85 protein-coding genes and 3 pseudogenes are annotated in these 115,343 nt (G+C 41.7%); 48 read left to right on the top strand and 40 right to left on the bottom strand.

The features are described from left to right. Positions 1 to 143: 143 nt before the first annotated feature. From M886_RS12460 to M886_RS12440, 4 genes and pseudogenes are all read left to right on the top strand, one after another. Positions 144 to 1,334 carry an ABC transporter permease gene (locus M886_RS12460; protein ID WP_235203953.1) on the top strand — a complete coding sequence of 397 codons (1,191 nt, stop codon included), beginning with the start codon at positions 144 to 146 and terminating at the stop codon, positions 1,332 to 1,334. Between the two features lie 51 nt (positions 1,335 to 1,385). Then, positions 1,386 to 2,318: a DUF3344 domain-containing protein gene (locus M886_RS12455; protein WP_048038183.1), complete on the top strand. Its 933-nt coding sequence runs from the start codon at positions 1,386 to 1,388 to the stop codon at positions 2,316 to 2,318. Between the two features lie 43 nt (positions 2,319 to 2,361). Further along, entirely contained in the window at positions 2,362 to 3,453 is a 1,092-nt protein-coding gene (locus M886_RS12450; RefSeq protein WP_015412986.1) for a hypothetical protein, read from the top strand. Between the two features lie 154 nt (positions 3,454 to 3,607). Then, positions 3,608 to 5,041: pseudogene (locus tag M886_RS12440) on the top strand (IS66-like element ISMma13 family transposase). 68 nt (positions 5,042 to 5,109) lie between these two features. On the opposite strand, the gene M886_RS12435 reads toward M886_RS12440, so the two are convergent. Then, on the bottom strand, positions 5,110 to 6,882 hold the full coding sequence (locus M886_RS12435; RefSeq protein WP_048040990.1) for an ABC transporter ATP-binding protein: 1,773 nt from the start codon (positions 6,880 to 6,882) through the stop codon (positions 5,110 to 5,112). A 109-nt stretch (positions 6,883 to 6,991) separates the two neighbouring features. On the opposite strand from M886_RS12435, the gene M886_RS12430 reads away from it, so the two are divergent. Next, positions 6,992 to 7,855 carry an energy-coupling factor transporter transmembrane component T family protein gene (locus tag M886_RS12430; protein ID WP_011034918.1) on the top strand — a complete coding sequence of 288 codons (864 nt, stop codon included), beginning with the start codon at positions 6,992 to 6,994 and terminating at the stop codon, positions 7,853 to 7,855. A gap of 97 nt (positions 7,856 to 7,952) precedes the next feature. Here the strand turns inward: M886_RS12430 and M886_RS12425 are convergent, their stop codons facing one another. Then, positions 7,953 to 9,143, bottom strand: coding sequence for a DUF3344 domain-containing protein (locus M886_RS12425; RefSeq protein ID WP_015412988.1), 1,191 nt, complete (start codon positions 9,141 to 9,143; stop codon positions 7,953 to 7,955). A 653-nt stretch (positions 9,144 to 9,796) separates the two neighbouring features. On the opposite strand from M886_RS12425, the gene M886_RS12420 reads away from it, so the two are divergent. From M886_RS12420 to M886_RS12410, 3 genes are read left to right on the top strand one after another with little or no spacing between them, the layout of a single operon-like run. After that, a complete protein-coding gene (locus tag M886_RS12420; protein ID WP_011034920.1) occupies positions 9,797 to 11,581 on the top strand; it encodes a CARDB domain-containing protein in 1,785 nt (594 codons plus the stop codon). Then, positions 11,550 to 12,536 (top strand): DUF3344 domain-containing protein, encoded by a 987-nt coding sequence (locus M886_RS12415; RefSeq protein WP_226987627.1) that lies wholly within the window; start codon positions 11,550 to 11,552, stop codon positions 12,534 to 12,536. Before M886_RS12420 ends, M886_RS12415 begins: the two co-directional genes overlap by 32 nt. Positions 12,537 to 12,575: 39 nt before the next feature. Beyond that, the gene (locus M886_RS12410; protein ID WP_015412989.1) at positions 12,576 to 13,250 is read left to right on the top strand and encodes an ABC transporter ATP-binding protein; all 675 of its coding nucleotides are present in this window, start codon (positions 12,576 to 12,578) and stop codon (positions 13,248 to 13,250) included. An 81-nt stretch (positions 13,251 to 13,331) separates the two neighbouring features. On the opposite strand, the gene M886_RS12405 is transcribed toward M886_RS12410, so the two are convergent. Together M886_RS12405 and M886_RS12400 are read right to left on the bottom strand one after the other, a co-directional pair. Beyond that, positions 13,332 to 14,936 carry a COG1470 family protein gene (locus M886_RS12405; RefSeq protein ID WP_226987628.1) on the bottom strand — a complete coding sequence of 535 codons (1,605 nt, stop codon included), beginning with the start codon at positions 14,934 to 14,936 and terminating at the stop codon, positions 13,332 to 13,334. Beyond that, the gene (locus M886_RS12400) at positions 14,933 to 16,651 is read right to left on the bottom strand and encodes a DUF3344 domain-containing protein (RefSeq protein ID WP_048037853.1); all 1,719 of its coding nucleotides are present in this window, start codon (positions 16,649 to 16,651) and stop codon (positions 14,933 to 14,935) included. The genes M886_RS12405 and M886_RS12400 overlap by 4 nt, the downstream gene beginning before the upstream one ends. A gap of 1,465 nt (positions 16,652 to 18,116) precedes the next feature. Between M886_RS12400 and M886_RS12395 the strand changes: the two genes are divergently transcribed. Continuing rightward, entirely contained in the window at positions 18,117 to 21,050 is a 2,934-nt protein-coding gene (locus M886_RS12395) for a DUF3344 domain-containing protein (RefSeq protein WP_235203952.1), read from the top strand. Between the two features lie 459 nt (positions 21,051 to 21,509). Next, positions 21,510 to 22,631 carry a hypothetical protein gene (locus tag M886_RS12390; RefSeq protein WP_048051272.1) on the top strand — a complete coding sequence of 374 codons (1,122 nt, stop codon included), beginning with the start codon at positions 21,510 to 21,512 and terminating at the stop codon, positions 22,629 to 22,631. Between the two features lie 138 nt (positions 22,632 to 22,769). On the opposite strand, the gene M886_RS12385 is transcribed toward M886_RS12390, so the two are convergent. Both M886_RS12385 and M886_RS12380 read right to left on the bottom strand, forming a co-directional pair. Next, positions 22,770 to 24,800 carry a YVTN family beta-propeller repeat protein gene (locus tag M886_RS12385; protein ID WP_235203951.1) on the bottom strand — a complete coding sequence of 677 codons (2,031 nt, stop codon included), beginning with the start codon at positions 24,798 to 24,800 and terminating at the stop codon, positions 22,770 to 22,772. Positions 24,801 to 25,423: 623 nt separating this feature from the next. Beyond that, positions 25,424 to 26,005 carry a nucleoside deaminase gene (locus M886_RS12380; RefSeq protein WP_015412997.1) on the bottom strand — a complete coding sequence of 194 codons (582 nt, stop codon included), beginning with the start codon at positions 26,003 to 26,005 and terminating at the stop codon, positions 25,424 to 25,426. A 415-nt stretch (positions 26,006 to 26,420) separates the two neighbouring features. Between M886_RS12380 and M886_RS12375 the strand changes: the two genes are divergently transcribed. After that, complete coding sequence (locus M886_RS12375) at positions 26,421 to 26,813, top strand: VOC family protein (RefSeq protein WP_048040371.1); 393 nt, start codon at positions 26,421 to 26,423, stop codon at positions 26,811 to 26,813. 1,381 nt (positions 26,814 to 28,194) lie between these two features. Continuing rightward, entirely contained in the window at positions 28,195 to 28,743 is a 549-nt protein-coding gene (locus tag M886_RS12370) for a YkgJ family cysteine cluster protein (protein WP_048051271.1), read from the top strand. A 112-nt stretch (positions 28,744 to 28,855) separates the two neighbouring features. Here the strand turns inward: M886_RS12370 and M886_RS12365 are convergent, their stop codons facing one another. Continuing rightward, positions 28,856 to 29,074, bottom strand: a complete 219-nt coding sequence (locus M886_RS12365) for a hypothetical protein (RefSeq protein WP_152558033.1) — start codon at positions 29,072 to 29,074, stop codon at positions 28,856 to 28,858. A 369-nt stretch (positions 29,075 to 29,443) separates the two neighbouring features. On the opposite strand from M886_RS12365, the gene M886_RS17535 reads away from it, so the two are divergent. After that, positions 29,444 to 29,719 (top strand): hypothetical protein, encoded by a 276-nt coding sequence (locus M886_RS17535; protein ID WP_053228895.1) that lies wholly within the window; start codon positions 29,444 to 29,446, stop codon positions 29,717 to 29,719. A gap of 100 nt (positions 29,720 to 29,819) precedes the next feature. After that, on the top strand, positions 29,820 to 30,560 hold the full coding sequence (locus M886_RS17530) for a hypothetical protein (RefSeq protein ID WP_053228894.1): 741 nt from the start codon (positions 29,820 to 29,822) through the stop codon (positions 30,558 to 30,560). Between the two features lie 57 nt (positions 30,561 to 30,617). On the opposite strand, the gene M886_RS17525 is transcribed toward M886_RS17530, so the two are convergent. The 4 genes and pseudogenes from M886_RS17525 to M886_RS17890 form a co-directional block, all read right to left on the bottom strand. After that, complete coding sequence (locus tag M886_RS17525) at positions 30,618 to 31,769, bottom strand: hypothetical protein (RefSeq protein WP_053228893.1); 1,152 nt, start codon at positions 31,767 to 31,769, stop codon at positions 30,618 to 30,620. A gap of 392 nt (positions 31,770 to 32,161) precedes the next feature. Further along, the gene (locus tag M886_RS12350) at positions 32,162 to 32,602 is read right to left on the bottom strand and encodes a GNAT family N-acetyltransferase (protein ID WP_235203950.1); all 441 of its coding nucleotides are present in this window, start codon (positions 32,600 to 32,602) and stop codon (positions 32,162 to 32,164) included. A 104-nt stretch (positions 32,603 to 32,706) separates the two neighbouring features. After that, positions 32,707 to 32,853, bottom strand: a complete 147-nt coding sequence (locus M886_RS18925) for a hypothetical protein (protein WP_167333149.1) — start codon at positions 32,851 to 32,853, stop codon at positions 32,707 to 32,709. A gap of 908 nt (positions 32,854 to 33,761) precedes the next feature. Beyond that, positions 33,762 to 33,899: pseudogene (locus M886_RS17890) on the bottom strand (DinB/UmuC family translesion DNA polymerase); the annotation flags it as partial. A gap of 311 nt (positions 33,900 to 34,210) precedes the next feature. Here M886_RS17890 and M886_RS12340 point away from each other — a divergent pair. The 3 genes from M886_RS12340 to M886_RS19530 all read left to right on the top strand — a co-directional run bounded on the left by M886_RS12340 (position 34,211) and on the right by M886_RS19530 (position 38,368). Continuing rightward, positions 34,211 to 34,930 (top strand): CDGSH iron-sulfur domain-containing protein, encoded by a 720-nt coding sequence (locus M886_RS12340; protein ID WP_235203949.1) that lies wholly within the window; start codon positions 34,211 to 34,213, stop codon positions 34,928 to 34,930. Between the two features lie 897 nt (positions 34,931 to 35,827). Next, complete coding sequence (locus M886_RS12335) at positions 35,828 to 38,011, top strand: amylo-alpha-1,6-glucosidase (protein WP_053228892.1); 2,184 nt, start codon at positions 35,828 to 35,830, stop codon at positions 38,009 to 38,011. Positions 38,012 to 38,074: 63 nt separating this feature from the next. Beyond that, the gene (locus M886_RS19530) at positions 38,075 to 38,368 is read left to right on the top strand and encodes a glutaredoxin family protein (RefSeq protein ID WP_084685083.1); all 294 of its coding nucleotides are present in this window, start codon (positions 38,075 to 38,077) and stop codon (positions 38,366 to 38,368) included. A gap of 240 nt (positions 38,369 to 38,608) precedes the next feature. On the opposite strand, the gene frhB is transcribed toward M886_RS19530, so the two are convergent. From frhB to frhA, 4 genes are all read right to left on the bottom strand, one after another. After that, positions 38,609 to 39,484, bottom strand: a complete 876-nt coding sequence (frhB, locus tag M886_RS12325; RefSeq protein ID WP_048051266.1) for a coenzyme F420 hydrogenase subunit beta — start codon at positions 39,482 to 39,484, stop codon at positions 38,609 to 38,611. Between the two features lie 10 nt (positions 39,485 to 39,494). Further along, positions 39,495 to 40,271, bottom strand: coding sequence for a coenzyme F420 hydrogenase subunit gamma (gene frhG, locus M886_RS12320; RefSeq protein ID WP_235204027.1), 777 nt, complete (start codon positions 40,269 to 40,271; stop codon positions 39,495 to 39,497). 73 nt (positions 40,272 to 40,344) lie between these two features. After that, entirely contained in the window at positions 40,345 to 40,824 is a 480-nt protein-coding gene (gene frhD, locus M886_RS12315) for a coenzyme F420-reducing hydrogenase, FrhD protein (RefSeq protein WP_175413375.1), read from the bottom strand. Between the two features lie 5 nt (positions 40,825 to 40,829). Continuing rightward, positions 40,830 to 42,197 carry a coenzyme F420 hydrogenase subunit alpha gene (gene frhA, locus M886_RS12310; protein WP_011034943.1) on the bottom strand — a complete coding sequence of 456 codons (1,368 nt, stop codon included), beginning with the start codon at positions 42,195 to 42,197 and terminating at the stop codon, positions 40,830 to 40,832. 784 nt (positions 42,198 to 42,981) lie between these two features. Here frhA and M886_RS12305 point away from each other — a divergent pair. Next, positions 42,982 to 43,275 (top strand): hypothetical protein, encoded by a 294-nt coding sequence (locus tag M886_RS12305; protein WP_048040377.1) that lies wholly within the window; start codon positions 42,982 to 42,984, stop codon positions 43,273 to 43,275. Positions 43,276 to 43,334: 59 nt separating this feature from the next. On the opposite strand, the gene M886_RS12300 is transcribed toward M886_RS12305, so the two are convergent. Both M886_RS12300 and M886_RS12295 read right to left on the bottom strand, forming a co-directional pair. Continuing rightward, the gene (locus M886_RS12300; protein WP_235203947.1) at positions 43,335 to 44,510 is read right to left on the bottom strand and encodes a glycosyltransferase family 4 protein; all 1,176 of its coding nucleotides are present in this window, start codon (positions 44,508 to 44,510) and stop codon (positions 43,335 to 43,337) included. Between the two features lie 20 nt (positions 44,511 to 44,530). After that, positions 44,531 to 45,043 carry a glycosyltransferase gene (locus tag M886_RS12295; RefSeq protein ID WP_080925761.1) on the bottom strand — a complete coding sequence of 171 codons (513 nt, stop codon included), beginning with the start codon at positions 45,041 to 45,043 and terminating at the stop codon, positions 44,531 to 44,533. Between the two features lie 61 nt (positions 45,044 to 45,104). On the opposite strand from M886_RS12295, the gene M886_RS17880 reads away from it, so the two are divergent. The 3 genes from M886_RS17880 to M886_RS12275 all read left to right on the top strand — a co-directional run bounded on the left by M886_RS17880 (position 45,105) and on the right by M886_RS12275 (position 47,925). After that, positions 45,105 to 46,116 (top strand): IS630-like element ISMma17 family transposase gene (locus M886_RS17880; protein WP_152557995.1). Its coding sequence is split into 2 segments (ribosomal slippage): positions 45,105 to 45,589 and positions 45,588 to 46,116, totalling 1,014 coding nucleotides; the frame shifts between segments, so codons are not numbered across the junction. Positions 46,117 to 46,192: 76 nt separating this feature from the next. After that, the gene (locus tag M886_RS12280) at positions 46,193 to 47,686 is read left to right on the top strand and encodes an MBL fold metallo-hydrolase (RefSeq protein ID WP_052732160.1); all 1,494 of its coding nucleotides are present in this window, start codon (positions 46,193 to 46,195) and stop codon (positions 47,684 to 47,686) included. 2 nt (positions 47,687 to 47,688) lie between these two features. Beyond that, positions 47,689 to 47,925 (top strand): DUF3006 domain-containing protein, encoded by a 237-nt coding sequence (locus M886_RS12275; protein WP_048045800.1) that lies wholly within the window; start codon positions 47,689 to 47,691, stop codon positions 47,923 to 47,925. 219 nt (positions 47,926 to 48,144) lie between these two features. On the opposite strand, the gene M886_RS12270 is transcribed toward M886_RS12275, so the two are convergent. The 4 genes from M886_RS12270 to M886_RS12255 form a co-directional block, all read right to left on the bottom strand. Further along, positions 48,145 to 48,666: an IS1096 element passenger TnpR family protein gene (locus M886_RS12270; RefSeq protein WP_160173167.1), complete on the bottom strand. Its 522-nt coding sequence runs from the start codon at positions 48,664 to 48,666 to the stop codon at positions 48,145 to 48,147. An 88-nt stretch (positions 48,667 to 48,754) separates the two neighbouring features. Beyond that, positions 48,755 to 51,064 carry an EcoAI/FtnUII family type I restriction enzme subunit R gene (hsdR, locus tag M886_RS12265; RefSeq protein WP_048051264.1) on the bottom strand — a complete coding sequence of 770 codons (2,310 nt, stop codon included), beginning with the start codon at positions 51,062 to 51,064 and terminating at the stop codon, positions 48,755 to 48,757. 2 nt (positions 51,065 to 51,066) lie between these two features. Continuing rightward, positions 51,067 to 52,149 (bottom strand): restriction endonuclease subunit S, encoded by a 1,083-nt coding sequence (locus M886_RS12260; RefSeq protein ID WP_048051263.1) that lies wholly within the window; start codon positions 52,147 to 52,149, stop codon positions 51,067 to 51,069. Beyond that, positions 52,146 to 53,603 carry a class I SAM-dependent DNA methyltransferase gene (locus M886_RS12255; RefSeq protein ID WP_048041126.1) on the bottom strand — a complete coding sequence of 486 codons (1,458 nt, stop codon included), beginning with the start codon at positions 53,601 to 53,603 and terminating at the stop codon, positions 52,146 to 52,148. Before M886_RS12255 ends, M886_RS12260 begins: the two co-directional genes overlap by 4 nt. A 239-nt stretch (positions 53,604 to 53,842) precedes the next feature. Between M886_RS12255 and M886_RS12250 the strand changes: the two genes are divergently transcribed. The 4 genes from M886_RS12250 to M886_RS12235 all read left to right on the top strand — a co-directional run bounded on the left by M886_RS12250 (position 53,843) and on the right by M886_RS12235 (position 57,184). Further along, a complete protein-coding gene (locus M886_RS12250; RefSeq protein WP_048051262.1) occupies positions 53,843 to 54,514 on the top strand; it encodes a flavodoxin family protein in 672 nt (223 codons plus the stop codon). Positions 54,515 to 54,635: 121 nt separating this feature from the next. Further along, complete coding sequence (locus tag M886_RS12245) at positions 54,636 to 55,442, top strand: DUF169 domain-containing protein (RefSeq protein ID WP_048051261.1); 807 nt, start codon at positions 54,636 to 54,638, stop codon at positions 55,440 to 55,442. A 321-nt stretch (positions 55,443 to 55,763) separates the two neighbouring features. Then, on the top strand, positions 55,764 to 56,606 hold the full coding sequence (locus M886_RS12240; protein WP_048040392.1) for a fumarate hydratase: 843 nt from the start codon (positions 55,764 to 55,766) through the stop codon (positions 56,604 to 56,606). After that, a complete protein-coding gene (locus M886_RS12235; RefSeq protein ID WP_048041977.1) occupies positions 56,606 to 57,184 on the top strand; it encodes a FumA C-terminus/TtdB family hydratase beta subunit in 579 nt (192 codons plus the stop codon). The genes M886_RS12240 and M886_RS12235 overlap by 1 nt, the downstream gene beginning before the upstream one ends. Before the next feature lie 499 nt (positions 57,185 to 57,683). Here the strand turns inward: M886_RS12235 and M886_RS12230 are convergent, their stop codons facing one another. From M886_RS12230 to M886_RS12205, 6 genes are all read right to left on the bottom strand, one after another. After that, on the bottom strand, positions 57,684 to 58,568 hold the full coding sequence (locus M886_RS12230) for a helix-turn-helix transcriptional regulator (RefSeq protein ID WP_048041978.1): 885 nt from the start codon (positions 58,566 to 58,568) through the stop codon (positions 57,684 to 57,686). 199 nt (positions 58,569 to 58,767) lie between these two features. After that, entirely contained in the window at positions 58,768 to 61,596 is a 2,829-nt protein-coding gene (locus tag M886_RS12225) for a cation-translocating P-type ATPase (protein WP_048051260.1), read from the bottom strand. Positions 61,597 to 61,671: 75 nt separating this feature from the next. Further along, complete coding sequence (locus M886_RS12220) at positions 61,672 to 62,715, bottom strand: polyphosphate kinase 2 family protein (protein ID WP_048040396.1); 1,044 nt, start codon at positions 62,713 to 62,715, stop codon at positions 61,672 to 61,674. Between the two features lie 82 nt (positions 62,716 to 62,797). Next, positions 62,798 to 63,595, bottom strand: a complete 798-nt coding sequence (locus M886_RS12215; protein WP_327036896.1) for an MFS transporter — start codon at positions 63,593 to 63,595, stop codon at positions 62,798 to 62,800. A gap of 169 nt (positions 63,596 to 63,764) precedes the next feature. Next, positions 63,765 to 64,313: an HdeD family acid-resistance protein gene (locus M886_RS12210; RefSeq protein ID WP_011034970.1), complete on the bottom strand. Its 549-nt coding sequence runs from the start codon at positions 64,311 to 64,313 to the stop codon at positions 63,765 to 63,767. A gap of 705 nt (positions 64,314 to 65,018) precedes the next feature. Then, complete coding sequence (locus tag M886_RS12205) at positions 65,019 to 69,566, bottom strand: NosD domain-containing protein (RefSeq protein WP_048041981.1); 4,548 nt, start codon at positions 69,564 to 69,566, stop codon at positions 65,019 to 65,021. Positions 69,567 to 69,986: 420 nt separating this feature from the next. On the opposite strand from M886_RS12205, the gene M886_RS12200 reads away from it, so the two are divergent. The 7 genes and pseudogenes from M886_RS12200 (at position 69,987) to M886_RS12170 (ending at position 78,658) form a co-directional block, all read left to right on the top strand. Further along, on the top strand, positions 69,987 to 70,508 hold the full coding sequence (locus M886_RS12200; RefSeq protein ID WP_015413026.1) for a DUF367 family protein: 522 nt from the start codon (positions 69,987 to 69,989) through the stop codon (positions 70,506 to 70,508). Positions 70,509 to 70,541: 33 nt separating this feature from the next. Then, positions 70,542 to 71,012 (top strand): annotated as a pseudogene (locus tag M886_RS12195) (TIGR00725 family protein). A 280-nt stretch (positions 71,013 to 71,292) separates the two neighbouring features. Further along, a complete protein-coding gene (locus tag M886_RS12190) occupies positions 71,293 to 73,551 on the top strand; it encodes a DNA topoisomerase I (RefSeq protein ID WP_048051259.1) in 2,259 nt (752 codons plus the stop codon). A 791-nt stretch (positions 73,552 to 74,342) separates the two neighbouring features. Then, on the top strand, positions 74,343 to 74,789 hold the full coding sequence (locus M886_RS12185; protein ID WP_048041985.1) for a universal stress protein: 447 nt from the start codon (positions 74,343 to 74,345) through the stop codon (positions 74,787 to 74,789). A 144-nt stretch (positions 74,790 to 74,933) separates the two neighbouring features. Continuing rightward, positions 74,934 to 76,097, top strand: coding sequence for an RNA-guided endonuclease InsQ/TnpB family protein (locus M886_RS12180; protein WP_048041987.1), 1,164 nt, complete (start codon positions 74,934 to 74,936; stop codon positions 76,095 to 76,097). Between the two features lie 584 nt (positions 76,098 to 76,681). Continuing rightward, on the top strand, positions 76,682 to 77,932 hold the full coding sequence (locus tag M886_RS12175; protein ID WP_048051258.1) for an MBL fold metallo-hydrolase: 1,251 nt from the start codon (positions 76,682 to 76,684) through the stop codon (positions 77,930 to 77,932). A 327-nt stretch (positions 77,933 to 78,259) separates the two neighbouring features. Beyond that, a complete protein-coding gene (locus M886_RS12170; RefSeq protein ID WP_048051257.1) occupies positions 78,260 to 78,658 on the top strand; it encodes a hypothetical protein in 399 nt (132 codons plus the stop codon). A gap of 34 nt (positions 78,659 to 78,692) precedes the next feature. On the opposite strand, the gene M886_RS12165 is transcribed toward M886_RS12170, so the two are convergent. Together M886_RS12165 and M886_RS12160 are read right to left on the bottom strand one after the other, a co-directional pair. Further along, the gene (locus M886_RS12165) at positions 78,693 to 80,687 is read right to left on the bottom strand and encodes a DUF460 domain-containing protein (protein ID WP_048051256.1); all 1,995 of its coding nucleotides are present in this window, start codon (positions 80,685 to 80,687) and stop codon (positions 78,693 to 78,695) included. A 736-nt stretch (positions 80,688 to 81,423) separates the two neighbouring features. Beyond that, positions 81,424 to 82,476 carry a serine/threonine-protein kinase RIO2 gene (locus M886_RS12160; protein WP_048051255.1) on the bottom strand — a complete coding sequence of 351 codons (1,053 nt, stop codon included), beginning with the start codon at positions 82,474 to 82,476 and terminating at the stop codon, positions 81,424 to 81,426. A 282-nt stretch (positions 82,477 to 82,758) separates the two neighbouring features. Here M886_RS12160 and M886_RS12155 point away from each other — a divergent pair, with 282 nt between their 5' ends. From M886_RS12155 to M886_RS12140, 4 genes are all read left to right on the top strand, one after another. After that, on the top strand, positions 82,759 to 83,940 hold the full coding sequence (locus M886_RS12155; RefSeq protein WP_048051254.1) for a hypothetical protein: 1,182 nt from the start codon (positions 82,759 to 82,761) through the stop codon (positions 83,938 to 83,940). An 849-nt stretch (positions 83,941 to 84,789) separates the two neighbouring features. Then, positions 84,790 to 85,080: a hypothetical protein gene (locus tag M886_RS12150; RefSeq protein ID WP_048038616.1), complete on the top strand. Its 291-nt coding sequence runs from the start codon at positions 84,790 to 84,792 to the stop codon at positions 85,078 to 85,080. Positions 85,081 to 85,487: 407 nt separating this feature from the next. Continuing rightward, positions 85,488 to 85,733 (top strand): hypothetical protein, encoded by a 246-nt coding sequence (locus tag M886_RS12145; protein ID WP_048037535.1) that lies wholly within the window; start codon positions 85,488 to 85,490, stop codon positions 85,731 to 85,733. 299 nt (positions 85,734 to 86,032) lie between these two features. Further along, on the top strand, positions 86,033 to 86,263 hold the full coding sequence (locus M886_RS12140; protein WP_048037537.1) for a hypothetical protein: 231 nt from the start codon (positions 86,033 to 86,035) through the stop codon (positions 86,261 to 86,263). A gap of 260 nt (positions 86,264 to 86,523) precedes the next feature. On the opposite strand, the gene M886_RS12135 is transcribed toward M886_RS12140, so the two are convergent. Next, positions 86,524 to 87,024, bottom strand: a complete 501-nt coding sequence (locus M886_RS12135; protein ID WP_048038613.1) for a type 1 glutamine amidotransferase domain-containing protein — start codon at positions 87,022 to 87,024, stop codon at positions 86,524 to 86,526. A gap of 145 nt (positions 87,025 to 87,169) precedes the next feature. Continuing rightward, positions 87,170 to 88,354 (bottom strand): trans-sulfuration enzyme family protein, encoded by a 1,185-nt coding sequence (locus M886_RS12130; protein ID WP_048051253.1) that lies wholly within the window; start codon positions 88,352 to 88,354, stop codon positions 87,170 to 87,172. Positions 88,355 to 88,606: 252 nt separating this feature from the next. Here M886_RS12130 and pncB point away from each other — a divergent pair, with 252 nt between their 5' ends. After that, positions 88,607 to 89,827, top strand: coding sequence for a nicotinate phosphoribosyltransferase (gene pncB, locus M886_RS12125; protein ID WP_053228891.1), 1,221 nt, complete (start codon positions 88,607 to 88,609; stop codon positions 89,825 to 89,827). A gap of 540 nt (positions 89,828 to 90,367) precedes the next feature. Here pncB and M886_RS12120 read toward each other — a convergent pair. After that, positions 90,368 to 91,756: a TolB family protein gene (locus M886_RS12120; RefSeq protein ID WP_048051252.1), complete on the bottom strand. Its 1,389-nt coding sequence runs from the start codon at positions 91,754 to 91,756 to the stop codon at positions 90,368 to 90,370. Positions 91,757 to 92,475: 719 nt separating this feature from the next. Then, on the bottom strand, positions 92,476 to 93,228 hold the full coding sequence (locus tag M886_RS12115; protein WP_015413042.1) for a carbonic anhydrase: 753 nt from the start codon (positions 93,226 to 93,228) through the stop codon (positions 92,476 to 92,478). Between the two features lie 207 nt (positions 93,229 to 93,435). Here M886_RS12115 and M886_RS12110 point away from each other — a divergent pair, with 207 nt between their 5' ends. Both M886_RS12110 and M886_RS12105 read left to right on the top strand, forming a co-directional pair. After that, positions 93,436 to 94,134, top strand: a complete 699-nt coding sequence (locus M886_RS12110; RefSeq protein ID WP_048051251.1) for a hypothetical protein — start codon at positions 93,436 to 93,438, stop codon at positions 94,132 to 94,134. Between the two features lie 424 nt (positions 94,135 to 94,558). Beyond that, positions 94,559 to 95,932, top strand: coding sequence for a HEAT repeat domain-containing protein (locus M886_RS12105; protein ID WP_048051250.1), 1,374 nt, complete (start codon positions 94,559 to 94,561; stop codon positions 95,930 to 95,932). 24 nt (positions 95,933 to 95,956) lie between these two features. Here the strand turns inward: M886_RS12105 and M886_RS12100 are convergent, their stop codons facing one another. Beyond that, positions 95,957 to 96,145 (bottom strand): hypothetical protein, encoded by a 189-nt coding sequence (locus M886_RS12100; RefSeq protein ID WP_015413044.1) that lies wholly within the window; start codon positions 96,143 to 96,145, stop codon positions 95,957 to 95,959. Beyond that, positions 96,096 to 97,055, bottom strand: a complete 960-nt coding sequence (locus M886_RS12095) for a hypothetical protein (protein ID WP_048040416.1) — start codon at positions 97,053 to 97,055, stop codon at positions 96,096 to 96,098. The genes M886_RS12100 and M886_RS12095 overlap by 50 nt, the downstream gene beginning before the upstream one ends. Positions 97,056 to 97,992: 937 nt before the next feature. On the opposite strand from M886_RS12095, the gene M886_RS12090 reads away from it, so the two are divergent. From M886_RS12090 to M886_RS12055, 8 genes are all read left to right on the top strand, one after another. Further along, positions 97,993 to 98,409 carry an ArsR/SmtB family transcription factor gene (locus tag M886_RS12090; RefSeq protein WP_015413045.1) on the top strand — a complete coding sequence of 139 codons (417 nt, stop codon included), beginning with the start codon at positions 97,993 to 97,995 and terminating at the stop codon, positions 98,407 to 98,409. 350 nt (positions 98,410 to 98,759) lie between these two features. Beyond that, a complete protein-coding gene (locus M886_RS12085; RefSeq protein WP_048051249.1) occupies positions 98,760 to 99,860 on the top strand; it encodes a hypothetical protein in 1,101 nt (366 codons plus the stop codon). Positions 99,861 to 99,953: 93 nt separating this feature from the next. After that, on the top strand, positions 99,954 to 101,150 hold the full coding sequence (locus M886_RS12080) for a helix-turn-helix transcriptional regulator (RefSeq protein WP_048051248.1): 1,197 nt from the start codon (positions 99,954 to 99,956) through the stop codon (positions 101,148 to 101,150). A gap of 549 nt (positions 101,151 to 101,699) precedes the next feature. After that, the gene (locus tag M886_RS12075; protein WP_048045970.1) at positions 101,700 to 101,966 is read left to right on the top strand and encodes a hypothetical protein; all 267 of its coding nucleotides are present in this window, start codon (positions 101,700 to 101,702) and stop codon (positions 101,964 to 101,966) included. Between the two features lie 304 nt (positions 101,967 to 102,270). Beyond that, the gene (locus tag M886_RS12070) at positions 102,271 to 103,191 is read left to right on the top strand and encodes an ABC transporter ATP-binding protein (RefSeq protein WP_015413049.1); all 921 of its coding nucleotides are present in this window, start codon (positions 102,271 to 102,273) and stop codon (positions 103,189 to 103,191) included. 122 nt (positions 103,192 to 103,313) lie between these two features. Beyond that, positions 103,314 to 104,597, top strand: coding sequence for a COG1361 S-layer family protein (locus M886_RS12065; RefSeq protein WP_230670790.1), 1,284 nt, complete (start codon positions 103,314 to 103,316; stop codon positions 104,595 to 104,597). A 32-nt stretch (positions 104,598 to 104,629) separates the two neighbouring features. Continuing rightward, on the top strand, positions 104,630 to 105,868 hold the full coding sequence (locus M886_RS12060) for an ABC transporter permease (RefSeq protein ID WP_048051247.1): 1,239 nt from the start codon (positions 104,630 to 104,632) through the stop codon (positions 105,866 to 105,868). A gap of 532 nt (positions 105,869 to 106,400) precedes the next feature. Beyond that, entirely contained in the window at positions 106,401 to 107,513 is a 1,113-nt protein-coding gene (locus M886_RS12055; protein ID WP_048040426.1) for a transglutaminase domain-containing protein, read from the top strand. Positions 107,514 to 107,559: 46 nt separating this feature from the next. Here the strand turns inward: M886_RS12055 and M886_RS12050 are convergent, their stop codons facing one another. Beyond that, entirely contained in the window at positions 107,560 to 109,683 is a 2,124-nt protein-coding gene (locus M886_RS12050; RefSeq protein ID WP_048051728.1) for a sensor histidine kinase, read from the bottom strand. A 793-nt stretch (positions 109,684 to 110,476) separates the two neighbouring features. On the opposite strand from M886_RS12050, the gene M886_RS12045 reads away from it, so the two are divergent. Continuing rightward, positions 110,477 to 111,196 (top strand): YkgJ family cysteine cluster protein, encoded by a 720-nt coding sequence (locus M886_RS12045; protein WP_015413054.1) that lies wholly within the window; start codon positions 110,477 to 110,479, stop codon positions 111,194 to 111,196. A 170-nt stretch (positions 111,197 to 111,366) separates the two neighbouring features. On the opposite strand, the gene M886_RS12040 is transcribed toward M886_RS12045, so the two are convergent. From M886_RS12040 to M886_RS12030, 4 genes are all read right to left on the bottom strand, one after another. Next, positions 111,367 to 113,208 (bottom strand): sensor histidine kinase, encoded by a 1,842-nt coding sequence (locus M886_RS12040; protein ID WP_394296563.1) that lies wholly within the window; start codon positions 113,206 to 113,208, stop codon positions 111,367 to 111,369. 5 nt (positions 113,209 to 113,213) lie between these two features. Next, complete coding sequence (locus M886_RS19525) at positions 113,214 to 113,513, bottom strand: CHASE4 domain-containing protein (RefSeq protein WP_394296562.1); 300 nt, start codon at positions 113,511 to 113,513, stop codon at positions 113,214 to 113,216. A gap of 353 nt (positions 113,514 to 113,866) precedes the next feature. Further along, positions 113,867 to 114,727, bottom strand: coding sequence for a DUF1638 domain-containing protein (locus M886_RS12035; RefSeq protein WP_015413056.1), 861 nt, complete (start codon positions 114,725 to 114,727; stop codon positions 113,867 to 113,869). A 380-nt stretch (positions 114,728 to 115,107) separates the two neighbouring features. Beyond that, entirely contained in the window at positions 115,108 to 115,317 is a 210-nt protein-coding gene (locus M886_RS12030; protein ID WP_011035001.1) for a hypothetical protein, read from the bottom strand. Positions 115,318 to 115,343 lie beyond the last annotated feature (26 nt).

The following is a 115,343-nucleotide window of genomic DNA, read 5'->3' as shown; positions in this document are numbered from 1 at the left end:
CGTAATTTATGTTACTTAACTATAAATCCGTAGCACTGAATATTTGAATCCATAATTATTTTCTCGCATCTTTCTTACGTTTCTTTAATGTTGCATATAATAACCTCTCCCTTTCCCAGGCAGGAATGTAAAAATAAGGACTGGTGAACCGTTTGATAGAAGAATTCTCAATGGCAATACGGCAGTTACGCCTTAAAAAGCTCAGGACCCTGCTTATACTCCTTGGAATAGCAGTCGGTGTAGCAACGGTAGTATCTGTGGTCTCTTTCGGGGAAGGGCTTCGTATTAATGCTGTTGAAGAGGTTCAAAAGTCCAGGGACCTTACTTTGATTGAAGTTTCCCCGGGTCTGAGAGAAAATGGACTCGTCCTTATTGGTGATGCGAAAGTTGAGGAAATAAAGAAATTAGGGAAACTAGCCTCTCCGTATATAAAAGATGCTTATGTAAGTCCTTCAGGCAACTATTTCGAATTGTCCGGCATACAGGAGGACTACAGGACTGCAAATGAGCTTGAACTTGCCGGGGGGAGCTGGTTCGAAAGCGGACAAAACCAGGTCGTACTTGGAAGTGATTTATGGGAAAAACTGGAGAAAACGGATGGAATTACAATTGGAACCCCGTTAACATCAAGGCTACGGCTTTACGGAGAGGACGGAAAGCCTCGTGATAAGGAAGTAAGCTTTACCCCTGTAGGTTATTTAAAACCCACAGGTAACAACCTTGATTCTGGAGCCTTCATAAGTCTCGCGTCTGCAAAAGAACTCAACAAAAAAGAGTACTATGACGGAGTGCTCGTAAAGGTTGAGAGTTCTTCCCAAGTCGCCGAAACAAGAGAACAAATAGAAAAACTTGAGCTCTCTTCTTCAAATGCCCAGGACGAAATAGACGCTGTCAACCGGATAATGAAAGGGGTGACTCTGGTCCTTGCTTTTTTCTCAAGCATTTCCCTGATTGTCGGCGGGTTGATGGTTGTAAGCACAATGGTAGTCTCAGTCTACGAAAGAACCAGAGAAATAGGAATTTCAAAAGCACTCGGAGCTTCAGAGTCTGACATTTTGCGGATGTTTTTGGCCGAATGTCTGTTTATAGGAGCTCTGGGAGGTATTCTGGGAGATCTTTTTGGGGTTATTTTCTCAACTCTTATAGACAGAATCGGGAGGGCCCTGTTACTGTCAAAACTTGAAATAGGAAGTATAGAACACCTGACTGCTTTAAATTTCAGGATTCTTGCAGCCGGATTTCTGATATCCCTGTTTGTATCCGTTCTTTCAGGGCTCTATCCTGCATGGAGGGCATCAAAAATGGACCCTGTAAGAGCCTTAAAACAGCTCTAATAACAAAAGCTTTAGTAACAAATTTTCAGCGCCTCCAGGAGATGAATAACTTTGGAGAACAGAAACAAAATCTTAATAACAGGGCTTCTTGGAGCAGGTCTGTTACTCCTGTTTTCTTTATTTTCAGGAAATGGAGGCTGGTATGGGGATGGAACTCCTCCCTATACAATTGCAGAAGGAGCTGTCAGAGGAGAAGTATATGTTAGTGGGGGGCACGGGTATACCGGTGAAAACCCCTATCTAGAGTATTTCGAGCTGCCTTCCGGGGAAGTCAGGTATGCTAGGCTCTATGTTCCTGTCTGGAACTATGACAGCGGGGACAGTATCAAAGTAACGGTAAACGGCAAAGAACTTGCCTTAATGAAAGATCCTGATTACGTTTCAGCCTGGGGGACAGCCCTTTACTGTCTCAATACCAGCAGTTCTCTTCATACTGGACTGAATGAAGTTTCGGTTTTTTCAGAAAACCCCGGGGGAGGGCCCTATGGGATCACTCTTGCCGCTGTTTGTGAAAACAGCTCTCTTTCTCCAGTAAGGTTCTGGATCAATGAAGGCAATTATGCGCTATCGTATACAAATAAGAAGGACAGAGTAACGACTGCTTTTGAAGATACATACCCCGGAAAAAATGCGACCCTTTATACAATGCTTGTGGCAGGCACTGAAGGAGAAAAAGACGAGCTTTACTTTGATTCTGCAAGCATCGGAAGTGACATAGGAAAGTCCGCTCAGGGCAAGTATTTTGATCTGTATTCGGGTTCTGTGTCCTCTGAAAATTCAGAAAGTATCCTTCTCTTCGAAAGGGGGGAGGAGGGCTATATCCATCCCTGTATCGCAGTCCTCGTTTCGGAATCGGAAGCTAACAGCGAGTTTTTCAAACTCCACGAGCAAAAAACCGGAAAAAAAGCAAATATCCCTCTTCCGGTGATTATTATCTGTCTTCTTGCCTGCATTGCAATTGCCCTGAAGTTCAGAAGGAGATGAGATCAGGAAGTGAAAATTAATTTGAGATGAAAAAGAGGTAAAAATGAAACATCAATGGATTCTCTCAGCAATACTTGCACTTGTTCTTACAGCTTCCTTTACTCCAGGAGCCCTTGCATCAGAGGAAACTTCAGGTTCATATGTCTCTCCCCTTGAGTGTAGCCTGGAAATTCCACTTGACCGAAACCAGGCGCCCGATGTCCTTGTAGCTGGACACTCATGGGAAAGGGCAAGGTTAAACCTTGAGAATAAGGGAACTGAACCACTGTATAACGTAACTGTGTTTATTGAAGTTCCGGGAGATCTGGATATAGGGATGTCTCCTCAGCCATACAATATAACAGAAGACGGACAGAAAATCACGGCTAAAATCGGAGAACTGTCAACAGGGCAAAGTGCAAGCTTTTTTCTTGATGTAAAACCTCCTGCTTCAATCGAGTACAAAAAAAGGATTACTTTCAAGATTCTTGCGGTTTACTCGGGAGAGACGCAACAAAGTGAACACAGTATTACTATCATACCGCCACCCTCCTGGAGTACTTATATTACGATTCTGGTAAGTCTCCTGGTCTTTTTCGGTGTTCTGGCTGCACTAAAACGATTTGGAGTCCTTGACCTCTTTTCAACCATTGACCTGATCACAATAGCGCTTCTCGCTTCGGTTATTGCCGTAGTGTTCCGCTACCTTAGCAAACTGGTCAATCTTGGCTGGTTTGACGGGCTGGTTATTGCAATTCCCACTGTCGTCCTCATGATAGTCGCCCTGCAACTGGTCCGAAAGCCGGGAACAGCAACCCTGCTCTTTACCTGCGTCCTGCTCATCAGCATGGTTGTCTGGGGGTCTCACATCATGTGGTTGGGCTTTTACCTGGCAGAAGGTGTCGTTGTTGACCTCCTGGTCTTTATATTCAGGATGGATTATGCAGACAGGCGCCTGACTGCAGTTATCTACGGAATCTCAAGAGGCGGAGTCTCAACCCTCTTATTTTATCTTCTCTATGCCCCGGTTGAATGGAAAATATCTTACGCTCCCTGGTACATAGGGATTCAGCTGGCCCTGGCATGCGCAGGAGGGCTGGTAGGGGGACTTCTTGGCTATGATACCGCTGTAAAAATGAGCGGAGCAAGGCTTTAGAAGAAACGCCTTTATCTGCATCCCATTTTCCCCTTTAATATCTCCAAATTTTATCTCTTTTCGTAACTATTCAGGCAGCCTTTTAAAGGCTACAATTTTTCCTCTTTTCGAGGAAAAATTGGATATAAATTGAATCCTATTTTGTTTCGTTATCATGCTTACACGTGAAGAGATTCTTGCTTTGTGTGCTTCAAACCCTGAAGTCATTGCTTACATTGTGAGTCTTGAAACTCAAATTAAAGAACTTACTGAAAGGTTGATAGCCTTAGAATCTCGTTTAAACCAAAACAGTCGTAACAGCAGTCGCCCTCCTTCTACTGATTTTTTTGTCAAGGAGAAACCTAATCCCAAGAGTCTCCGTAAAAAGAGCGGAAAGAAACCTGGAGGTCAAGATGGTCATCCTGGAACAACTCTTGAAATGGTTGATGATCCTGAGTAGGTAATAGAACATTCTTTGAGTTGCTGCAAAGAATGTGGCCATACTCTTGAGAATGTTGAAGTTGAAGCCTATGAGAAAAGACAGGTCTTTGATATTCCTCCTGTAAACCTGATTGTTACAGAACACAAAAGCCAGATTAAGACCTGTCCTCACTGTGGAAGAATAAATAAAGCTGTTTTTCCTGAATCAGTAAAATATCCAGTTCAGTATGGTCCAAATATTTTAGCTTCAGCTATTTACTGTAAAAATCACCATTTTATCCCCTATGAAAGAATTTCTGAGTTTTTTGAGGATATTATGGGAATAAAAATCTGTCCTGCTACGATAATTAGAGCAGAAAAAGAATGTTTCCAGAATTTAGAGTGTTTTGAAAACATTATTCGAGAGAAATTAATGACTTCTTATGTTGTCCATTTTGATGAAACTGGTATGAAAATCGAAGGAAAAAGACACTGGCTTCATGTAGCTTCTAATGACAAATACACCTGTTATTTACCTCACTCAAAAAGAGGAGCAGAAGCAATAGACGCTATGGGAATTCTTCCGGAGTTTAAGGGAGTAGCAGTTCACGACGGATGGAAACCTTACAACGTTTATGACTGTGATCATGCTCTCTGTAATGCTCATTTACAGAGAGAACTTACTGGAATTGAAGAGAACTATAAACAGCAGTGGGCTAAAGAAATGAATAAATTACTCACTGAGATGAAAAAGTATACTGATGAATGTAAGGAGCAAGTCAAAGAACTGGACTTTGAGCAAATTAAAGCATTGGAAGAAAGGTTTGATGCTATAATCATGAAAGGGATTGAGGAAAATCCACAATCTCTAAATCCTGAAAAACAAGGAAAACGTGGAAAGAATCCAAAGACAAAAGCAAGGAATCTGTTGGATAGGTTTATAGAACACAAAGAAAAGATCCTGAGATTCCTGAAAGATTTGAAAGTTCCGTTTGAGAATAATCAGGCAGAAAGAGATATCAGGATGATGAAACTACAGCAAAAGATATCAGGAACTTTCAGAACAACACAAGGAGCGCAAGCTTTCTGCAGAATGAGAGCTTACATCTCTACAATTAGAAAGAACGGATTACTTGTTTTGGAGGGTATTATAGCGGCGCTCAAGGGAGCGCCGTTAACTATAACCTGAATAGTTACCTCTTTTCTTTACTTTCTGCTGCCTTTTTTTGCGGTCATTTCATTTTTATTTAATTTCTTTCAGTCGCGAATTTCCACATTGTGAGCTCTTAGGAAGCTTTTTAGTTCTGAGACTGTAAGCATTCCGGGAACATCAAATCCCTGTTTTCTGAGATCAAGAGCGAGCCTTGCAGGGAGAGGAGGAATAAGCCCGGCTGCATCCAGCTCTTCAGGGCTTGAGAATACATCTGCTGCCGGGCCGTCCAGCAAAACTTCTCCCTGCTTCATCACGATAACCCTTTCAGCATACTCCGCTACAAGCTCCATATCATGGCTTATGAGAATAACGGTTTTTCCAAGTCTGTTCAATTCCCTGATTTTATCCAGAAACTTATGTATGTGCCCCCTATCCTGCCCCGTAGTCGGTTCGTCCAGGACAAGCAGGTCCGGCTCGAGGGCGAGAATGGAAGCTACTGCCAGTCGTTGCCGTTGTCCCCGTGAGAGAGCCTGGGGGTGTCTGTTTCTGTAAACCGAAAGTTCCATCATCTCAAGGGCAGAATTTACTCGTTTTTTCATTTCCTCTTCAGGTATTTTCAGGTTCTTGAGCCCAAATCGAACTTCTTCAAATACGCTATTCATAAAAATCTGTGAATCCGGGTTCTGGAAAAGGTACCCTATCTGCTGCGAGAGCTGAGCTGTGGAGTATTTGCTTATATTCTTTCCGTTGAGGAGAATCCTCCCGGAAGAAGGTTTGTGGAATCTCATTAAGTGACCTGCAAGGGTTGTTTTTCCGGCTCCATTGTGGCCAAGAAGGGCAAGAAACTCTCCATATTTTATATCAAGATTTACGTTTTTGAGGGTTTCAGAACCGTCCTCACGTCTGAAGCAGAGCTTTTCTATCCGAACGTGAGAAAGGCTCTCCTCTGGACAAAGGGCAGGAGGAATTTTGGGTTTCGCCTCTTTCCTGCTTTCGGGCTGGAGCTCACCAGTGGACGGCATCAGAAGTTCAGCCAGGCGTTTCAGGATGTTCTCATAGGGGGGGCTTGAAGTCCTGCAGTTGAATCCCAGGAGGCGAGAGATTTCTATGAGCTGGGGAGGATGAATCCCGAGCTTTTTGAGTTTTCCTTCTTCGCGGCACAGGATATCAAAGGGCTTTCCGTCAAGTATAACCTTCCCTTCATCCATTACAAGCATGCGGTCAGCCAGTTCGAAAACTTCATCGAGCTTGTGCTCTATGAGGATCAGGGTTATCCGTTTTTCCGCGTTCAGTCGCCTGAGCAGGTCAAGTACTTCCCGGGTACCGGAGGGGTCCAGGTCCGACGTCGGCTCGTCAAGGACAAGGATTTCCGGCTCCATTGCCAGGTTTCCTCCTATTGCAGTTCTCTGTTTTTCCCCGCCTGAGAGTGTGAAGATGAAATGATCCCTCAGTTTCTCCAGTTTTACCGCTTTGAGAGATTTTTCTACACGGGAAAGTATTTCCTTTCCTGGAAGCCCCAGGTTTTCAGGCCCGAAAGCAAGGTCATCTTCTACTGTAAGGGAAAAAAGCTGAGTTTCAGGGTTCTGGAATACCATTCCCACCTCAAGGGCCAGTTTATGGACTTTTTCCTCCCTGAGGTCTTTTCCCCGAATAATGACACGCCCGGAAAGTTTTCCTCCAGAAATCTCGGGCACCAGCCTGTTAAGACAGCGGACAAGAGTACTTTTTCCACAGCCGCTTGGACCTGCAAGGAGTACAAACTCTGCTTTTTCAAGTTTAAGGTTTACATCCGAAAGTACTCTGGAATCTGAATAGGGATAGCTATATGTAATGTTTTCAAACCTGACAAGTGCATCTGTGTCCTCTGGTTGATCCATACTATCGCGTTATTTCATACACACTATAGTTTAAAACTCTTATGAAAAGTAAGAAATAGTTTGACTATTATTAATTTTTGTATGATAGAATTTTACGGAGGATTATGCCTTGAAAAGCCTCTTTCGCTATGAACAAAAAGACAGTCTGCTCCATAGGCTGGACCCGAGAGTAAAACTGCTCTGGCTCTTCGGGGTCTCGGTGCTGAGTGTTGTTCTAGGTACTCCTTACTTGCTGGTGTTGCTTTTTATCTCAACTTTGCCTTTCTGGTTCATTCTGAAACCGCCTATCAGCAGGATAAAGGCCATCCTCCTGGTTTCTGGGAGCATTATGCTGAGTTTTACCTTTTCTCAGGCTCTTTTTTATTACTGGGCAAAAGAGCCGCTGTTTACCATAATTTCTCCATCCTTCCCGGTACTGGGGCTTCTTACAGAAGGAGTCTACTTTTATGCCGATGGGGCTCTCTACGGGATGTATCAGTCTTTCCGTTTTATGACCGGACTTAGTGCCGCAATGCTGCTGCTTGCCACCACTCATCCTTCAGAACTGATTTCCGCATTTGTCCGCTTTTTCGAAATAAGAGTAGGAGAAAAAAATTATAGTATAGGGCTTCCGTATGAAATTGCATTTATGCTCTCTTCTGCAGTCAGTTTTGCCCCTTCAATGCTCGAAGAAAGCGGCATAATCCTCAATGCAATGCAGGCAAGAGGGCTTGAATTGAAAGGAGGAATTTTCAGAAAAGCAAAAGCCATGAAATATATCCTTGTTCCTCTGGTGGTTAATATACTCAGGGCGGGAAGAAAGCTCGCAGTAGCTGCCGATACGCGAGGTTTCAGGGCAAACAGGCAGAGAACCTATGTAAAAGAACTGAGGCTAAAAAGAAATGATTATATTTTTCTTGCATATACGGCACTATTTACGGCAGGAGGCCTCTATCTCAGCTATGTGGGATTTGGGGGTACAGTCCCGGTTTAACGGGAAATTCTATTCTGAAAAAAACCTGAAACTGTCATCCAGTTTTTTTAGAATCGAGTCTTCAATTTACCCGGAATCACAATATTATTTTTTAACATTATTTTCCAGCTTTCTTATCCCTTAGTCCCAATACCAATTTTCTTCCTGTTAAAAGAGCAGGAGCAAAAACGAACCCAAACCCTGGGGCTTTTTTAGATTCAGTTCCGGATGTTTCTGGGGTGCTACCTGTTTCCTCGGATTTTTCGGAAGCTTCTTCTGTGGATGACTTCGATTCTTCTGCGAGCAGGTCTTTTTCAACAACAAGGAAAGACCCCGAAGATATTACATAATCGCCTGCTGCCTGGAAAAGAATGATATTTTCTCCGGCTTTCAGGCAGTCCGTTACATTCCTTTCATCAATTTCCAGATCGGGATAGGGTTTCCCATCGCAGATTCCGGTAAATTTTTTGTCGTTCACTATGAGTGTGTTATTCTCCCAGTTTCCTGATTGCGTGATCGTCCAGAGGGTCGCACTGCGGATGGGAAACTGCAAAGCAGGCCTGAGCATTTCACAGATTGTCTGGTTTGGGGCCGTGTAATAAAGTGGGCTGCCGTTTTCATCCATCTGAGAATTAAGCTCATCGGCTCCTTCGTTAATCCAGTATTCTATATTCCTTCCATCAGGGTCCTCGTATACAATAAGCAAACCCACACCTTCAATGCAAACACAGGATGCATCCGGGCCTATGTTTTCTATTTCCGTAGTAAAGGTACCGGACCCGGTTATACAGGAACTCACATCATAAGCCCAGGTTCCTGAGGGATAATCATAGCTTCCCCAACCTTTCCTGTCGCTGTACTCCCTGTCAGGTTCAAGCTCCTGTCCGTCAAAACTGAGTTTCATCTCAGGGTTTCTCCCCTCCATCCCCTCGGAACTCCAGGTCCAGTAATTATAGAGCCTGGCAAGTTTAATGGTTGCTCCTTCAGGAAGATCGAAGTTATGGTTTACCTTATATGTGTCTCCAGGATAGGCTTTTCCACTGTAATAGCTGCTCCCTGCAGTATAGTAAAGATCTCCCTTAACTGTGTCATGAATGTACGTTTTCAGGGGCTTATCTCCGGCATAACCATTGTTTTCGGGGACCTGAGCCAGGGAAGGTGCAATTAGCAGGCAGAATAAGCCTGAAAGAAGGCAGCAAAGGCCTGTAAGCTTATAAAGCATATTCTTTTTTTTGCTGAGTTTTGTTCTCCTGAATTTGTACTCATTTTTTGTTTTATTTTTCTCATCCAGTTCCCAACCTCTTTTCACCCTGTACTCCTCCTTCGATTCTTTTCGTCATAATTTTTATCTTACTCTAGCTCTCCACAAACCCAAAAATATGTGGCTATAACCCCAACTATTTGACAAAGGGTATGAAATCTTCAGAGAATCAGAGTAATCAGGATAATTTTTTCATTCAGTTTTAACCAGTATATAATGAACAATTTTGATTATATAAGTTTTTTTAAAAAATATGAATTTTTTGATTCGAGATGTTACTGATTATTACTAATTTTTAATTCTATCCTCTTAAAATCCAGGGTTTTATCTGCTGAAAGAAAAATTAACTCTGTCTTTTGAATTAAATTTAATATTAACTTCATTTCCCGATTTCAATAAACATGGATACTTTTTTTGAAGAGCAGTTTAAAAGCATATCTATGAATATTTATTACAATATTTTGTTTAAGAATAATGACAGTCAAAACAACTGACTTCTTTCTAAATCATATGACCTGTATTGTATTTTCTCATACAGAAACGAAAAATAGTAATATTTAATAACCTTTAAATTTCAGTAATTATTCTATAATGATATTAAGTTATCCTGAATTATTTTACCTTCTCTAAAAAATCTACCCAGAATAAACGGAATCCAGGCCTGCTCAAGTTGACCCCATTCTGGAATGAAGTGAAAGACTATGGAAATAAGTCCTGCAAAGATAATTGTACTGTTTATTATCCCGATTTTTCTGCTGGCATCAGTAGATCTCGCCCTTGCCAGCTATTCTTATGAGGGCATGCCCTTTGCTCCTGATGCCCAGGGCACATTCAGAGGAGAATTCTACATGGATGGAGGTCATGGACTTGGTTTTTCTCCATACTCCCAGAATTTTGATGTTCCTGAAGGTTCTGTCCTCTGGGCTCGCCTTTATATTGGAGTCTGGGGTGGTACGGATAGTGATGAAGGCTGGGTCCAGCCTGAGTTTAACGGGCAAAGGCTTGAAAAACTACATCTTGAAGGAATCAATGATGAAAACGAAAATGTTTTCTGTGCAGGCCACGGGGTTTACTGGGTGGCTTATGATGCAGGCAATCTTATTAAAAACGGTGAAAATACGGTAGAAATCCTTACAAGCACAGGAGAACCCGGAAAAAAGATGGACGGGAGGATTTATGGTACAGTGCTTGCTGCTGCCTGTGAAAACCCGAAAGCTCCCATGGTCTCCTACCAGCTCCTGACAGGGAACATAAACCTTCATGGGGAAGGCTGGAGTGAAAACATAAAGGAAGTAAATGACAGGGCAGAGGTTAATTTCAGCGCAGGGCAGGCTTTAAACAATATAGATTCTGCAAACCTTTCAGTCGTGTATCTTACAGGGTCAAAAGGTCTTCCTGATTATATTGAATTCAACGGAGAAATACCCGGGGTTCCGCCTCAATACCTGGTCGAGAAATGCGGAGAAAATGTAAGGGATATCGCAAATGAGGTCAGCTTTGATAGCTCGGGAGACAAAGGCGCAGCCTCAAGCTATTTCGATATGGAACACATTGATGTGCTCAATTATTTGAAGGCAGACAACTCCGCAGTTTTTGTAAGAGGATTTGATATTAACGGAGACGGAAAAATAGACGACCAGGAAGGGGAAGACTACCTTCATCCTGTCCTTGCAGCCCTGGTCCTTACTTCTAAAAATACCGAATCCGTATTTCCTGACCTTTACCCGGAGATAAGAGTCTCTGAAGAAGAGCTGATTGATGGGAAACCTGTGGAAATTTCCCTTACAATTAATAATCCCGGAGGAATCTGTGAGGAAAACTGTACTGCTGTTTTCCTGGTAGATGGAAATGAGATCTCCCGGGTCCCGATCCAGATGGGGGCAGCTGGAATACACAGGTCAGGCATTTTGTGGTCCGGTATTAAAGGCGAGCACAGGCTTGAACTCTTTCTGGACCCTGAAAACAGTATAAAAGAGTCCAGTGACAAAAACAATAATTGTGAACTGAATATCCTGGTCAGGTCCGCACCCGACCTGTCGGTTTCCCTTGGGGAGCCTGTAAAAATAGAGAACAAAGAGATCTCTTCAGCTTCGACAATCCTTCTGGGTTTTATCGCTCTTTTCAGCATCAGGAGAAAAAAACCCATTTTTCTCATCCTGCTGGTCGTTCTCATAATAGCGACTTTTAGCGGCTGTGTTGAAGAAACCCAGAAAACAGCTAAAACCGATTATTCAATTCCTGTAAAAATTACGAATAATGGAGAAGCTTCAGCCAGGGATTTTGATGTAAACCTCTACCTTGATGGGGAAAGTGTTACTGTCCTGAACATCCCGGAACTTGAAGGTCAGACCTCAATTGTTGAAAATATAAGGATTGATACTCAGAAGGGGGAACACGCCCTCAATGTGAATGTAGATGAAAATAACCGTATTACCGAGTCGGATGAGAATAACAATGAATTTGAAATCAGCTGTACTTTTAATTAACCTCCTGCTGCTTATTATGCCGGCTTCAGCTTCATATGCCGGAGATAAAAACCTGCAGACAGTCATTCATGATGAGCACTGTGGAACCCTTGATTTTTCTCTTGGGGACAGCAGATACAGTGGAGAGCTCGAATCAGGTGAAAGCTATACTGTTAACTTCAGTGTCAATCCTCCGGAAGGTTCTTCCATAAAGGTTGCAAGAGCTTATATTTACTGGACATGGAGCAAACAGGGGCTTGATGGCATATATCCGGAGTTTAAGTCTTCTCTTGTACATTCCGGAAGTTCTGTACTTTTACTGGAAGAAAAAAGGTATACGGACACAAAAGGTTTCGTCTCAAGATACGATTTTTTTTCGGGAACTGACGTTTATGACCTGAGTGAAGATATTTCGGAGGCTGGCAACTATTCTATATCGCTTGTAAATGCTGGTGGTGACGAAAAAACCTTCTGTGTACAGGGCGCAGGGCTTCTGCTCGTTTATGAAAACCCGGATTTACCACAGACAGAGTACTGGATTAATGAAGGCTGTGATGTGCTGTATGCAGAATACGGGATCGATCCTGATATGGCAACAACAACCACTTTCTTTGAAGGAGATATTTGCCCTGAAAATATTGAAAATGCACGGCTGATAACAGTTTCTCCTTCAGGAGGCTATAGTTCAGGCACAGAAGCCAGAAACAGGCTTTTTTTCAATGAAAAAACCGGGAGTATTCCGGTTATCGGAGACATCATAAAGCTTCTGTTTGCGGGTGGAAAAAGCTGGAAGAATGTATACCAGACAAACGAAACTGTCCAGATAGCCCTGGATGAAAGGTCGGTAGGAAATTACCTTGATTCTAATGGGAATTTTGCCAGTATTCAGGATAATGGAGATTACCTCATGGCTACGAATGCAATACTTTTGCTCGAGTTCAAAGAGCCTGAAAATCCTGGAAAGAGATACGGATGATTTTTGCAGGAACTGAGTACAAACAGGAAGTGGACAGAAATGAATATTGTCGAAACCAGAGATCTATCAAAGTGTTACGTGTTTGATTCCGGGTTGCGTGTGGAAGCCTTAAAGGATATAAATGTGAAAATTGAAGAGGGAGAATTTGTTTCCTTTATGGGACCTTCCGGATCCGGGAAGTCCACTCTGCTTAACATTGTCGGGTGTCTTGACCAGCCCAGTTCTGGAAGAGTCTTTATAGAAGGAAACGAAGTGGACTACAGGAATTCTCCCGCCATTGTAAGGCTGCACAGGCAGACAATAGGATTCGTATTCCAGGCTTTTAACCTGATACCTGCAATGGATGCTCTTGAGAATGTCTGTTACCCGATGCACTTTAATGGAGTAGGTCGTTCCAGGCAGAAACAAAGAGCATCTGAACTTCTTAACCTTGTAGGTCTTGAGGATAGAATGTGCCATCTACCTTCCGAATTATCCGGAGGAGAGCAGCAGAGAGTTGCCATAGCAAGAGCGCTTGCAAACAGCCCGAGAATTATTCTGGCAGACGAGCCTACTGGAAACCTTGATTCAGGAACCGGAAGAAAAATCACGGACCTCATGAAAAACATAAATCGAGAGCAGAATATCAGTTTTATCGTTACAACTCATGACCCTGAAATGGCCAGAGCTGCGGACAAGGTGCTGAAGCTGAATGACGGAACAATCATAATCTAAAAATAAAAGTTGTTAATAAATCTCTAAAATGGCCAATAAAACCTTAAAATGTTAGTGGAGCTATAAAAACGGTTTATGAAATTATGAAGGAACAATTTTAACATTCAATTTTATTTCCTGTGGAGGTTCTGCAAGAACCGCGTATATCGAAAAATCCGAAATGTCTGCTGATATTCTATTTTCATTCACAATACAGTCAGTTAGATTCCAGATGGAATTACTTCCACAGTAGCGGTAAATTGCAGGAAAATTGCCTTTTACCGAGTCACTCAGGCTAAGATCAAGCCTGCAGAAAGGATCAAATTCAGCTCCTTCAGGTTCAAGTCCATAGCATTTTTCTGCAAGGAGCAGGGATGCGGGCAGTGAAGGCTGGTCTACCTCTGTTATTGTTATTGCTTGAATGGACTCTTTATGGCTATCAAGAAGCCTTGTCCCCTTTGGAATGAATATAAATGCATCAAGCTCCTTATTTTCCACCCGAATATCCAGAAGAGAGTATCCGTTTTTGTCCAGATAAGATGAGAGATCAACCCCTGAAGAAATGGTCACTTCTGTATGAGTTTCGTTTCTGTATGGCAGGTATGAAATATTTTCAAATATAGTGATTATATTATCGGAATCGGAACATTCATTATAGGTCTGCCCGCATAGATTTGAGTATGTATGGACTTGCGGCACTCTGTGAGCTCCAGGCTGGTCGGATTTTATATAGTAAGAAAAGGTCTTTTTTTCTTCCGGAGCAAGTACAAAATTCCAGTTTAAATAATCCGGACTTTCCGGGCCCATGCCATCACCATCTGACCTGGAAATGCTGGTTACTGTAAATGTTGCTGGAGGCAGGTCAAGCAGTGAAACATTGACCTTTCTTTTCTGGATATTTTTTACGGAAATAGTAACACACACGGGGTTCCCTGAAAAAGCTTCCAAACCTGCACTTTTGTATATTTTCAAGGGCTCTATAAGCTCAATTTCTACATCCTGGTAAAGAGAATGCTTACCGGAATTATCTTCCCAGTTCAGAGTTACAGTAATATTATATGATTCTTTTAGCCTTTCAGGAAACCTGAGCCTGAGTTCACAGGACTTTTTTGAACCCTTATCGAGCGTTATAATTTCCGGACCTCCTTCTTTGACCAGAAGCCCGTCAGAATCCAGATCAAGCCTTATTCTGTCGGATTTCACTTCTCCTACGTTTCTGAGCTCCATATCAATAATTATATCTTCATCAAGAAAGTACTCGTCTTTATTCGCTTCCAGATCAAGCTCCAGAACCACATCATCTTCAACAATTTTTTTTGTTTCAAATACGATTTCTGCTTCAGGAGAGCAGAGGCTTCCAAACATTGGAAGAGTTTTCTGGTCTGTGACATTGCACGCTTTTAGCCTTACATTGTTGCTATCCAGATAACACCAGGCAGTACTGTTATTCTCAAGTACGGCATCTCCAAGTCTTTCATCTTCTTTTGAAACCTGGACCAGAACCATCCCGTACCCGTCGAATTTTAATGCTTCCAGAATGTATACGTCTTTTGAGACAATGGAGTTTTCAGGACTGAGGGTAACTATCAGGCTGTCCCAGTCGTCTTCATTCGCCGAGGCAGGGGTAAGGCACATTACCAGATACAATGTGAGGAAAAAAGCTGTAAAGGCGAGAAAAAAACATTTTCTGCTCATGATTCTGCTCATACCTGTTTTCCCCTTTTTTTATCTCTCAGGAACAAAGCCGCAAAAATTAGTCCGAGTTCTCCATAAAACCCCGGAAACACGGCATCCTTTTTATGTATATCACTCCGGTAAACCGGGATTGTACTGCTAACCGGTTCCGCGTTAACTTTCCGGTTAACATGCTCTCTTTCACCACCGGACACAAAGGATTCATTGTTACCAGATCCGGAAGAAATTCCTGTAACAAGAATGAACTCTTTTCCGGTGTTGTTTGTTCCGTCTACTGCAGAAACAACTATTTTATTGGGTCCGGGGGCAACAGGTATGTCTGCACTCCATCTTTTGTCTGCAAGCAAAGCTTTCTGGCCGTTAACATCTACTGTAGTGTTCCGGCTGGTATCTTCAACTGTTCCACTGACCTTCAGGTATCCTGAGCTTACTGAACTGCCGTCAAGAGGAGAGTCAATTTCAATCTCAGGAGGAGTCAAATCAATAATATTGGCAAGAAAAGGAATATTCCAGTTGTTTATTTCACAGAGTTCTTTTTTCCTGTTAGTGTAGTCAACAGATACCTTCAGAACATGTTCCCCACTGCGTCCGGGTTTCCAGTTGAAATCAATGGTTTTACTTTTCCCGCTTGAAAGTGAAGACACAGAAGCGGTTGAGACTATTTCGTTGTCAGCGTAAAGTGCAGCCTGAAAGCCATATGCAGAATCCCGGCCTATGTTTTTGATATTTGCCTTTATGATGTTTTCCTGCCCTGCATAAAGTACAGGTAGAGTAACTCCTGAGACTATAAGGTCAGAACTTCCTTCTTCTTCCGTTCCCAGACTCAGTGCGGCAAACACAGGATGTAAATAGTCTTCATCATCCCTCTGAAACCTGAGTTCGTTATCATCCTCTGCAAGAAAATCAAGTACATCAAAGAATTTTAAATCGAAATAACTCTTAGAATTTGCAATATCGTTACTGTTTTCTCCGTCAGAAAGCTGTTCATCATTGAAGTACAGGGAATCTCCGAGCCCCGGACTGCCACAGAGGTATACGGCAGCAAGATTTGCAGTCTTATACCTGTCCACATCCACTTTTCCCGAGAAATCAGCATATGCTTCATCGTGGGTTGAGGACGCTTCTTCACTCCTGCCTTTATCATGGAGGTTTATGTTTCCTTCTTCAACCCAGTACCTTGTATCCTGTCCTTCTTTATCTTCATATACTGCTGCAAGGACTATTCCATAGATCCTGCCGTCGATATCCCCGCTTGTTTCGGCTTCTACCTTTACAGGTCCCGTACTTAGAGCAGTCCCCATGTCATAAGCCACCCAGTAAATCCCATGACCTGCACAGTATATAGAAGGGTTCTGGTCTTCGTTATCTCCCTTATCTCCCGTACCTTCCAGCTCCACGCTTTCGAAACTATTTCCATTCACATTAATGTCCAGAGTACCGGTTTTTTCTTCATTCCCCCCCCATATACCCACATATATCTTTGCCCATGTTACCGAATCTCCGGGAATATTGAATTCCTGCACATAAGGAGTCGGGCCAAGCCCTTCCCCGCCATCAACATAAAGTCCTCCTTTTACCGTACCTGATGTTACTTCAACCAGTTCGTCCTGTTCAGGAGTACCTTCAAAATTATAAGTTGCCAGACATGGAGTAATACATATAAAAAATATAAAAAATCCTGCAGTATACAGGAAAAACCTTTTCAAACCCCATGCCTTTGATAACACATATAACATACTGAACCAGCTTCTTTTCCAGATATTCCAGGTTCAAGCCGTGCTTTTCTGAATAACCTTCAAGCTCTGAAAACCACCAATAATAATCAGTTCTCAGGCTTCAAAGAATATAAATTCTCACGAATTTTTAATTTTGTATTACTTTATATAGTATGTGTATATTAATTTTTCGAATTAGTGGCATTTTGTATTTAAAAAATATCATTAATATATCTTCTCAAATAAAGTATTTCAGTAAGCGATTGGAAGATAGATAAAGTAAATTAAATCCTACCTTTTAGCATAAAGAAAAGATAAAATTTGTTTAACGAAAAAGAGAACTGAATGTTCTTATCTGAATTATAAAATCGGCGCTGGCTTACCTTTCAAAGCTATCAATACTCTCAGGGAGCACCTGAAACATTCGGCTGAAATCCAGGCTGGAATTCATTTTTTCGAGCAGGGACATAATCTGGCTACGCATATAGCTAATTCAGATCACTTTTTAGAATTCTGTAAGCAGGCCAATATGGAATTGATTCTTTAGAATTTCGTAAAAGGTCAATAATCATAGATTCATACTTTATGCCTTAAAAAATGAATCGGTTTATTGCAGTTTGAAATATAAATGAATTAGTTAGATAGAGCTCCAAAATAAAAAAAGTATTCTTTACTGTTCTCTTACAATTATGTACTGGTTTTTATATAATGGAGCAGATTCAGGATTTGATAATCTGATGCCTATTGTAAATCTTTTGGCATGAAAGTTCTCTCAAGTACTTTCATTTTTTGGGCATGTTATTTGAAGAATATCATGTGTGTTTTTTGTCTATTATTTTTTTGTAATATATATTATGAAAAATTTTTTAATATTTGTTATTAAACTAAAGAATATTAATAATTATTAAATTAATTTTCAAATTATGATAAAGATAAATAAGCCCATTTATATAATAACAGCTAATTATTTTGGCGGCTCCACAGTTTTGATATGATTTATTAAAAAAATCGCAACAAAAGACGTAAAAATACCACAGGACAGCTGGATAATCTTCTAGGATGTCTGATTTATTGTGAAATTATTATTCAATTTACACAAAAAATTAAGTATAAGTACTTTTAAGAAGCATTTAGAAAGCTTAATATATCTGAAAAATTGTTACTAAAAAGATTATTTGTAATAATAATCAACTATTAACTGGGAAAACCCTTAAGGAAAGATTTTGGAAAATCTGTGGAAGAGAGTCTCATTAGAAGCAGGAATATATTTAATCTCACTTGTCATCAAATCGAGTAATAGGGTATTTTTTCCCCATATACCGCAGAAATTATCTGGCCCTATTTTTACTGACAACTGCTAAAATTCCTGTTATATATTAATGGGAACCGATTGTGCACAGAGTTCTGGAATTCTTTCTCTAACTTATTTACAGGAGGAAGATCTACGAACAGAAAAATTATTTTGGTGTTGCTAATAATGGTTCTGAGCAGTGGAGTCTGCTCGGCCGATAATTACGTAGGTGGAATCCCCCTCACCTCCGCCCACAGCGGAACAGTAAGCGGTGGGGTATATTGTGATAGCTATTACGGAATGGGAGACCAGGAAGCAAAAGCATCCAATACTATAGAAAAGACTTTTACTGTACCGGATAATGCCAATGTCGAATGGGCGATGCTGCTCACAAATGTTTACTGTGGGCATATGCAAAACAATTATCAGGGAAAGGCAAAAGTGGATTTTAACGGCAAAAACCTAGGAACTGAAACTCTGAACGTTCCGTACACATATTCTTACAACGGAGGAAACGGGCATGTTCAGGTTAACGACCACGTGAACAGGGTAACAAGTGACTACATGATGTATTATGATGTCACAGGCCTTGTAAAAGCCGGGAAAAACACAGCTGTAGTAAAAACCGATCCTCTTGATAGCTCATTCGATGGAAGGATAAGACTCGTCACCCTTGTAGTGGCTTACAACGATGGAAGCAAGAAAACTATCTGGTATCAGGTCAACCGTGGACATGATGCAGACAGTTATTATAGTGACGACGAGATGAATGAAAATTACATAGGAAGTACGGCTTTCCAGGCAGCTTTACCTGAAGGCTCTTCTCTGACAGATTCAAAGCTAACACTTGTATACCAGGCAAGCTCAGACGGAGCATACGCCTTTAATGGAAATGCCCTTAGTTCAGGCACGCCTCAGGGAACTTTTTCCGGGTCCAATACATGGGACGTCAAGGATTCATTAAAATCGTCAGGCACGAACACTTTAACCTATGATAGAACTGCCTCGTTCTATAAAAACGTCCTTGGAATTCTGACAGCAGAGTACACCACATCATCCTCAGGTGACAGCACCGATGATACCCCTGCAGATAACACTACCGATAATGGGTCTACAGGCGACACCACCGATGACATATCTTCAGACAACACTACCAATGATACATCTTCAGACAACACTACCAATGATACATCTTCAGACAACACTACCAGTGATGTACCTGCAGGCAACACTACCAATGATACACCTGCAGATAATACTACCGATGCCAAGTCTTCAGCTGACCTGGGCGTACAGGCGATAAAAGTATCACACAACAGCGCGGCAAAAGCCTGGAAAAACCTGGTAAACACTGTAAATGTTACTGTAATAAACAATGGACCTGAAAAAGCAGGCAGTTTTGCTCTTGAACTGTATTCCGAAGGGTTCCTTCTTGAAAGCAAGCCGATTAACGGACTTGCAAATGGGGCTACAGAAGCAGTTGAATTTGTCTGGAAACCTGAAGACGCAAAGAATTATACCCTCAGGGCAGTTGTCGTTCCGGGATCCACCATAAATGATGCGAACGCGACAAATAATGAGCTAAGCAAAACCCAGGAAGTAATGCACAACGGTTATATCGGAGACAAGCCCCTTGAAACCTATCTTCACGGTACTGTTAAAGGAAACATTATTTACGATTATGGAAACAGCAGTTATGTTAAGGTATCCTCCGGGGACGTCTACACAGCAGGTCACTCTCTGTCACTTCCGGAAGGGGCAATCGTGAAGTATGCAAGGCTCTATAATTTCTGGACATGGAGTGCAACAGGTTCCAGTGGGGTCATTCCTTCGATGAGTCTTGATTTCGCAGGAAGCTCCCTGACTCCGGAAGCCGAATACGCTGATCAGAAAGGCTGGGGACAGTATGATTATCCGACCGGGACATGGGCTTATAATGTAACAGGGCTTGTGAGCGGAAGCGGAAATTATATTACAACAGTCAAAAACACTAATAGCGATGCTGAAAACAGTTTCTGTATTGATGGCATAGCCCTGCTTGTGGTTTACGAAGATGCCTCAGGAAAGGAAACCCAATACTGGATCAATGAGGGCTGCGATGCAGTCAGTACAATGAGTTCTTCAGGAGGCCTTACTCCGGATGAAGCTACCGTGAAAATCGCTTTTGCAGGCGATTCTATAGACCTCGGCAATGTGGACAATGCCCGGCTCTGGACCACAGTCCAGTCAGGAGGTCACGAAGGAATTGCTCTGAAATTTAATGAAATGAGTATATCCGGTGTTTATGACTCTACTCCTTCCTCGAATCTGGATATCGATGAAGCAAGAGATGTTACATCCTATCTCCTGTCTCAGAACAATGAGGCTCAGATAATAGCCCCCTCTGTTACGGATAACAGTGGCGACTACATGATTCCTTCAAGTGCAATCCTTGCAGTCAGTTATAAGAGTGGAACAACTGATGACACTAACGTAACAGACGATACAAATGTGACTAATGATACAAATGTAACAGATGACACTAACGTAACAGATGGTACAAATGTAACAGATGACACTAACGTAACAGATGGTACAAATGTAACAGATGACACTAACGTAACAGATGGTACAAATGTAACAGATGACACTAACGTAACAGATGGTACAAATGTAACAGATGACACTAACGTAACAGATGGTACAAATGTAACTATTGATACAAATGTAACTATTGATACAAACGTGACTGACAATACAAATGTAACAGATGACACGAATATGAAAGATGACACAAATGTGACACTTAAAGTGAATATTATCCCTGTGATTTCCCTGACCGTTTCACCGGATTCACTTGACTTCGGGACGGTTTCTCCGGGTACGCCAAGCGAGTCACTGCCTCTTGCCCTCAAGAATAATGGAGGCATCAGTATAAAAGTGACAGCTGAAGTGCATGACCAGGAGAATGGGCCCTTTGCAACGGGACTTCTACTGGACCAGAATATCTGGTCAAACTACAGCAAAGTTCTGGCTGCAGAAAGTGCGGAAACCTCTCAGGCTCAGCTTGACCTCCCGCTAAATTATTCATCAACAGGGCAATTCCAGGGAACCCTCAGTTTATGGGCAGAAGCAGCTTGATAAGGCTGTTTCTTCATTTTTTCGGCTCTGAATATTGTGAACTCATAAAAAATTATGAGTTCAAGCCGAAAAACTCTTATTTTTTGTATACTGCCAGACTTACGGTTTTGTCTCAAAATAAGCGCACATATTAAGAGAATATTTTTTTACTCTAAGCAAATATTTTTTACTCAATGAGCTCATCCCGAAACCTATTTTTTTCAGACTTTTTCAGGACTTATATCCAGGAAGAGTTAAGAGACGAATACTCTGTTTAATAACTTCCGAAGATGTAAAATGACAGTTATATAAGAGAAAATTGGAAAAAAATTGGAAGAAAAAATTAGATGGCAGAGAAGCAAATAAGATTATCATACATTTAATGGAAAACTCTGAAGTTAGCCCGTGCTCTAACATATTAACATTTAAAATGATAGAATTACTGTAAAATGTATTGAAAAAATAAGGAGGAATAGAGAAATGAAAGCATTTTACAGAACAGTAATTGCGGTGAGCTTTTCCCTGGCAATTCTTTTTCTAATTGCAGGAACTGCCACCACCGGTTATGTCAGTCCCGGACCCCCGGCAACAGATACCGGGCTAAAACAGGTGCCATATGACATCACCGGCGATTTTACAACATTTTCAGGTATCACTTATGATTCTGCGTCCGGTGAATTTTCCGCAGAGAACTCAGGAGAAGATTATACAGTCACTCAGTATGACCGGCTGTTTACGATTGTACAGGATGACTCCTGCTCTCCTCTATTCTTTGCCATTGACGATAAACACGGCAAGCATTTCTTCAGCTATGAAAGTGAAGGGGATACCAGATCGTACCGAAGCGGCATCATAAGGTCAGATGACATTTTTTCAACGAGAATGATCTCCAGTTCAGGAGGTGTTGTTACAGTCCGGACGGCTCTCGCAGTGCGTAACGGAGTAGAAATTCCCTGTTACAGAAAGCCGATTCCTGACCTCATAGGGACATGGACAACTGCCCAGAACAGCGTTTACGAAATAGACAGCCAGGAAGGAAACGTTTTCTCCGGTAAAATCACTGCACATGGGAAAACAACATCCACGCCTTTCGCCGGATACATCGAAAAAATTGCCGAGGATGGTACAATCGAGCTTGTTATGCTCTGTGAAAAAGGTAACTTCATCCTGGGCAATATCGACCAGAACACGCATAATATAACCATCTCATATGCTCTCTATGTTAATGGTAAAATCTCATCCCTGCCCCTGACAGGGGACGGAACTGAGTGGGCGGAAACTAACAGAACATTGACCGGGGAATATACTGCTGTTTTGAATGGTGACGGAATTACAGAAGATACATTGACACATTTCAGGCTGCTAACAGTCTCTGATGAAAAAGCAGGGCAGTACAATCTGACTTCCGCTTCCGACGAAAACAAAATTATCGGAGCTGTTCAGAGAGAAAATTCATTCATCGAGTATTCTCCAGAGACTGGCCTCATCCGCGGTTTCGTTAAAGGTAACCAGAAATATGATTTCCGGGGACGACATGACCTGGCAGAAGTCTCGGTTTATAACTTGAGGCAAAAGGAAAGAATAAGAGGAACTCCAGATTAAACACCGAATCTAAAAAATTAATTTTAAAAATTCCCCTGAAAAAAGGGAATTTTTAGATTTTATCCTTTAAAACTCAAAAATGATATTTTCAACCAGCTCTCTCAATGAGTGATATACCAGCTCTCAATAAATGATATATCACTCAGGAGCTTCACTATCCGGAATTGGTGTAAGCCCTGTTCCGTTTGATCCCCAATAGTACGTAACAGTATAATCATAGCCTGATTCCAATTGAGTATGTCCACTATTAGTTGCCTGGATTACACGGTACCATGAACATACCTCCTGAGGATATGATATTCGGATATATTCATCGACAATTCCAGTAGGAGTTGTAACTGTACGATTTTGCTCATTAAGAATATTCACTTTGAAAACTGGTTCTCTGGAATCTGCCTTTGTCCACACCACCAGGATATCTTTTCCAACTTTATTTATTATGTTAAGATTAACGCCATTGGTGTATACTGGCAAATAATCTTTAATTTCCTTACATTCCGGCCCTGCGGGTGCAGCAGAATTGCTTACTGACCCTGATATAAACTGCCCGAAAGCTCTGGGAGTATTTCCTGCAGGCACCGTGGCTATGACAATATTGCTAGCAGTGTCAATAACAGATACATTGTTGCTGCCACTGTTTACCACATATACCTTTTTTCCATCCGGCGTGACTGCAACTCCAGAAGGATCGCTCCCTACATTCACCGTAGCTGTAACAGTATTATTTGCCGTGTCAATCACAGAAAGATTATTGCTGACATTCGTCACGTATACCTTTTTTCCATCCGGGCTTACTGTAATTCCAATAGGTTTTGTTATGTTCACTCTGGCTGTTATATTGTTTGATGTCGTGTCAATAACAGAAACATTGTCACTGCCCCAGTTTGCCACATATACCTTTGTTCCATCCGGTGTGACTGCAACTCCGTAAGGAATCCCTCCGGCAGTCACCGTGGCTGTAACATTATTTGAAATCGTATCAATTACGGAAACCGTGTTATTTTCATTGCCAATATCTCCATTTGTCACATATACCTTTGTTCCATCCGGGTTGACTGCAACTCCATAAGGAATTCCTCCGGCAGTCACGCTGGCTGTAACATTGTTTGTAACTGTATCAATAACAGATACATTATTGCTTGCAGAGTTTACCACGTATATTTTTGTTCCATCCGGGCTAACTGCAATTCCTCTCGGATTTATTCCTGCATCTATCGTGTCCGTAACGCTGTTCGTGGCCGTATCGATTACAGAAATATTGTTACTGCCCATGTTCGCCACATATACCTTTTTTCCATCAGGTGCAACTGCAACTCCAAAAGGATCGCTCCCTACATCCACCACAGCTATAACAGTATTATTTACGGTATCAATTACCGAAACATTGTTACTGCCGCCGTTTGTAATATATGCAAACGGAGCCGAACTTGAAGAAGGAGTTTCTTTTATATCCATTGATATGGATTCCGGATTTGTTCTGATTTCTACCTGATCTATTTTGAATCCATAAGCGGTTTCATATCTGTTAGTCTCAAGTTTGACTTTGATTGTATTTCCTGTATACCACTCTGTCCAGAAATCTTCATTATTATAGTCTTTAAAAGTTACAAGCTTGTTTCCATCCCTATTTAAAAGGATTAACTTGTCATCAAAATCAAGCTCTAATTTCGTAAAATGAAGACGCATCTGAGTTGCTTCAGGCCTGCTTATCTCAGGCCAGATATAATTAAAATTATTTGCGTAAGAATGGTATGATTCAGGTAAATCACCAGACGGAGCCATATCATTTCTGGTTTCTACCTGATCTATTTTGAACCCATAAGCAGTACCATACCTATTAGTTTCAAGTTTGACTTTGATTGTATTTCCTGTATACCACTCTGTCCAGAAATCTTCATTACTGTAGTCTTTAAAAGTTACAAGCTTGTTTCCATCCTTATCTAAAAGGATTAGCTTGTCATCAAAATCAAGCTCTAATTTCGTAAAATGAAGACGCATCTGAGTTGCTTCAGGATGACTTATCTCAGGCCAGATATAATCAAAATTATTTGCATATTCATGGTCTGATTCGACCAAAATATTGGTCGAAGCTGTCGTAGTCGTAACAAAGCCTGTTAGTAAACACATTCCTGCTACTAACAAAATTATCATTTTAGTTATTTTAGACATTTAATCCCCCCTGAATTTCCCATTTTTTCCTAATTCTATCACCATGGATGTAATGTGCTTTTATTCTTCACATTAAATTCATGCCAGCGTTGATCATGAATTCTGGAAATTCCCTTGACTTTAACGGACTATCTACCAAAAACTACTGTTTTCAGTATCTGTTCGCCCACATAAAACTCTGAATTCAGACTCTGGTAAAGAGCTCCTGGTAAATCATGACATTTATAGATAAGAATAATAAAAATATTGACAGCATTAGAAAGCGAAAATATTAAAATTATATCTTCATCATATATAATAATCATTTGAGTATAAATCGTTATTCTGTATCTTAAAAAGATAAATGAATTATCATTTAATCAATATTGTCTAAATATATTTATTAATATAAAATTAAATCTTAAATTGACGTTGTTGCAGACACAATAAAATTGTAGACAATAATAAAAGTGAAGCTTTATAAAAGTGGTTTCAGGCTAAATATTTCTCTGAAAGAAACTAAAAAGGACGTCATTTCCCTTGATTCATCTATTCACAGAGTAAGCAAAAAAAGAATTTTTATTCAGTATAGTTATTTTATCATGAAATTAAGAGCTTGCAGGCTTCCTTAAATATTTCCATTATCAGAGTTGAGCCTTCCGAACAGCAGCCAGACCTTTCCAATCTTCCAGATCGAGATCAGGCCTTTCAGCCTTATATTTCGCATACAGTGCTATTCCCGCAGGGTCTTCAAGGATATCCACTTTTACTCCCTTTTCACGCAGCATCTGCTCAGTGCCCGAAGCATTCGTGACATCGCCGATTACAACGCGGTCAAACTGGCGCATATATATTAGTGTGGCGCAAACATCGCAGGGACTAAGAGTTGTAAAAATCGTGGCGTTGCTGAAATCCTGCCGTCCAGCATCTCGTATGGCTGAAGTTTCGCCGTGGTTGTAAGGGTCATTATCCTGCACAAGCGTATTGTGCCCTTTGCCGACAATCCGGTGTGTCTTGCTATCGATAATTACACCACCGATCGGGCAGCCTCCTTCATCATAGCTTTTTTGTGCAAGTAGAACTGCTATGCACATAATATCACGATCGCTCAGTTTAACGAAGAACCCATCTTCAACTATCCCAGGAAGGCTTTTCGTGGGCAAATAAGCGATGACATTGAGAGCTTCTTCCGTAACAGGCGTTTCCTTTGCAATAAAATGTTTCATAAGATCCCCCTTTCAAATCATGCTGCATTCTTTTCAGCAGTATTGAAATATTTAAAGCCGTTTAATTTAATATGGCTTCTCTTATTTAATTAAATTAACAGCTTTAAAGTAATTCCTGACAATCATTATTAATTTTTGTATTTAGAGCAAGAAATCCGGTATTTCATAACTGTAATTCTCATAGAAACCCTTTCTTTTACTCCTGGGGACTTTCACGCCGGAAGTTCATCTTAATGAAATTATATTATCTCAATGAAATTATAATTACATTAGGTTCAATATTAAATGGTTCAATATTACATATTACTGTAACTTTTTAATATACCTGTCAACAATTTAATTCGGGCAAGATTCTGGACGATGTTCATTGCCAGGGCACTCATCAGTTTCAGGAGAACAGAGGGAGGAGTAAGCAATGTTTAAACGTATTGACCATGTGGAGATTTTACCGGGTAATTTCGAAAAATCGGTGGCGTTCTATCAGAATGTACTGGAGTTTCGTCTGTTATCCCGGAAACCAGTGAATACCGGGCCGCTGAAGGAGATCGCCTATCTGCAGCTGGGCGATACCGTCATTGAATTAATGCATGTGAAAAACCTCACTCCCATGTCTTCATCCATGACTGTGGGCTGCCGCGCGATTGCCCTGGAAGTAGAATCAATGGAAGGAGCGATTAATTACCTTCGTGGTCACGGCGTCTACATTACCTGGGGGCCTGTGGATCTGGGCACATCAATTCGAGCCGAGATTAAAGATCCCGACGGCCTTGCTATAGAATTGCGGGAATGGAGGCATAAATCCTGGTGAATCCTGGTGAATCCTAGTGAAGAATCTATCATGTCATGCTCTACCAGGCACAATATTAAATTATTTTTATTTTATATAAATAATTGATGTGTGGAAAAGAAATAGGAAGAAGTAAATGTTAAAAAAGTAAATGTAAAGCTCAGTTCAAGCTCACTTAATCAAGTTCAGCTTAAATGAGAATAAAGTTATTCTGATTTATTCAGGTCATGGAAATTTGATAGACTTTTTTCTTTTTTCATTCTTTAAAATCACAATAATAAACAGGTTACCCGTTTCCTCCTGAACTACTCTATGATCAATAATGCTTTATAAAATTTCCAGTTTCTTCCCATAAACTTTAATTTACCGCTTTGCTTTTTTCCGTTTAAAAAACAGACCAATAACAGCTAAAACCACAACTATGAAAGCCCAAAAAATAATAACTAAAGGGTTAAGTGGTTTTTTTAGCAGATTCATTTTCTTTTTTATCATAAGCCAATTCCGCTAAATTTTAATCTTTGCTAAATTTAATCTTTATATTTGAATTTGTGAATATCATAGGGAACATAAAATTTCCCGCTGATTTCACATTCTGTTATTTCTTTTTCTCTTATTTCTTTTTCTCTTCATTAAGCTTTTTTGTTTTAATTCTTCCACACTTGCATTCTTTAAAGTGAGCAGGTATCTGGTGCTCGCAGGAAACATGAATAAATATCGTCTCCAGGCCTTCGGGAAAATCGATAAAAAGTTAGATCAGGCACATGTGAACTACCACCCAGCTAAAGACTGAGTGGCTTCCTGAGTCATCCTTTCTCCCATTGGAGGCAAGTCGTGCAGGCTCTAGCCCCTCGTTCCGAAGGTGAAATAGATATGAGCGTGAGGTTGTACTTGAGATGCTTATAGCTACCGTCTTTCCACGGCTTAATCCCGATCCCTTCAGGATGATTCTTGCCCTGTTATCCAACTCCCCGATGTTCAAACGTTACCTCGCTTGGTTTTCGCTTTGAAATTCGGCAACGTTCTTAGGAACTGTGAGGTTGTGGTGACAGCAAAATCTAATATTAAAAACGTTTTGAAGATACTTAATAACTTACAGAATCTATAACGGGTAACAGTTTGGAAGTTGACGCTTATATCTCACGAAGCTAAAGACTTCGAGGTTTTACGCTTCTTCCTATAAATCAGGCATATATAGAACATCACTATTTAAATAGTATCTATTTGAAACATGTCAAAAAAGTGAGGAATTACAGCCAGAACAGGAAAAGAGAAATAATGCCGGAGTAAATAAGTCTTTATCTGTATGCTATAATTATCTGTATGCTATAATTCTTATCAAATAGGGCAATTGATATCTTTCATATATTTAACATCTCTTTTTTCTTTCAAATGGGTGAATACTATGGATAGGAGACAATGTTTTGAAAAATACGACTGGTTAATTTCAAAAATTCAAAGCATACTTAAACATTATGAATGTCCCGAATCATGCAACGCGAGCTGCTGCAGACATCATATTATTGATTTTCGCAGAAAAGAATATGAGAAAATCTTAAAAAATGTAGATAAAGAAAGTGCCAATATTTTAAAATCGAATGCAGTAAAGTCAGAGCTGGAAGGATGTTATAAAGCAATCGTCGGGCAGTGCCCATTATTGACAAACTCGAAATGCCGAATATATAATAACAGGCCGGAAGCATGTAGAAATTTCCCGTTTGTAATTTTTCCGGACCCGGAAGCAGGATTTGGTTTAACATTGTTATTGTGCCCGATATCTGTTAACATAATTCAGGATTATGCGCAGTGGTATAAGTCCGTAAACTTAACAATGTATAACCAGCTAACTGCCGTGTACGAACAGTATAAAAACATAGGCGAAAATAATGATTTTTGTATTCAAATGAAAGAGCAGAATTTAGATTCGTTCATAGAGTTTCTTGAAAAGAAGTAATTGTTATAATTGTTATTCATTTTCTTTTTAAATTTCTTTTCAATTTACCGAGGTTTTGCATAAAATATACTCTCACTACGAGAAGTATACTGCTGGGATTATATATTGAAATTTACCTGTTATTTTTCTTTTTCCTGCTAAGTATACCAAGTATCATATCCAGACTTCCTGTACACGCCCACATCACAGCTATAGCTATATAGGGAGAATATCCACCGACAAAATATGCGATAATAAAACCAATTGCCGCGATATAACTCAACGAGGCAATTATGAACCATATGTTTTTGAATTCGATAAATCGCTTCTCGATGTCTGATGTTGATTCCACAGATGTCAATTAGTCTTAATTCAGTATAACCTTATTTAACCGGAAACTTAAATTTTCCTACGATTTACTAAGATGTGTTTTCGATGGAGTTTTCAAGCTCGTTGTGAATAAATTAAATCAATCTGAAACCAATCTGAAACTTCCCTCCACGCTCGCATGATCGCGAAAGGAGCAGATATCGGGCGGTTACTGACAAAAAAGAAAAAAAGCAGCTACGCTAATTATATATTTGTATGTTGGTACATATCAGGAGCAAGCCATAAAGTCCAATCTGATCGAATAAATTTTTATCGAGATCATTTAGATAATCTTATAAGAACTGTTTTATCATAACGATTTTGTTTATAAAGATAATAAGAAGGAACTTCTATGCTATATTTTTCAGATTTACAAATTCTTCTCCCTACTAATTGGAGAAAATTTGAATCTCTTTGCTGGGATTTATGGAGAGAAATTTGGGACGATCAAGATATTCAAAAGAATGGAATACAAGGTCAAGAACAAGATGGGGTGGATATATGCGGGAAATTAAACAAAGGTAATTTGTTGGGTGGCATACAATGCAAATGTAATGAACATAATCCTAATAAAAAGCTCACCGAAAAAGATGTGATAAAGGAAAATTCAAAAAGCAAAAAATTTTGAGCCTAAACTATCCAAATTTATAATTGCAACAACAGGACCGAAAGACGCAAAGATAGAAGAATTTGCAAGAAAAATCTCAAATGAGCATTCAAAAAATGACTTGTTCTCTGTTCAGGTATTAGGTTGGGACGATATTAAAGACCATTTAGAAAACTACCCAGATGTTCTAGATAAGTATTACTCACAAGGAAAAGATGAGAATCGATATAAAAGGGAAACCGCGGAAAAAATTATCGAAACAGTGATCAGGCCTTTGAGAGATTACGCAGAGGGAATAAAACCAAGTTTTAAAAACGGGGAATATATCAAAAATCTAGAAAACAGATCTTTAAAATTAGAACTCGAGCTTATTGGGAATGAACTTATTGAGATTTGTACAAAAAGTAATAAATTCCATTTAAAGGACGGTAATCTAGTTTTTATTTATAAAAGAGATGAGATATTTAATAAAACCATGCCGCAAATAATTGTATGTTTGGATAGCTACAAAGAATATTTTGTAGAACTGAAAAATACTATTGAAGGCATTAATACTCCAAATGTTCCAATTTCCTTTGAGATAGATATCGCTCTTTTGATCATAAATCCTTATAAAAAAAGAGATTTTGCAGAGGATGAATACAGAGAAGAATATCTATTCCAACTTTATGCAACCGTAATTACAGGTAAAAAGTTGTTTAATGGGCATGATTGGGCTACTAGTTTAAAAAAGGAAAAATCAAACGAAGTTTTGGATATAATCAAAAAAGACTATAGCAATGAAACATTTAAAAAAATAGAGTTTTTGAAGAATGAGATTATTATGAATATTGATGAATTAATTGACGAGCTTAATTATTGACGAGCTTAATTATTTAGATAAAGAGTTACAAAACGCATATTGTCTACAATTTACTAATTAAGCAGAGTTCCCTCTACTTTTCTCGAAATTTAATTTTGAAACAAGGTCCCTTTTTAATTTTTTTAATCCTTCTCTATCATTTCTGTATAAAATGTATCTGTGATGCCTTAGGTCAAAAGGTATATCATTACTATTTTGGGTAATTGGGAGTACAGTTTTTCCTAGGGCGTGTGCAACTCCTGCTTCGTAAAAAACATTAGAGTTCTTACCCGTAAAATCTACAATTACAATTGAGGATCGGAAAATTAGCTCAAAAATATCCTGAATTATCGCGCTATGGTGCCAAAAATCATCTGCTTTGTGACAAGACATACCAATTTCATAGCATGCTTCGTTTATGCATCCATATACGCTATCAAATTCTTTTGAAAAAGATATCATTACAGATACACAATTGGTTACATTCGATTTTTTAGGAACTTCAAAAACAGAAGGTGAAAATGTTATCTTTTTATGCAAACTTTTAGAAGCGGAAATAAAAGTTTCCTTGACTTCACATAAGATTATTTCTCCTGTATTTTCGTTCCTCTTAATGGCTAAATCATGGGGCTCTAATATGTGATTCACTTCATTAATAGCATATTTAAAAGCCCATTCCTTATACTCTTCAAGTTGAACTACTTCATTTAAAATTATGATTGCAGTTTTTTCAGAAACTTGGACTATAGTATTTGCGGGGTCAGTCTCAACAGTAATTAAAGGAGTTATTTTGCTTGTATCCTGAGATTCTTCGATTATTATCGGAACGATATCCCCTGTATAAATAGGCTTTTTGAAAATGTGCTTTTTTAATATCTCAATTTCGCGTTCTCCTAAATAGAGTTTAGTATCTTCTTTTATCATACCTTCTGGGAGAGCAAGGATAAGCTTTTTTGCTTCAGGGACTTCCACTTTTTTGATGGTTATCGACTCTCCGTCTGTAACACCTGCATTTTGCTGGATGAAGTGATCAATTCTCGCAGTTTCCTTATTTATATCCTTAAATTTCGTTCCCGCTACCACTGCTGTGGTTTTTTTCTTTCCCATTATCTCAACAATATCTCCTAGAGCGAGATCAGCATTGACTAAGATCTTTGGACTAAGCCCGATAAGTCCTCTTCCTACATCGGAAATGTATGCCTTTTCAACTTTTAACTGTACTTCTTTCATTGATAACCGTAGAAACAAAGTAAGATCTTACTTTTATCTTTTTCTAAAACTATTCAGGTTTTGTCTTCGAACTCATAAAAAGGGTTTTTTAATTTCTGTGAATTCTTCAGAACTATATAAGATCTAAATGGAAAAGACACCGTAAATCCCTGTTTAAGTTTTTACTTGACGATTCTTCTTTTTTTCTAGCACCCGCTCGATATCTGCTCACTTCATAAGCATACGGGCGTGGAGGGAAGTTTTAAGATAAATTAAAAAAGAAATTTGGAAACTAAAAGCTATAAGAAAAACAATAACGATCTTTGGTGCAAAAAATGTCATATTAAAAAGAAACAACGGTTTATCAATTTTTTATTGAGTATGCAGAAATATCACGAGGATTCACTTTATTCTCAGCTTGATTTCTCAAGCTTTAATTTAGCAACAATCGGCTGCATGTTAAGATACATAGGAGAGAAATCTTTTTTCTTATTTTTCTCTGCAAGCTTGAATCCATATTTTTCATAGAAGCCGATTGATTCTTTTTTCGAATCTACAAGAATGTATCTGCATCCTACGCTATCGCAAATTGATAACGCTTTACCTATCCCGGCAAATAACAGGTATGTGCCTACTACTCTTCTTTCAAATCTCGAGTCTACTGCCAATCTTGCAATTTTAATTCCCGGATATTTGCTGTACTTATAGCGCTTGAGTCCGTCTGATACATATATTTCCTTAGTTCCTATTGTATCTGTTGCTAAAGTAATATATCCTGCGAGTTCACCTTTCCAGGAGCATAGACTCGTTTTACTGATCAAATCTTCCTGATCGTTAAAAGCATCTTCTTTCAAAAAATCACTTAATTCAGGACTTGCACAACTAAAAGAAGAAAAGTCATTGCTTTCATTAAGAGGAAAGATAGTAAGTTCAGAATTTGGAATGATAGAAGACAAACTCAAAACCTATTTTTATCATATATCTCTTTAGCTTTTTTGAAAATCTCTACCATTTCATCGGTCACTACAGGATTCTTTTCATTTTTCATGAATTCTTTTGCATCCTCTCCTTCAAGGACAAGCCCGAACTCAATAGGTTTCGCCATAATAACTTCCTCTGTTTATGTGATTTAATAATCTGTTATTATACTTATATATCCCTATTGATAGATAACTCCTGTTCTGGCACCGTAAGGTGAAACAGCTGTACTGAAGTAACAGGTCTGCCAGCAACCGCACGCTATCTGCTCACTTAATGAGCATGCGGGAGTGGAGGGAAGTTTAAAATAGTTATTTAAAAAAGATTTGATAATTCCTTCCGAGTTAGTAAGGCGCTGCTAGATCTTTACACCTCTCTCCCATTTTTCACCGTTGAAATTATTACCGTTATATCCGTGTATGACAGTCTAAACAAATGTTTTTACAATAAAAATTTAATTTCAAGACCCTCTCTAAGCTGGTTTACGATAACAGTTTATTATTAATATACTCAGAGTTATGAATAAATACGGAAAAATAGATTCCAATATGGATACAGTACTTGCATTCATAATAATAAAAATAGTGTGGGTAAACCAGAAAGTATTACACCACGATTTGGCATAGACATTGTAAAACCATGAACTGTTATACATATTATACAGATTATAAAAAAATAGCGGGATAAATAAAGCAAAAAACAATTTTAAGTAACTCGATTTACTCATACAGTATCTTTCTTTTCTTGTCATCCTACAGTATAAATATAAAATAAATAATACAAATAATGCTACAATAACAATGTAAACAACCGGTATCCCATATAATGTTACAGTATGACTCATTGTTACAGCATGACTCGTAACTTCTATTTCTCCTGTACCGGAACCAATGATTGCACTTTCATTGTTCACGCTTCTTTATATGTTTTAAAAAGTTAAAAGATTTTTTGTTTCACCCAGCACTATCAGGCTTGATAAACTTTATTTTATCTCCGGTGGAGAAATGAGATTTAGAAATCCATAATCATCTGTCTCTAATCCCTCTCCCTCAGCTTTGAAACCCTTACACTTACAAGCATTATTTTTTGACTTCCAATAAACTCAGAAAATAGTTGCATGGCTGTTCTCTTAATTACGAAGATATCTGAAGTCCAGACTGGAATAGTCTTTGAGCGTGTATATTGGAAAAATCATCGTAACAAAATTCTGGTTGTTACAACTTTTACCTTTGTTCGATTCCTACCTCCTTTGAAAGCACTTAAGGAAATGAGACGTGTCTTAAAACCGTCAGGTGGTCTGATAGCTATCTAATACGTCCACAGCGGTAATCATCTATTGCCTGATTGGAGGACCTGACCAATCCTAGAACACGCTCTCTTATTGGATACAGTATAAATCGGAAAAACATAAAAATCATCAAAGATGCGAACAGTCAGACTAAATATCCAGTACCGCATTATAAGAGGTAATGGGGATTATGATTATGGCAGGTAATGAGAAAGAAATGAGGATTAAGATAATCAAAGACGGACCGTATCGGGTTACGGGTGGAGTGCCGCTTTTAGAACAGGTAATTGTTACAGACGACGATGACCACACCAGAGAGTTGATTGATATAAAGGAATATCCCCGGCGGGAAGCCTATATCTTATGCCGCTGCGGCTCATCCGGAAACAAGCCCTTCTGTGATGGGGCACACCGTAAGGTCGGTTTTAACGGTAGCGAAACAGCCAGCAGAAAGCCTTACCTGGAAAAGGCGGAAACTTTTGAAGGTCCTGATCTAAAACTCACTGATGTCTACGAGCTCTGCGATCATTCCCGTTTCTGCCAGCGTTCTGGAGGAATAAGGGATCTCATACAAAAATCAGACGACCCGGAAGCCCGACAAACCGCCATAGAAGAAGCCATGATCTGCCCGTCGGGGCGGCTGGTCCTGTGGGACAAAAAGACAGGCAAACCCTTTGAAAAAGGATTTGAGCCGTCTATTATACTGGTTCACGACAAACAAAAAGGTTGTGAAGGCCCTCTCTGGGTTCGAGGCGGTGTCCCCATTGAATCTGCAGACGGCAGCATGTACGAACCCCGGAACAGAGTAACCCTCTGTCGCTGCGGGAAATCAGAGAACAAGCCCTACTGTGACGGCAGCCACTGGATGAACAGCCAGCAGAAGCTCGAATTCAGAAAGAAGTGGGGTCTGGAATGAGTAAGTTAGTTGATTCATAGAAATTCTTGATAATGTTTTTCTGCAACACAATTTTTGCTTAGCAGGGGGGCTGTGAATAAAGTTATCGATTCTACTTTTTTTCTTTTTTCCATAGGTCGCCCGATATCTGCTGCTTCGCAGCATGCGGGCGTGGAGAATAATTAATAGAAAGTTTGAATATCTAACATTAAAGCTGTGTCACTTTTCGAATAGACTCTAATTGTGATAGCCAAATGGCTGAATTATAGAAATGGCATCATCTAGGGGATGAGAACATATCTCATCCCAGTATTCAGCTAGACAACGCCGAATAATTTTCATAACAAAAAAAGAAAAGTTTAGGCGTAAGAATCCCTTAACGCCTTATAAATTCCGAAATTCCTGCGCTCCTCGCGTGTCTTCCGGTTCTTGTCAATTTTTTCCTTTGCGAGCTTCGTTAAGAACTCAAGGCCGGGCTTGAATCCTTGATGCGCTTCATCTCGAAAAGGTCTAAGAGATTCTGTGTAATCTACAGAGTTAATCTTCTGAGCGGCTTCAAAGATAATTAAAGATTAATGAAATTTATCCCATATTTATGAAAACTACAAATCTCCAGTAATTCATCAGGCAAGCTATGAGTATTTAAATAAAGATTCATAAATTAATATTCATAATAATTATCTTATAAGTTTTTACCCGGAACTCATATTCAGTGATTCAGGTTATAATAGTTAGAAGCGTCGCACAATGGGGAAGGTGCCAGGCGCTGAACCATAACCGGTTAAATTCTGCGGGTCCGAATCATTATGAGTTTATCAGGGGCTATGGGCGGAATATGTTTCGGAGAATCTAATGAAAAGAACCGTCCGTGGGCTGAAACTACTGTATAAAATTGGGATTGGGTTATGAGGAATTTGCATGCCGGAAACTTCTGACCGAGAGGGAATCCGCGAAGCGTGGGACATATACAAGAAGCACACCCTGTCTACCAGCATTATCAATGAGATGGTTATACGGGACAATGAGCTGACGTTCATAACGCAGGAGCATGGTGAGATACCTGTTACAGAAAATTATGGGTATGGTCTCTATTACCACGATTGCAGGTATTTGAGCGGTTTTCTCATCCGACTCATGAATACGCCTCCAACGCGGGTCCTGTCCAGTGATGAGAAGGGGTTTAGATCGACTCTCATGGTTACCAACCCCGAAATGAAGGATTGCACTGGCACCACAGTCCCTAAAGAAACGCTCCTCGGCACCATCGCCACAGTCATACCAGGCTGCGTCCGGCAAAGCCATACCATCCGAAACTTCAACACGTTCCCGGTGTCCTTAAACCTGACTTTTGAGTTTGATGCAGATTTTGCTGATATGTTTACCATCAGGGGAATATACCCGCCAACTGCTGCGAAAGTGCTACCAGTACGGTACGATGGTAAAAGTCTTTACTTCTCCTACGAAGGAGAGGATAAGCTTTGTCGCAACACGATTATAACATTTGAGCCATCTCCCACGAGGGTAGAAGAGAAAGCATGCACCTTCGAGCTGAAGATAGCCCCCCATGAGTTACAGACAGTAAACTTGGAGGTTTCTGTCGAGGAGTTCAGGCCCGGGCAGGAACCGGAGCGACCAGTGAAAAATCCCGACCAACGAATGAACCAGATCATGAGATCCTACGTCGCAACCCTTGAATGCTGCGACTACATACCAACCAGCAACAACATTTTCAATAGCATCCTATCTCGTTCACTGGCTGACCTGAAGATGATGCGTATGAGCCTTAAAGGACATGCGTTCCACTCGGCAGGGGTACCGTGGTACGACGCACTATTCGGGCGGGACAGCATCATTTCGGCACTCCAGATATTGTCTCTCGAGGCTGGGTTGGCAAAAAGCACACTGCTCGTGAACGCAAAATACCAGAGCAACATACTGGGTGACTGGAGGGACCAGGAACCCGGTAAAATGCTTCACGAACTGAGGTTGGGCGAGCTGGCTAATCTGAACCTGATCCCACAGACACCGTATTACGGCACTGTCGACGCTACTCCTCTGTTCCTGATCCTCCTGACCGAATACGTGAACTGGACCGGGGATATCGAACTGGTCAAGCAGCTGGAAGGCAATGTAGACCAGGCACTGAAATGGATCGATATCTACGCCAACACGGAAGGAAATGGATTTACCTATTATGCAGTGAAATCCCCGCTGGGCATTTACAACCATGGCTGGAAGGACTCACCCGACTCGATTAGCCGTTCAGATGGAACCCTGGCAAAACAACCGATCGCTGTTGCCGAAGTTCAGGGATACGTGTACATGGCAAAAAGAGGGCTTGCACCGCTGCTCAGGCAGCTGGGCCGGAAAAGTGATGCGTCCAGGCTGGAAAAGGAGGCAGGAGAACTGAAAGAGAGATTCAACCGGCATTTCTGGATGAAAGACAGGAAATTTTTCGCCCAGGCACTGGATGCGGAAGGAGTATGTGACGTGATATCGTCTAACCCGGCGCAGTGCCTGTGGACAGGAATCATCGATCAAAAATACGTAAAATACCTGGTCGACAGAATCTTCAGAAACGACATGTTCACAGAATGGGGCATTCGAACGCTGTCCTCAAAAGAACGCCGGTACAACCCACTGGGGTATCACAACGGCACTGTCTGGCCGCATGACAATTCAATCATTACCATGGGCTTGAGAAAACATGGGTTCATCAATGAGATGTCCTTATTGTTCACGGGCATGTACGAGGCTTCCAGGGCTTTCGAGGGTTACCGTCTTCCGGAGTGCTTCGCCGGGCTTTCGCGCTCGGAATACGGCATCCCCGTGAAATACCCGGTAGCCTGTAGCCCGCAGGCGTGGGCTTCTGGAACCATACCGTTTATGCTCACAGCCTGCCTGGGCATAGCTCCAGACGCCCTGAATAATCGGCTGATCATCAATAAACCCCATCTGCCTTCGTGGCTTGACAATGTGCAGTTCAACAACGTGAAAGTCGGAAACACACTGACCGATCTGAATTTCAGGCGGGTGGAAGAGGATACGCTGGTCAACGTATCCAAGAAGAGCGGGGACGTCAATGTGCTCATCGAGTATTAAAGATCCCAGAAAATAAATGGAAAAAATTGAAGGAAACAGAACTAAAAATGGAATCAGGAGAACATATGGCAAAAGTATCAAGCAAAAGTATCAATCTACATCATAAGCACCTGCCCGGTATGCCGGAAAACAAAAGAATTTTTTCGGGGCAGAGGCATACCATTCGATTTTGTAGATTTTGATCTCGCCAGCGAGAGAGAGCAGGACAGGATAGCTGCCGAGATGGTGAATGGCACCTGCGATACAGGCTTCCCGTTCATCAGGATCGGCGATGCTGTGGTCATCGGGTTCAGTCCAGAGAGGTTTGAACAGCTTTTGAAATCGGAGAATCTCGAACAGGCGGCCAGCCAGGCTTAACGAGATGGTAATTATTGCAGGAGACAATGGCCTTTTTACAGGTTCATTGAGAATTGTCGTTTTATCCCTTCTACAAAAGCATGATAGGGGCACAGGCAATTTCAAGCTTGTTTCCTTCGGGACAGTCGCCTCGCAAATATAAAAAGCCCGCTTCTCATATTCCGCAGAATGCAAAAAGGTGAGTCCATCCCCGTATTCTCTGCAGATAACCCGAATAATTTCAACAATAAAAAAGAAAAGTTAGGCGTAAGGATCCCTTAACGCCTTATTAATTCCGAAATTCCTGCGCTCCTCGAGTGTCTTCCGGTTCTTGTCAATCTTTTCCTTTGCGAGCTTCGTTAGGAGCTCAAGGCCGGGCTTGACATCCTCGATGGGCTTTGTCTCGAACATGCCGTCTGCGACCGCCTTCGACCAGACTTCATTACCTTTTTTGGTGCGAATAAAGACCGTGGACCATCCGTCCGGGCTTCCGACCGAACCGGTTGAGATGTCGGCAAGGCTGGAGACATAATCGAGGCAGACGTGGCAGCCGGGCTGCTCGTACTTGTGGGTCGCCTTGAGGGGGACAGTGGAAACGTTCCCACGCTCGGTGTGGACCCAGAATTTGCCTTTTGTAATCTCCATTTTCTTTACGGAGCCGAGGCTCTGAGCCGCATGGTCCTCTACAATGGTCTGCAAGGACTTGTAAGGGAAATTTTCCATACAGAAAAGCCCTACAGTGAGTGCGACCTTACCTGGGACGTCCCGCATGTTTATGGGATAGAGCTGAGCTTTCCTGACAGCCTGCATCTGGCAGCAGACGCCTGTAACTCCTACTTTGTCGAGGCCGAAAGAGCGGGTCGCTTCTTTGAGCCAGGCGATCTGGGGGCTGATGCTGTACTTTGTTCCCCGTGCCTTGAGGATATCTTCGCGGCTCATTGCAACAATCGGTCTGGGCTCCCAGGGACGGTCACCCTCACCTGCTACAATTGTCCCGTCGATAATTCCTTCCTCGAGGGCATAAACCATAAGTGCAGTGGCAATACCGCCGTCCTGCGCTTTCTTGAGAATCTCTTTGTCCGTGCTCCGTGCCGAGACGCAGGTGATGTATTTGCCGAGATATGGATCTGCAGTCATCTCTCTCACCTCACTTAAGAGCCTCAGCGATTATCTCGCTGATGTCCTCGAATTCATCAATCACTTCGAAATTGAAGAACGACCTCGGGCAGGCACCATAACAGGAGCCGCACTTGATACAGAGGTCACGTTCACCCTGCGGTTTCCCGAACTCGTGGGTTATCGCCCGCACCGGACAGGCTGCAGCACAGGTCCCACATCCCATGCAGAGGCCCTGGTTGATCACTTCGGTCATAAGGTCGCAGAAGCATCCACTTGTACCGCGTTTCGCAAGGTCCATGAGGGGCTTCAGGTACCTGCCAGCAAGAGCCTTCTGGTCCTCATCGCCTTCGAGGAGCATGTATGCCATTACAGCAACGTTCCTTATGAGCTCCGGACTCGGGGGACATCCCGGGATGTAGACATCCACGTCTATGAGGTCCCCTATAGGGAGGAAAGACTCGTGCTGGGGCTGGTTATGCTGCCCACCGCGGCTGAACCTTGTTATGTTCCCATAGCATGCGCAGGAACCGAGGGCTACCACAATCTTTGCTTTCTCTCGCGTTTCCCTGATCTCTTCCACAGATTCATGGTCCTGAATGCAGACCGATCCCTCGACGAGCGCCACGTCCATCTCAGGAACATGCCGGACGTCTGCAAGCGTGAGGCTGTAGACGAGGTCGGCGTAGTTGTCCAGTATCTTGATGAATCCCAAGTTGTTATCGGCAGTGGACACGAGGCAGCCTGTACAGCCGCTCAAGTGCACATGCCCGAGCTTGATCTTGTTTGCCACTGGTTTTGCCTCCATTGTAGCTTCCATCTTCTTCTCCGTCGCAACCTGGGTGGGCTTGCCTTCCCCGCCAACGGTCTTCTTGATGGAGTTAAGCATTTCCATAGTTCATCCTGATTTCCTTTATTATCTCGGATACAGCTCCGGGAATGGCTCTCTGTACCTCATCTGTAATCCCGATGTCCATCTCGGGGGCAGAAACGTATTTTTTCTGGCACACAAGGACCCGGATAAGGATATCGTCCTTAATGCACTGGAGAGGCTCGGTCAGGTCCCAGGAGTGTGCATCCAGATAACTGCCTTCCGGGAGTTCGTCAACAGTAAGCCACCTGAGCTCACCTGGTTCTCCCCCGAAGTCCGCTATGTCAACGATGATAAGGGCTTTTGTGGACTCGGGGTTAAGGAGAGTAAAGACGAAATGCGGCCCACCGAGTCCGGCATCAACAACCGTGACATTCTTCGGGAGCTCCATGCCCTTGAGCCTCTCCACTACTGCAGGTCCAAACCCGTCGTCCGCATAAAGAGGATTGCCACAGCCTGCCACCACGATCTCGGAGTACAGCTTATCCATTTCCTTCACTGGATGATCCTCTGAGCTACTATCCTGTTCTTCTCGTCTACCACAATCATGTGGGTTGCACATGATACACACGGGTCATAGGCACGGACAACCATCTCTGCGATCTGCCAGGGAGCACCCTTAAGACCGCGGCTGCAGGTTGGGAAATTCCATGTGGTAGGTACAAGCATTTCATACCAGAGCACACGCCCGTCCTTCACCTTTGCAAGGTGGATATCAGTCCCACGTGGAGCTTCGTTAGCTGCCCAGCCCATAGACCCGTCTCCCTGGGGGATGTGGTCGGCAATAACCTTACCCGAGGTGTCCAGGTCATCAAGGCACTTAAGGATGGTATAGAGGCAGTCCGGGTATTCCATCTGCCTGGCGATGTGCTGGGCGAAGGTGCCCTTCTCGTTAAAGTTCTTGAAGGTAGCTAGCCTTGCCCTCGGACCGACCTCAACCGGCTGACCGTCGTAAGTCGGAACACTGTTGCACGCCTCCATCTGGGGGTTTGCTCTGGTTCCGGCTTTTGTTGTGCCGCCTATCGGATAGTTCGGGTCCTCGAGATCGATTGTCACCTCACCCATATACCATTCCCATGGCCGGGTCTCTTTCCACCTAGTGACATCCCATGTGGGGTTTTCATCAAGGCTGGATGAGCCGTACATAGGAGACGTGGCCATGACACCCTGGTTATGATACCCGAGCGTTTTTGGAATCGGGATATTCTGGCCTCCCACAGTAACGTATTCACGGTTCTGCATGTCCCTGATAACATCGAGCATAAATTCCATCTGCTCGTGGACAAGAACAAGGCCTTCTTTTGCCAGGTCAGCTATTTTCTGCTTTGCCCGCGGACTCACATTCTGGTACATCCCTCCGATTCTGGGGTTGGAGGGGTGGATTGCCTCGCCGCCTGCGATAGCTGCAATGGTCTGTGCGATTTCACGGATGCGGAAGATTCTTGTCGCAACGCTCCTGAAAGGCTCCTCTTTCGAGAACGGGTTGATCTTCGTCTCCGTCCCGGGGATATAAAAGTCAGGGAGTATCAGGATGTTGTGCAGGGCGATGCTGTGCAGGCGGTTTGCGGCATGAAGAATTACCCTCAGAAGTTTTGCATCCTTGGGGATCTCGCAGCCGATAGACGCCTCCATTGCCTCGATGCTCGCCAGACAGTGGGCGACGGGACAGATTCCGCAGACCCGAGAGGCAATCTTCGGGACCTGTTCCATCGTCTTGCCTATGGCGAGCTTCTCAACACCCCTGACAGGGGTGATAGAGAGCCAGTCTCCTCGCTCGACTATACCCTGATCGTTCACCTTCAGGGTAAGCTTGGAGTGCCCTTCATGTCTCGTGGTTGGAGAGATCTCTACAACTTTCGTCAATGGTATTGCCTCGTTTTCGATTAGATGTTCTCGTATCTTCTCCTTTCAGAGAGTCACGATTATAGCGATATAGTATTAAATTCAGGAAATTCGGGTTCAGGTCAGGACCTTCATCTGATAAAGCACTCCATGTGGAATGCATCCCTTCCTTACTATTTCAGTCTCCGTCAAATTACGGAATTTCCGGTAAGGATGTAGGCCTGATATATTAAAAATATACCAGAAACATGAAGCAAGAATGAGAATTGAAGTTAATCGTCATCCATTGCCTTAAATGTCTCTTCAATAAAATCACTTCAAAAAAATATCTGTTCATATATAAAATCTTCTATATTTAGCCTGGTTATGAAAATTTATGAGAACATGGGAGATATTAAGCCCTGCTCACATAAATATTTATATAAAAAACAGAAAATAATTTCTGAATATAAAGAAAATAATTTCTGAATAAGGGTCGGTTCAGCACAGGACTACAAACATGTCTACTTAAGGATATAGACTGCCAGCTCAACTTCTCAATACTGTTTTATCGAAAATGATTTAGAAAACTTTAAACCTCATAAAAAACCATATTTAAATAACGTCACAGGCACTGTCCTTGAAAAATGAGAATTGAAAGATGACCTGAGCTGAATTCAGAAATGCATCTGCATTTTACTGGGGCTGAATTCAGGAAGATATGTCTGCATTTTAACTGATATATGGTCATTGTTGTGGCTATTTTAAATAGATCGTCCAATCTGACGAACTGAATTATCTACGTATTGTGCAGGGGATTAGAATCATGCAGGACGCAAAACTGATCAAGGTAATTGCAGAGTATCTCGCTAAATGCGCGGAAATACATTCAAGAGGCGAACCAATACCACCTGAGAGCCTGGAAGGTTTTACGATTGATATTGTAAGCTGCCTGGACGTGGTTGATATAGGTGATATCGGCAAGGAATTGGTCCCACTGAAGAGAGCACGTACAATTATCAAACTTGCAAGGCGTGAATTTGAATGGCAGCTGGACAATATGGAGCATCCGGAAGACTGGGAAACCTGCTTGCGGAATGCAGCTTCCGGAAATGTATAAGGCTTTTGAGAAATTGCCTAAACTACCTTAAAGTAAATCAAACTGACAGTGCTACGAATTTAATGTAAGTTCGAATCAATTTTATATATAGAACCGAGTTGGTTCTCAGGGTCTGATTTACTCTGTAAGTTACTTGAGGTTTGCTGATTTTGATATAGCATCATGTTATATAATAATTCATAATCTTCAGCAACTTTATCCCAGGTTCTGATCTTATTGCTTAATGGACCTACCTTTAATTTATTTTCGTAAATATCCAGAATTAACTGGGCTAATTTTCTAGAATCAGAAGGGCAATCAATTCCATAACACCCAATTTCATTGGTGAATTCATTTAATGCAGTACTATTTGATACAATACAGGGAGTTCCCTGGGATAATGCTTCAGCCACAACAATACCATATGCTTCTGATTCCGATAAAAGTAAAAAAATATCCGAACCTTTTATTTCTTGAATCAGCTCATCTCTTGGAAGGAACGGCTTAAAAATGACATTCTCTGTTAATTTCAATCTATTAGCCATCTTCAGTAACGTTTTTTTCTCAGGTCCTTCTCCAATAATGGTAAGTAAAACTTTTTCAACTCCATAATCATAAATCAAACTATTTAAGCCACTCAAAAGGTAATCAACATTTTTTCTCTTTATAAGGTAGCCTGAGTAAACCAGTCTAATGTTATGAGTCACATTGCAAGGTTTTATTAAATCAATACTATCTACACCATGTGGTATTATTGAAATTTTGTCTGGGCTGACATCAAACATATGAGCAATATTATTAGCTTCAAAATTAGAACACGATGTAATATGAGTTACAGATTTGAAAATGCGAACTCCGATCTGAGTATATATATTCCACAGGTAATTTCCCGCTAAGGTGCTCTTTGCAACGTCTAAATGTGGAGAAAATATGATAGGTAGCCTGTCATTTAAATATTTTATAATGAGTATACACTGGAAAGAAAGTAAACTGTGAACTCCATGTATATGAACAACATCAGGAGCTATTCTATCCTGGTAATTTTTTAAATATGAATGGAGTTCGGGATTAATACCCATTAAATAATTTTTGCAGATGGATGGAATTCTAATTATTTTAAAGTTCTCATAAATCTCTTCATTATCAAGGTTTAATGGATTTGATTGTACAACAATGATTTCATGGCCCATTTTTGACATATTCCTTGCAATCTCTCGGACTGTTTTATTTATACCTCCAGGAGCTGTTGTTTCCATATAATTTATCATAAGAACCTTCATTGATTCTCAGCTCCTATTTTCTCTTGAAATAACTCATCCTTTTTTTTTGAAAACTTGTCCTGCTCTTTTAGAAATTCACAATGCTCTTTTAAGAATAAGTCGTCATACTTTTCAGCAATTGAATTCCAGGAATAGAAACTAGTTACCCTTTCAAAAACGCCTTCTTTCAAATTTTCGTATTTTGCAGAGTCTTTTTCGATTGATGCAATTATATCTAGTATTTCTTCCGGGCTATTATAGTAAAAAACATTATCAAGGCAAACCTCTCTATTATATTTATTATTGTGAGCTATTATAATATTTTTCATAATCATTGCTTCCAGAAGTGAGGGATTAGTCCCTCCTGCTGAATGACCATGAAAGTAAGCAAAACAATTTTGTCTAAGCATATTTAGCAAATCTTTTTTGTAAATTCCACCAGTAAATATAATTCGGTCATGTCCTTTATGTCTATCAATTATGTTTTTTACAAACGATTCATATTTTTTACTTAAGAAATTCCCCGTAATATAGTGACCCTTCTATATAATGCAACATTTATATAATTGAAGTAATTATATTATTTTAATTATGAGTTTGGAAATGTTTACTACTTCTGATGTTGCCACAGCTATCTGTAGTTCCTGTGACAAGAATGAGAAGTTAAAACTTCAAGCGTTGCTGTTAGTTAAAAATGGTTTGAGTCCAGCTAAAGTTGCAGAAGATTTCTCAGTTCATCGTTCAACAGTTCATCGTTGGATGAAAAGAGCTGAAGAAGAAGGTTTGTCCAGCCTTAAATGTAGACCTGGTCGAGGAGTAAAGTCTTTTTTAACTGAAGAGCAACTTTCTGTGTTAAAGAAAGCATTATCAGAGCCAATACCAACAGATGATGGCTTTTCTCGTGGTTGGCAAACTAAGGATGCAATTCAATTTGTCAGAGAGAAATTTGGAATATCTTATTCCAAATCAAGAATGAGACAAATTATTAAAAATTTAGGATTTAGTAGAATTACATGTAGACCTCAATCAAAAAGACGAAATCAGGCATTAACAAACGAATTTATTGCTGAAATCAAAAAAAAGACTCTTAAATCCTGACTATTTATTTGTCACTCAGGATGAGAGTAGTTTTTATTTAGACTCAAACAGATCAAAATGTTGGGCAAAAAAAGGCTCTAAGCCTATTAAATTTATAAGTGGTTCAAAAACAAAGATCAATATTGGAGGATTCTACACTGAAAACAGAGACTTTTATTGGTATGATTTAGGGATTAAAAAGAATACAGACTCTTTCTTAAAATCATTAATAAAGCTTAAAAAAGACATAGGAAGAAAAATATTTCTTCTACTGGACAGAGCAACATGGCATAAATCGAAAAAAGCAAGAGAATTCTTTCAAAATAACAAATATTGGTTGCAAATATTACTTTTCCCTCCAGCTACTCCAGATAGGAACCCAACGGAATATTGTTGGAAAACGACAAGAGAAGAGTTAACGTCAATAAAATCATTCAAGAATCTTAAAGTATTAAAGGAAGAACTAGATGAGTTTTGGGAGAAGCATGTATTCACGCACAAGATGTCGCATTATTTAAAATGGTGACTATAAAAGGCAGCTTAATATAAAATCTATTTATATTGTTTGGTAAAAAAGTAGGTAAAAAACTGGTGTGATTGGATTGACGAAATCAGGAAAGAAGTCAGGGAATAGTTTATTACGCTGGATTTTTGGCATAATATTTGTTATTATAGTTATCTTTGGAGTAAATGCCGGACTGAAAGACGATCAGGCGGCTGAAGAGCCCCTGCAGGGCGCACAGCAAGCAGGAGAGGAAAATCTGGCAGATACTCAGGTTCACGCTGAAGAAACAGAATCAAATCAGGACAGCGGACTTGAAGAAAACAATCTGACAGATAATGGTCCCGTTACCAGGGAAAACCCGGGAATAGGGAATCTGACAGTTCATTTTCTTGACGTCGGTCAGGGAGATTCCATCCTTCTGGAATACAATGGAAAGACTATGCTTGTAGATGCAGGAGAAAGGGATAAAGGAAGAGTTGTTACGGCATACCTTCAGGATCAGGGCATCTCCGGCATTGATTATGTTGTTGCAACTCATCCCCATTCTGACCATATAGGAGGCATGAATGAAGTACTTAACAGTTTCCAGGTTAAGCATTTTGTTGACAGCGGCTTTCCACATACCTCAAAAACTTACGAGAACATGCTGACCACCATTGATGAAAAGGATATTCCCTTTGAAGTAGCAGAGGAAGGTAAAGAGATCGAGTTTGACCCTGCCGTGGATGTTGAAATATTTAACCCTGGGCCGGAATACTCCGATGACCTGAATGAAAACTCAATTGTGCTCAAAGTAAGCTACGGAGAAACTTCATTCCTGCTTATGGGAGACGCAGGGCTTGAAACCGAAGAGAAACTCATGGGTGCAGGCTACGACCTTGATTCTGATATTCTTAAAGTAGGACACCATGCCAGCCGGTCAGGGAGCGGAAAAGCCTTTATTTCTTCCGTAAGCCCGGAAATCAGCATAATCGAAGTAGGGGCAGGCAATGATTACGGACACCCCCATGAAGAAGTCCTTGAAAGGCTGCAGAAAGCTTCCAGGGTCTACAGGACAGACCTTGACGGCACAATTGCAGTTACAACAGACGGGCCAACCTGTACAGTAATTACTCAGAAAACCGGGTCTGGAGAAGTGGTCACAGGAACAGGAACTTCAGAAAATGGGGCTGACAGCCCTTCAATTCCGATAATAACCAGAGAAACAGAATCAGAAGAAGTTAAGTCCGAAGAGGCTGGTGAGCCCGGAACAGGGACAATCTCCAGCTCTGCAGACCATGCAGTCTATGTCAATAACCTGAACCTGAAGGACGAATGGGTAGAGATTAAAAATAGAGGTTCTTCACCTGTTTTATTGGAAGGATGGAAAATCGAAGATGAAGGTAGTAAACACACCTATACTTTTTCTTCTTATACTTTTTCTTCTTATACACTGGACTCTCAGGCTACTGTAACTCTGTATACAGGAATGGGCACGGATACATCGAGCGAATTATACTGGGGGTCGGAAAGTCCTGTCTGGAACAATGACGGAGATACAGCATATCTTTATGACAACATCGGGAATTTGATAGCTGAACTGGAGAGATGATAATGGAAACTTTCAAGGTTACTCTCGACAGAATAGAGGGCTGCACCGCAGTATTGCTTTTAAGGGGTGACGAATCAATAAAAATTGACGTCCCTCTTTTTCTACTGCCCCAGGAAAGCAAAGAAGGGGATATTCTGAACATCAGCATTGAGAGAGACGTTCAGGAAACGGAAGCAGCTAAAGAAAGAGTATCAGCTTTACTTGAAAAGCTCAAAAACAAAAATAAGGGGGCTGAATAATACTATCTCTCTTCCTCCGAATGAAAAAGAGTTCTCAAAAGTATGGCCATCACAGCTTACACGGGTACGACTTCCCAGTAGTTTTACGAGCTTCTTAGTAGTCTTTCCGCTATCTTTGAAGTTATGGGCTATATGGGCTATCGAAATGCAACTTAAGTTTTTTGGCTAAAGCCAGCCGGCAGCTATTCTCCATCAGGAGTTATGCGAAGAAACGATTCCTTATTCATCGTCTTCATCAGGGTACTGCGGAGGACTTTTTCTCACTTTCTTTGTGATCTTCGGATATTTTCCTTTTCCCGAATAATCCTCAATTGCTGTGACGTCTATCTGATGCAGCCAGTCATCCCCGAAATCGAAGCGGTAACCAAAAGCCCGTCCCGCTTCCAGGCCCAGGGAATCAATAGTTGTGGTGCGGACGTCTCCTGCCATTTCCTCATCCTGGCCCCGGAACTCCACTTCCGCTGGCAGAGAGTAGACGGCAGACCTGTCATCCGGCCCCACACCAAATAAAAATTCATACAGGTGCTCATCGAAGCGGTCGAAAGCCTTGAAGATGGCTTCGTGGAGATTTTCTAAAGTCTGCTCCCCCCGGATCTGGACGGTGCGGGAAATAATCGTCCCTTCAAACTCGGCACACATAGGCCCTCCCATCAGGTAGACGACCATAGTGTATAGTTTGGAAGGAGTTTTGCCTCTGGCATCCTCCTCCGAGACCTTATTATTCTTTTTTCCTGGAGGCATATTCATTAAAATTGGCGGCGCACCAGATATGTTTTACTGAGAAACCGATTTTCCTTGCGGTTAATTTTACATCTGTCCTTCCATCAGATCATGCGACAACCGGTGCGTAAAGGTATTCTTGAAATCCAACAAATAGTTCTTTTGTTTTGGTAATCCCGCCCAATACTGCCGTAGCATCGCTTATTGAATGGTATTTGAGTTCAAGAAGTCCGGGCAATTTATCCTGGCTGAGTTCTCCTACACCTGTTTCTATATATTTTGAGAGGACAAAATCCAGAAACTCTTTTTGCTTCTCATTTAACCCTTCAAAAATTCTGGACTGAGCCCTGTTTACACGGGTTTCCCTTGTGACTGGTTGCAGGGCAAAAGCAACATATTCCAGTACATCAAACAAATCGCTTTTTTCAGCATCTATAAGCTTTTGTAGTGTTGTGAGCTCATCCATACCGTACCCTGCTCCGGTAAGTTTTTTAAGGAATGCGCTGCGTGTCATTGGATTAGACCAGATTGTACGAAGCTCATTTTCATCCTTAAAGAATTCTGGCAAAATACCGAACAGGTTTTGTAAAAATTCCTGTGCTGAAATAGGTTTGCCGTCTGCACTCCAGAAAGAGGTGGAAATCATGTGCTGGATCTCACGCTCTTTGCCATCACGCAGCTTTATCTTAAGCATTTTCTTTGCCTTTTTATCATCCTCTTCCGACGAAACATATGGTTCTTTCGGATCTTTTACTTTTGTCGGCAGCTCAGGTTTTGGCTTAGGTTCCATCGGCTCACCGTCCCATTCCGGATCGGCAAAATGATGGTGAGCTTTTACAAAATCATAAATGGTGAAATATTCTTTTCCATCGAACAGACGTGTGCCACGCCCAATTATCTGTTTAAACTCAATCATGGAGTTTATCGGCCGCATGAGAATTATATTTCGGATGTTTCGGGCGTCAACACCAGTAGAAAGCTTTTGTGAGGTTGTGAGAATAGTTGGAATAGTATTTTCGTTATCCCGAAATTTACGCAGATACTCTTCTCCAAGAGAACCGTCATTAGCAGTAACACGGACACAGTAATTAGGCTCAGTGCTATCCTTATATTGATTGACCAGATCCCTGACTATCGCTGCGTGAGTTTGAGTGGCGCAGAAAACAATACCTTTTTCCTTCTGATCAATTTCAGAAAGAAATATCTTCACTCTATATGACTCATGTTCTTTAATTTCGATGATTCGATTGAAATCTGGCTCCGTATAGAGTTTCCCCGCTTCGACTTCACCTTCAATGACCAGGTCATCCGGAGTGTAAACATACTCATCGAATGTGCTTTCGATCTGCTTTACTTTAAAAGGCGTGAGAAAACCATCGTTAATACCTTCTTTTAGTGAGTAGATGTATACCGGCTCACCGAAATATTTGTATGTATCTACGTTGTCATCGCGTTTGGGCGTTGCAGTTAAACCAAGCTGGACTGCAGGAGAGAAGTATTCCATAATGCTTCGCCAGTTGCTTTCATCATTTGCGCCTCCTCGATGACATTCATCAATGATAATAAAATCAAAGTAATCTGCAGGGTATTCCCCAAAATAAGGCGTATTTTCCGGTCCGCTCATGAAGGTCTGGAAAATAGTGAAGAAAATGCTGCCATTAGTCGGCACACTCCCTTTTTTACTGATCTCTTTAGGAGTGATTCGGACAAGCGCGTCTTCCGGAAAGGCTGAAAAATCGTTAAAAGCCTGATCTGCCAGTATGTTTCTGTCTGCTAAGAACAGAATCCTTGGCCTGCGCCTGCCATCACGATTCAGGTTCCATCGAGTTTGAAAAAGTTTCCATGCTATCTGAAAAGCGATGAAGGTCTTGCCTGTACCGGTTGCCAGGGTAAGAAGAATACGCTGTTTTTCCCCGGCAATGGCAGCCATTGTGTTGTTGACTGCAATTTCCTGATAATAGCGGACGTTTTTTGTGCCGCCCAAATTTTCAAACGGGACACGAGAAAAGGTGTCCCTCCAGTGACTTTGAGTGGCAAACGTCTTATTCCACAATTCATCAGGCGTTGGAAACCTATCAACTAATCCTTCTGCACCTGTTTTCATGCAGATCTGATAAATTTCTTTGCCATTGGAAGAAAAGGTGGTTTCAATGTACATTTTTTCGGCATAGTTTTTAGCCTGTGCAACACCTTCGCCTACTTCAAGCTCGTCACTTTTGGCTTCGATAACTGCAATTTTGCGGTCTTTATACACAAGTACATAATCAGCTTTGAGAGGTTTGGCGCGTTTCCCACCGGTCTGAATTCTACCTAAAGTTATATAGTGTTCCCGAAGGATTTTTGAACCTTCGACTACACCCCAACCGCTTTCAATAATCTTTGGGTCGATGAGTTCTGCCCGGGTCTGCGCCTCATTCATGGTTATGCACCTGTAAGTTCGCCGTTAAAGGCTTTCTGTAACACGGATTTTTTCAGTTCATCCAGCGCGGCTAGTTTTTGCTGATAGATTTCTTCAAGCCTTTTGGTTTCAGAGGAAAGAGCGTCGAGTTTGGCGACGATGGATTGTTGTTCAGCGAGGGGAGGATAAGGAATGATTATCGAATTTAAAGCAGATTGGTTTAATTTTGGTTGTGCAGTACCCGTGATATATTCATCAAGTTTTATTGACGCAAAAAACATCTCGACGAACTTTTGGGTTACCATATTTTTGAATCTTAAAATATGGGCATGATTATTGACCCAGATCTTTCCAGAAACAGAAAATGCTATCGGTGTTGATCGTGCAAGTAAATTTGCTCCATCTTCAGAAACTAAAAGAAGCTCTTCATCAAAAATATACTCATCAACGTAGTCAACAATTCCCGATGCTCCATAGTATGGATATATCCCACTTTTACGTTTATTTTTAGTAATAGGGACTCTTTTATTGTCTAGGTTTTCCGAGATTTCATTTAATGTTTTTTTATCCCAGTCATCTCTTGGATTTGTATAAACACTTTGAAGATACGACTCAAAAAGCTCTCGGGAATTTTGCAGATTCTTTTCGGCGTTTTCTTTTACCTTGTCGATGGCGGCAAAAGTTTCGTCCAGAATATCAACGATGCGTTGCTGTTCGGTGAGCGATTTGGGAATAGAAATAATTTCTTCGTGAACATTATTTCTGTTCAAAGTTGGAACGCCAGTTCCACTACTATACTTCTTGAGATCAATTTGTGTCAACAAATAATATACAAACCGGACATCATTTTTATGAAAATCTTTTATGTAAAGAACAGTATTCAATGGCCAAAAGTCATCTTCAATGTAAAATACATTCCCAATACTTCCGCTTCTGCCTGTAACTACACCGGGTGCTTTTACTTTCCAGATTTCATGAGTATCAATAATTCCGCTTGAACTTACTAATGGGAAATTGCCAGCAGTCCTTGAGTTTTTAGGTAGATCGAAACCCCTCTGGAGAGTACAAACTTCCCCAAGCTTCTTCATTTCCCAATTCTTGTTCATACCAACCCTCGGATCACATTCAAGATCTCTGCACTTTCCTCATCCAGTGCCTGAATTTCGTCCAGAATCTCCTGCGGGTCACGTAGCACTGTTTCATCCTTTTTATGAGGATTCTTTACCGACAGGTCATATGTGGTTTTGTCCACATCAGCAATTTTTACCGCCCAGGAGTTTTCGGAATCGGCTTTTGTTTTCTGCAACTCCACAAACTCTGCCAGATCGTTTTCGTTCAGAGGGTTGGTCTTGCCGAGGTTTCTATCAAGGTTGAGCTGGTAAAACCAGATATTTCTTGTAGGTGCGCCTTTTTCAAAAAACAGGACGACTGTTTTAACTCCTGCACCTGTGAAAGTGCCGCCTGGTAGATCTAACACAGTATGAAGATTGCAGCTTTCCAGCAGCATTTTTCGCAGGCTTACGGATGCGTTATCAGTATTTGATAGAAAAGTGTTCTTGATTACTATACCAGCTCTGCCGCCTGCTTTCAAAATTTTTATGAAATGCTGGAGGAACAAAAATGCGGTTTCACTGGTTTTGATAGGGAAGTTCTGCTGCACCTCTGCTCGTTCTTTGCCGCCGAATGGAGGATTGGCAACTATGACATCGTAACGGTCTTTTTCCTGAATATCAGAAATGTTCTTGACAAGGGTGTTGGTATGCACAATATTGGGAGCTTCAATGCCGTGCAAAATCATATTCATGATGCCGATAATGTAGGCAAGAGACTTCTTTTCTTTACCGTAGAATGTTTCTTTCTGGAGAATTTCCAGATCTCTGGTGTTCAGGTCCTTGCTCTGTCTCATATATTCAAAGGATTCCACAAGAAAACCTGCTGAACCTGCAGCCCCATCATACACTTTGTTTCCGATTGATGGTTTAACTACCTTAACAATTGTTTTGATAAGAGGACGAGGGGTATAGTATTCGCCGCCGTTTCGGCCGGCATTGCCCATGTTTTTAATTTTGTCTTCATACAGAAACGACATTTCATGTTTTTCAGCCTGGGAACGGAAGCGAAGTTCGTCTACCAGATTCAGTACTTCACGAAGAGTATACCCACTTTGAATCTTATTTTGTAACTCGCTGAAGATCTCTCCTATCTTGTATTCGATAGTATCGGCTTTCTCGTGATAATCGACTTTGAACTTTCTCAAATAAGGGAACAGCTTGATATTTACAAAATCTCTCAGGTCATCGCCGGTAAGTGCTTTATTATGATCAATTTTCTCGTCTGCACCTTTGGGAACGGCCCATGTTTCCCATTTGTACTCGGGGCTGATAATGCACGTATAAACCTCGCCCTTCAAATCTGCCTTATCTTTGTTATCTTTTTCAAGATCGTCCAGATATTTCAAAAAGAGGATCCACGAAGTCTGTTCCACATAATCAAGTTCGCTACTGCAACCTGCATCTTTACGAAGGGCATTATCAATATTTTTAAAAGTTTGTTCAAACATCTATTATCGTTCCGTTATCCATTTTTCTGCTTAGCCGACGCTCTTGGCTTTGCTCAGAAAGAATATCTCGAATATGTTAGGGGTAAGAGTTAATAAACAGTTCGCTTTCCTTACGTTTCCAATTACTTAGGATTCTGCTAACAGCTAATGAATAAAAATTTCAAGATGTATAACAAAGTTTTAATCAAATACAGTACTCTTATTTTTACAAATTTTTGAAAATTCAGAGAGGGAAATCCATGAAAATAGTCGGTATATCATCAAGCCCGAGAGGTAAGAACAGTAATACATTAAAGCTGCTGGATGCAGTCCTTGAAGGAGCAAAAGAAGCAGGAGCCGAAGTTGAGTCTATTGATGTTGCAAAGCTGAATATAAAATACTGCATAGCATGTGACAAATGCCATAAAAAAGGCGAATGCTCTATAAAAGACGACTTCCCAGCTTTACTGACAAAGTTACTGCAGGCAGACGGCGTAATATGGAGCAGCCCCAACTATATAACAAACGTGACCGCCCAGCTCAAAACAGTCTTTGACAGATGTCCTCTTGTCATCCATGAACAGCTCTTTGAAGGAAAGTACAGCATGTCCTTAACAACTGCAGGCGGAAATGAAATTGATTTTATCCTCGATATTATGAACAATTTCACAATACAGTGCGGAGGCTGTTCCATCGGAGGAGTGGGCTGTTCAATGTCCCAGGGTCCTGGAGCGGTTGAAGCAGCAATTGAAAAGTCGCGTGAAATGGGCAAAGACCTCGTTGAAGCAATAAAAGAGAAAAAGAAATACCCAGAGCAGGAAGCAAGGCAAAAGGCATGGAAAGAAGGGTTTAAGTATTCTATACTTGCCAATAAAGACCACTGGACTCATAATTGCGATTACTGGATGGAAAAGGGCTGGATTAAAGAGTAAACCAGAAATAAGCAATGAAAACAATCATTATACTAAAAAAATCATTATGCTAAAAAAATCATTATGCGGGAAATAAAACTGAAAACAATATTTTCAAAGCAAATCAGGGGAAAGTGATGCAATGGGGAATGCTGCAAAGTTAAGTGTTTGTGAGCTGGGAAAAAAACTCGCCGAAGCCGGCAGGCTGCAACTGCGCCCTCTTTGTGTATATGCCACGGATGAAGTGCCGAAGGGTGCGGTTCCGTCGTATACTGTAGACCGCTGTGTGGCAAAGGCGGTTTACATTTCCGCCTTCTTTAATGAGACGCCTCCTCTCTACGTTGAAGCCGGACACGAACAGTGCTGCGCCGGCGGACTGGTATGGATGGGGCTTGCTGAACCACACCCGAAGCTAAAATACTTCGTAACTGTCGGGACTCCGGACTTCCATGGCGGAGCAGCTGAACACTTAAAAGCAACCCCGGAATTGTTCGATGAGCAGAAAGAACGGGCAGGGAAAATCACTCCTTACGGTAAATACACAATCATTGCACCGTGTACTGATGATGTTCCACCTGAAGCTGTTAGAGCGTTTATCCTGTTTGCAGGCTGTGAACAGATAAGAAACCTCTGCGGGCTTGCCCAATTTAACAACTCAGACCCTTTTTTCAGGACAGTAATACCCGGAGGGCCTATCTGCACCACAATGGTTGCTTTTCCGGCAGGCATGGCAGAAAATGCTCCAGAAGACTCGGCTTTTGTGGGACCTGTAGATCCGACAGGAAATCCCTGGCTACCTCCTGAGCTGATGATTATGGGCATACCTGCAGGGCTTGCACAGCAAATGGCATCCAGCCTTGAAGAATCTTTTATATGTAAAAGGAGCAGAATAGCTTATCCTGAGAACCGTGTAAGTATAAAACCATACATTGAAGGCGTAAAGAAGTAAGAATGAAAATAGGGATTAAAAAGATCGGGGATGCGTAGATAAAAAAAGTGTCCGGATAAAAGCCTGTCTTAAGTAAAACCTGTCCTGAACCTGTTCTGAACCTGTTCTGAACCTGTCCCTAGCCTGTTCTGAACCTGTCCTGAAAAAGCCTTTTCGAATATATGGGACAGGAATTTATTTAATTAAAGAGCCGGTCCTCAGAAGGTAAGGAATCTAATCGCTGGTGTCAGGAGTTAAAAACACTTCTCATGCGACTATTTTCTATCTGCCTTACCTATCTCATAATTATCATCAACCCATTTTATCCATTCTGGTGGTTTTTTGTCTTCAAAAATAAGCCGTGAAAACTTTATCCGGTCTATTGCAGACCTTATTAGAAAAGCAGAAATTGAACTTCCCGATGACGTCGTGAATGCGCTCAGGAAAGCTGAATCCATAGAAGAAAATCAGGTTGCAAAATCCCAGCTCCAGGCAATCCTTAAAAACATTGAGATTGCTAAAAACCACGGGGTCCCGATGTGCCAGGATACGGGCATCATGATCTTTTTTGCCGAGCTCGGGACTGAGTTTCAGCCAGGTTTTGACCTTGAAGCCGCGGTAAGAGATGCAGTTGCCCTCGCAACCAGGGAAATTCCTCTCCGCCCCAATGCTGTGGACCCATTGAACAGAAATAACAGCGGAAATAATACAGGCTCAGGAATCCCGGATATTCACTGGAAACTCGTGCCCGGAAAGCAACTGAAGATCACGGTCTCCCCAAAAGGTGCGGGCTCGGAAAATATGAGTGCACTCAGGATGTTTAACCCTACAGAAGCAGGCAGTATCAAGAATTTCGTGCTTGAAACCGTGATTAATGCAGGCGGGATGCCCTGCCCTCCTCTGACCCTGGGGATAGGGATAGGAGGCTCTTTTGACAAAGCAGCCAGGCTTGCAAAAGAAGCTCTTCTTGAGCCTCTGGATGCACCCATGAACGAGCTTGAACAAGAGGTCCTTGAAGCGGTAAACGCTCTTGGAATCGGCTGTATGGGGCTTGGAGGCAGCACAACCGCTCTTGCAGTACACATAAAAACAGCACACTGCCATACAGCGTCCCTTCCTGTTGCCATAAACATCCAGTGCTGGGCGAACAGGCATGCTTCAATAGTATTCGGGGAGGAAGAATAATGGAATATCACCTGCAAACTCCACTTAAGTTTGAAGACATTGAGAAACTCAACGCCGGAGACATTGTTTATATCTCAGGGGAAATCCTGACCGCCAGAGATGAAGCCCATGCCAGGATACTCGAAATGGAAGAAAAAGGAGAAGAGCTCCCATTTTCACTCGAAGGAGCAGTAATCTATCATTGCGGCCCTCTCATGCAGCAGACTGAATCCGGCTGGAAAGTAATATCAGCAGGACCAACGACCAGCGGCAGGATGTCAAAAATGACCCCGCCTCTCCTGAAAACCCACAAAGTCCGTGCGATTATCGGAAAAGGCGGGATGAAAAACGTTGCAGATTCACTTAAAAGCTGCTGCGTCTACATCGCATACACCGGAGGATGTGCAGCCCTTGCAGCAGAGCTGATAAAAGATGTAAAAACCGTCCACTGGCCTGACCTTGGCATGCCTGAAGCCGTCTGGGTTCTCAGGGTTGAAAAATTCGGGCCTCTTATTGTAGGAATTGATGCAAAAGGGAAAGACATTTTTTCAGAGGTAAGAGAAAAAGCAGAGAAAGTCCTTGAAGAGCTGCAAAAATAAGATCTGCTTTCAGCCGGTTCAGTCTAATCGGGTTGGTTTTATAGGAAGAAGCGTAAAACCTCGAAGTCTTTAGCTTCGTGAGATATAAGCGTCAACTTCCAAACTGTTACCCGTTATAGATTCTGTAAGTTATTAAGTATCTTCAAAATGTTTTTAATATAGATTTTGCTGTCACCACAACCTCACAGTTCCTAAGAACGTTGCCGAATTTCAAAGCGAAAACCAAGCGAGGTAACGTTTGAACATCGGGGAGTTGGATAACAGGGCAAGAATCATCCTGAAGGGATCGGGATTAAGCCGTGGAAAGACGGTAGCTATAAGCATCTCAAGTACAACCTCACGCTCATATCTATTTCACCTTCGGAACGAGGGGCTAGAGCCTGCACGACTTGCCTCCAATGGGAGAAAGGATGACTCAGGAAGCCACTCAGTCTTTAGCTGAGTGGTAGTTCACTTCTCAATAAATGTTCTAAAGCTGTGCTCCTTTGGAGGTCCTGCGTTATTTATCTTCCTGTTCAAAATTTGTCCTGTGGTCTGGAAGACGTGAATTACCTGATGCACCGGAAACCAGAGGTTTTGCCTGCGTTCGGAAGTATTCAAAGGTTTCCCGACCCCAGTTTACGGATTTTTCTCCGAAACTTACTATAGTATTATCCTCGCCTTCGTCACATTTGCCAGAAGAAAAGCAGGCGAAAACCATGGTATCAGTTACTGCCAGTGAAGGAGGAGTGAGGTCCCCATTCAGCACGTATATTTCAAAGTTTTCAAGAAGAAGCAGAGCACCCAGTTCTTCTTTAAATTCTTCTGTAAACTTTTCAAATATAGATTGAGTAAAAATTACAGATACTTTCAGCCCTTTCTTTGCATTTTCTGCACAAATGTTCGGATAGTGCAGATTACGGTTTGAAATAATCAGAAAAACCTGTTTCGAACTGCAAAAAGCCCCGGTCATTTCCCTATACGCTGAAAAATCATCTTCTTCCTGGCAGTTTTCGGGTATTAATTCCATAAGTTCTTCCATCAGCTTGAAAAAAACGGATGGAGCCCCTCCTGGCTTAACACCTGACCAGTAATCGTAATTATCCTCAAGCAGCCTGAAAGCCTTTACAAGTGATTCCATTCTTCGGACAATTATTTTCCCCATAAGAGAAAGGCTGTATACTCTGTCCGCCTGAACAACAAGTCCGTTTTCTTTTAACTTTTTGAGCTGAGGCAGGACAGCAACCGGGTTCGTATCAAGTTCTGAATTGATTTCTTCGATGGTCCTTGGCTTCTCTTTCAAAAATAAAAGCAAGTCCGTCCTTTTCTCGGACGACAGAAGAACTGTGATCAGGGAAGATCTCATCAAATCTATTGCAAAGACTACGAATATATATTTTTTCATCCTTAATATTATAGCTCCTGAGTAAACGGGTTGAGTAAACGTGTTAATAGATTTACCTGGTAGAAAAAGTCTGTTTTCAGCAGAATCGCTACAAAAAGGATAATCGATTTTTTATCCCTCTTTCAAACTTTTTCAAGACCTTTCAAATTTTTCAAATCCACAGATGGTTTTACTTCCTGGTTTATGAAGGAACAGAATTTCAGGTGACAGGAGCTTTCATATCATGGCGACGGCTGCGAAGGAAGACCTTGATGACCTCGTCTACGAGCAAAAGGGCAATGGCAGCGGCTATGCAGATCCGCCACTGGTCCCCACTTAGCGAGGTCAGACCCAGAAGGCGCTGCAGGAAGCCGAGCTCGGTCGCCAGGATGGTTATCAACAACGCCATGCTATAGAGGAACATCTGGTTTCGATCATGAATAATGTCCCTGTCAAAGGCAGTCTCGGTCTCGCTGCGAGCGCTGAGTCCCCTTGAGATGCTGAGCAAAGCGAAAGCCACAAAGCCCATGGTGGCCGCTGTGGTCACGCCTGCCTCTTCATAGATCGCCTCCAGATATACCGTGATGACCGCCATCAGAATGCCAAGAAAGGCTATACGCACCCATTGTGAAGTTGACAGGAGGGGTTGCTTCAACGGCCTAGGTTTCTTATCCATCAGGCCTGAGGTCGGCTTGTCGAACCCCAGTGCCATAGCCACAGGGACTGAGATCAGGAAGTTCAGAAACAGGATGACGAGTGCCGCAAACGGGACTCCACCGAGTACGAAGAAGAATGCAGCCAGCAGGTAGCATGTGATGTATGCCACCAGTTGTCCCATCTGGAAGCGGACGAAGTTGAACAGGTTGTTGTAGATGTTCCGGCCATACTCCACAGCTTTGACGATGGTGGCGAAGTTGTCGTCGGTCAGGATCATCACCGCTGCGCCCTTAGAGACTTCGGTGCCTGTAATACCCATAGCCACACCTATGTCTGCCTTCTTCAATGCCGGGGCATCGTTGACACCATCGCCCGTCATTGCCACGATATTGTCCTTCTGCTGTAGCAGTGTTACCAGCCGGATTTTGTCCTCCGGTGTCACGCGAGCCACCACGCCTATCTGATCCAGCTGTGGCTTCAACTGCTCATCAGGAATGGCGGCAAATTTCGCCCCTGTCAGAGCCTGGCCCTCTATACCCAGCTCGTGGCCTATGGCGGCGGCTGTCACCGCATGGTCGCCAGTAATCATGCGCACCTGGATCCCGGCACTGTGGCATCTGGCAATGGCATCCTTTGCCTCTGCCCTAGGCGGATCGACTATTCCCACCATCGCCAGAAGAGTCAGGTCCTGCACCAGGTCGAGCAAATTGCCTTTAGGATCGAAAGTGGTCGGATCGAAATCGCGGCGCGCCACTACCATAACCCTCTCACCGGCAGCCGCCATGCGGTCGTTTTCAGCCAGTGCCAGCTTACGATTTTCATCGGTTACTGCCGCCGGATCTCTTCCCGGCAGCCAGTAGTATCCAGCACGAGCGATCAACACATCAGGTGCCCCCTTGACGCAGCAACGCACAACCGGCTTACCCTGCTCATCTGTCATATTGTGGAAGGTAGCCATGAACTTATATTCGGCATCGAAAGGCACCTCGGCTACACGCGGAAACATCTCTCGCGCGCTGTCCACATGGATGCCCCCCTTCTCAGCCAAAACGATCAGAGCGCCCTCTGTAGGGTCGCCTATCAGCGTTTCACCGTCCAGCCTGGCATCGGCGCACAGAGCCATGGGCAGCAGGACCTGATCAAGGTCGATCCTTGTCCCGCCTGCGCTCTGTATCTTTCCCCCGGTGCTGTAAGGCGTCGTGCTTTTCTGCCACGGCTGGCCGGCAGGGATGCCCTGGGTCAGTTTCAACTCGCCCCTGGTGCCGTAGCCTTCCCCCGTCACATGGTAACGGTTCTGGCCTGGGACGGTAAACTCAACCGCTGTCATCTTGTTGAGCGTCAGCGTGCCGGTCTTGTCTGTGCATATAGCCGAGACAGAACCAAGAGTCTCCACCGATGGCAGCCGTTTGACAATGGCATTCTGGGCAGCCAGCTCCCGCGTGCCCATGGAATACATGGTGATGACCACAGCCGGCAGACCTGTGGGGATGGCTGCGATAGCCAGAGCCACACCGGCGATGAAGATATCGTCCAGTGGCTGCCCGTTATTGATCCCCATTATGACCATCAGGATAAATGCAAGACCTGCAAGCGCTGCAATTATCATCGTCAGCCGGTCAAGCTGCTTCTGCAGGGGTGTTTTATCTGCCTTGGTCTTGTTGAGCAGGTCGGCGATGTGACCCATCTCGGTACCCATACCGGTAGTGGTGACGACCATTTCGCCGCGACCACGCGTGACCGAAGTGTTCATGTATGCCATGTTGTGGCGGTCACCCAGTGGTACCTCAGCCCCTTCTATAATCTCGCTGTTCTTGAAGGAAGCAACGCTTTCGCCAGTCAGAGCCGCTTCCTCTATTTCCATAGTGGCCGTCACAAAAAGGCGCCCGTCGGCAGGGACGACATCTCCCGCCTCCATCAACACAACATACCCTGGCACCACCTGCGCGATGTCGACTTCCTGCGCCACTCCATCCCTGCGCACATGAGTGATGCTCTTCATCGTCCCGGCTAGCTCCTCCAGGCTGGCAGCAGCCTTGGATTCTCCACGCAGGCCCAGCATTGCGTTGAAGACGGTCAGACTCGCAAGCACCAGCGTAGTTCCCCACTTACCTGTGAATATCTGGTTGACGATCGCCGCCACAAGCAGGACTATCTGCATCAGGTCTTTGTACTGCCGCAGGAACGCCTTCCAGCCCGGCTCCTTATTCGTATCCACCAGATGATTCGGGCCGTACTGCTGCAAGCGCTGCTGAGCCTCAGCTGCACTTAAGCCTCTGTCAAGACCGACCTGAAGTCGGCTGGCGACTTCTGTGGGCGTAAGTGCGTACCAATTGACACCTGACTCCGTTTGTGCCGGACCCGGCGATGTGGCTTTATCAGATTGGGGTGACATGTTCCTTCTCCTTGAGTTTGAAAAGTGTGGAGGCTTGATCTTTCAGGTTGAAAGTATCCCTGCTCTTGCATGACCTTACCTGTTCTTGCTGCCCTTTTTCTTGCTTTCCTTCTTAGATTCGTCCTTCGGGACTTCACCGTTTGAAGCCGGGTCTTGTGGATCGGCATCTTCCTCCTCTTCGGCCTTTACAACGGCCTTATCCTTCGGACCGCTGTCCTCTCTCTCCAGCTCTTCCTTTGCCGCAATCAAAGCCTGTTTCTGCTCCTCACTGACTGTAGGATAGGCGAGGTTAAGTTTTTCCATCGTGTAGTAAAGTACGGCAGCCACGGCCAGCCTTGTGAACCACTTGTGATCGGCCGGCACGATGTACCATGGCGCCCACTCAGTACTTGTATGGTTGAACATGTCTTCGTAGGCAGCGATATAATCGTCCCAGTGGGCCCGCTCTTTTATGTCGGCTGCGGAGAACTTCCAGTTCTTCTCCGGCAACTGGGTCCGCCTCAGGAAACGCTCCTTCTGGGCTTCTTTGGACACGTACAGAAAGAACTTGATGACAACGATACCGTTGTCAACCAGATACTTCTCGAAGTTGTTGATCTCCTCGAAGCGCCTCCTCCAGATACGCTTGTCCTTAAGTTTGGGCGGGAGCTGCTGGCTGGCGAGGAATTCGGGGTGCACCCTTACGACCAGGACTTCTTCATAGTAGGAACGGTTGAAAATCCCGATGCGGCCGCGAGAAGGCAGGGCCTTGAAGTTGCGCCAGAGATAATCGTGGTCCATTTCCTCACTTGAAGGCCCCTTGAAACTGTGGACATCGACCCCCTGCGGGTTGACTCCTGACATGACGTGCTTAATGGTGCCGTCCTTGCCGGCTGCATCGAGTGCCTGAAGGTTCATGAGTACGGCATACTGGTTCTGAGCCCAGAGCTTATCCTGCATCTCGGCAAGCATCTGGATGCCTCTTGCCAGGGTTTCTTTTGCCTCTGCCTTCGTCATCCATTTCCCGGTGAAGCCGGGGTCGTAGTCCTTCTTCAAGTTGATCTTTTTGCCGGGAGGGACTCTCATGACGTCCATCAATGCTTCAATTCTGGTTTCCACATCTTCAATTTTGGCTGCCATATTTTGACTTCCTGTATTATTCTGCCTATTGAATGTTCAAGACCTGTCGAATTTCCGAAGGTCATCTGGATGTGCTTGATCTTCATTCTTTTTTAGAGACTAAAATTTCAGGCGGCAGGAAGATCGAGACTATTAAGCCCACTACCGCAAAAATCACCAGCCCCCAGAGGGAGGTTTTTATTCCCTCAATGCGGACGTTTTCGTTGATCCTCAATATCTCCTGTGAAACTTCAGGAGGAGCATCTTGCAGGACAGCCTGCAGTTCTTCATCGCTCAAAAACTGGGCATTCTCCTCTACTGAGGATATCACAGCGGGCTTGAGATCCTCTGGAATAACAGTACTTTCATCCATGAGGGCGGTGGCTCCTGCTACCAGGCCTGCAATGACGATGGAACCCATCAATGCAGTCCTGAGAGACATTCCCAGGTTCTGGGAAGCGCTCATAAGGGCAGCTGTCTCGCTCGTTCTTTCAGGAAGTACCTGCGAAAGTACGAGATTCATTACCTGGGATGCTATAAGCCCCCAACCTGTACCTATCAGGGCAAACCCGGTCATCAGGCCAGGCCCTCTGACCTCTATATTGATGGTTGCACTAGACAGGAAAAGCCCCGCAATAAGTATGAGTAGCCCAGCCTGAATAATGATCTTTGGGGCCATGCGGGAAGATAACCGGGATGCTGCAACCGAAGCAATTAAAAGAGGTATGGAGAGGGGGAGGTAAAGAAAACCTGTCTGTATCGCGTTGAGTCCCAGGGCGACCTGAAAGAAGAGAGCCATGCTGAACAGGAAACCTCCAAAAAGAAGAGTCTGAGCCGTCTGAGTGAAAACTCCTGAAGTAACCCCGCGGTCCCTGAGCACATCAAGCCTTATGAGTGGCATCTTACCCCTACTGATGACGTGACGTTCCCATAGGACAAAAATCCAAGAAATCGAAGCATTGCAATAGCGTTTAAAAATGCCAGCAATGCAGCCAAAAAGACCAGAATAGTAACACTAGTAGGTCTTTCCATATTCTTGTCTCCTATTTTTGTCTCAAAAAACTCCTTTTTCAGGTGCGCATTTTGAGTCCGCCTATGACTCCCCCGATTCCTCCGATAACTAGGAAAATACCAAATACCCACGGTAGAGCTAGGGCTCCTACCAGAGCGTTGGCTAGAAGGAGAAGCCCGAGGATTATGGTGACTATACCAAGGATTCCTGTTCCCAATCCTTCCCCTTTAAGTCCTGATACAAGTTTTACAGCACCGCTGATTATAGCCCATACTCCTATGAAAATAACGAAGAGTGTGAGCACTATGAAAGGACTGTAAATAGGGTAAGTCAGTATAACGATTCCTGCAATAATGCTCAGGATACCTGAAAGCAGTTTCCACATACGATTTCCAGAGAATACAAAAGCCCCTAAAACGGAAAGAATTCCTCCTGCAAGCCAGAAAATGCCCAGGACCTGTATGAGAATAACAGTTGTTATTGCAGGACTGTATAACAGAAATAAGCCAACAATAATGGCAAAAATCCCTTCCAGGAGAACCACCCACCAGGGTGAATCAAGCGGTTCATACCCTAACTCGCTATCAACATCAACTGGTTGTTCCATGCAAATCCATCTCCCCAATTTTTTGGTGCTTCAATCGAACTCTCCTCTAGCAGAATACAGGTATAGGCATGGCTAAGAAGCATCAATCATCTTGAGCACCAAACTTCCTGTTTCCGGATATTTGAAGCACACTCAGAATGCCAGAGTCAAAAAGAGAATACCCCCTCCCTCCACAAAGAAGGAATTCTCTTCTTTCAGGGGCAGGTCTTTGATGAAACCCTACCTGTACAGCTTACCGCTAATGAATTTCAAATAACCTCTCTGCAAAAGGTGCTGCTGGTTGCTTCATTTCAAGAATTGAAAGCCCCTTCATGACACAGGTTGAAATAAATTATTCGTCTATCACTGTAGCATTTAGAGTCAGGATTTTTTTCAGGTCTAAATTTAAATCTTAATTTCAAGATAAATTTCGGTACCGGAACTAATTTCCCAACTCCACATTTGCCTGAAGATGTGGTGATATTGCCTATTATATACAAAACATAATATATAAAGTGTCTTATTATTATTTCTTAAAAAAGACTTTTTTATCAGAAAATCCGTCAGCTCGCCTGGTGTCCTTATCCACGGAAAAAAGAAAGTGGAGAGGTTTGACAAATTAGCAAAATAAATTAAAAAATAAAAATTCCGGGGCTTAAGACTTTCTTAATCTTAAACCTCTTTTTTCAAGTCCTGCACCTATATTTTTTCTGACGTCCTCCCAGGTCATTTCTGTTCCCATAGCAGCGTACCTGGAAAATCAAGAGCTTCAGCCTCGAAGAAATAATATTCCTCGTCTTCCCCGGTCACGACTGTTTCAAAAGGAGTCCAGACTTCATCATGGGACTTTTTGAGGACGACCGTGGAAATATCAATATTGTTCTCTTCAGCCCAGGCTTTTGAAACCCTGAATTCCATAACTGCCTTATTTATATTCTCTGAGTTTTCAGGTTCTTCATCCCCTACCAGGAGGCTCATGCCCCTGGAAACCTCAATAGTACGGGAGATTTTATAATCCCTGAAGAAACCACTCTCCGGTTTACTATCTGTCTCACTGCCAGCACCTGAAAGCCCCCTTCCTGGGTCCCCGTTTCCTGAGGCTGCCATTGCAGAATGCTTCCAGGGTTCAAAACCCTGTTCGGTTATGCCAGATTCCGGAGTGCTCAGGCTGAAACTGGCTTTCCTGTCTTTAGAACCCCCATTATTCAGGGCTTCAACTGTCCATAAACTTCCCGCAAACTCTTCCGAAATGCCCCTGTAATCCTGAACATCCCGCTTTCCTGAAATGCTATCTTCAACAAACTCCGGAAAATCGGAAGTGCGGGTTACTGGCAGATAATCCATGCTGCCGGTGTGAGAATTTATAAGATAGGGTGTATCGCCTATTCCGTCTCCGTCAGCGTCCTCACCTTCATAATCACTCCAGTAGTTCCCGATTTCGGAACTGTTCCAGGTATTAAGGCTCTCATCTTCAACATTCCATATATTGTCAAAGGAATTGTTGTAAATAAGGTTTCCATAGCTCTCATCGAACAGGATTCCCGTACCAAGGTTATAAGAAATAATATTCGACGCGAGGATATTTTCAGAAGGGCCTGTTTTATCCCCGATGCCTGTGCTTTCGGCCATAAGGTTGACCCCATACAGATTCATGAGAACAGTGTTATTTATTAACTTATTATTTTCAGATGCCCAGAGTAAAATTCCCAGTAAATTCAAACTGGAATCACTGTTATAAGCTGTATTGTTGTCAGAAGCCCACATTGAGGTCCCGTAATAGTTCAAATTCGCAGAATTTGCTTCTAGACTATTATTTTTCGAAAATGTAAGGTCGATGCCGTAGCTGTTTCCCAGAACAGCATTATTAATTAACTGATTATTATCCGAAGACTCCAGATAGATACCTTCAAAATTGTAATGTGCCAGGTTTTCTATAAAAGTGTTGTTTTCGGACGCGGCAGCATAAAATCCGTTGTAATTTTCCGAGGCAATGTTACTGGTCAAGTTGTTGCCCCTGGAATCTGCAATACAGATGCCGTGCCCGTTTTCCGAAAGGGTGTTGCCCGCAATCCGGGTATTATCTGAACTTAAAACATAAATGCCTGCATCATTGCCAGAAGCACTGTTTTTTTCAAGCACACAGCCATCGGAATCTACAAGAGAGATGCCAAAAAGGTTGTTAGATACGGTGTTATTTTCAAGCTTTGCCCCGCTTGTATTATAGAGATAAATGCCGCATACGTTATTCTCAGGGGCAAGGTCCCTGACCGTAACGTTCTGGCAGGAAATAAAATAAGCTGTCCCTGCATTTGAATTTGAATCAAGCACAATTTCTCCAGGCTCGTTCACATAGAAATAAATCGGTTTGCCGTTAACAAGGTTGTTTGTTTCTATACTGTTCGGTTCAAGCAGCCCCTCGGCTCCAAAATTATAGCAGTTGTCCGACATTGTATTGTTTTTAAGTGCATTTCCCCAGGAACTGGCAAGGTAGAGCCCGTATACCATGTTCGAATCTGCAGTGTTGTTCTCAATGTTATTTTCACATGCGTTTTCAAAAAGGAAACCGCACTCTTCATTCAAAACTGCTCTATTGTTTGTAATTTTTCCGTCCCCGGAGTCAAGGAGATACATCCCTATACTGTTGTTTGCAATGATATTATTGTCAAGCAGAAAAGTGTCCGTATTGCAGAGGACAACTCCCCAGTAGTTGTTTTCCAGGTTGAGATCCCTTATTATCACATTCTGGCAGTTAATACAGAAAACAGCCCCTGCCCTGGAAGAAGAGTTTATTTCGAAGTCGCTTTTCCCAGCAACGTGATAAACAGGCTTGAGATCAACAGTATTACTCGTATCGATGTCGTTTAAGGAACCAAAGTCTGTGATTTTCAAGTTATATCTATTGTCCCTCATATCATTGCTACGGAACCTGTTTTCTCCCGAATTTTCAAGACAGATCCCGCAGCTGTTTGAAACGGCTCTGTTTTTTAGAAGAGTATTGTTATGAGAATCATGAAGATAGATCCCTGTATGGACGTTTGAACTGGCATTGTTTTCTTTCACCGTATTGCTGGATGAACCGTAAAGGCAAATCCCGAGCAAATTATCTGTGAGGATATTGTTACAGATGTTGTTCTCCTTTACGTTATAAAGAAGAATTCCATAATTGGACAATAGCCCGTTTGAGTAATCGCCTGCTCCTACTATGGTAAACCCGCTGATATTTACGGAGTCTGCAGTAATATAAAAAACACAGTCTTCAGGGTTGTCAGACTGGACTACTGTACTTTCAGGTCCGCACTCGGAGCGGATTGTCAGGGTTTTGCCAATATTTACGGTTTCATTGTACCAGCCATCGCGGACAATAATCGTAGAGCCTGCTGCTGCCCTGTCAACTGCTTCCTGAATTGAAGGAAAAGTGTCAGGTGGAGCATCAGTGCCGGGTGCAGTATCGGATACTTCATCGTCAACGTACAGGGTTGCAGTCTGCTCCCCCACGGAAACACAATCTTCCCGGGATGTGATGTCGTCTCCAAATTCGTTTTCAACTGAAAGTGTCACTGTGTAAAGACCTGCTTCAGGATAGGTATGCACAGGGTTCTTTTCTGCAGAACCTGTACCATCCCCAAAGTCCCAGTTCCAGGACACAGGGGAATTCCTGCTAGCGTCAAAAAAACAGACCGTAAGCGGGGCAGCCCCTGAAGTAATATTTCGTACAAAAGCTGCTTCCGGAGCTGCGTCCCTGTTAGTAAACGCTTTTATGCAGGCGTTTGAATTTTCAAAGATAGAAGATAGGTCAGCCCAGCTTATCCCTTCAGGGCTGACATAACTTTCTCCCGCAAGGGAAGAAGCTTTGCTGCTGTACTCTTCTACGGGGCACTCCAGGGCAACCGGATATCCGTAATCAGGAGCACTGAGCCTGAGCACCACTGAAAAATTCTGCCCTTCTGTAAGTGGAACTTCCTGGTCCAGCATGACGGTATGGTAACCTGCGTAAGTAAATGTCCCGTTTTCGGACGCTTCTAAACCCTCAGGGTTTAAAGGACCGGAGACCGGATCAGTATAAATATAGACCTCATACCCGGCTCCCGAGTCCGTGGTATAGAAACTGACAGCATTCAGAGTCCCATTTTCTTCGGCTGTGAAAATATTGGCAGCCCAGGCGGATGTATTCTGAGCATAGCCGAAGCTGTTGACCCATCCCAGGGGGTCATACTGGTATACGGAGTCGTAACTATTGAGATCCTCTGCAGTGTAAACTGCATTATCCCTTCCTATTTTCGAATCATAGTATGAGATATAGAAATAACCTTCTTCACCCCATTCAGGACCCCAGGAATTCTTTACAATAAAGGCCCCGTCTCCCGGAGCAGCCGGATTGAATTTGTTTTTATCAAAAGAATCGTCCCAGCCAACAATAGCAACAAGGTGATTGGAGAATTCCTGGCCGTCATAATAATAACTGTTGTTAACAGGATCAAAACAGGCAAGATCCACATACATCGAAGAAGCGACTGCCCCGTATTCCTTAAGAGACGACTTGATGTTTTCATTGTCCAGGGCTCCCTCCCTGTCCGGGATAAAGAGGATTTCCTGCACATGTTTTACTATCGGCGTCTCCTCTGGAGAAATTCTGGAATGAGAGTCATACGGGTCATCCGTTTCAACGACAGGTCCGCTCCAGCGTGCCAGGTAAGCTGAAGACATCAGTGTGAAGCCGCCTTCAAAATAATCAAAGCTATCGGGATAATAAGGTAAGAGCAGATTTTTCATATTGTTTTCCGAAAAATCCCAGGTTTCTGAGGGGAGGAGATAGGACTCAAGCGAGGCATATGTCCCGTAAGTCCAGCAATTTCCCGAATCTATCTGGTCTTTTACAGGGCTGACCTTTCCGAGCGCCCGAAGGTCATAAAAGGGTTCAAAAGAGTAAGGGTCATCCGCACCTTCAACCGCTTTTAGGTGCGAGAAGCTTACAGGAGCCGGATGCAGCCCGGTTACATACTCTTCTGTTCCGGAAGTCGGTCCATCCGGAGAGGAATAGAGCAATCCGGCGGTTTTTTCTTTTTTATTCATCTGCTCCTGATATTCCAGAAACTCAGGATTTACAGGAGCTAGAGAATACCCTTCCGCAAAATCCGCATCTTCAGCCGCGTCCGGGCTGGAAGTCAACTGTGCAACCGATTCGTTTTCATCAGCCATACCGGAACCTGCTGCTGCAAGACCGGAGATAAGGATGAAAGAAAGTAATATCCTGAATATAATGTTCACATATTTCATTGAAAAACTCCCTCAAGTAAGCAATCGGCGAGAGCGTTTTCACAATTCGCCGGCGTTTTTACAGGTACATATCAGTCAAAGAAAATTAAAAGATCCAGACATTTAAAAACAATAATACGGGATGTCGGGACAGAACCCGAGCATACTGGCCTGAAAGCTGCCCGGAAACAGATGAAACAAAACTGCAAGAGACAGCCTAATATATGCAAGAATTTAGAAAAGTAAACATTGAGATGTATATATAAATTCCGAATTTTACGTAGAGATTAAAAAGAGCCTGTCAGGAGAAAAACCGGAAATCCAGAACATAATTGAGAGCAAAAATTATGAACCGCATTAAACAGTCCTGAGAACCGTAAAAGAGGGTGTAGAGTGGCAAAGACGCAAAACATATAAATCCCCCACTCCAGAGGATCAGTAATGAATCAGACAAAGAGCCGGGATATTCCCCTCTACATATACCACGCCGGGCAGTGTGACCCAAAGAAGTGCACGGGAAGAAAAATGGCACGCTTTGAGCTTGCCCGCCTTTATGACAGGATATCAAGACTTCCCAGATCAGCGATTTTGCTGGACCCCATGGCAGAAAAAGCTCTTTCACCGGCTGACGACCCTAAAAAAGGGATTATCGTGCTCGACTGCTCCTGGGAAGAAGTTGAAAGGGTTTTTCCTGAACTGGAAAAGCTTAACCTGGAACACAGGGCCCTTCCTTACATGCTTGCAGGCAACCCTGTAAACTTCGGAAGGCCATTCAAGCTCAATTCCGCAGAAGCCTTTGCAGCAGCCCTGTACATTATGGGATACAAAGAACAGGCTGAAAAAGTCATGTCCAAGTTTAACTGGGGGCATAGTTTCCTTGAATTGAACAGAGAGCCCCTTGAGGAATACTCAACTGCAAAAAACAGTACAGAAATTGTGGAAATTCAGAGCCATTACATTTGAGGGCAGCTCAGCCTGGATAGAGAGGGATGTGCAGTGAAACCGCCAGTAAGAAAACAGATAGGCGTCATCGGAGCCGGAAACTGCAGCAAGGAGACCAGATCCCTTGCTGAAGCCGTGGGAAAAGAGATTGCAAAAAAAGGAGCTGTACTTCTCTGCGGAGGCCTTGGAGGAGTAATGGAAGCAGCAGCCTGTGGAGCAAAACAGGAAGGGGGAACGACCATAGGAATTTTGCCAGGAACATGCAGAGAAGACGCTAACCCCTGGATAGATATAGCCATTACCACCGGAATGGGGCATGCCAGAAACTCTCTTATAGCCCAGTCGTCGGATGCTTTAATTGCAGTTTCCGGAGAATACGGCACCCTATCGGAAATAGCCCTCGGGCTGAAAATGGGGAAGCCGGTGATAGTTCTTGACTGCAAATAGGAAATAGAAGGCATTTACAGGGTAAAAGACCCTCAAAAGGCAGTAGAATTTGCTCTGGAGATTATTGAGGGCTGTTAGGAGCCGCAAATCAGATAAATCATGAGATCAAAAGTTCCGGGACTTTGTATATTAGATATGGAAAAAATCCCTGATAAAGGTTAAATAAAGGATAAATACGGAGTATATGGTCCTGATTCTAGTTACGGATAGCAGAAATTTCGGAATTTGATCCAAAAATTTATATTGAAAAAGGAAACTTCAAGAATTAGGAGGAAGGCTTCGACTCAGATTGGCAGGAGTTTTGGGGTACGCCAGTTTTCCTTTATAATATTTAAGAAAAGTTAAACCGGAGTTTTAAATGCATCTTATCGTAACGGAAAAAAATATAGCGGCAAGGAGGATAGCTGCGATTCTGGCTCCTAAAAGTCCTAAAAAGGAAAGAGTCAGTGGAGTAGACGTATACCGGTACGAGATCGGTTCCGGCGAAAACAGACAGGAAACTGCAGTTGTGGGACTTTCAGGCCATATTGTCGGGATAGACTTCCCAAAGGAGTACAACAACTGGCAGAAAGTCGATGCCAGAGACCTTATAGACGCCGAGATTACAACAACCCCGATCAACCGGAAGATAGTGACCGCTTTAAAGAGCCTTGGAAAAGAAGCGGATAGGGTCACTATTGCAACTGACTACGACCGCGAAGGAGAACTCATAGGGGTAGAAGCTCTGAATATCATAAAAAAGGTTAACCCGAAAATTCCTTTCGACAGGGTCCGTTACAGTGCAATAACTCCAAAAGCAATTGAAGTCGCATTCTCAAATCCTACAAATGTTGATTTTAACCTTGCAGATGCAGGCCATTCCAGGCAGGTAATTGACCTTGTCTGGGGAGCTGCCCTTACCAGATACATTTCCCTTGCAGCAGGCAGGCTCGGAAAAATGTTTCTTTCCGTGGGAAGGGTCCAGTCCCCAACCCTTTCTCTTATTGTTGACAGGGAGAAAGAGAGAAATATATTTGTCCCAACCCCTTACTGGGAAATCCACGTAGAACTCGAAGACGCTGCAGGAGAGACTTTTTCAGCCCAGCATTCTACTCGCCGTTTTCTGGACAAAGAGGAAGCCTCAAAGGTATTCAGGAAACTGGGCAAAAAAGCGGAATTAAAGGAAATCGAAAAGGGAACAAAGACAGACCAGCCTCCCATACCATTTAATACTACGGGCTTTATCAGCGCGGCAAACTCAATAGGGCTCAGCCCTGCAAACGCCATGCGCATAGCCGAATCCCTTTATACCAACGGTTATATTTCATACCCCAGGACAGACAACACGGTTTATCCCGATACTCTTGACCTGAGGGCTCAAATAGAGATATTCAAAGAAGGACCTTTTAAAGAATATGCAAATACACTTCTTGAAAAGCCCGAACTTGTCCCCACTCGTGGTAAAAAAGAAACTACAGACCACCCGCCTATCTTTCCTGCTTCCCTTGCAAAGGAATCCGACCTCAAAGAAGATGAGTGGAAAGTTTACGAGCTTGTAGTCAGGCGCTTTTTTGCAACCTTTGCCGGACCGAGCATATGGGAAACCATGAGGCTTAAATTCGATATCGAAGGAGAAGAGTTAAGGGCAAACGGGGCAAGGCTTCTTGATCCCGGGTGGCGCTGGTATTATCCGTACAATGCTCCTGAAGACAGACTGCTCCCGGAACTTAAGGAAGGCGACTTATTAAAGGTGATAAAGAAAGAGATGCTGGATAAAGAAACCCAGCCTCCGGGACGTTACGGGCAGGGCAGGCTTATCAATATAATGGAAGATCTCGGGCTCGGGACAAAAGCAACCCGCCATGAGATTATAAGCAAGCTATATTCCAGGGCTTATATCCACGGAAACCCTGTTCAGCCCACTAATACCTCTTTTGCCGTAATGGACACTCTGGAGAAATATTCGCCTACTATTACAAAGCCGGATATGACAAAGCTGCTTGAAGAAAATATGGACAAAATAGCAGAGGGTAAAATCAAAGAGGAAGCTGTCCTTGAAGAGTCCCGCGAGATGCTCAAGCAGGTCTTTTCTGAACTCGATAAAAACAGGGATAATATCATAGAATCTTTACAGGCAGGTCTCCGGGAAGATAAAATCATAGGCGATTGCTCTTTATGCGGAAACGAACTCATGATCCGCAGGTCAAAAAGGGGAAGCCGTTTCATAGGCTGCAGCAATTACCCTAACTGTACTTTCTCCCTGCCCCTGCCCAAAAGCGGACAGATCATAGTGACCGATAAGCTCTGCGAAGCTCACGGCCTGCACCATATCCGCATAATCAACCAGGGAAAAAGAGCATGGGACCTTGGATGTCCCCAGTGCAATTTCATAGAATGGCAGAAGACCCAGAAGGAAGAGCAAGCACAGCAGCCGAAAAAAGAAAAGCCCAAATCCATTAAAGACCTCGAAGGCGTGGGAAAAGCCACCGCAGGAAAACTGGAAGAAGCCGGTATCACAAGTGTGGAAGCCCTGGCAGAAGCAGACCCTGTGGAACTTGCAAAAACTATAAAGACAAGTGTAAAGAAAATTAAAAGCTGGCAGACCTCATGCAATGGCGGCGCAGTTGAGGATTTGTAAAAGGTCCTCAATTATTTTATTATTTTTGACAAGAACAAAAATAGAGAGTTGCTGGAAAAATACTTAACCCTTTAAACTTTTTATAATAGTATGTCTACTATAATAGTATGTCTACTATAATAGTATGTCTACTATAATAGTATGTCTACTATTTCAAGCTCAAGCTCCGCTGTTACGTCCTCTACTCAAACAGTACCAGGAGAATTACTCATGGCAGCGTTCTTTATTTTGACAATCCTTATTTTCTATTTATTTTACAGAAAAAAGAGAAAATGATATCGTTGAATCTTTCTTGAGAAGAATTTATTTAAAGTTGTCCCCATAAAATCTGGTATATAATCGAGATTTTGAGTAAAAATAAGACCAGTTAGAAATTTAAATTTTAATTTTGGACCTGTACAACCTTATTAACCACACCCGATGATTCTTGTCCCGCTCGACGCAGGAGAGCGGTTTTTTTCAAAAAGACAAAAAACGCACATGAAATTCTTCGGATGACAGGTTCAAATTTACAGGTGCATTATTGATTTTCCGTTATCTCACACACTCATCTTTAAAAAGGGATAGGTGCATTATTAAAAGGCTTTTAGAGTCTGCACATTTGAGCCTGTATTTTTCAGTAAATTGTAAGAAATTATAGGCTACAGCCGGCGTTTATTCCTTTATACTTGCATAACATTATGATTTTTCAAGATATGTGAATACGAATAAAAATTATATCAAAAAAATTATTAATAGAAGTTAATAAAATTATTAATAGAGGTAAATAAAATTATTAATGGAGATAATACATGACCAGTAATTTATACCGAAATATAGTGATTGCAACAGACGGATCCGCAAATTCCATGAAGGCAATTTCCCGCGGTATTGAGGTTGCAAAGGTTAGCGGAGCCACTGTCCATGTAATTCACGTGGTGGATTCTCCCTCTATAATTTCTGACGTCTGGACTGCTGGCAAAGACATGATCCATGAAATGATGATGAGTGATGGAAAGAAAATATTATCAAAAGCTAAGAAGACGATAGAAGACTCGGGAGTGGAGGTAAAAGATGTCCTTCTGGACGGCCATCCAGGTGAAGAAATTATCAAATTTGCAGAACGTAACAATATCGACCTTATAGTAATGGGCACACTCGGAAAAACCGGACTTGAAAAATTTTTGATGGGAAGTGTTGCAGAAAAAGTGGTAAGGCATTCAAAAGTCCCTGTCATGATTGTACGAAACGGGAATTAAGGAAAATAAAAGAGCTGAGCTTCAAGAGCTTTAAGCAGGATTCCCGTTACTTTAGTGGCGGGAGGAATGCGTAATCTTAACAATCCCTGCAATAGTATGATTCACACAAAAGCTATAAATAATTTCATGTGAATAGGAGATATTATGGAATCCACAAAAACAATACAATTAAAAATTACTGACATTGACAGTGATTTAGTGGAAACCATGCAAAAATATTCTGATGGAATGAACTATGTTTCTGAAATTGTCTTTCAGAATGGAAAGGTACTTCCTGCAATGAAATTACAAAAGATGGTGTATCCTTATCTTAGAGAAAAAATTGGATTGAAATCTCAGGTAAGCTGTAACATACCAAGACAAGTAGCAGGATCTTATAAAACATTATTAGAACAAATTAAGTGTAAGAAGACTAAATGGCAGAAGCTACAATACACACCATCGTCTATGACTCTTTCTTACAAAAGAGATTATACAATAACGGAAGACTCTGTTAGCATAACTACGTTTAGTTCTGGAAGAAAAACATACAATATTCAAAATTACGATTATGCTAAGGAATATTTTAAAGAACCGTGGAAATTTACAGCTTCCAAAGTAACAAAACATGATGATGGAGATTATTATTTCCATCTTACCGTTTCTCAGAAAATTGAAGAACCCGCTATAGAAGAAGCTTCTAATTTTATGGGTGTAGATGTTGGAATAAATTATCTAGCGGTAGCATCTACTACTGATAAAAAATGTAAGTTTTTTGCAGGTGGAGAAATCAAAAACCAGAGAAACATCTATTCTAAAATGAGAGCAAGGTTACAGTCTAAGGGAACTTTATCTGCTAAAAGAGTTTTGAAACACTTAACAGGTAAAGAGCAACGTTTTATGAAAGACGTTAACCATTGCATTTCTAAATCCATTATTAAATTTGCAGTACAAGAAAAAGTATCTATTATCGGTCTTGAAGATCTGACTAATATTCGTGATACAACTAACGTTAGAAAGAAACAACGTTATTTACATAATAGTTGGGCTTTTAGACAATTACAGGGCTTTATTGAATATAAAGCTAAACAGGTTGGAGTTCTTGTAGAGTATGTTGATCCTGCATACACTTCTCAAACTTGCAACAGATGTAACCACATCTCTAAAAATAATAGAAAAGGTTTGAGATTCCATTGTGAGGCTTGCGGTTTCGAAATGAATGCAGATTTGAATGGTGCTAGAAATATAGAACATCGAACACGAGATTTCAGGTATATCGTGGAATCTCAGGGATGTTTGTCAACCATCCATACGGATAATCTATCTTGATAGGTATATCCATGCTTGCTACTTCAGTAGCGAGTAGTTGACATCAGAAATTCGATTAAGTCGGCACACTATCAGAAAAAGGACCGGAGGAAATTTTCTAAACAGAAGTTATATCCTCTGTTTTTTAGAAAATTTCTTCCATAATATATGGTTATATATAATTATTTCAGAAAAGCATCTGTTTCTAAATATTATCAATGATTAAATAATAATTCTTAACTTTTGTGAATAAGTTTGCATAATGCGGCATTTTACCTTAATATATTTTTACTGATCTCATAACCATATCTTCAGTCCGTCAGTACATATCATAACTTTTAAGGACTGCAAACCAGATTTATATTAAAGGCTTTTGAAAAAGCTTTTTCGGGAAATCTTTGTATAATAATTCGGTTTTCTTACCCGAATCTAAAAAGATAAGTGAAAAAGACAACTGAAAAAATAATTGAATAAAGATGATCGAAAAAAGATAACAAAAAAGATAACCATTGTACAGACAGTAGTGTACAGACAGTGGATATGATATAAAAAGGATTAATTAAGGAATCATTTGATAAAAATAGCTTAATAATTGATCTCAAGGGGTGTTTTTTCTGGAACTCAGTTTTAAAGGCGGATGCAGGGAAGTAGGACGCTCGGGACTGCTTGTTAATGGAGAAATTCTGCTCGATTACGGTATAAAAGCCGGAGAGATTCCCGAATATCCAAAAAACGGCATGGAACCAAAAGCCGTGCTGGTATCACACGGGCATCTGGACCACTGCGGGGCTGTCCCTAACCTCATGTACCTGAACCCCGAGGTCTTTATGACACCTCCGACAGCAGATTTCACAGCCCTGCTCGGAAGAGATACTCTCAAGCTTGCAGAGACCACTCTTTCAGGTGTATCTCCTTTTGATTCTGATGACCTTCAGAAGCTTAACCACAAGACACAAAGAAAGGATTACGGAGAAACTTTCAAAACCCACGGCTATAACGTTTGCTTTTACAACGCAGGCCATATACCGGGAGCATCCGGAATTCACATCGAATCCGAATCAGGAGAAAGCCTGTTTTATACAGGAGACCTGAGCCTGCAGGAGACAAGGCTTGTTCCCGGTGCAGAAGAGTTTCCTGAAGCCGATACCCTTGTGCTTGAAAGCACCTACTTCGGGGAAGACCACGTCCAGCGTAAAGAGACTGAAGAGAGGTTCATAGAATCCATTCATGAGACACTTGACATCGGAGGAACTGCCCTTATTCCTGCTTTTGCCATAGGCAGGACGCAGGAGATCCTTATGTTGCTTGACGCGTACGGGATTCGGGCTTATGTTGACGGGATGGGCAGGGATGTGTACAAAATCCTCAAAAAATACCCCGAATACCTCAGAAACCCCGACCTCCTTGACAGGGCATTCGAACGCGCCACGCAGGTGAAAAACCACTTAAGGGAATCTGTACTTGGGGAACCGGCAGTAATTGTCACAACCGCAGGGATGCTGAATGGAGGTCCCGTACTCTATTATCTGAGCAGGCTTTACAATGACCCGGGGTCAAAAATCCTTCTGACCGGCTACCAGGTTGAAGGGACAAACGGGAGGCTTGCTCTGGAACACAGGATGATAGAAACCAGGGGAGATATCCTTTCCCTCAAACCCGCAATCGAACAGTATGATTTTTCCGCCCACTGCGGGGACAGGGAGCTGAAGCAGCTTGTAAAGGACTTCTGCGATAAGGGCACTAAAAGAGTTTTCGTTATGCACGGAGAGAAAACGGAAGCTTTTGCAGAGTGGATTTCAGAAGAAATCGGAGTGGAAGCATATGCACCTGCAAATGGGGGATCTTTCATCTTTTAATATGGGCAAAAGAATTTTTAAAATGTTTTCGTTATTAAGATAAAGAAAGGATAAAATAAGCAATGTTATAGAGATATGAATAAAATGAGTAATAACAGATAGCGAGTAATAAGTAATAATAGATAACCAGTAATAAGTAATAAAAGATAACCAGTGATAAGTAATAAAAGATAACCAGTGATAAGTAATAAAAGATGACTAACAAATAAGTAATAATAGATAACCAGTAATAAGTAATAAAAGATGACCAACAAATAAATAATAGCAGATAACCAGCGCTTCAGTATATATAACGGGATGCACATACGTTATTAAAGGGGAATTAAAATGTTAGGGGACCTGATATACGAAGCTATGGGAAAAACGACAGGCATGAGAGTGCTTGACGACAATGGCACTGTAGAGATGACCCTTGAAGAGAAGGGAAATGTTTTTGGAATTGAGTGCACTCTCACGCTAACTGTTGTGGGTAAGAACAGGCCTAATGGCATGCAATACTCAGAAGGGCGCGGAATTCTGATAACAAAAGATGGTGATGCAGCCACTCTTACAATGTCAGGGATATCCATTTCAAAAGGGCTCCCGCCACGCAGCAGTGTTAGGGGGGCAACAATTTTTAATACACAGGCACCTAAGCTGGCGCGCCTCAATAGCGTGGTCTGTGTTTTCGAAGCCGAGGTAAGCGAAGATTCGAGTTATACTATAAAGGATTGGGAATGGAAGTAATCCCTATTTTGCCGGAAAGGTTTTTAAAGGAGCCTTAGATTAGGCCCCTTCTCCTTTCGCTCCTGTATTCTTCAAAAAGGCTCTCGAGCTTATCCTCTTTAGCTTTATGCCGCTTTGCTTCGGCTTCTTTTTCCCATGTAGCAATTGCAGCTTTGAGAGCTTCTGGTTCTGCCATTGCAAAGTCATCAGCTCTCTCAAGCTGGATACCTCTTAAAACAGGCACGTCGCCTTTAAAGAAAGTCTCCTCTGCTGCATGAGAGATATCCTCAGGTATAATTACAGCCCGGACTCTGGCTTCCACGAGGATCTGGGCAGTTGCAGCCCCGCCTCCGCTCGGTTTTTCCAGAAAGACAACGTCCCCTGCCTTGAGCCCGTATTTCTCTTTAGTTTCGGAAATGGACTCTTTCGTAAAAGCCGAGATAACCTTTACCGGGGTGCCTTCACCGCGTATTTCCATTTTCTGGATTTTGCGCAGTTTATTGCTTCTCCGCCTCAGTTCTTTAACGGTTTTGTTTTTATTGCTCAGCTCTTTTTTGAGGCTCTCTATCGTGCTGTCCCTGATCTGGACCTCTTTTGATTTCCTGATTTCGCTATAAGCTTCCTTTTTGAAGCCTTTTAACCTTGACTCAAGCTTTGAAATCTTTCTATCTTTTGCTGCCATTGCCTGCTTCAGTTCTTCAACATATTCCTGCAGGTTCTGAATCTGTTCCCCCTGCCTATGGACAGTTTCCCTCATTCTCTGGAAGGACTCGTCAACCGCCTTTTCCTCTGGTTTTTCAGGGGCTGCTCTTGCTCCGGGGGGCTTTTCACGAGCTTGTAAGGCAGCACGTACTTTTTCAATCGCAGACTCTATTGACTCTCCCCGGATTACATGAAGCTTTATCAGCTCAAGGTCTGAATTTTCCGGTGCTTTCTTTTCGATACGGGTAAATATATTTTTGTAACTTCTGTAGGTGAGAAGAGCCGCAGTTAATGCATCCCTTTCGTGGTCATTGGAATAGCCGAAAGTCTTCCCGAGTGCAATTTTTTCTTCGGCAGAGACCTCAATTCCAGGGCTTGCAGGGACAGCATTAAAGCTCCTCCTGATCTTTTCTACCGAACCCGGCATTGGAGTAACATCGCTTGCGATCACTGCAGGTTTTCCGTATTCGGCAATAATCTTGACAACCTCATCAGGAGCTATTCCCCTGAAACTTTTCAGGTAGAGGAGGTCCCCATCAAGGGAAAGGATGGCTATGCCTACAGTGGTTCCCGGATCAAGCCCTACTATTGTGAATTTTCGCTTCTGACTCCTGGGTTTCAGCGGGACATAACGGATTTTGTCGCGTTCAACACTTCTCACACTTACCTGGGCATCATTGCTTGCCATAGAATGTACTGGTACCTCTCCACGTTTTGCATAGACAGTAAATTCAGATCTGACATAGCCCCCGAACCCCTTCACATTTACAGCTTCGAACCTGATGCCTTTTTCACGTGAAAGGTCTTTGAGGATGTTTTCAATCTCTCTGCTCCTTTGAAGTACAGCTCCGTGTACTTTTCTTCTATACCTGTTCTGGCTCCATCCTCCGCGTCCAAGAGAACGAGCTCTGCTTACCTTGATTTTAGTAATGTCTTCAAAAAGAGAAACCTCGTGCCCGACTCCGAGGTCCGCAAGCCTTGCACAGGCTTCGGCTTCATCATTTGGATTTTCCGGGTCAAGAGAGATCCCATGCTTGCGTGCAATCCTGACAAGAGGTTCAGGGTGCAGCCCACCGGTTACCTGGACTAGCTTGACTCCGTCAGGCAGTCGTTCCATAAGAGAAAGGAGTTCATTTCTGTCAGCCGCAAGCTCAAAAATATTGTCAACAGCTATAATCTCCGGCCTGTCCCTCTGGATCATATTAAAGATCTTCTGGCGGCGGAGCATACTAAAATGAGAGATCTCCCCGTCCCTGAGAATTGCAAGGGCATACCTGGGAAGTTCCCTCGCCCTGGGAGATCCCCGGGCAATATCGATTCCATAGATAATCCTTTTTTGCATGAACACCTATATTTTATCTCTTGTTGAATATATATTTAACTGATTTCTACCATTATTTTATAAAATTGACATACTCTATAAAGTCAGCTTTTTGTTCAGCTAATTTTAATTTGTTAATTAAATTCACTTCTGTACTTTCCCTAAATGGCTCCCCCTTAAATTAGATTTTTCCCACGATCTACTTTCTGATTTGTGTTCAGGCTCTTAATCAGAAACAAATAAAAACAAAAATGTAATAAATAAAAATATGCGTGCTATAAATAAAAACAATTAAAATATATATGAAATCAGAAAAACTATAAATGAGAACAAGAAGACTATAAATAAAAAAACGTGAAGACTATAATTAAAATCTAATTAACTATAAAATAAAAGAAATTAGACTATAGATTAAAGGTTTACAAAAAAGAGAAAAAAGATATGGGATAGATAAAAAGAGGATTAGATAAAAAGAGGAATAGATAAAAAGAGCATATCAGAACAGAAAAACTATACATATTGACAGTTGTTTTATTCAACATATTAAGGAAAGTTATCTTTATTCAGATATCTTTGAGACCTCTTTTAGAAGGAACATCATTAAATCCTCTAATTCGGTGCCTTATATTTCAAAATCCGCTAACAATGGATCTCACTCCACTATAAAAGATTTAAGGTTTTCATCTCACTATAAAAAATTTAAGGATTTTATCTTAATTTAAGGGATTTAAGGTTTTCATCCCACTAACAAAAGGTCTCATGCTCAAAAATTTCCGTCTTCAAAGTCTTCTGTTTCGGGGTTTTCTTTCTTAACATTATCTTTTTTAACTCTTTGCAGATCATTTTCCTCTTCTTTAACTCTTTCCAGATAATTTTCCTCTTCTTTAACTCTTTCCAAGTCATTATCTAAATTTACAGAACTTTTCTCTTCCCCGCTCTTGACCTCTTCCAGAACTTTTTCAAGCTCCCTTTTAATGTTATATTTTCTTGAGAAATGAGTCAGGATATTCGAAACATCCCTTTCGAGAATTTCGTCGGCATGAGGGTGTTCCAGGATTACGTACTGGGGCCAGTCAATAAGCTGAACGCCTTCTTCGGATACAAAGATATTATACTCACTTAAGTCAGCGTGGATGACTCCACGAGAATAGGTTATCTTTACCTGCTTCAGGATCTCATCAAGGTACCATTCAGGGTCAACAAGTTTTGTTTTTGAGAGCAGACTTCCCTTTGCAAGCTCCATTACTATGGCGTGCCTGTTCTGGTCTAGGGGTTTTGGGACAGAAACCTGCGGGTAAAGTTTGCTCATGATCTCATATTCCCTCTGGGCTGCAAGCCTGGCAGCATAAATCCAGGAGAAATGTTCCCTTTCTCCAAGGTGCTCACGTACTCTTTTTATTTGCTTGAAACTGGTCCTGCCTTCCCTGTGGAATTTGATTATAACCGGGAGAGGTCCTCCAATTGCAAGCTCGGGCTGCCGGATCGCTTCATAAATAACGGACTCTTTACCTACTCCTATTTCATTCCCTATGGCACTGATGCTTTTTCGCTTCACAAAAGCATTGAGAGCAAGGGCATCATATCCTTCAAAATAAATATGAAAACCTTCATAAGGCTGGGTGGTTCTAACAACAAGCTTTTCCCGCACAAGTTTCTTCAGCCTGTACTCAAGCTTGTCAAAAGGCAGTTTTGTATACTTATTGAGCTCCTCTATCGGCACCCACTCAAAATGCTTCATCCCTATCTCGATGCCAGTAAGTATCCTGAAATCCTTCGCATCGAGCTTACCGAAAACCTTTAGCACTTCATCGATCATCCTATCCTGTTATACATATCACCCTCGATATTTAAATGATACCTGAACTTCGTTTTCCGATTTTGAAAGTCCTGCTATAGATAAATACTATTTTACTCTATTTTACTCCTACAAATTAAACAAGTTTAAGAAGAAAACTTTTTTACATCGGATGGCATAAATATTTAGTGAATGTAAAAATTGTTTCCAGACTTACTTTACAAAAATAATTGTAAATTTCAGAAAATAAATCTAAAATGATCTTATAGTATCTAAAAGAAAAATAATACCAGGAGATCTATTATGCGGTTCATTAATAGAATTCCCGGGATTAAAATTGCAGGACTGCTAGCCATCATTATTCTAGTTGCTTCTACCCTGGGATGCACAGGTTCAGACCATGACGAGATCAGTTCAAGCTTCATTCCGGATGCAGAGGTGATGCCTCCATCACCTGAAGCAAATATTACATTTGTTACTGAAGGTTCATCATTTTCGCCAATTATAAAAGTTAAGGGCAGCCCGGAAATTCAGTGGGTATTTGGTGACGGTTCAACATCTGGCTCCACGTCTCCAACCGTCAATTTTGGTTCAGAAAAGACAAGAGTAAACACTCTCATAGTAACACCATGGAGTGCAGTGACCCAGATCAACATCGGATACGATGGCTCAGATGGAGGAGTAACTCCGGGCCCTGGTACGATAGAAAAACTGAAACAACAAAATGTGATAGCTGTAAGTGGATTAGAAAACGTTGCACCGTCCCTCAGGGTATGGGCATCAAGTTTTAATCCGATAAGCGAGCTGGATTTCAGCAACTTTACGGAACTGCATACGGTTGAATGTTTTTACTGCACATCATTGACTGATATAAGACTCCGGAATGTTCCATCTCTTACCAGGCTCTGCTTAGAAAATTGTAAAATTTCTTATCTTGATCTATCAGAAGCCCCTTCACTGGCTGATCTTCGTGGGGCATCTCAGGGAAGTTCAACATATGAAATAAACTGGGGTACCACGGGGGCACATGTATGGCATATATGTGTCAGAGACAACCCTCAGATGACAGGCACGTTTCCTGTCAGCCAGTTTCCACTACTTAAAGACTATTTTATCTGGAACGGCAATCAAAGCGGCAGCCTGCACCTGACTTCAAAGGATTTGAAAAAAGTTCTGCTGTCCAGCAATAACTATACGATAGTCAATTTTTCCGGGTGTTTCCCTGCCGGTAGAAAAGGCACTGTTAATGTTTGTAATAATAAAATTATAAGTCTGGATATATCCGATGACCCCGGTTTACTTTATTTAGATGCCAGTCAGAATTTACTCGATCAAACAGCAGTAGACGGGATACTCCAGAAACTGGATTCGTACCATACCCGTAATGGGTCTCTGGATTTAAGCGGAAACGCCGTCCCATCAAGTGCAGGTATTGAACACGCAAAGAATTTGACATCCAGAGGATGGGAAGTTAAAATAGAATAAATCTGCCAGATATCCGGCCTGAATGACGCATTATATGGTCAAATCAGGCCGATGTGGTTTTTTCTTTTGAGGCACCGGCATGATGCATGGAGCCTCATTTTTCTGGGGTACAGGTCTTTTTGTAGGTTTTCTGTTCAGACTGCTTCCTTTACCTGTTACAATTGAAAACACCTGAGATATCGAGTGGATAGTTATAGTTTTTATGACAGTGGGTTTCCTTTTTGTGGCGAGATTATTTCAGGCGTTTTTCCATTGTAACTGCAGTTAAGGTCTCACAGAACCGGGCATCTGATCTGAGAGCCTCTCAAGGGCACCGGACGCAGTCAACCTCTTTATTATCATTGAATAATAAAAGCATACTTAAAGAAAAAAAGAAAGTGTCAGCATTTAATAGAACAGTAAAGCTTTTTGAAGGTATATGTATAGAATATAATCTTTAACTGACTTTTAATAATTAATTAAAAGATCGATAAAGTATTAATTACGGAATATTCTCAGAAGATTAGATGAAATAATCCAAAACCCTTTTAGAGGCTCATCACAGGTTTTGGTTGGAGCCCTGAGTTTATAGCCATCCTCAGCACTTAATTTCCCTGAATCAATTCGAAATCCCGGAATAGTCTCACAGAACTGATGGATTGCAATTTGTGGATTTTAGCAGATTTATTAATAATTTCAACTACACTCTCTGGTCTAAATCTCTAATCCCCGGTCTAAATCCCCAGGTCCAAAATCTTTGTCAAAATGCCCGTTTCATTATTGTTAGCATATACATTTATAATTAATTATGATTGTTTACTTGGTATAAAAAACCGAATAACTACTGAATACTAAAAGGTGTGCAGATATATGGTTGATAATAGCTCTCATAATTCTCATAAAAATCCTGGAAAAAAGATCAGTCCTTTCAAGAAAATATTTGATAATATGAAAAATTTTATGAAAAAGGATGAAGAAGACAATAATCCGTCTTCTTTTGAAGTATCTAAAACCGAAAAATCTCCGGATTCAAATATTTCGGAGTTGGAAAAATCTGGTAAGAATGATAAATCTGGTAAAAATGAGAAGAGATCGATGCATGAAAAAAAATCCAGTAAAAAGGAACAGAAGCTTCCAAAGAAATATAAAAAAGGCTGGTAACCGAGGGTAATGACTTAATCAGAAAGTTAATTAGTCACATTTGTTCTGTAGACTTGTTCTGTATACTTATTCTGTATACTTATTCTACATTTGCTCTATATTTATTGTATATTTATCTGTATATTTATTGTATATTTATCTGTATATTTATCCTATCTCTCAAAGTTTAAGAATTTAGTTGCTTTTTTCAGTTTAAGAAAATTCTTTCAGTTTTAAAGCCATTATAATATTATAAAAGATATTATATTATAAGTATTTATAAATAGGACAATATATTCCAAAAAAATTAAGGAAATAAATAGAAAAAACCAATTGAAAATCAATGTTTAAAAACAACTTCCTAACATAGTTTTCGTCTTTCCCAAAGGTATTTATTTAAACAGTATAATGACAGATAGGGATTTAAAGTGCAGAGAATACAATCAAAGGAATATTTCAATGCAGTACAGGCATATTTTGCCAAACATAAGGACCCTGCCACAGTATACTCTTTCCTTTTAAACACGCTGTGGACAGATAAACAGAAACTATCTGATAAGATGTATTATCAGCGTGTTGACATGCTTAAAATGACGGAAAATTGCGTTAGCTTCTATACCGGCACAGAGTGCACTCTTGTACTGTGTTCAAATCCGGAAAAACAGGCTCCCTAGTTGAACTATAATTGGAACTGCCTTTTTTGAGAATAAATAAGCTGTTACATCTCCGATCCTTTCCTATAAAATGCCTGGAAGATTCTATTATCTGCAGCCAGGGCTATCTCTCAGGCAAACATAGATAATAAACAAATAATAGCCTTTTTTATATGTTTACCCTGAAATCCCCATATACTGATATTGATCCATCTGTTTTTGCAGCCTTATATGTCTCTCATTTCAGATAATGCTGTCTTTCGGCTCTTTGCTTATCTTCATAAACTATGAAGTACATTAATAGCTTGGAGTGAATAATCATGCAGAAATTAATGAAAACAGCGGGTTATGCCTTAGCGATAATAGGGTCTGCTTACGTTGTAAAACAAGTCTTAAAGTGTGAAAAATGCCGCTCCTGGTCTGGCTGGCATAAAATAAAAGTAGAAGATGAAGGACCGGATAGTTCAACTGGATCACACACAATAAAAGTAGAAGAAGAAGAGGGAGAACGAAAGGGTTCAAGGTACGGCTCCAATCCGATCCGTTACTGAACCTGAAAGGCTCAGATGAAAAGATCATTCCAGACCAGGCTGAAAAGCGCAGGAATATTTCGAAATGCGTGATTCCATTACCCGTCATTCAGAAATACATTTCTGTTAACATACATTTCTGCTAACTGCAGAAGGTCCGGGGAGATGTTAATTCAAGAAAAAGAAACTCAAAAGAACTGAAAAGAGTAGTTAAAAAGCCCATTAAAAAGAGAAATGATTAAAGTAAAAGAAAGAAGTTAAAAACAGAACATATTTCTTCTTTATTTCAGCAATTTAATCATTTCTCTTCCGAAGGCGTAAAGGTCATCAGGACTTCTTGAAGAAACGAAGTTCCCATCAATAACGACTTCACTGTCTTCGTAAAGCGCTCCTGCAGCTATGATATCATCTCTTATCCCTATCCAGCAGGTAGCTTTTCTTCCTTTTATTACGCCTGCCGAGACCAGGACCTGCGGGCCGTGGCAGATTGCAGCGACCGGTTTATTCTTTTCAAAGAAGTGTTTTGTGATCTCAAGTGCATCTTTATCAAGCCTCATTTTTTCGGGCCCTTTCCCTCCGGATATTACAAGGATATCGTAATCTTCAGGGTTCACATCCTTAAATGCGATATCAACCTCTACATCATACCCGTACTTTCCTTTTATCTTTCCTTTCTTCATTGAAGCCACGTGTGTGGTGATGCCCTCTTCCTTCAAACGGTGGTAAGGATAAATAAGTTCAACATCCTCAAAACCATCAGCTCCGAATACGAGCGCTTTCAGATAAATCCCCCCGGTTCATGTATGCTATTGATTTTGCCTTAAGAGCTTATTACGTGCTGGTGCAAACAAAAGATTAGTCCGGAGGCAAATATATTTTGTCTGATTATGAAAATAAGACAGGTAAAGCAGGCCCCTGATTTACGGCTCAAATTTTCTCAAGCGCCTGTTTGAGGTCTGCAATTATGTCCTCAGGATCTTCGATTCCTATGGAAAGCCTGACAAGCCCATCAGTAATGCCCACTTTTCCTCTTACTTCTTTCGGGACGCAGGCATGCGTCATGGAAGCAGGATGCTGAATCAGGGTATCAGTTGCCCCGAGGCTTACTGCGAGAGAACAGAGCCTGACGCTGTTCATGAGCTTGCTTCCGGCATCAATCCCGTCCTTTACTCCGAAAGAAAGCATTCCTCCGTACCCGCTCATCTGTTTTTTTGCGATTTCGTGCTGCGGATGGGATGAAAGCCCAGGATATCTTACCCATTCAACTGCGGGATGAGACTCAAGGAAATTGGCAACCTTCAGCGCGTTCTCGGCGTGTCTTTCCATCCTGATATGGAGGGTTTTCAGCCCTCTTATGCAGAGCCAGGCTTCGTGCAAGCCCATTGTTCCGCCCGTATATCCGGCAACCTTTGCCAGATTTTTTAGAAAAGCTTTGTCGCATACAACGATTCCGCCAAGCAGATCTGCATGCCCGCCTATATATTTTGTACAGCTGCTGAGGGAAATATCTGCCCCAAGAAGAAGAGGTTTCTGGAAATAAGGCGTGGAAAATGTGTTATCCACAACACAGATGGCTCCCTGTGCTTTTGCAAGCCCGGAAATCATTCTGATATCACATACATTCAGGGTAGGGTTGGCAGGAGTTTCCAGAAAAACCATTTTAGTCTCCGGCCTGAGAACTTTTCTCACGTTTTCCGCATCTGTTGTGTCTACGAAAGTAACATCTATCCCGAGCCCGGGAAGAATTTCTGAAAAAAGGCTGTAGGTGCATCCGTAGACCACATCAGTTGAGACCAGGTGGTCTCCCTTTTTGAGGGCTGTCAGAGCAACTGCAGTGATTGCTGCCATTCCTGAAGCAAAGGTCTGCCCTGCTTCCCCTCCTTCGAGTGCAGCGAACTTTTCTGACAGGACGGCGTGTGTGGGCGTGTTCGGGGGAATGCGCGTATAGACATACCCGTCTTCCTCTTCTGCAAATCTTGAAGCTCCCTGTTCAACACTATCAAAAATGAAAGTTGAAGTTTGAAATATTGGAGTTGTATGAGCTCCGAATACCGGATCCGGTTTTTCTCCCGCATGAACGCATTGGGTTGCGAACTTAAATTTCCTTTCCATATCCCGAAATCTCCTGTTTAAATTAATACCAGGATAAGTATCTGTTTTTCCGGTAATTATTTGTTTGGCGTCAGGGGCAGGATAAAGACTTAAAGGATCAGTAACTTAATAAAGAAAACTTGAGTTATGCAGTTACATCAGAAATTTTAAAAATACAGTATGCCATATACGTGAAGTAAAAGCTTCAATAGGGAAAAAGAAGTTACGGATGTTGCGCCAGAAGCAACCTAAAACGTTAAAGGAAGGCCTTCCGTGATAAAATCCATACTTGATAACGATCTTTATAAGTTCACCATGCAGATGGCTGTTCTGGAGTTATTTCCAAAAGCAGAAGCCGAATACCGTTTTACTAACCGGGGATTACAGCGCTTTTCCAGAGAGTTTGTGGAAGAACTCAGAAGGGTCATAGATGAAGAGATCTCAGGATTAAGACTGACAGAAGAAGAATACCGCTGGCTTGGCGAAAAATGTCCTTTTCTGAAGCCGATGTACCTTGAATACCTCAAAAATTTCCGGTTCAAGCCAGAAGAGGTAGAAATCTGCCTTACCAGGGAAAACGATCTGGACATGCGCATAAAAGGCCCCTGGCACAGCACGATCCTGTGGGAAATTGTCCTTATGGCTGCGGTTTCCGAACTCTATTTCACAACTATAGAGAAAGAATGGAACGGCAGCACGAAAAATCCGGGAACACCAGAATCCGCAACACTGGAATCCGTACTTGAAGCCTATGGAGAAAAAATCCTGGAAATAGGAAAGGTTCTTGAGGAAAATGGCTGCCTGTTTTCTGAATTTGGGACCCGCAGGCGGAGAAGTTTTGAACTCCATGATCAGGTAATGAGAAGTCTTGTGCGGATAAAAACACTTACAGGTACAAGCAATGTTTATTTTGCAAAAAAATATGGTGTAAAGCCCATAGGTACGGTAGGGCACGAATGGATTATGGGCACTTCCGCCCTGGTAGGGCTCAGGTACGCTAACCGCTTCGCTTTTGAAAACTGGGTTGATGTTTACAACGGAGATCTTGGAATTGCCCTGACGGATACTTTCGGTTCTGAAGCTTTCTTCAAGGATATGGACCTCAAGTTGTCTAAAATCTATGACGGCTTCAGGCACGACAGTGGAGACCCTTATACCTTTGTTGACAGGGTGATAGAGCATTACGGGAAAATGGGCATAGATCCGATGAAAAAACTAATCGTTTTCAGCGATGCCCTCAATGCCGAAGCAACGGTTAGACTTAAGAAATACTGTGAAGGTAAAATCAACTGCAGTTTCGGTATAGGGACAAGCCTTACCAATAATTCAGAATTCTTCCGGGAAAGCCCCCCCCTGAACATGGTGATAAAACTGCACAGCATTAACGGGATTCCTGTTGTGAAACTGAGCGACTCTCCAGAAAAAGAAACCGGAGAAAGGGATGCTCTGAGGGTTGCAAATTACATTGTGGGAAGGAAAGGGCTGGATGAATGAGTTTTAAGAAGGACTGAAGAAAAAGGGAGAAAAAAGAGACAGTTAAGAAAGCAAAAAGAGAAACTCTCTTCAGCCACCTTCAATGAATACCTTAAGACATTAAACTCCACTGGTCTTCATCTCCCGAGAGCAGAGGGTCTTTCCTGTAAGTTACCATGTGGTCATCTTTCCGCCCCGCCCTTACAAAAAAAATTATCTTTCAGTCAAATTATTTGGTACGTTATCTGGCATTACAGTCACGTTGAGGATTTCTTTCTTTCCTGCACCCCATTCATATTCCACAAGTTCGACAGGCGGGTAATGTGAGATTATTTCTCCTTCTTTTCCCTCCAGACAGGACTCCTTCCAGATGAACTATCACTGCTGCCTGTACCGTCTATTCTTTCAATTCTCTCTTTCCCGGGTAAGTAAACTGATATATGCCCTTCACTTGCATGTCCTCCCCAATTTATCACTGCTACGGAAATTGTGACATTCCCTCTCTGAGACAGCCCTCAAAGGGATCTACCTTAACACCGGCAATTTTTAGGTAAGAAGAAATTAAGATGCAGAAAAGAGTTTTATTATGACAATTTCCGAATTATCGGTACTGGCTGCATCCGAATCATTTATCGAAACCCTATCCGGGGTAGCTCCCGGACTATTTTCGGAAATATCAAGAGGGTCGATGTCTGAACTAGCTACCGAACCTGTGCCAGATTCATTAATTAAACTAACGTCCAGACCGTTTGTTAAAGCAGCATCCGAGCCATTCATTAAAGCAATTTCTGAGCTATTTTTCCCGTCAGTAACAGAACCATCAAGATTTGAACCGCTAATAACAGAATCATCAAGATTTGAACCGGTAATGTTTGAAACACTGCTGTCAGGATAGTTTATAGTTTCAGCTGTGATAATATCAGATATAGAATTGTTCCCGGGATTATACCCTTCAAACATAATTTTTGACCCTTCAGGACTCCATCTTGGGATGGAATCATATCTTCCAGTATTGTTTGTAAGCCTGGACCTGTAGTTTCCTTCTATGTCCCTGAGCCATATATCAGGGCTTCCTCCTTCATCTGAAACATATGCTATCCATTTTCCATTAGGACTGAAAGACGGGTTCCATTCGTTGTATGATGTATTTGTTAACTGAGTCTGGTTTGTGCCGTGGTAATCTATTACCCACAGGTCATATTTGCCCTGCGAATCCTTTGAGCTGTATATAACTCTCAGTCCAAGAGGGCACCAGTCCTTTCCAGTCCCCACGTTTTCCGATGTTCCAAGTCTGGCTCTGTTGTTTCCGTCCCTATCGATTATCCATAACTGGGGCGGCATACCTGCAGATTCCTGAGTATATGTAATCTTTTTTCCAAAGCGGCACCATGAGCCCCAGCCTTCGGAGACCTGAGAGTCGCTGGCAACAGGAGTTACAGTTCCGTTTTCCAGATTTGCCAGATAAAGATCAAGTTGAGAACCCATTGATTTTATGATAACTAGGTCTCTTCCATCAAGGCTCAAATCACTGAAACCGGTAAGGTTACCTTCACCGATGCCTGTCCGCTTTATTTCACTACCGTTTGCTTTCATCCTGTATGATTTAAAATCATTTGATCCGTTTCCTTCAACAGTATAAAAGATATATTCACCGTCTGCTGACCATACAGGAGACAGCTCCTTTTCGGGACTATCAGTTAGAAAAGTAACATCTTCTACAAAATCATCTGCAGAAACAACCTCCTCATTATTCGAGATCTTTCCTGCAGCAATGCATATAAGACCGGAATCGGAATCAAAGTAGTTTCTTGAAGCATTTTCTATCCTGTTCAATCCGGGCCCTTCTGTAAGATTGCCGAACCCGGACAGTTCATCAGGAACTGCTCCTACGGGCAGGATAATAATTAAAACGGATATCAACAAAAATAAATCTTTGAGCATTTTTCTCATGAGTCCTCACCGTGAACTTAAAAAATTAATATTACAAATATAATTTCTCAATCATATATAGTATAGAAATTCTAGTCCATATTATACATCGTAAACTGAAATCAGGAAATAAGGGAGCATAAATTTAATTTCTCAAATTAATGGCAATCTTACCGAAAATGCTTCGTAAAACCAGAATCCCTCCCCCATCTCAAGTACATCATTAATAAATATTGATTACTGTTAGAGGACACAAAAAATTGTCTGAACGCAAAACAAAAAAGTCAAACAAATATCAGACATTAAAACAGACTTAACTTGGTATCTACGTATGTCAGTTCTTATTTGTGGAAAACGCCGTTCCCTTTATCGAGCAGGAAAAGAACAAATAGCTAAAGTGAATATGCTTTCTCTGGTCAAGTATAAAAGCTTTATCGCCGTCCTTATGAAGTTCACCCTTCCTCTTCTAAATCAGTCCTTCAGTCCTCTTGAGCAAGCAAAGCGAGTGAAAAGGACACCGTCCTCCCGATGCGCAATTCGGGCGAGACGAGAATAGGGTGGGAAAAAATAAGACTGCCCGATAACAGATCAATTCAGGCAGTTTCGGGCAGAAGAAAGTATTTATTAAAGGTTTTTTCGGTTAAGAGAGTTTCATCTGCAGAATTGATCTTTCGTATCTTTCCGGTAATCTATGATTTTCAGATCAATCTACCCGATATTCTTTTACTTCAGCAATGTTATTATGCGTTGTACCCTTCAGCAAGGTTGGTATTTACATACACCACAGCTTCATTTGTGTGCTTGTATGCATAATCATCCGTAACTTCGGGCAGTTTATCGGCTTCATCCTGAGAGGTTACTACAGTGCCTGCCGGGATGTACCTTCCATCAGGGACAGTTACACCGATCGCTGCAGATGTCGGTTCAAGCACACAGTTATTTCCTATTTTAGCTTTGAAAACGAAAGTCTGCATTCCAATGAATGTGTCATTTCCGACAAGGGAAGGGCCGTGAACCTGAGCCTGGTGGGCAAGGGAAACTCTTTCTCCTATATAAACAGCATACTTTTTGCCGTCTACTTCAACCTGGTTTTCCTCTACGGGTTCGCCTTCCTCATTAACGGTCTCAAGTGCATGGAGTATAACACCGTCCTGGATATTGCATTCATCTCCTACAAATATCGGCATGCCTTCATCGCTCCGGACAGAAGCCATTGGAGACACCATTACACTGGCGCCTATCGTCACATCCCCTATAACTGACGCCTGGGGATGTATGTAAGCGGTTGGATCAATAACCGGTTCGGTAGGTTCCGGATTCCAGGGGGTCACAGGATTCGCCCGGATGTTAGATTCCTCAACATTAGCCTCGACTTCCTCTGCTTCAATATTTTCTCCTTCTTCTGCTCCTTCACCCTGGGAAACACACCCGCTTCCTGCAAGGGTAATTGCCAGGGACAGAAGAAGGGCCATAAAAACCCTGTTAAATTTCATAAGAGTCCTCCAGTCACAGTGTGAAGATTGTAAAATATATAGGCATTTCTATTTTTATTTGAAAAAAGATAAAAAAATAAAAGTGAATTTATTTTGATATGAAGACAGGCATTGATAGGACCTCAAAATAACAGGTCAGTAGACATGGTAAGCCGGGAACCTGATTAAATCCAAAAATCCTTATAATTTAAAGATATACAGAGTGTCATGCAGGCTGTACTTCAGGTTCCCATAGAGTCCGTATATGCTGACCTTCCTGTATTTGTAGTGCTTGCAGTCTGGAATTTATTTGTTCTCTTCGTTATTTCAAAAAAAGTATATGAGTTTTCTTTAAAAAAAGGAAGGTCAACCAGTTCTTCAATGTATTTTTCCAGAAAGACAATACATTTTCTAGCAGGCGGTTTAACGGCACTGCTTCTTCCATTCTTCGCTCGCGAACCCATACTGCCAGCACTGATGGCTCTGGGGCTTGCTTTTGCAACATATGTGCCGCATAAACTCAACAGGCGCATGTACTGGTTTCAGGACCCGGAAAACATATATGATGTGGATTTCACGTTAAGCTGGGGGCTGATAATATTTCTCACCTGGTACATTGATAAGAGCTTCTGGCTTGGTGTAATCCCTGTGCTTTTTATGGCATTTGGCGACGGGATTACCGGAATAATCAGAAACCTGAAATACAATAAAAGGACTAAAGCCTGGGAAGGAACTGCAGGCATGTTAATGCTTTGCATAATTATTGGTGCACAGATGGGGATTGCAGGAATTATTGCGGGAATTTTATGCTCATTTGTAGAAAGAATAGAAAACATAGATGATAATATTACGGTGCCTGCTGTTAGTTTATTTATTCTGGTCGGAGCCCACTATTATTTCCCTTCGTCTACTGTTTCTTTTTATTGATTATTTCAGTTGCTTTTGTTGAAGTTTAACTTAAAAGTCTACTTATTTTTTAAATATCCAGAGTTTATTTTTTAAATATTCAGAGTTGATAAACTAAAAGTTCTTATATCTTTGAAAGTAATAATATTAAAAAATAGAAAATGTCAGAGGAAAATTTAGTTACAGGGTCAAACAGGGGACATTATACTATTTATTTAAGATCGAATCTTAAAAATTACGGCTTCAATTCACTGAAGCCTTATTCTTAGCTGGTATAAGCGGGAAAAATGTGCTCTTAAAAAATATGTTTTGAGGGTTTTCATATACTAAATTTTTAACATATGAGCATGTTCTTATGCTTAAAAAATCGTATGAAGTTTTATACAGGATACAAAGTTTAAGATATTTCTAATGAACTGTTAAATTAATTGGGGGATGGAAAGAGATGGATGAAAATACCAGGAACCTGATAAAGAAAGTGGAACGCTCTGTTTTTGCAGGGAACAGGGCAGCTGCTGCAAAAGAACTTGGGGAAATAGGGGACTTTGACGCTGTACCTGTTCTGCTTAAAGCGCTTGAAGATTCTAGTTCGAAGGTGAAAGCTGCTGCTTCGGAAGCCCTCGGGGAAATCAATGACCCTGATGCAGTGCCCGGCCTGATGAAAATGCTTGACTACCCTGAAAGTTATGTCAAAAAAGCTGCAATAATTGCCCTTGGAAAAATAGGGACCCAGGAAGCGGTTTCAGGGATCGTGAAAGGTTTCAGGGATCCTGATAAACTGATACGTAAAGAATCGGTAAAAGCATTGATGAGAATAGGGTCTCCAGAAGCAGTTTCAGGGCTTACCGCAACTTTTACCTGCCCGGACAGCCCCCTGAAAAGAATTTCTATAACAGCACTTGGAAAAATAAATACCTATGAAGCAGCCTGCGGGCTTGTAAAAGCCCTTGAAGACCCGGATAACAGGGTCAGACAGCAGGCTGTGGAAACTCTTGGGAAAAGAGGTATTTCTGATGTCCTTGAAGAATTAATGGAACTTCTTAAGGACTCGAGACAGCCAGTACAGGAAGCAGTATCGGAAGCGCTCTGCAAAATAATAGGAGGATCGGAATCGGTACCAGTTCTTGTGAAGGCACTGGGAGCTTCTGATAGGAAGGTGAGGAAGGCTTCGATAGAAGCCCTCGGGAAAGCGGGTAATTCAGAAGCTGTTTCTGCTCTATTGAAGGAGCTTGATGACGATGACTGGTATTTGAGAAGCCGGGCTGCAGATGTACTTGCGGACATCGCTTCTCCTGAAGCAGCTCTTGGTCTTGTAAAAGCCCTTGATCTGCACGATGCACCTGTAAGAAAATTGATAGTGAGTGCACTTGGAAAAATAGGAAGTCCTGAAACAATCGAAGGACTTGTCAAAGCCCTTGACGACCCTGACAACTCGATCCGTGAAGCTGCAACTCTGGGGCTTGGAAAAACAGGAAAAGCAGAAGCTGTCCCTGGGCTCCTGAGAGCCCTGCATGACCCCAAAAATACTGTGCAGGAAGCTGCTGCCACATCACTTGGAGACATGAAGGCGAGAGAAGCCGTTCCTGAGTTTCTCAGAATTCTTGAAGACCCTGATTCGCTGATACATAAATCCGTAATATTTTCACTTGAAAAAATAGGCACTCCGGAAGCAGTTGCGGGTCTTTCACGTGCACTTAATAACCCTGATGCTATGGTAAGAAAAGCTGCAGCAAAATCTCTCGAAAAAATTAAAAAATCCGGTCTCCCGCTGGAAAAAGCAAAAAATATTGAAATTTCGGGCTTCAATATTTCGGAATGAAATTATCAAACATTCGGAATAAAGTTACCTGAAAGGCAAATCCGTCTCGTCCAGCAGCAGATCTATCTCCGGATCAATTCCGGGCAAAATCTGTTTCAAGCATTTTTTCAGGCTTATCCCTGAATGATATTTCCCTGAGAAAGAGATCATCTGAACAGGATTTTCAGGACATATTTCTGCGGCTGCCCTGCATCTCAGAACCCCTTTCTTCATGCATCTGTCCTCTTCCTCCCCTCACAGGGCCTTTACCATATTTCATTTCAGAGGACATTAGTTCTCTAAACTCATCAAAGGACTCAGCTGCGTTGACATCTTCTTTAAGAGCGGTAAGTTCTTTAATTTTGTCGTTGAGTTTTGTAACTTCCCCGGCCGTATCTTCGCCTGAGTTCTCATTCTCGCTTACTCCGGTTTCAAGGTGTTCAATTTCTTTTTCAATTGAGTCAACCGCTTGAGCTTTCATATAAGTTAACACGACATCCTGCAGTTCAGACGCACTGGAAGCTCCACTTACGCTGGTGGACAGGTCTTGAAACTCGGATATCTGTCCTTTAAGCATTTCAGTCATGTTTTCATCGCTTGACTTTTCAAGCTGCACGTTAAGCATATCGGTCATATTGCCGAGGGTATCAACTATTTCTGTCTGTACTTCAGTAAAGTTTTCATCTGTTAAGTCCTCAACTCTAAAGAGGCAGGGTCCGCACATTTTATCTGGAAATCCATTTTTTCCACACGGACCTGCACCTTCAGCATTTGCCTGCCTTTCTGCAAGTAAAACCTCCTGCAATTCTTCTGCGGTTGAAGTCTCGCTTACATTGTTATACAGGCTTTGAAGTTCAGCAATCTTTTCGGTGATTGAATTAAGCACTTCAGTCTGAACCTCTGTGAAGTTTTCTTCTGTTATGTTTTCAGCAGGACAAAAGCCCATACCACGCATTCCATCAGGTCCTTCTACCCAGTGCCTCATACCTCCTGACATCATTTTTCCAGACCCCTTACCATTTGCAGAGTTTATTTGATCTGCATAGGTAGCATTTTCCGAAGCAATAGCACCAGAAGGAATAATGCTTAAGACCATCAGCACTACCGCAAAACCGGCAACTGATTTTACTGCTTGTTTTTTCATAGTATAACGTCTCCATAAATTACTCATTTAATCTTACTTTGTTCTGTTTAATCCAGGCAAGTTTTCACCGCCTGACATTTCTGTAATAAACTGGCTTAAATATAAGCTTACTTTCAGGAATAAAGAAAGATATAAGATTAAATTTAGAAAATAAGCTTTTTTTAAGCATTTTTAGTAAATTTAAGCATATATAACTGATTTAATACTAATCAGAAGCCAAATAGGCAATATGTCATAATTAAAAATATTTTATAGTTTTTGATAGTATGCCGGTTCCTGAACAAACCGAAAACATGCTCTCTGACAGAATGATAATTTTACTCTGAGTTTTTAAGTAACAAAAAAACTGACAGATCAGCACTGCAATAGATCAGCACTGCAATTAATGATTTTGACTCTTTCCCTGCACTATTTCTTACAGGATTTTGCATGTTGAAGCCCTCAACCTGTCCTGAAAGAAATGACCATGAACTACTCCTCAAACCGGGGATAGTTTAGGACAGGAATCTAATATTGCTGACAGATCTGCCAGTTCCAAAAATTTTCGGGATTTTAAACTTCCAAAATCCTATACTTAAGGATCATAAAGCGTTAAACATGAAAATAATCTCTTTTAAAGGGTAATTTTGAAAGTTAACGGATAACAGGAGAGTAAGTATGCTTTTATCTTTATATACAGATACAGAATCTGAGTCAGGAACATCCTGGTGATCCGTCATTCAGCCCACTCTCGCCTGATAAACCCCAAATATGTTTTAACGCCGACAATTCAATACCCTGTGGTTATGAAATGCCAGGCTGAAAAAAATGATCGAAACCATGTTGTCCATACCTGCAAATTGACGGCTCAGGATGCTTCTGACTTTAAAATAATTGTTAGAAATAAAACCTGAAATGTCGCAGTCTATTCATTATTCAGACGTACCAGAGATAGAAAATGCCTGAAAAACCAGAGGAAAAACTGTTGATCCTGCAACTTTCCGAAGACTCCCGAAAAATTTCCAGGATCCTTTCTAATGAGATTTCTATCAGGATTCTCAAATTACTTGACAGAAAGTCGATGTCTGCAAGTGATATTGCAGACGAGCTTGGAGTGCGCCTGAACACCCTCAAATATAACCTTGATTCTCTTCTCGAAGTCGAACTCATAAGGGTGAGGCAGGTAAAGTGGAGCAGGAAAGGAAGAGAAATAAAGGTATATGAGACAGTCGGAAAAACAATAATCCTGCTGTCCGGAAAAAAGAATTCGGATATGTCCCTCATATTAACATTGCTCCGGCATTACAATCTGAAAAGTCCGGAAAAGAAGGATACCTCAGAGATTTCGGGACTATGTTGTGAGCATGGAATATGAAAAGATGCGGATTAGACCTGATTAATGTATTTACATCATAACTGATTATCAAATCACAATAGATTCATAGATCATAATAGATTATCAGATCATAATTGATTCACAGATCATAAATGGTTATCAAATCATACTGATATCAAATTATACTGATATCAGATCATATCAATATCAAATTATACTGATATCAGATCATATCAATATCAAACCATAATAGATTCACAGATTATAGTAGATTATAACATATTCCCGGGGTTTGTCAGGAAAATTTTCGGACTCAAACCTGATATAACATATAAAAACAATAAATCAATGTAGAGCCCAGTGACTATTTAACAGAAGCGTAGACCGGTATGAAAATTAAATTTTTGTCCCTTAAACTCCTGCCATTGGTTATTATACTTACAGGAGTCATTGTAAGTTCAGGTTGTGCTGATTCGTCACAGGCAGAGCCTGTTAATTACAAATATCACGGAGACCTTTACAGGAGCATTTTTTATCCTTACGCCGGACTCCTTAAAGGCGACGTGATACCAGGAATAGGTTATCAGGACCATCCTCCGGGTATGCCTGAAATTAAGGACTCATCCCGCTCTATGCAGGATGCAGCATTCATGCTTGCCAGGAACATCGTAAAGGCAGAAGCTATATCTGCAAAACTTGAGCCGGGTGTTCAGTACCTGAGAGACCAGGGAAAAGACGTGAACAGGCTTGAGTCTCTTCTCGAAGAATACAATGGTCTTGTAGAAGAGGCAAAATATTACCTGGAACTTGCGGTATCCTCATCAGGAAAAGACGAAGGCACTGCCGGAAAAAATGAGGTCTCAGAAGACGGATCTCAGGTCGAAAGCTCAGAAAAGGAGTATCTGATCCAGTCGCAGAAGAGGATGATCCAGGCAAGCATGGTTCTTAAAGACATATTTGAAGAATTCAAGCGCCTGATGCCCGGAAATGAAGAATTGAACGAAACAGACCGGCTCAGTGCAACTGGTGAGGGAAGAGTCACCCTTATGGGCGGTTTTGATATCAAACTGCACCTGGAAGAAGGTGAAATTGCAGTAATGTCCCCTGATTCCATAATAATTATTGAAGGGGATTACGTACTTGAAATTAAAGAAAGCGGCCCGGAAAACATATTCATTTACCACATACAATCCGCTGACATGGAGGTTTCCGGCAGGCACAAAACACTTTTGCTGAATGGAGAAAACATCACTGTAGAGGCAGATGGCGAGGGATATGCGTCTTTCTTTGGAAACGGAACCTATAGCGTTGAAAATGCCGATGGTATGAAGAGAGAAGGACAATGGGCACTGGACTCATTTCTTAAAGAAATAGCTCCGGGAAGACCAGGAAAAACGGAGAGCAGAGTCCCCCCGATAGGTGTACACGATCCGGAAACCGGGATAAGAGAAAAATTAATGGTGAGAGCCGGTTTTACTGAGAAGAATTAACTTTATTAAAAGAGAGTCCATAAAGTATGGCAAGTATAAAAGTATAATTAAAAAGATAAAAAATTCAAACCGCATCCGGGTTTCCTGATAAAAATGAATCTGAAAGTATTTATTATCTTTATTGCTGCTGTAGCACTTCTTGCGGTACCTGTCCTGGCAGACAGCAACACAGCCACAATTCGTGGAGTGGTATATAGCTGGGATACCTTCGAGCCTCTGGAAAATGCTATAGTTGAGGTAAACTCCACACCATCCCAGTCCATGATGGCGAAGTACGGTATTTATTCTTTTGAACTGGAGCCCGGAAATTATCTGATTACAGCCAGTTATTATGAAAACAGCACCCTTGTTAATTCAGCCGAGAAGTCTATTGAAGTTAAGAGGGGAGGAAGCTATGTAATTGACCTTTTTCTCCTTCCCGTTTATTCAGAAGAATTAATAGATACCGGGGATGCGAAAAGTTCCGGCATACAAGAGGTCAGTAATAAGTCAGATGCTGCAAACAATTCCGATGTAAATGACTCAAACCCCGTTAATGCAAGCACATCTGAAACCGATAAAAAGAATGGAGTATTTGCCACCCCATCGGTTTATTATTTCCCTGCAGCCCTTTTATTGTTTCTCCTCCTGGCTGGCGGTTATACTCTCCAGAAACATAAAAATGCAGAGAAAAACAGGCATGAAGACAGAGGACTGAAAAAACGTCAGCCTGAAGCAGGTAAACCGGATAAAGGCGGGCTTTGGGAAGAAAAAGCAGAATATGAAATGGAAAAAGCCTTCACGCCCGCAAGCACAGCCGAATTTTCAGCAAAAACCCCTGAGGAAAGTATTGAGCAGAAATCCGAACCTGAACTTCCTGAACCCGTAGAAACCCGGTACTCAGAAGAACTGAAGCTTGAATTTGAGGAAAAAGAAAAACAGCTGGATAGAAAAGACGAGGAGTTTAGACCTGAAATAAAACCGACATCTTTAGAGCAGGGCTCTGAAGATGAAAAGGAAACCTCTGTTAAAAAAAATGAGCCTGAGGCTGAACCCGAGCCGTCAAAGCCGCCTGAGAAAGAAAAACCCGTTATCAGAAAGAATCTCCCTCTCCCGGCAGACCTTCAGGAAATAATGGATATAATCAGGGGCCAAGGAGGTAGAATTACGCAAAAAGACCTCCGCAGCAAACTCAAGTATTCCGAAGGAAAGGTCAGCCTCATGCTTGCAGACCTCGAAAGAAGAGAGCTGATAGAGAAATTTAAGCGGGGACGCGGAAATGTTATAATCCTGAGGGATGAGAAAAGATAAAGTCTCCTGAATTTAATTTCTCCTGCCCTCTGGATTTATTATCCCGAAATTCTAATTTTTTTCATTTTTTTCATAAATGACCCTTTTCATAAATGACCCATTATAGAGAACGACTTTGCATGGGTCAAGATGGGACAAAGACACCTGAGGGGACAAAGACACCTGAGGGGACAAAGACACCTGAGGGGACAAAGACACCTGAATTTACTTTCCTTCAGTCCTGTTGAGTTCAGATTAATCTATACCCAACGATTCTTAAACTCTCAGTTTAGTAACTCAGTTTAGTAACTCGGTTTATTAACTCGGTTTATTAACTCAGTTTAGCGATAGAACCGCATGTGATAGAATACAGGAACCTCATATCTCATTTTTCAAAAACAGCTTGTATAGAAAGCCTTTCTGAGATTATGATTGAGTACTACAAAAATAATACTTTATCGAGAGTACAATTGCTGATTAGAGGCTAATTAAAGAATAGATTGCTGAAAATATCCAGAAAAAAGGTTCATTGCGAAATTCATAGCACATATCTCCTTTTTTGAGTTAAGTATGCTTTTATTTTTAAATGCTTATGATGGGTTGACTGCCTCAAGCCCTCCTGAGCAGTCAGCTGATAAAACACCTTTCTTAAAGGTGTTTCAGTCAGAAAGGAGCAAACGGGAACTGGCACCTGAAAAAAACACCTCGCCACCAGAAACTGGAAACCCTTCAAAACATCCAGATGCCGCCTGTTCAAAACAAGAGAAGAGGGCAGTCAAAAAGAAAACCTACACCCCAGAAGATGAGGCGCCATGCATCTTGCAGGTGCCTCATTAACTCCTCGAATAGTCATCAGACCGCACACAGTCTGATCGGGTCATATTATGAGGGTCATATTATGAGGTCCAGATAGATATGGCCGGCCTGATAAAAATAGTGAAAAAGAGTGAGAAAAGTACTGAGAAAAAGAGTGAGAAAAGTACTGAGAAAAAGAGTGGGAAAAGTAGTGAGTAATGGAAAAAGTGGTGAAAATGATAAACACAAGACATGTAAAAAGAAAAATCAAACTCAAACAACTCTGAAAAGACTCAGTTCAGCCTGAAAATTGAGCCTGAATAAGGCCAGGCTTTTAGAGGTATCTATGACACTTACTGAAATAATAGAAACATTTAAAACCAGGTTTAATTCCTCAAAAATAATGGATTCACTGGAAAAAGTGGCGAGTTTTAACAGTGAATCAGACAGCGGGTCAGGCGAGAAAGATTCAGAGGTGTACCTGGAAAATAACCCTTATGTTAACTCCTCAGGCAGCTATGTTAAAAGCCCGGGGATAAGCAGAATCACCCGGGATGAAAGAGAACCTCTAATTAAACTGACCAACGTCTGGAAAATCTACCAGATGGGAGAGGTCGAGTTTGCAGCCCTTAAAGGAATAGACCTGGAGATTTACGAAGGGGAATTCCTGGTTGTTCTGGGACCTAGCGGGAGCGGTAAAAGTACACTTATGAATTTGCTGGGCTGCCTGGACATACCATCAGAAGGTACGGTGTACCTTAACTCAGAAGATATCTCAGAACTTGATGAATCCGAGCTTGCAAGAATCCGCGGGCAGATGATAGGCTTCATTTTCCAGAGTTTTAACCTGATTCCCACACTCAGCACGGAAGAAAATGTACTCCTGCCTCTGGAATTTCAGGAAGAGAACCGGGAGGCAGCCCGAAAAAAAGCATCATACCTTCTTGATATTGTCGGGCTTTCAAACAAGAAAAAGAACCTGCCTTCTCAGCTATCGGGTGGGCAGAGGCAGAGGGTTGCAATAGCACGATCCCTTGCTGTAAATCCGCCTATAATCCTGGCAGATGAGCCTACAGGAAACCTGGATACCAAAACAGGAGATTACATCCTGAAATTTCTGGACGGGCTGCACGAAAGAGAAGGGAAAACAATCATTATAGTAACCCATGACCTTGACCTGGTAAAATATGCAACACGGGTAGTGTACATCAGGGACGGGGAAATAGAAAAAATCGAGGAGCGCAGGAAAAACGGAACGGAGGAATAAAAATGAGGAAATTCTCTTTACTGACAATCTTATTGTTATTTTCAATATTCATATGCCTGGGGGCTGGAACAGCTCTAGGGGCATCAAACGGAAATATAAATTCTTCATCCCTGCAGGTTAACATGACAAAACAGAACCCTGACACTGCGCGCCCCGGAGAACCTGTTGAACTTACTGTCAGCGTGCAGAACGTTGGTACAAAAGACCTGAAAGATATTACTGTCAAAGTAAACCCTGAATATCCTTTCACAGGAATTTCCGGGCAGTCCCTTGAAAAGAGCATTTCCTATCTAAATGCAAGACAGGACGACAGTGAGGGAGGAGTCCTCAAGTTCAAACTGATGACAGATGCCGGCGCATCTGCAGGTACTTATGATATCGACATCGTCACCACTTACAAAAGCGGGTCAGGGTCTTCATCAACCACGTACACTACTAGAAAAACCATAACTCTCGAGGTCAGGGGAAAAGAATACGCCCAGATTGTGACCATAGACAAGGCAAATATTGACATTGCAAAAGAAGAAACACTCGAATTTATAGTAACAAACACCGGAACTTCGCCTCTGAAGAACATGGTAATTTCCTGGAAAGACCCTGAAGGGGTGGTCCTGCCGGTGTATTCGGATAATACAAAATATATTAAATACCTGGATGCCGGCGAGTCCGTAAAAATTGTTTACGCAGTAATGGCAGATGTGAACGCAGAGCCGGGCCTTTACACACTTGACATAAATATGGTTCTTGAAGACTATGAATCAAATGAAAATACTATCAACACCACAGCAGGAGTTTTCGTAGGCGGAGAAACCGACTTTGATGTGTCCTTTTCTGAAAGCGATGAGGGAGAAGTCTCGCTTTCGGTTGCAAATGTAGGCAACAATATAGCGTATTCGGTGAAAGTATCTGTTCCGAAACAGGAAAATTACAAAGTATCGGGAAGTTCCTCAACAATTGTAGGAAACCTTGAGAAAGGAGACTACACAATAGCTTCCTTTGACGTTTTGAGCACACAGGGTGCAGAGGCGTCTCAGGAAGGCGGTTCACGAATACCCGGGACGGCAAAAGCAGGCGTGGAAGAAGAAAATTTAACTGCTGCTTCCGTGGAAAACAAACCTCTGAAAGTCCAGATTGAATATACGGATGCAAAAGGGGAAAGAATAACCGTGGATAAGGAAGTAGAACTCGAGCTTTCCGGAGGAAGCATGCCTGCACAGACAGAAGGACCGGGCAAACGCGGAGGAATAAGCTCTTATCTGCCTTATATTGCGGTGATATTGCTCGCGGGTGGGGCACTTGTGTACCGCAGGAAAATACAGGAAAAGATACAGTTGATGAAAAATAAAAAATCTGGGAATAAGAATCCTGGAGAGCAGAAAACTGACATTAAAACACTCAGAGACTGAAAATAAGCCTGTATATTGCAGAAGGATGTAAAATGAGAAATTCAACCTACCTGAAAATGGGCCTGAACATGCTTGTGCACAGCAAGCTAAGGAGCTGGCTGACCATTATAGGGATAGTTATAGGGATAGGGTCTGTTGTTGGTATCCTATCCCTCGGGAATGCTATGGAAGAGCAGGTTCAGAGCAGGCTTGCTGAAATGGACCTTACTCTGATAAGCATTTCCCCGGGATATACAAAAGCAATGTCAAACATGCCCGGTCCGGGAGGCAGAGGCCCCGGAGCTACGACAACGGATGTCGAATTAACTGATGATGATATTGATGCGCTTCGGGGGCTGGAAGGAATTGAGTACATTGCAGGGCAGATTTCCGGTAGTGAACCTGTGGTTTACGCAGGAGAGAATGCGACCATGACGATCACAGGTGTGGACACCCAGGTATGGCAGTACATGACCAGCCTTAAAACACAGTCCGGAAGGCTTCTCGAGCCATCTGATAAGTATGTCGCAGTTATAGGGAGCGGCGTTGGCAGTGATACTTATGACCAGAAAATAGGAATCAATCAGGTAATAACAATCAATGGCAAATCAGTGAGGGTCGTTGGTATTCTTGAAGAAGAGGGACAGGGTGACAGAAGCATTTACGTGCCAATGGACGCAGCAGTAAACCTGATTGACGATGCAGAAAAAGATGTCTTCGATACCATCACGGTAAAAGCAAAGAGTGAAGACCTTGTGGACGGGCTGATGGAAGATATTGAAGACAAACTCATGATCTCAAGGCATATTATTCGAGAAGATGACAGGGATTTCTCTGTCAGTGCCTCAAAGTCCATGGCTGAATCTGTTACTGAAATGACGAGTTCGATGACCCTCTTCCTCGGGGCTATCGCAGCCGTATCCCTGCTTGTAGGGGCAGTGGGTATTGCCAACACCATGTTCACCTCTGTCCTTGAAAAGACGAAGGAGATAGGCACCATGAAAGCGATTGGAGCTAAAAACCGGGATATACTCATGATTTTTCTCTTCAACTCTGCAATGGTAGGGCTTGTAGGAGGCATCCTTGGAGTAATCCTGGGAGCTTTTGTTTCGACCCTTTTCCCGCTGCTTGGAATGACTATGATGGGAGGAGGGGACTCGGGACTGTATCTTGCACCTGACCTTATGGCTTTCGGGCTTATCCTTGCAATCGTAATAGGTGTAATTTCAGGTGTGGTACCGGCTTATAGGGCATCAAAACTGAGGCCTGTAGATGCTTTAAGATACGAATGAACTGACAAAAAATTTGAAACAAGGGATAAAAAATAAAAAAAATAAAAAAAGAAAAGATAAAAAAGAAAACATTTGAAGGAAAACATCTAAAAGAAAACATCTAAAAGAAAACATCTAAAAGAAAACATCTAAAAGAAAACATCTAAAAGAAAACATCTAAAAGAAAACATAAAAAATTAAGAAAAAGTCTACCCTTATTTCTTAATTTTTTCAATAAACAGGTAAGAAAATTTTCACTATCTTCTTATTCCTGTATCCGGGAATTCCACCCATGACCCGGAATTTGCTAGAAAGGATCTGAAACTTTTCTACATATATCCGAGCCAATAGCTGAAAGTCCGTTCAGGGAGAGATCTCCTAAAAAGAAAATACTGCTTAAAATGAAAAACATAAAAATTTTGGAATTCTAAGGCTTGAAAATCCAGAAATCCGGATCATGAAGTTTGCTGAAATATGAGAGTTCCTGTGCAAAAAATTGAAAAAAAACAGTCAGGAACTAAGATGAAAGGTAAACAGGACGGCAGGTAACAGGATGAAAAGAAATGGCATGATTTTACTGACTGCCTTTATAATGACAGCATCTTTTTTTGCCTGTGAAGACCTGGAGACAGGAAGTTCCCTGGCCCGGGAAACCGGTTATATAACTGATATTTATGACGCTATCTCCGGGGGTATCTCCGGGGGTAATATTTCTGAAGCCGCTGAAAATGATACCGGTTTTTGCCGTTCGACTGTCGAAAACCGGATTTCAGGAAGCTGGTACTTCCGTCTGATAGATATTTTTGAAAACAAATGTTATATTGTTGAAAACTGGGACCGGAAATTCGATCTGCCGCCCGGGCAGGAGGAAAGGATGAAGAATAGAGACCATGCGATGCGGCACAGGAGTCCATTTATCAGGAGGGGAAACCCGGAACAGATTCCTCCTGCTTTCGCAGGAGAAGAGCCAGTAAGAAGTGGAATCCCTGAAAGAGAAGAGTTTAATAATTTCATGAAAGAGCAGTCAATGGAGAGTGAGAATATAAGCTCCAGTTACCGGGCATATGTCACCCCGGATGCCGTGGCTGTGAGGTCTTATCTAGAAGAAAACGGTCTTGATGATAAATATGAGATTTATGAATCAGCTCTCTCATGGGTCTGGGTATCAGATGAAACATTGAATAATGTAGAGGAAAAATGGCTAACTCCAGCTGCGTTCCTGGAAGAGACATCTTCATATTTGAGCAATCCTGTATATGGTGAACCTGCCAGTGACTGTGAAGAACAGGCAAATACCCTCGCTTCCCTTCTGATAGCCTCGGGAGAATATAATGGGAGTACAGTCAGGGTTGTGGTAGGAAAAGTCGATTTCGGAGAGGTCAGTGGTGGACATGCCTGGGTTGAGGTTTATGAAGACGGAAAATGGTTTCCTCTGGACCCCACGGACGGACCCTACTATGATGATGACAGTTCAGAACTGGTATCTGCAGATTCTTCCGAAAAAGGCTATGACAAATACCGTAACAGTGCGTATCCGGCTGTGGAAATCTGGTATTACTATAATGATAAGTATTTCATAGATCTGGATTTACGGCTTGAAAATGCTCCGGTATACTGGAATAACATGCCAGAGAGTTATCAGAATATAAAATCAGGTCGAATATGATAATTCCGACAATTTAATATTTTCAATTTTGCTACCTCGTATTCATTCATACATGAAGTGGAATAGAAAAACCGAAGGTGCTCCCTTTTCCCACTTCGCTTTTGAACCAGACTGCGCCGCCGTGAAGCTGCACAATTTCCTTTACGAGAGCAAGGCCAAGTCCGGTTCCCTGATATTTTCTGGACGAAGAAGAGTCTATCTGGCTGAAAGGCTTGAAGAGTTTATCGTGGTCTTCTGCCGCAATTCCTATCCCTTCGTCTGAGACGGAAACTTCAATAAAGTTATTGTTTTGTGATGCTTTTACCCTTACACAGCTGTTTTCATTTGAAAATTTAACCGCATTTGTCATCAGGTTGCTCAGGACCTGTGTGATCCTCTCCCTATCCCCATAAATACCTGGAAGGTCTTTTTCAATCTCAAGCTCCAATTTTATTCCTTTGCTGGCAGCAAACGGAAATAGCATATCCCTGACTTCAGCAAATACATCAGCCAGCCAGAAAGTGCTGTAATGAAGTTCAAATCCTCCTGCTTCTACTTTGGAAAGGTCAAGGATCTCATTGATAAGGTTCAACAGGTGTTTTCCGCTGCCTGAAATATTCCCTACAGCTTTGAGCTGTCTTGCATTGAGTTCCCCATATACTTTATCATGCAGCAGGTCAGAGAACCCTATTATTGAATTTAGAGGGGTTCTGAGTTCATGGCTCATATTTGCAAGGAACTCGCTCTTGGCATAGTTTGCGACCTCTGCATCCTGTTTTGCACGGAAAAGTTCAATTTCATATTTTTTCCGTTCAGTTATTTCCACTCCGGTTTCCAGGTATGCGATGATGTTTCCGGTCTCGCCACATATGGGTTTTAACCTGAGCAGCCAGGTCTTTCCTTCCGGCGAAGTAAACTCATGGTCTGTCCAGATCGGTGCCCCGGGTAGCTGGAGTCCAGGGGAAATTTCTCTATCATTAACCGGGATATTCAGAGCTGTTTCTTTATTTTCGATCATTAAAAGATCCCTGTTTTTAAGAGCAGCTTGATTTGCCCAGCGGACATTAAATTCCGGGTCTCTCAAAACCACTATTTCTTCAAGAGAATCTAAAATAAACTTCTTTTCATATTCACTCGCCCTCAGCTCCTGCTCGGCAAGTCTGATGCTGAAAAGCATATCATTGATGCCTTTTGAAAGCCTGTGGATCTCATCCTCCCCTTCCATTTCCAGCTTTTTTGAGGTATCTTTATCTCTTTTTACTTTTTTAAGGAAGTTGTCAATTGTAATCAATCTAGAAACAAGAAGGCGGTCGATGCTGAACTTGGCTGCAGCCCCTGTAGCGATCCCGCTGATCAGCAGGAAAATGTAGATATAATACAGAGTTTTTTCGCCCTGTTCATAGAGTTCACGGGGATAATCGGCTCTCACAATAGCTACAGGTTCTCCGGTAGTATTCCTCAATGCAAAATATCCGGCTACCCTTTCATTGCCAAGGATTATAAAGGGACTTTTCTCTCCAAGGGCAATTTTATTAAATGCCTCCTGAAAATCGGGGGGCATTTCCTGGTTCAAAGTATAGAGTTCAAGAGATGTCTTGGTACGGTTTTCAAGAAACGTTCTATATGAATCATCGAGGTATTTCCCAAAAATCAGAGTTCCGGCATGCGGACTTTCTCCGGGACCTGTTAGAATTGGCCGGCAAACAACAAGCATCGGTCCGTTATCCAGAAGGACGACCCCGTGTATATAATCCGTATCATTATGGGCTATAAGGACTCCACTGTCAATCCCTTCCATAATCCCCTCAGGAACCGGGACAACTGTCTCGTTTATGAGATCTACGGACATCGGATAGACCAGGGCTCCTGACTTATTTACAAAAAGCATGAGATTGAGATCCAGACTGTAAAGAGTATTGCCGTCCAGGTTTGATTCTATGTATTGAGGATTTAAGGTATTCACAAAATCATAAGTATCATCCCAGAAAGCCCAGTCCCGTGCAGTTCGGTCAATAGACATAATTTCCCAGGCTATTGCCTGCTCGATTTTCCCGGTATTTTTTTCGGTGTCCTGCTCTTCAAGATCCGAAAAACTCTCCAGCAGGATGGAGTGGGATGCAGTTATTAAAAGTACAGTAAATAAAGCAAATATTGAAAAAGTAACTATCAAGAGTTTTTTACTAATATCCATCCAGATCACCAAGAAATTGCCGGAAAAAATAACTGCATCCTGGCAGATAATAATCTATTGCTATAAGCTGAAATTATAAGCTGAAGTGCAAATATCTACAGTTAAAATAAAATCAAAAAATATATAAGGATTGCTAATCTGCCAGAATTTTTTATGTGCTTTTGACTAATACTCAAAAATAAGATACAATTGTTTATTTAAGAATAGATATAATTGCGTTTCATAGAAATTCGGATCATGATAATTACGTTTTATAGAAATTCAGGTCGCGATTATTGACTTCCCTGGATTTTGATGGCATTAAAATTATATAAACTCCTGCCGCAACTTAAGAAAATTTAAAAAAAAGAAAAAAGCGAAAACATACAAGATTTTCTATGACCAGTAAGGTTACAGGTCAGGGTAATAATAATTTTTCCAAGATTTTACACTTCAATCCGTAGTTCTTATACTTTACCCTGCACTTTTGTATTTAATTTAAGTAAATGAAATGAAAAATACATAAAATTTTTTATAATGAAGCCCAGGCTCCTTTTTCCCTTTGTAAATGTCTGTCTGCATAATTTTTTTATTTTTTAATTTTAATTACAAAAAAGTTGCGTTACTTTCTAAACTTATTATACCCTCCTCCTCATTTGAAAACTGTAAATATAGCGGTTTTTTCATTTGAAATCAAACTTGTTACTTTTTTTAATTAAATGGACAAAAAAAGTTATTTTGAGGCATAGATGTAAATATGACTTAAAAAAAATATATCCAATATACTCAGTGTAACAGAATTGAGGTTTTTATATTGAGATTCCAAAAAATACCCATGAACATATATGAGAAGTTTCATAGGACGTTCAGTGGCAGTAACCAGAATACGTTCAATGTCTGCAATAAATGCGGAGGTGCCTGCGAGCATAATAAAATAGGAACTCTGCTGCCCGGAGAAAAGGAATATATGGCAAAAAAAATGGGTATGAGTCTTTCGGAATTTAAACTAAAGTACCTGGACGTTTTGGAAATGGATGATGGTACGCTTATACATGTATTAAAACTTGGAGAATTATGCCCTTTTTTGAATACGGAAACTGAACTATGTGAGTGCAGGGACTTTAAACCTGTAATTTGCAAGATTTATCCTGTTGTTTTTACAGTCGAATCCGGAAAAGTAAAATTTTCGATAGATGACTGGTGCCAGCTATCAAGAAAAAAAGTTTGCAGGAACTATTTTGAATCCGTAATCCCGCTTCTCTATCGGCTTCCTGTCCCGGTTGAATGGTTCAGGCATGTGGTAAGCTATGATGACCTTTATTTTGATTATGACCAGCTTAGAGAGTCCAGAAAAGGAAAAAGTAGATATGCAGTCTTTACTCTGAAAGAACTTTTAAACTTCCAGAAAGAGGAACTCGCCTGCCATGAGATAGAAACATATGAGCCAGAAACAGGTAGGATGGAATTGTATGAAATAAAAGTGACATCTCCGAACATTGATTTCTGCTCGGAAATCGAGGAGCCTACATTTTGATTAAAAACTGGAAATTCAGTATAAGGATTAGCTATTTTTAAAACTCTCTTACTCAGAGTCCTTTTTTACTTTTTTAAGGCTTCAGGTCTTCAGCCGTTTCTGTACTGTCGGGCGACTTTATTTCGCATTATTATGGTTCATCTTTGGTATTCTTTCTGTTATCTGGTATTTTAATTATTATTTCCGTCAATGGGAACTGTAAAAGCAAAAGTACTTCCTTCTCCTATTTTGCTGTTAAACCAGACTTCGCCCCCATGAAGGTTAACAATCTGTTTAACCAGAGAGAGGCCAAGGCCTGTACCCTGGAATGTTTTTGAAGAAAAGGAGTCAACCTGGCTGAAGGGCTTGAAGAGCTTGCACTGGTCTTCTTCTTTTATCCCGATTCCTTTATCTTTAACCGTTATTTCTACAAGATCTCCTTTCCTTTCCGCCCTTACCTTTACAAGTCCATTTTCATGAGAGAATTTTATGGCATTATCCATAAGGTTATACATTATCTGGACAAACCTGGCTTCGTCGGCACGGATATGTGTAAGGCCCTTATCCACTTCAATATCAATTTCAATGTTTTTCCTGTCTGCAATAGGAGACAGCAAACTTTTTATTGCATTGAGCTTGCCGGCAAGTTCAAACTCTTTATAATCAAGTTCCATTTTTCCTGCTTCCACTTTAGAGAGATCGAGGATATCGTTAATCAGATTCAGGAGGTGTTTGCCACTCCTTGAGATATTCCCAACAGCCCGGGCCTGTTTTTCATTAAGCTCTCCATATACTTTTTCGTATAAAAGATCAGAGAACCCTATTATTGAATTAAGAGGGGTTCTGAGCTCGTGGCTCATATTTGCAAGGAATTCGCTCTTGGTACGGTTTGCAATCTCTGCGATCTGCTTCTCATGGAGCAGCCTTTCAGCTTCTTTTCTTTCAGTGACATCCCTGCATGTCTGGAGAATGCCTATGATTTTTCCCTGCTCGTCAGGTACAGGAATTGCCTGGGCAAACCATACTCTTCCGTCCTGTGCGGTATATTCCCCTGATTTCTTCTCACCTGTGGTAAAGATCTCTTCAAGGTTCAGATGTTCAACTAAAGATCCGCTTATGCCCGGAGCGACCTTAAGACAGACTCCAATTGCTTTCTCAAGACCCATATTCATATATTCGAGTGCAGCTTTGTTTGCCCAGATTATTTTTAGTTCCGTGTCCACAAAAACTGCCAGTTCGTTAAGTGAGTCAAGCAGGACTTTCTTTTCACGTGCCTGGGCTTTTAACTCCTGTTCTGCCAGATAAATCTCATTTAACATCCCGTTTATTTCTCTTGACAGGCGGTATAACTCGTCATTATCTTCCAGAGACAATCTTTGAGAAAGATCTTTTTCCGACCTGACTCTTGTTACGAAGTCATCGACTTCGACTAATCTTGAAATAAATAGTTTATCCAGAACAAATTTGACCCCCACCCCTGTCATGAGTCCTGTCAAAAGCAAAAAAAAGTACATATAATTGAGGGTTCTTTCACCGTGTAAATAAAGTTCCCTCGGGAAGTCCGCCCTGAGAATGAGAGCAATATCCCCTTTTATATCTTTCAAGCCGAAATAACCTGCGATCTGTTTTTTATTCAGAGGATCAACCACAATATTGTCCGAATTTTGGGAAAAGTTTTTAATTTTGTTCTGAAAATCCTGGGGCATCTCTTCATCTGCCCTGTACATTAAAAGAGAAGAACGTGTAACTTTTTTAAAAGATTCAAGTAAAGCATCATCAAAATATCTCCCAAAAATGAGAGTGCCTCTTGAAGGTCCTTCATATTTTGTCGTCAAAATAGGGTGGCACGCAATAAACATAGGATCTTCATCAAGCAAAACAAAACCGCTTATAGAATCGTTCTCACCTTCTGTAAGAAGACTCCCATCTTCTATCATTGCAAGGAGTTTTCTGGGGACGGGTGCTTCTTCTGCCGTGCTGGTGTTGACGGATTTTACATACACAACTTTCCCGGAATTATTAACAAAAATCATAACATTTACATTAATCCCGCTGAGCGTTTGATCTGCAGGTCAACCTGAATGTATTCCGGATTTTTGTCTTCAATAAACTGATATGTATCGTCCCAGCACGCCCAGTCCTGGACAATGTAATCAAGGTAACTCTGCTCAGTAGCAACAGCGTTCTGCACCCTCTCTACATTCTCAAATGTATCAGCCCGTTCAAGCTCCAAAAAGTTGGACAGCTGCATGTTATGTGTGAATGTAAATGAGGCTGTAAGAACTGTAAAAATTAAGAGGGTGATAATAAGAACCTTTTTACTAATATCTATTGCCATACCCCCAATAACTTAAAAGTAAAGAGGAGCCTGAGGTTAATATATTATTTAATATTAAAAGAATAGAAACTATATAAGATTTAGGAGACACATTAAATAAATTTAAGCATAAATATTATTAACTTTTTCTTTTGAATTTATTAGTTTCAGGAAAAAATAAAAGTGAACTTATATAAGCAATCTCAAAAACTTAAATATTATCTTTCGACAGGATTTCGGCGGACCTTACAATAATAAGAAAAATACTTGATTTAGAAAAATACTTAATTTAGAAAAATACTTAATTTAGAAAAATACTTAATTTAGAAAAATACTTAATTTAGAAAAATACTTAATTTAGAAAAATACTTAATTTATGTCTTCCTTAGAACCGCCTTTCTTGCAGCAAGATAGGACTTTTCTGCAACTTCAGAACTTCCGCTCATATTAATAATTTTCATGCCAAAAGTGAGGGCAAAGTCTTCCACATTCCTATCAAAGTAAGGGTCGTATAAAATCCCGGAGTCTATTTTTGCAGCCAGGCAGTACCTCGAGTTTTTCAAATACCTGTTGTTTAAGTCCCTGTTTCCTGACTCCTTTTCAAGCATTTTCCAGCTTGAAGCCCACATGGGTGTCAGGTAAATAGTACCTTTGCCCCTGCATTCAAGCATGGCTCCTGCATATGCATCATTTCCTCCAAGGGCTGCACTGATGCAATCTTCAACGATTTCTCCGGAGCTGTCTTTAAGGAAAAAAAGAGGGCATTCAAGGTCTGCAAAATCTCTTTCCAATCCTCCCAGAACATGACCGCAGGTTCCATAGAAAATAAGGATCCCGTCAGAAAATTTAGCCATTTCCCGGACGTTTTTATACACTTCAGACTTAAGAAGCTCAAGATCGACATGAAGCCCAAGCCTGAGCAGGTTTATGACCACATCTATTTTAATTCCTGCCCCGGACTCGATTTTCTCATTCATTTTCCGGAAGAAATGGAAATGCATGAGCATCTTTGAGATCTTTTTAAAACCAGGGCTGAATCCGGTTTCAAGGAGCATAGGGACTCTATCCAGAGATATGACCCGCGGGACAAGGCCTCCGGACCTTAGCTTGCGAAGGAATCCAGATATATTATTGTTCTCCACAACTATTAGCTGCCTGATTTCGCAATCCCTTATAAGTACATGTACGAGCTCATCTTCAAGCATCCCACAGGCAATAATACTTAATACAGGCATGTTACACGCAGATGTTTCTGGCTTACATTTATAGTTTGGGTTTTTGAAGGCAGTCAGAGCAGGTTATGCAGCAGGTAAAATGAAGTAAGTGGTTGAAGAGTGTGAACCGGGATTGAAGAGTATAAACTATGATTTAATATGAGAAACCGGGATTGAAGAGTATAAACTGTTATTGAATAGAATTTGATTAGGTAGTAATGCCGGGATTAAATAAAATTGATTAAATGAAGTAAATCAGATACAAAATTGATACAGAGAAGTATCAGAAGCAGCAGCCAGGTCAGAGGAAATGGAAGAAATATCATTAACAAAATAAGTAAGGTTAATAAAATATGACTTACCGCATCCTCTATTTGTTTTTCACTGCTTTTTTGCATTAGTTATTTTTTGAACCTTTCAGGAAGTTTTTTATCAGGAGTCACTCCGTAGTATTTTGTCCTTGCAGCTCCCCAGATGCAGCCGTTTTTCCCGAAGATTTTAAGCTCAAGGTTCTGGATAGACTTGCAGATACTATTGCCTGCTCTTGCGCCTTTGCAGACAATGCAGAGTTTCTCACAAAAAATTGGAGGTCTTCCTTTATTTTCAACCATTTCCTCACTCCCGATATTTCGTATAT

It is taken from the genome of Methanosarcina soligelidi, assembly GCF_000744315.1.
Taxonomy (GTDB): Archaea; Halobacteriota; Methanosarcinia; order Methanosarcinales; family Methanosarcinaceae; genus Methanosarcina; species Methanosarcina mazei.
The sequence above is the reverse complement of the archived record's forward strand: the minus strand, read 5'-3'. Positions and strand labels throughout refer to the sequence as shown.

Bases quoted from the DNA above. Each gene is read 5' to 3' on its own strand.
- M886_RS12450 (WP_015412986.1), top strand. From the start codon at position 2,362: ATGAAACATCAATGGATTCTCTCAGCAATACTTGCACTTGTTCTTACA.
- M886_RS12435 (WP_048040990.1), bottom strand. From the start codon at position 6,882: ATGGATCAACCAGAGGACACAGATGCACTTGTCAGGTTTGAAAACATT.
- M886_RS12420 (WP_011034920.1), top strand. From the start codon at position 9,797: ATGGAAATAAGTCCTGCAAAGATAATTGTACTGTTTATTATCCCGATT.
- M886_RS12415 (WP_226987627.1), top strand. From the start codon at position 11,550: ATGAATTTGAAATCAGCTGTACTTTTAATTAACCTCCTGCTGCTTATT.
- M886_RS12410 (WP_015412989.1), top strand. From the start codon at position 12,576: ATGAATATTGTCGAAACCAGAGATCTATCAAAGTGTTACGTGTTTGAT.
- M886_RS12405 (WP_226987628.1), bottom strand. From the start codon at position 14,936: ATGAGCAGAATCATGAGCAGAAAATGTTTTTTTCTCGCCTTTACAGCT.
- M886_RS12395 (WP_235203952.1), top strand. From the start codon at position 18,117: ATGGTTCTGAGCAGTGGAGTCTGCTCGGCCGATAATTACGTAGGTGGA.
- M886_RS12390 (WP_048051272.1), top strand. From the start codon at position 21,510: ATGAAAGCATTTTACAGAACAGTAATTGCGGTGAGCTTTTCCCTGGCA.
- M886_RS12385 (WP_235203951.1), bottom strand. From the start codon at position 24,800: ATGTCTAAAATAACTAAAATGATAATTTTGTTAGTAGCAGGAATGTGT.
- M886_RS12380 (WP_015412997.1), bottom strand. From the start codon at position 26,005: ATGAAACATTTTATTGCAAAGGAAACGCCTGTTACGGAAGAAGCTCTC.
- M886_RS12375 (WP_048040371.1), top strand. From the start codon at position 26,421: ATGTTTAAACGTATTGACCATGTGGAGATTTTACCGGGTAATTTCGAA.
- M886_RS12370 (WP_048051271.1), top strand. From the start codon at position 28,195: ATGGATAGGAGACAATGTTTTGAAAAATACGACTGGTTAATTTCAAAA.
- M886_RS17535 (WP_053228895.1), top strand. From the start codon at position 29,444: ATGCTATATTTTTCAGATTTACAAATTCTTCTCCCTACTAATTGGAGA.
- M886_RS17525 (WP_053228893.1), bottom strand. From the start codon at position 31,769: ATGAAAGAAGTACAGTTAAAAGTTGAAAAGGCATACATTTCCGATGTA.
- M886_RS18925 (WP_167333149.1), bottom strand. From the start codon at position 32,853: ATGGCGAAACCTATTGAGTTCGGGCTTGTCCTTGAAGGAGAGGATGCA.
- M886_RS12340 (WP_235203949.1), top strand. From the start codon at position 34,211: ATGGCAGGTAATGAGAAAGAAATGAGGATTAAGATAATCAAAGACGGA.
- M886_RS12335 (WP_053228892.1), top strand. From the start codon at position 35,828: ATGCCGGAAACTTCTGACCGAGAGGGAATCCGCGAAGCGTGGGACATA.
- frhB (WP_048051266.1), bottom strand. From the start codon at position 39,484: ATGACTGCAGATCCATATCTCGGCAAATACATCACCTGCGTCTCGGCA.
- frhG (WP_235204027.1), bottom strand. From the start codon at position 40,271: ATGGAGGCAAAACCAGTGGCAAACAAGATCAAGCTCGGGCATGTGCAC.
- frhD (WP_175413375.1), bottom strand. From the start codon at position 40,824: ATGGATAAGCTGTACTCCGAGATCGTGGTGGCAGGCTGTGGCAATCCT.
- M886_RS12305 (WP_048040377.1), top strand. From the start codon at position 42,982: ATGCAGGACGCAAAACTGATCAAGGTAATTGCAGAGTATCTCGCTAAA.
- M886_RS12300 (WP_235203947.1), bottom strand. From the start codon at position 44,510: ATGGAAACAACAGCTCCTGGAGGTATAAATAAAACAGTCCGAGAGATT.
- M886_RS12275 (WP_048045800.1), top strand. From the start codon at position 47,689: ATGGAAACTTTCAAGGTTACTCTCGACAGAATAGAGGGCTGCACCGCA.
- M886_RS12270 (WP_160173167.1), bottom strand. From the start codon at position 48,666: ATGCCTCCAGGAAAAAAGAATAATAAGGTCTCGGAGGAGGATGCCAGA.
- hsdR (WP_048051264.1), bottom strand. From the start codon at position 51,064: ATGAATGAGGCGCAGACCCGGGCAGAACTCATCGACCCAAAGATTATT.
- M886_RS12260 (WP_048051263.1), bottom strand. From the start codon at position 52,149: ATGAACAAGAATTGGGAAATGAAGAAGCTTGGGGAAGTTTGTACTCTC.
- M886_RS12255 (WP_048041126.1), bottom strand. From the start codon at position 53,603: ATGTTTGAACAAACTTTTAAAAATATTGATAATGCCCTTCGTAAAGAT.
- M886_RS12250 (WP_048051262.1), top strand. From the start codon at position 53,843: ATGAAAATAGTCGGTATATCATCAAGCCCGAGAGGTAAGAACAGTAAT.
- M886_RS12245 (WP_048051261.1), top strand. From the start codon at position 54,636: ATGGGGAATGCTGCAAAGTTAAGTGTTTGTGAGCTGGGAAAAAAACTC.
- M886_RS12235 (WP_048041977.1), top strand. From the start codon at position 56,606: ATGGAATATCACCTGCAAACTCCACTTAAGTTTGAAGACATTGAGAAA.
- M886_RS12230 (WP_048041978.1), bottom strand. From the start codon at position 58,568: ATGAAAAAATATATATTCGTAGTCTTTGCAATAGATTTGATGAGATCT.
- M886_RS12225 (WP_048051260.1), bottom strand. From the start codon at position 61,596: ATGTCACCCCAATCTGATAAAGCCACATCGCCGGGTCCGGCACAAACG.
- M886_RS12220 (WP_048040396.1), bottom strand. From the start codon at position 62,715: ATGGCAGCCAAAATTGAAGATGTGGAAACCAGAATTGAAGCATTGATG.
- M886_RS12215 (WP_327036896.1), bottom strand. From the start codon at position 63,595: ATGCCACTCATAAGGCTTGATGTGCTCAGGGACCGCGGGGTTACTTCA.
- M886_RS12210 (WP_011034970.1), bottom strand. From the start codon at position 64,313: ATGGAACAACCAGTTGATGTTGATAGCGAGTTAGGGTATGAACCGCTT.
- M886_RS12205 (WP_048041981.1), bottom strand. From the start codon at position 69,566: ATGAAATATGTGAACATTATATTCAGGATATTACTTTCTTTCATCCTT.
- M886_RS12200 (WP_015413026.1), top strand. From the start codon at position 69,987: ATGAATCAGACAAAGAGCCGGGATATTCCCCTCTACATATACCACGCC.
- M886_RS12190 (WP_048051259.1), top strand. From the start codon at position 71,293: ATGCATCTTATCGTAACGGAAAAAAATATAGCGGCAAGGAGGATAGCT.
- M886_RS12185 (WP_048041985.1), top strand. From the start codon at position 74,343: ATGACCAGTAATTTATACCGAAATATAGTGATTGCAACAGACGGATCC.
- M886_RS12180 (WP_048041987.1), top strand. From the start codon at position 74,934: ATGGAATCCACAAAAACAATACAATTAAAAATTACTGACATTGACAGT.
- M886_RS12170 (WP_048051257.1), top strand. From the start codon at position 78,260: ATGTTAGGGGACCTGATATACGAAGCTATGGGAAAAACGACAGGCATG.
- M886_RS12160 (WP_048051255.1), bottom strand. From the start codon at position 82,476: ATGATCGATGAAGTGCTAAAGGTTTTCGGTAAGCTCGATGCGAAGGAT.
- M886_RS12155 (WP_048051254.1), top strand. From the start codon at position 82,759: ATGCGGTTCATTAATAGAATTCCCGGGATTAAAATTGCAGGACTGCTA.
- M886_RS12150 (WP_048038616.1), top strand. From the start codon at position 84,790: ATGGTTGATAATAGCTCTCATAATTCTCATAAAAATCCTGGAAAAAAG.
- M886_RS12140 (WP_048037537.1), top strand. From the start codon at position 86,033: ATGCAGAAATTAATGAAAACAGCGGGTTATGCCTTAGCGATAATAGGG.
- M886_RS12130 (WP_048051253.1), bottom strand. From the start codon at position 88,354: ATGGAAAGGAAATTTAAGTTCGCAACCCAATGCGTTCATGCGGGAGAA.
- M886_RS12120 (WP_048051252.1), bottom strand. From the start codon at position 91,756: ATGAGAAAAATGCTCAAAGATTTATTTTTGTTGATATCCGTTTTAATT.
- M886_RS12115 (WP_015413042.1), bottom strand. From the start codon at position 93,228: ATGAAATTTAACAGGGTTTTTATGGCCCTTCTTCTGTCCCTGGCAATT.
- M886_RS12110 (WP_048051251.1), top strand. From the start codon at position 93,436: ATGCAGGCTGTACTTCAGGTTCCCATAGAGTCCGTATATGCTGACCTT.
- M886_RS12105 (WP_048051250.1), top strand. From the start codon at position 94,559: ATGGATGAAAATACCAGGAACCTGATAAAGAAAGTGGAACGCTCTGTT.
- M886_RS12100 (WP_015413044.1), bottom strand. From the start codon at position 96,145: ATGAAGAAAGGGGTTCTGAGATGCAGGGCAGCCGCAGAAATATGTCCT.
- M886_RS12095 (WP_048040416.1), bottom strand. From the start codon at position 97,055: ATGAAAAAACAAGCAGTAAAATCAGTTGCCGGTTTTGCGGTAGTGCTG.
- M886_RS12090 (WP_015413045.1), top strand. From the start codon at position 97,993: ATGCCTGAAAAACCAGAGGAAAAACTGTTGATCCTGCAACTTTCCGAA.
- M886_RS12085 (WP_048051249.1), top strand. From the start codon at position 98,760: ATGAAAATTAAATTTTTGTCCCTTAAACTCCTGCCATTGGTTATTATA.
- M886_RS12080 (WP_048051248.1), top strand. From the start codon at position 99,954: ATGAATCTGAAAGTATTTATTATCTTTATTGCTGCTGTAGCACTTCTT.
- M886_RS12075 (WP_048045970.1), top strand. From the start codon at position 101,700: ATGCTTTTATTTTTAAATGCTTATGATGGGTTGACTGCCTCAAGCCCT.
- M886_RS12070 (WP_015413049.1), top strand. From the start codon at position 102,271: ATGACACTTACTGAAATAATAGAAACATTTAAAACCAGGTTTAATTCC.
- M886_RS12065 (WP_230670790.1), top strand. From the start codon at position 103,314: ATGACAAAACAGAACCCTGACACTGCGCGCCCCGGAGAACCTGTTGAA.
- M886_RS12060 (WP_048051247.1), top strand. From the start codon at position 104,630: ATGAGAAATTCAACCTACCTGAAAATGGGCCTGAACATGCTTGTGCAC.
- M886_RS12055 (WP_048040426.1), top strand. From the start codon at position 106,401: ATGAAAAGAAATGGCATGATTTTACTGACTGCCTTTATAATGACAGCA.
- M886_RS12050 (WP_048051728.1), bottom strand. From the start codon at position 109,683: ATGGATATTAGTAAAAAACTCTTGATAGTTACTTTTTCAATATTTGCT.
- M886_RS12040 (WP_394296563.1), bottom strand. From the start codon at position 113,208: ATGATTTTTGTTAATAATTCCGGGAAAGTTGTGTATGTAAAATCCGTC.
- M886_RS19525 (WP_394296562.1), bottom strand. From the start codon at position 113,513: ATGGCAATAGATATTAGTAAAAAGGTTCTTATTATCACCCTCTTAATT.
- M886_RS12035 (WP_015413056.1), bottom strand. From the start codon at position 114,727: ATGCCTGTATTAAGTATTATTGCCTGTGGGATGCTTGAAGATGAGCTC.
- M886_RS12030 (WP_011035001.1), bottom strand. From the start codon at position 115,317: ATGGTTGAAAATAAAGGAAGACCTCCAATTTTTTGTGAGAAACTCTGC.